A 113,958-nucleotide genomic window follows, 5' to 3' on the forward strand; every position below is an offset into this window, starting at 1 on the left:
TTCAACCTGCCGAAGCTTCGATACGATCTCTTCGGGCTTTTCTCGTTTCCCAGCCATCGCTGATCCTCCAATTTGCGGGACAATCTATCCCAGTTGGTGCACCACTTTCAGGGGGCTACTCCAAGCGCACCAAACTGCGACACACGTCAGATCAGCAGTAATTGGCCCGTCGAAGGCGTGACCGGGCTGCAGGCGCTTCTAGATGGGCGTACCGACCTCCTGGAAAGCGACGACAATCAAGCGCGTGTCCTGCCGCGATCACAGCCGCACCGATGTCTTCGCCGTGTGCGTAGCAAACACCTACCCATCGATCATGGGTACGCTCCCCGTTGAGATCGCATTCGACATTGCGTCATGAGAGATAGTGCACCATCCATCGCCGGGCATCGCGTCCTGCCTGTGTGCCGAGTTCGGGAGCGTCTACCTCGTTCAGGCGAACCGGAGTTCCTGATACTTCAACGGTATCCGCATCCCTGACTTGCACCTGCGCAAGTGCCGGACTTGCCAGAAGGATGAAGACGATGAAGGTGACGCATCTCATGTGAAGAGTTTTTCCGTCTTCGGTTCAGACCATTCACGTTCTACATAACCCCAACGCTTGATGGGAATGCTGTTCCGGCCCTTAGCAGACATTCACCGACCAGCTCGGATGCTGCGGTCGCAGTCCGCATTGCCGACATTCGCTGCTAGCGCAAAATTCAACGGTGGCCAAACTCACAGTCTGCGGGACGAAGTAAGCTTTCGCTGCGGCTGCGCCAATGGCTGCTTCATCACACTGCCAGTTACCTAGAAAGCCTGCCTTGAGAAACGCGCGCCCGTGCAATTTGTCGGGATCCTCGGTCACTCATGCGCCGCGTGTATTGCTTTGATCATGCGTGCGTTCTCCAACGCGATCACGCTTTGGGCCGCAAACATCTGCGCAAGTCGCGTGCTTTCGTCAGAAAAAGGGCGCACGGTCTGGCGGTAGATCGTGAAAGCACCAACCAAACGGTCACCAGCAAGCATAGGGATTGCAACAAAAGACCGCGCCCCTCCAAGATCGGCTGTGGCATAGCGCAAGGGGTCGTCCGTTTGGTAAATCGCCTCTGATTTGACGTCGATGATATTGATGACTTCACGCTGATTATTCATGCGGCCGAGACCCGTCTCAGAGCTGACCGCGAAGACACCTTGATCATCCAGCCACGCCTGAAATGGTTTTGGAATTCCAGCAGCGTGGTTGGCCAGAAACCTGCCATCCCGATGATACTCAAACAGGATGCCAAACTCTGCATCGCAAAGCTCAAGCGCATAGTTCAGGATCAACGGCATCACGGTGTCCAGATCACCCTGGGATGCACTGATAATTCGCAAGACTTCGCTGAGTGCTTTTTCGCGGCTTATGGCTTCTTCCAGGCTGAGCGCCAACTCGGAGACCACCGCGGCCATTTCGGACTGGCTGCGGGGCTCAGGGGCGTCGCCTTTCAGATAGGTCGCCAGTTCCAGCTTCGAGGAGACTTCAAGTTTGCGGTAGATCGTCGCCAGATGCGTCCGCACCGTGGACGGTGCAATACACAGCTTGTCGGCGATTGTCTGATAGGTCTCTCCACCCGCATAAGACTGCGCGATCTGCAATTCCCTTTGGCTGAGACCTGATTGTCCAGACACCTAAAACACTCCGAAAAGAACACCTTGTACTGAGTTTGGTAAGAACACGTGCAACAAGCAATCCACCAAATGCTTTAGTTTGAATACTGCACTGCTGATGCCGAATTTACAGCATCTGCACGATAGCTGGCGCCATGGGCATCGGGCAAAACTGCCACCAGCAGATCAACATGGAGGATATCACGATGACCCAATTTGAGACCGCAAAGGCATTTTTTGAGGCTTGCGAAACCGGCAAAGGGTGGGAAGGCTGCAAGCCTTTCTGCCACGAAGGGGCGCGTTTTTCCTGTCAGGCTGACGCACTGGCGGACACAGCGACACTTGCTGAATACGCTGAGTGGATGAAGGGTCTTCTGACGCCCATTCCGGATGGCCATTACAAGCTGACAGCTTTTGCGTCGGACGAGACGCGCGGTACCGTTGTTGCTTCCGCCGAATTTCACGGCAAGCAAACTGGAGAAGGCGGGCCAGTTGCGCCAACGGGCAAAGCTGTTGTTTCAGATTACGCCTATGTGATGCAGTTCGACGGCGACAAGATCAGTCACATGACCAAAATCTGGAACGACGTGCGCGCGCTGCGCGGACTGGGTTGGGCTTGATGTTGGAAACATGCCGGTCAACCCAGTCTGCCGCCGCGTACCACGTCTTTCACGTGTCAGACCTATCAGACCACAACCTGCGTGCGGCGCTCGATGATCTTTTGTTGGAGTACTATGGCGTCATTGTTCGCAAACTGGGCGAGGTTGGGATGGTTCACGGCTATACGCACCAGATACTGATGGGGTCGTTCTGGCCCGAGTTGCACAAAGTCTTGCCACCAAACGGTCAGTTAATCCTCGCACAGGATGCCGCGGGCCGTCTTGTCGGGTGCGGAACGCTGCACCGTGTGCGCCCGGACGCAGCCGAAGTGAAACGTCTGTATGTTCGGCCCGAGGCCGCGGGACATGGAATGGGCAGTGCGATTGTGCGCGAATGGATCAACGGCGCGCGCAGCATGGGGCTGGAAACACTTTTGGTCAACGTGATCAAAAGCAATCGCGACCCGATGGGGATATTTGAGCGCTTGGGTTTTCAAGCAATCGACCGATACCCGGAATGTGCTGACCCAATCGAAGCCGACCCCTATTTCATCTACATGAAGTACCATCTGTGATGACCCGTTGGCACATTCTCGCTCTGCTCTTTCTGGCGCGCACAGCATTGGGGTTTCAATTCCAGACACTTGCTTCGGTTGCAGACAATCTGGTTGTGGCCTTCGAGCTGGACTACGCAGGCATTGGCCTGCTTATCGGGCTTTTCATGGCGCCTGGTGTCTTGCTAGCGCTGCCCGCGGGGCTTTGGGGTCGTTACGTATCTGATCGCAACATGGTCGGCTTTGGGCTGATCGCGATGGCAGTCGGAGGTGTAATCTCGACTCTTGCCGCAGGGGGCTGGGGATTGGGTATGGGTCGCGTTGTTGCAGGTGTCGGATGCTTGTTTGCAATGATCTACTTCACCAAGATGATCGCTGACTGGTTCGAGGGCCGCGAGATCGCAACGGCCATGAGCATCCTTGTGATGAGCTGGCCGTTAGGGATCGCCATGGGCCAAGTTGGCCATGCTTGGTTGGCGCAAACGTACGCCTGGCAAGTCCCGTTTCAGGCGGCTTCGGCTTATTGCCTGATCGCGGCCCTTGGGGTTTTCTTGCTCTACCGTCCGCCACATGATCTGCCGGATGCCACGGGCGGCGCGCGGATTCCACTGACAGGGCAAGAATGGCGTTTGATGCTCTGTGCGGCAACGGCCTGGGGTGTCTTCAACGCAGCCTATGTTGCCTATCTTGCCTTCGCGCCAAAGGTTCTTGAGAGCCACGGCCAAACCGCCCTTGCCGCCGCTGGCATCATTAGTATCGGTAGTTGGATCATGATCCTTTCCGGTGCGGCCTGCGGGCAATTCGTGGACCGCTTTGGTCGGAGGAATACAGTCTTGGCCGTCTGCATGGGAGGGGCTATCGCGGCGCTCTTGCTGCTCGGGATGCCAGGCGCTGGCGTTGGCGCAAGCATTCTGTTTGGACTGATCGGAATGGCACCTGCCGGGGTCATCATGGCCATGGCAGGTCAAGCGATGCGGCCCCTTGTCAGAGCATTTGGCATGGGGATATTCTTTACCGTTTACTACGCGCTCATGTGGATCACGCCGCCGGTAGCAGGTGCGATCCTTGATGCAACGAGCAATCCGCATGGCCCATTGTGGCTGGCAATGATCCTCTTCGCGGCGGTGGTGCCGTTGGGCATCGCGTTCCAGTTCTTCAAAGATGCTCCCGCGACAGGGCAAGAAAGGAAAGTGTCACGATGAGTGTTCGGAAAACGGTTTTTACAAAGGAAATCATCACTGCTGATGAAATGGGACAGGCGAGCGATCCGATCACCCGCGTAGCGGCTTTGGCCGTTGTCAGAAATCCTTTCGCAGGTGTCCATCGAGACGACCTGTCGCCCCTTTTTGATATCGGTGCGCAGCTTGGCGAAGCGCTGACACAAGAGCTCTTGCACATGCTGGGAGCCCCCGCTGTCTGCTACGGCAAAGCCGCACTTGTCGGTTCTTCGGGCGCGATGGAACACGGAGCTGCGCTTTTGCATCCCGCACTGGGCAAACCGGTGCGCGCTGCCATCGGGGGCGGCAAATCCCTGATGCCATCCAACCACAAGGTTGCAGCATTGGGCGGATCGATTGATCTGCCTCTGGGCCACAAGGACGAGGCATGGTCATTTGATCACATCGATACGATGACGCTCTGGGTGCCTGACGCGCCCCGGGCAGACGAAATCGTACTGTGCATCGGACTGTCGGACGGAACGCGTGTGCATCCGCGCGTTGGAAAAGGCCCAAGAAGCCCCACTTGATCGCGCTACGTTTCTCAAAGCGGCCCTAAAACCCAGATGCAGCATCGGTGAGTCTGGGCTCTGAGCGGTCATTTTCCGCTGCGCGGTATTGCACCAAGAAACCGGTAAGGACGTCGTCACGAACGGCCAAGAGCGGACGTCCAGCTCACCGTCGCAATGCCGCGGTTGCGACCCGCACAGCAGTCCTTGATCGATGCCGCGGCATTTTAAGCCGTCCAGATGGCCGCAATGCGCAGGAGGCAGACGGCGTATCGAAGATCATGTGCAGACCCGCACGGGCTCGCAGGACGCGTTGCCGCCATTTGGCAGTGACTGTATTACCTTTCGTTTTAGCGAACCAAAGCGGAAGAACCCAAGTAAATTGCCTGATAATGTCCGAGAAACCATCATGAAGCGTCGACAGCTGCTGCGCTCTAAGAAGCAAGTCTGTGCAATTGGGTTGGGCTGCATGGGCTTTTCTGGTTTCTACGGACCCACGCATGAGACGGAGGCGCATAATACCTTGGCGGCGGCCCAAAGTCTGGGGATTGACCTGCTGGACACCGCAAATGTCTATGGGTTGCGCCTGTCCGAAGAGATCATCGGTCGGTACTTGAAACGCAATTCCTCGAATTTCACCGTTGCGACCAAAGCTGGCATTTGGAGAGATCGAGACCATGGAAACCGCGGATTTCGAAATGACTCGGAGTATTTGAGAACTGAGTTAGAGGGGTCGCTTCGCCGGCTTGGCATCGATTATGTCGATCTGTTTTATGTGCATCGTCGCGACCCAAGCATCGAGATCGAGGACGTCATGGGCACGCTGCTTGACCTCAAGGCTGAAGGGAAAATTGCCGGCATAGGCTTCTCGGAAATTGCGCCGGCGAGTCTGAGGCGTGCAGTGGCGGTCGGACCCGTGGACGCCGTGCAGAGCGAGTATTCGCTCTGGACCCGGCAGCCTGACCTGGGGCTCTTGCAAGCCTGTCGCGAATTAGGCGTTGCATTCATCGCGTATTCCCCGCTCGGTCGTGGTATGTTGGTGGACCGAACGCCAAACCCTGCGGAGTTTTCAGATCAGGACTTTCGGAAGGGTAATCCGCGTTTTTTGCGATCCAATTTCGAACGCAACCTGGCAAGGCTGGAGGGGTTCAAGACCTATGCGAGGGACCACGGTGTCAGTGTTACGGCCCTATCGCTTGCCTGGTGTCTGGCGCGCGGGAAACATGTCATCCCCATCCCGGGAACGCGGACGGCCGATCACTTGGCGGAATGCGCTGCTGGCGCGTCGATTGCGCTGAGTGAAGACATGATGACTGAGATCGAGGACATTCTCCCAGTAGGTTGGGCCCATGGTGATCGCTATTCCGAAACCCAGTGGAACGGCCCGGAACGGTATTGCTGATGCCCCCCGGGTGCGTCTGTTTCGCCTCAATCCGCGCCGCGCACCGGGATAGTGGTCATGGGCGCGGGTTTCACTACGCGCTGGATGAAGAACACCCCCGCCGCGATACCGATTCCGATGAGGTCCGTGGTCCAACCGCCAGCGATGAGCAGGAGGGCGGCGGCGATGAGTGCCACGCGCAGGAACCAGACGGAGCGTCCGCCCATGAACCAGCCCTGGATGCCCGAGGTCAGCAGGAAGATTCCGATGATTGCCGTGATGCCCGCGCGGACGATATTGTACCAGGCGGGCGCTTGGTGGACCATCTCGCCCGCCACTTCAATCGCCGGGCCCTGCATCAGCAGGTTGCCGTTGTAGAAAAACATGAAGGGTACGATGAAGGCGGCGATGCCGATCTTGAACGACGCCACCGAGGTCTCCATCGGGTTTGCGCCGGAGATGCCTGCCGCAGCATAGGAGGCGAGCGCCACGGGCGGGGTGATCGCGGAGACGACGGCGAAGTAGAAGACGAAGAAATGCGCCGTCAGTTGCGGAATGCCAAGCGACACCAGGCCCGGCGCCACCACGGATGCGGCCACCGCGTAGGCCGCCGTGGTGGGCATGCCCATGCCAAGAAGGATCGCGATGCACATGGCGAAGAAGAGCGCCAGGAGTTGGCTGACGCCCGCCAGGTCCAGCAGCACGGCCGAGAAGCGCGCGCCGACGCCCGTTAGGGAGATTACGCCAACAATGATACCGGCACAGGCACAGACAGCGATGATCTGGATCGACATGACACCGGCGATTTCCAATCCGCGCAGCATGCCCTTTAGCCCCAAGCCAATGGTGCTGTCGGGCTTCATCATCTCGGTGATCGAGATATAGGCGAATGCGGCGACGATGATCAGGCCGGTGATGGTCGCCAGCGACGTCATCAGGGCGCTTTGGTCGGCGCCGGGCTCAGGCGTCGGTGAGGCGATCCAGACCAATGACAGCGCAACGGTCATCGCGGTGATGGCCAGCACGAACAGCCGCTGGATCGACCAGCCCCCGCGCTGGATGAAATGCTCGGGCGTGGCCCAAGACACGACGACGGCGGCGATGGTGGCCAGGGTTCCTGCTCGGATCACGGAATAGCCCATGAACAAAGCGAAGATCAGGATGATGATGGGCAGGAACAGGAAGACCTTCTTGGCCATTTCCTTGAACTTCGGCAGCTCATCCTCGCGCATGCCGCGCATGCCCAGTTTGGCGGCCTCGAAATCCACCATGAAGTAGATGGAGGCGAAGTAGAGCACGGCGGGGATCAGCGCCGCGATGGCGATGTCCTGATAGGGAATGCCGGTGATCTCGGCCATGATGAAGGCGCCCGCACCCATGATCGGCGGCATGATCTGACCGCCGGTGGAGGCGGCCGCTTCCACGGCGCCGGCAGTCTTCTTGTGGTAGCCGACCTTCTTCATCAGTGGGATTGTCAGGGACCCGGTGGCCACGACGTTGCCCGCAGAAGTGCCGTTGATCATGCCCATCAGGCCAGAGGCAAAGATCGCCACCTTGGCGGGGCCACCGCGCGCACGCCCGGCGGCGGCGAAGGCGAAGTTGACGAAGTAATCGCCGACTTTGGAGGCCTGAAGGAAGGCCGCGAAGATGATGAACAGGATGATGTAGGTCGAGGACACAGCCGTGGTTGGCCCGAGGATGCCTGCGTCGGTATAGACAAAGCCGAAGAAGCGCTGCCAGTCATAGGGGTTTTGAACCGCCAGAAGGCCCGGCAGCAGGTGCGCCGTGAAGGTATAGGCCAGAAAAACGCCGGTGATGATCACCAGCGCCAGGCCCGCGACGCGGCGGGTGAGCTCCAGGATCATTGCGGCGCCTGCGGTGGCGGCGAAGGCCACGCCGATGGGCACGAAGGAGGTGCCGACAGAGTTGCGCGCCGCGGTGGAGTAGATCGGGATCAGATACAGCGCCACGACGAGGGCGCAGAGCGCCAGCACGATGTCGGAGGCGGCGAAGGAGCCGCGGCCCTGACGCTCGAACCAGCCGAGGACGATGGCGCCGCCGGTGGCGATCAGCAGGGGCAGGCCGAAGGAATAGACCTCGGCGTTGTAGATGTCGGTGCCGGGGAAGGACGCCCAGGTGGTCAGGCCGCCCATGACGGGCAGCTCGCCGCCGTTGATCTGGCCGATGAAGCCCAGGACGGTGAAACCGGCATAGAGCGCGGGCAGGGCGAAGAGGGCGGCGATGAGCGACACGGCCTTGGTGGAGCGGTCGTTGCTGGCGTCTGCGTGGAACGTATGGGCCGAGAACAGCATGAACCCAAGCGCCAGTGCGCCTGCGATGTGGACGACGCGGAAGTTCCAGGTCTCCATCGGGAATTGCGGCAGGAACGGCAGGTCAATCCCGGTCATGGAGGACAGGGACAGGCCGTTGAGCGCGGCCATGTGGAAGCCGGCATAGAGTACTGACAGAAGCGCCACGAAGAGGAACTTGTTCCCCTCAAACAGGCGGCGGTTGGTTTCGATCGGCTCTTCGTCCACGCCTTCGGCGATGACGGGGCCCGTGGTTTGATCTCCGAGCTTGGCTGATCGGTCGGTCATTGGGGGGGTCCTTCGGTCGGGCGTCGAATGGTCGCTGACGTAAACAGGGAAATTTAGGACGAAAGCGCCTGCGCCAATGGAATTAGCGCAGGCTTCTGTCTTGTGGATTGGCTCCTTGCTCTAGGAACCAGTGGCGAGCTTAGCCACCATAGATCATGTCAGCCGCGATCTCTGCGTCTGCATTTTCAGTGAACCAGCGGGCCGCACCGGGGTGCCACATCATCACTTGGTTGCGATCCCAGAACTCAGGCAACGTCGACCGCGCTGCACCGTGCGCCGTGACCATCCGCTCATTGTCGGACATCACCGCGTCAACAAGGCCATAGATGAACGTTTCGGGCAGATCACACCCTGCAATGGCAAAGTTCCACATGGAGACCGAACGCACAGGGGCATCAATCGTCGTGTAGGCGTCTGCTGCGATGTCAAAGTTGGCAACAGGGAAGGCGCTGCTGATCGTCGCCTGCTCTTCTTCCGTAAACGCGATGATGTTGATCTCAGTCTGCACTTCCAATTGGCTCACCGCTGGAACTGGGACACCGGCGGCAAATGCAATAACGTCCAGTAAGCCGTCCTGCAATTGCGCTCCCAGATCGTTCCAACCGCCGTTGCGGCGCTCGAATTCGACGCCCAGTTCTTCCATCATGCGCGGAAAGTAGGTGTCCGAGGTAGATCCGGCAGGGCCAAAGCCGATGCGCGCGCCTGCGGGAATGTCCGCAACAGAGGTGATGCCGGATGACACCAGGGTAGTGACCGAGAATGGCGTCTGGTACATCGGGAACATTGCGCAAGCGCCGGTCATTTGCAGGCCGGGGGCGATGGGGTTGTTGCCGGCGATCGATTCAGCGGCGGGGCCCATCGTGGTCATGCCGAAGGCAAGCTCGCCCGTGTGAACCAGTGCCATGTTCTGCATCGGCCCGCCGGTGACTTCAGCGCCGCCGGACACCCCAAGCTCTTCCGACACGATGTTGGCCCATCCGGTGCCATAGCCAAAATACGTGCCGCCCTGCGAACCGGTGCCGACGGTAAAGCTTTCGGGCCAACCCGTGCGGTCCACATGGCCATCGGCCAGTGCAATGTTGGCGGATACAAGAGTGGTCGCGGCGACAGCCGCGATCTTGGCAATCTTAGTCATTTGTCTTCCTCCCAGAAGCGTTGCGCGTATGCGTTCGTACGACAAGCAGTTCGCCCTTCGTCAGGCAGCGCCGAGATAGAAGCTACAGACAGATTTCGGTTTCGCTCAAGCATCAACGCGCCAATCTTGGGCGATCGTGTTTATATAATCAATTGCAACAAATGAACCTGTTCGAAGCTATGCCGTCTTCAAAAGGCGGCTTTCCTCGGTATTCAAAATATCCAAAAACACATCGCGAGCCTCGTTGCGGGTATCTTTCAGCCAAACCAGCGAGAGCGCCAATTCGGATAGCGTGCGCTCTTGTGGAATCTGCAGGGACGCGAAGGTCACGCCTTCAATGGCAAATCGAGAGGTCCATTTTGGGACGATTGCAAATCCGACGCCAGAGCTCACGAGGCTGACAATCGTCTGTTTTTCCTCCGCAATCTGAGCAACTCTGGCGCTCAATCCGGCCTCAAGAAATAGCTTCATGGTCAAGTCATGGCTATGCGGGCGCGAGGTGCGGTCAGGTATGATCAGCGGCTCGTCTGCCATATCATGGACGCTCAACGTGTCGCGTGCGGCCAACGGATGACCCGATGGGATCGCAACGACCGCTGTTTCATGAAACATTGGCTGGAAGATAAGGCGCTGGTCGCGAAGCTCGGGCGGGCGCACGATCGCAATATCAAGGCGCCCAGATAGGACGCGGGGCAAAAGGCGGAGGGTCTTCTGTTCGAAGATTTCAATCTCGGTCTCGGGCAGCTGGTCTTTCAGCAGTGGGACCAGCTGCGGCAACAATCCGGCGGCTGCACTATCGATGGCACCAATTCGCAGAATGTTTCGTTGAGATTGCAGGGCATCCCGGAAGTTTTCCTCTAGCTCTTCGGCGCGAGCCACCACATCGCGCGCGCCCTCAACAAAGTCGCGCCCCGTATCCGTCAAGGACACATGGCGCGTCGTCCGCACCAGCAGCCGACTGCCGAGGCTTTCTTCCAACAGCTTAATATGGCGCCCGAAAGAGGCGGGCAGCATATCCATCTGCTGCGCCGCGCGTCCGAAATGGAGCGTGTCAGCCACCGCGATCAGACACCTAAGCTGGTGCAACTCCATCTCACTCTCCTGTGTCTATGTCGAAATACTATATAGTAATTTGAGCGTTGCAGGAAGGATGGGTCGATGCCCATAAGGCTTCAACGACAATTCAAGGGATCGAACCATGAGAACCCATAAGATCGCAGCAATCCCCGCAGATGGCATTGGACCGGAAGTAATTGATGCGGGCACGACTGTGCTTGCAGCGCTGGCTGAGCGGATGGGGGATGTATCGTTTGATTTCACAACGTTCGATTGGGGTTCAGATTATTACAAGCAGCACGGCGTGATGATGCCTGAGGACGGGCTGGAGCAGCTAAAGTCGTTCGACGCCATTTATTTTGGGGCAGTAGGGGCCGCGGATGTCCCCGATCACATCACCCTTTGGGGCCTGCGCCTCCCAATCTGCCAAGGCTTTGACCAATACGCCAACGTGCGGCCCACCAAGATCATGCCGGGGGTCGCCTCTCCGCTCCGGAATGCGGAGGTGGGCGATCTGGATTGGGTTATTGTGCGTGAAAACTCGGAGGGTGAGTATTCTGGCCACGGTGGACGGGCCCACAAAGGATTGCCCGAGGAAGTCGCGACGGAAGTGGCGATCTTCACGCGTGTGGGCGTCACGCGGATCATGCGCTACGCTTTCAAGCTGGCGCAATCGCGCCCGCGCAAACTATTGACCGTGGTGACGAAATCCAATGCGCAGCGCTTTGGCATGGTTATGTGGGACGAGATCGCAGCCGAGGTGGCAAAAGAATTTCCGGATGTGACTTGGGACAAGATGTTGGTTGACGCAATGACAGTTCGCATGACCCTGAACCCCAAAAGCATCGATACGGTCGTGGCCACGAACCTGCATGCGGATATTCTATCGGACCTTGCGGGCGCGCTGGCAGGAAGCCTTGGCGTCGCTCCCACCGGAAACATTGACCCGGAAGGGCGCTACCCTTCCATGTTCGAACCAATCCACGGCTCTGCGTTCGATATTGCGGGCAAAGGTATCGCGAACCCCGTGGCAACCTTCTGGACGGCCGTGCAGATGTTGGAACACTTGGGTGAGGCGAAAGCAGCTGAACGCTTAATGTCCGCCGTCCAGCGTGTGTGTGCGGAAGGCATCGTAACGCCTGACATCGGTGGCACCGCCACGACCAAGCAGGTAACCGAGGCCGTAATGCAGGCGATCCACGGCTCCAACGTGTTGCAAGCTTAGGCCAGCGACCAAGCCCATCTGCAAGGCCACGGGACATTCCATTTCGCTTGGCGTGACATGGCGTGCCTAGCCCGGATCAGCGATAGCAGCGGACCTGCAAAACCAACGGTGAAGCCCGACGGGCCGCTGGCGGCAATTGCTACCGCTTTTCTCGTAAAAAACAGCGCCGCTGCAACGTCCGCGTTTTCCTTCTAACAGATGCATGATGCACCCGCAGCGAAGGTCTGGTTCCCGCCCTAAGTGACAGTTTCTTAGCCCCTGCAGCATTTCTTCGCGCGCCGCAGCCACGGCACAGCGCCGATTGGCCGCCCTGCCCTCTCACAGCCCGGCCCATTGAGCGCACGCTCTCCCGCCTCCCCCCAGCTACACCTCTTTCGGCAAAAGCGCGCTGGCCCTTTCGACAATCCCGCGGTTCGTCTCAATCAAATTGTCTAGACTAGACGCAAGGGTCTCGTCAGATTCTTCGTCACGCATCTGCTGGAAGTAATCCACCTCGTCCTGAGCCTCATCCCTCAGCTGCCGGATGCGCTCATAGGTGGCATGTTGCTCCTTTGTGATGGGCCCCTCGATCCGCACTTCTCCGCGGAGCGGATCAAGGACAATGTGGTCGGGGTGGGGTAGCGGCGCTTCAAGATCGGTGATGCCGAGGCGCTCGCGCCGACGGAGCTCATCATCCCAATTGGCCTTATACTCGAGAACTGTGTCTAGCCATTCGTCATGGAGCAACTTCCGCGACGTTTCGGTATCTGCCAGCAATTGTGCGAAGAGCCGCTGCGACCGGGTGTTGCCCTTGGCAGCGTTCACGGCGATCGCCCGCATCACGGCCTGCGCCACCGGGATCTGAACATTGTGATCGCCCTCGCGCATCGCCACCGTCCGGTAAGCTTCATCCAGAATGATGTCCTTCAGGCGCTCCTCGTGCAGCCCCGGGCGCTTGTTCTTTGCGCCCTTCGGTCGCCCCCGCGGGTTGCCCGACTGGCCGGGCTTGAACCGTGTGTCTTTCGGCGGCTTGCCGTATCCAACGTCATAGTCTAACCCGTCTGTCTTTGACGGCAGTGTTAGCTTTCGTCCTGTCATTCCGCCGCCTCCAGCATACATGCAGTCACCGGCGGCGCCCATCCACAAACAATCTGCTCGGCCTCGTCCTTGGCATAGACCTCCCACCGAGCAAGGATCCGATCGCAGTAGATCGTATCCAGTTCACACAGATAGCCGCGCCGCCCTGTCTTCTCGGCCGCGATCAGCGTCGATCCGGATCCCCCGAACAGATCGAGCACGATGTCACCTCGGCCCGACACATCCCGGATTGCATCCGCAATCATCTGCACGGGCTTCACGGTCGGGTGCAGTTCCAGCTCCTCCATCCGACCCGCCCGCATCGTGTTCACTCCGCGGTATTGCCAGACGTTGGTCCGGTACCGCCCATGCTGGCCCAACTCGAAGGTGTTGATGTGGGGCGCTTCGCCCTTCTTGAACACAAAGATCAATTCATGACGCGAGCGATAGAACGTCCCCATGCCGCCGTTGTCCTTGGCCCAGACAATCAGGTTCTTCATCTCATCATAGACTGCTCCGCCCGCTGCCAGCATTTCAGACATGTGGCGCCAGTCCATGCAGAGGAAGTGGATCGAGCCGTCCATACTGTGATCGGCGAGATTGCCGAAGGCCGTTAGCAGGAACGCGGTGAACTGCGCTGAGCTCATTTCACCCGAGGCCATGGCAAACTCCCGGTGCTGCACCTTGCCGGAGTTGCCCACGTGACCGTCGATCGGCACGTTGTAGGGCGGATCCGAGAACACCATGCGTGCCAGCTCACCCGCCATAAGGCTGCCGACCACCTCCGGGTCCAGCGCATCGCCACAGGCCAACCGGTGACGCCCCAACTGCCACACATCGCCAAGCCGAACCCGGGCCGGTGCCTGGCTCGGAGCACCATCCTCCTCCGGATCCCCCTCCTCTTTCGGCGCCACCGCCTCCATAAGCCCGTCGATCTCAGGGATTGAGAAGCCGGTCACATCCAGATCAAAATCGAGATCTGCCGACATCAACGCGCCAAGTTCTGCCGCCAACAGATCGTCATCCCAACCCGCATTCAGCGCCAGCTTGTTGTCCGCCAGCACATAGGCGCGTTTCTCATCCGCGGACATGTGATCAAGACGCAGGCACGGAACATCCGCCAGCCCAAGTTGCTTCGCCGCCTCAACCCGGCCATGACCGGCCAAAATCGTCCGGGCCTCATCAATGAGCACAGGGTTGGTGAACCCAAACGTTTCGATGCTCTGAGCGATCTGGCGCACCTGCTTCTTCGAATGGGTCCGCGCATTGCGAGCCCACGGCGTAAGATCACCAATCGCGATCTGCTCAATTTTCTGCGGGGCCATTGCGGCTCTCCTATCTAACTGCTCGATGGAATCATTCCGTCGGCCTCTATCGTATGATGTATCTTACGGCTGGCATTGCGTCAACTATGCGCCTATACCGTCGTCAGGCACATCATACGGGGAGGGACCGATGAGCATAGAAGAGCGGCTATTCAGCCTACGGCAGAAGTCTGGCGAGTCCTTGCAGGACGTGGCTGACAAGGTTGGCGTGTCAAAGGCCCACGTCTGGGAGTTGGAGAAGGGGCGCAGCCGCAACCCGTCCTTTGAGCTCGTCCGCAAACTCGCCGCGCACTACGGCGTCAGCATCGATGTGTTGACCGGCGATGCGGAGGAACCAGGCGCAGGCGACCTTCAGATTGAGCGCGTGCACCGCGGCTTGGACGAGTTGTCGGTGCGAGATCGCGAGATTGTCGAACAGATGATCGAAGCGATGAAGCGCAAGTCATCGGAGGCGACCTGATCTCGCTCCCTCTTGATCGGATCGACCTGGCCGACGTCCACCACCCCGTTATGCTCGCGCGCAAGCTGCACGTAATGCTTGGTCGGATAGACGCAGCAGTTCCTGTTGTGGAGATCGCTTCCGCCCTGGACATCGCTGACGTTCGGATGGATCGTTTCGATGGATTTGAAGGCATGCTTCTCACGGATCAGGTCCGCAGCACCGGGGCGATCCTAGCCAATACATCCAAAGGCTATCGACGAGCTCGGTTCACCGTGGCCCATGAGTTGGGACACTTCCTCATGGAGCGGCACGAGCTAACGAGCGATGGTGGATTCACATGCCGTGCGCAGGATATGCGGGAGACACGGGACGGCCGTCAGCATGTTCGTCAGGAAAGTCAGGCCAATCAATTCGCCGCGGAGTTGTTGGCCCCAACCTATCTGGTGACACCCCTGCTCTCACCCGAACCCGATCTTCGCGATGCACAGCGGATGCGTGATCACCTAGACATCTCTTTGGAAGTCTGTGTCAGGCGCATGATCGGAGGTCGCGACGAGGTTCTGGCCGCCGTTTGGTCCTTTAAAGGTGAGGTCAGGTACTTGGTGAAAGGAAGTGGGTTTCCCTACGTGACCGTAAGCCGTGGCGATCGCCTTCCACCCATCTCTGCCGCCTATCGCGCTGTGCAAAACGCCCAACCGGGATTTACAGAGTTCGCAGAAGCTCATCCGTTGTCTTGGACCAGTCGCACAGACGTGGATCTCTACGAGCAGACCCGAATGAGCAACAACGGGCACGCCGTGACGCTCCTCTGGGCCGATATTCCGGACGACGACGATGATCCGGATCGACCAGAGCTGAGCGTACCAACATTCCGATAAGTCCCGCCGGATACACTCCTTTTGCGGCTTCATCCGGCAGGCACGTCGGCTCTATTCCTGAGACCGGCAAAATCCTGACTGGACTGTGCCCGCAATCCACGCATGACTGCCTACACGCCCGGCCACCCGGGCGCTCCTCGGTACGACGGACGGCACCCCGCCGCCCCGCACTCAAGGAGCAAACGATGGCCCGTAAACCCAAACAACCCCAAACCAAGATCGCCAAGGTGCAAGCCCTCCTGCGGCGCCAAAAAGGGGCAAGCCTCGACGCCATCTGCAAAGCCACCGGATGGCAGCCGCACTCAGCCCGCGCGGCGTTGAGCGGATTGCGCAAAACCGGCCTCACAATCGAACGCTCCAACCTCGATGGCAAACGCAACTCGGTCTATCGGATCACCGCAACGTCGGAGGCGGCATCTTGAGGCTCACCGATCTCGAGACCGCAGAGCGTTCGGCCTTGATCGAAGCATGGGGGCGCGTATTCGCAACGCCAGTTCCAAAAGGCCTCAGCAAATCCCTCATGCGTCGGTTCCTCGCAACGGAGTTACAGACCAAAGCAAGCGGCGGATTATCAGCTTCAGTCAAACGAGCGCTCGCACAACCGCCGGACCAGCGCGCACCTGTCGCACATAACGCGCTCCAACCGGGCGGTCGCCTGTTGCGAGAATGGAACGGCATCACACATGTGGTTGATGTGACCGGCGACGGGTTTCTATGGCAGGGGCAATCCTATCGCTCGCTTTCCGCCATCGCCCGACACATCACCGGCGCCCATTGGTCAGGACCCCGCTTCTTTGGGCTCACTAGGACCAAGCGATGACACAGCCACGTATCCGCTGCGCTATTTACACCCGCAAATCCTCCGAGGAAGGGTTGGATCAGGACTTCAACTCGCTCGATGTGCAGCACGAGGCCTGCGCTGCCTACGTCGCCAGCCAGCGCCATGAGGGATGGAGGTTGCTCCCCGCGCGCTACGATGATGGCGGGCTGTCCGGTGGCACGCTGGAACGCCCGGCCCTTCAGCGGCTCATGACGGACATCGGCGCCGGACGCATCGACATGATCGTCGTCTACAAGATCGATCGCCTCACACGGTCTTTGGCCGACTTCGCCAAACTGGTCGAGCGCCTGGAGGCAGCAAAGTGTTCCTTCGTCTCCGTCACGCAGGCCTTTAATACATCCTCGTCGATGGGTCGCCTGACGCTCAACGTTCTCCTTTCCTTTGCGCAATTCGAACGCGAGGTCACTGCCGAGAGGATCCGCGACAAGATCGCCGCTTCAAAGAAGAAGGGCCTCTGGATGGGAGGCGTGGCGCCCATTGGATATGCTTCTCACCCCGATCCAACCCGCCGCGAGCTCGTCGTCAATGAAGCCGAGGCCAACACTGTCCGGCACATCTTCAAGCTCTATCGCGAACACCGATGCCTCAACGCTGTCGCAGCAGCAGCCGAGGCAGAGGGTCTGAGATCAAAACGGCATCATTTCCGATCGGGCCGCGTTCAAGGCGGCACTAGGTTCAGCCGCGGCCAGATCCATAAACTGCTTACCAATCCAGTTTACATTGGGAAGATCCGGCACAAAGACGCGGTCTACCCCGGCCTGCATGCCGCGATCCTTGATCAAGCCATCTGGGATGACGTGCAGCACCTGTTGCAGGAAGCCAGTGCCAAACGCCGGGGTGCCGAAGCTGGTGTGGTGCCGGAGAGTGTCGCCCCCCTCAAAGGCAAAGTCCGCGATGAGACCGGCGATCTGCTAACCCCAAGCCACACGCGGCGCGGCGGGAAGGTCCGACGGTATTACGTCTCCAACCGGTTGATCTCCGGCGGCGTCGATCCGACGGGCTGGCGCTTGCCTGCCAAAGGTCTTGAGGATGAGATTACCAGCCTAGTCGCCGGCCACTTATTGGATCACACGCAGCGCCATGACGTTCTCACCGTGGCAGATGCTGCGACGTCAACAAAAGCTTCGAAGGCGATTGAGGCGCTTGCCCAAAGCATCAAAGCGGATGGTGCAGGAGCAACAGCAGCCTTAATCACCAGCGCAAACCTGCAGGCCGGACAGATCACGATCGACCTGGATCTATCAGCGATTGCAAGCCATGCGGCCCTATCCCCAGCAGATCTGACACCCAGCCTGTCTCGATTGACATCAGCATTCACCGCCAAACGCCGTGGCATTGAGACCCGGATTATCGCCGGTGCGCGCCAGCCCGCACCCGATAACACTCTCGTCCGCGCCCTGCGTCATGCGCATCTCTGGGCCGATCAACTCAAGACCGGCACACCAATGGTGCAGATCGCGGAAGAGGCAAAAGTTTCCGCACGATACGTTGCGAAGCTGGTGCCGCTCACCGGATTGTCGCCTCGCATCCAGAGTGCGATCATCGCTGGCAGCCAACCCATCGACATGACACTCGAGTCTCTTGTGCGCCGCCCGCCGCCCCTCGACTGGGCCGAACAGCATCGCCGCTTTGGCATCGCCGGCTGAGCTGGCTTCCCTGTTTATTAGAATTTCTTTCCCTGCATCGCCCCTGTTCCGCTCCTGTTATCGCGGGGAGAATTCCCTGTTATTGTGCGTAGGGAATTGGTGCGCAAACAACTGAATTTGCGGGGCTATTCTGGATGAAAACCTACGGATTCTCCCGAAAACGATCGAACTTCCCTGAAAATTCCCTGTTATTCGAAACAGCCCACAAAAGCGCACCGGCGTTTTACGGCCACTGAGACGCTTAGCAATATCGGCGGGGATGGCAGGCCACGGTGCGTCTACGGCTCAGGATCACCCCAGCAACCCACGGAAATTGCGGAGCAATCTAACGCAAATAGGAACTGGGGAAATGAGACCGGGGTCAGTGGCGGAGGAGGTGGGATTCGAACCCACGGTACGCTTTCACGCACGCCGGTTTTCAAGACCGGTGCATTCGACCACTCTGCCACTCCTCCGGCGGGTCTGTGCCATGGCGATACTGTGACATCTGTGATTCTGAAACCCGCACCGCAACAGCGGAATTCACAAGCCACCTTTTCAGACGCGAATCACTGCGCTATCGTGCGTCCATACAGGTGCGTTTCGAAAAATCGGGACGCGGGCCGGCAACGACCGGACACAACGGAAAAACCACAAAAACACCGCGCAGATCTCGCGTGGGACCAGAGCAGAGATGAGCAGTATGACACAAAATCGCCCCACGCCCCGCGTCCGTCTCGCGCTTGCGCTTGTGCCGCTAATGGCCCTGTCCGCCTGCATGGGCGAGGACGGCGAATTCTTCAATTCCCGCAATGCCGAGGCCGATGGACCGGCTCCGATCGGCGCCACCCGCCTGGTGGAACGCGACGTTGAAGCGCCTGAAATATTTGAGGAAACCGCAGAAGGTCTGTGGGATGGACGCCCCTCTCTCGGGGGGGTTTGGGTCGCGCATCCCGATGTTGGTGACCCCGAACGCGTGATCATCCGCAACGATGAGAATGGCCGTTTCGTGATCGGTGCCCTGTTCCGTCGCGAACGTGACAATCCCGGGCCTGATCTGCAGATCTCGTCTGACGCCGCCGCAGCCCTCGGGGTTCTGGCCGGCGACCCGACCGTGCTCAACGTCACGGCGCTGCGCCGTGAAGAAGTTGCTGAAACGGCCGATGCCGCACCGGACGCAAGTGCGCCGGGCTCTGCGGCAGACGAAGCACTCCTCTCCGACGAGCAGGTCGCGGCCTCCGCAGCCGCCGCTGCAATCACCGCAACCCCGCTGGATGGCGCAAGCGACATTGCCACCACAGCCGCCGCTGCCATCGACGCCGCCGCGCCCACACCGGAGGCCGATCCCGCCCCCGAGGCTGCTCCCGTGGCCGCGCGCACCCCCGCGCCCACTGGCGATCTTGAGCGCGCCTATGTCCAGATCGGCATCTTCTCTGTGCAAGAAAACGCCACCAACACCGGGCAGGCCTTGCGCAATGCGGGGCTAGAGCCCACAATCTATGACCAGTCGAGCAACGGTGGCCAGTTCTGGCGCGTTGTCGTTGGCCCCGCTCAAAGCGAAGCCAACCGCGATGCGATCCTTGCAAGTGTCCGGGATCTCGGCTTTGACGATGCTTATTTCGTAAGTCGATAGGACACCATGCACAGCGCATTTCTGATCAGACCCGCCGCGACCCTCCTCGCGGCGGTTTTGTTTTTGCTCACCGCCCTGACCCACGCCATGGCGCAAGGCTATGACACACAGGCGCGCGCCGCGTGGGTCTATGACCATTCCTCCGCTCAGGTGTTGATGGAGCTCGATGCCGACACCGCCCTGCCGCCGGCCTCCATGTCGAAGCTGATGACGCTTTTGATGACGTTTGAGGCCCTGCGCGATGGCCGGCTGACGTTGGAAACCCGTGTCCCCGTCTCCGAACACGCCATGAGCTTCGGCGGCTCCACGATGTTCCTCAACACCCAAGACCGCCCCACCATCGAAGAGCTGATCCGTGGCGTTGTCATCGTGTCGGGCAACGATGCCTCCGTCGTGCTTGGCGAAGCGCTCAGCCCCGATGGCACCGAAGACGGCTTCGCCGAATTGATGACGCAGCGCGCACGGCAGTTGGGCATGATGAATTCCACCTTCCGCAATGCCTCCGGCTGGCCCGCCGATGGCCACCGGATGTCGATGCGCGACCTTGGCATCCTCGCCGTCCGCCTGATCGAGGAATTCCCGGAATATTACGGCTATTTTGTCGAAACCGAGTTCGATTACGAAAACCGCTCGCCCGCCAACCGCTTCAATCGCAACCCGCTTTTGGGGTTGGGCATCGGCGCCGACGGCCTGAAAACCGGCCACACCCAAGAGGCAGGCTTTGGCCTTGTCGGCTCCGCGATGCAAGGCGACCGGCGCGTCACCTTTGTGATCACCGGCCTGCCCTCGGCCGAGGCACGCGCCACCGAATCCGAGCGCCTCGTGACCTGGGCCTTCCGCCAATTCGTGATGCGCGATCTGGTGGAACCGGGCGTTGAGCTGGCTCGCGCGCCCGTCTTCATGGGGGCCGACACCAGCGTCGGCCTTGCCCCCGCCGAAGGCTTGGAAATGCTCGTCCCCGCGCTGCTTGACCCCGAAATTTCGGCCAGCGTCACCTATACCAGCCCGCTGCCCGCCCCCGTCACCGAAGGCGCCGTGGTGGGCGAATTGCACATCGTGCAAGGCGTTCTGGGGGTCGAGGCCCGCGTGCCGCTTGTGGCCATGGCCGACGTGCCGCGCGGCGGGCCGATGGTGCGCCTTGGGGCCGCTTGGGCCGATGTTCTGGGCATGGTGGGCCTTGGCGGCACCGACGAAGCCCCCCTCATCGAAGCCGCCGCCGACTGACCCCGCGCCGCGTCTTGCCCTGTTCTGCGCGGCGTGCCATCCCTTGCGCTCACCATTGCCGAGCAAGGACAATCCGACGCGATGCCTGACCCCAAGGGCCTATTCATCAGTTTCGAGGGCATCGACGGCTCCGGCAAGTCCACGCAGGCCCGCAGGCTCGCCGATTGGCTGCGTGCGCAGGACCGCGATCCGGTCCTGACCCGCGAGCCGGGCGGCGCGCCGGGGGCCGAGGAAATCCGCAGACTGCTGGTCGAGGGCGCGCCCGAACGCTGGAGCCCCGAGACCGAAATCCTGCTATTCACTGCCGCGCGCCGCGATCATCTGGAACGCACGATCCGCCCCGCCCTGGAGGCCGGGCGCGATGTCGTCACCGATCGTTTCGCCGACAGCACGCGCGTTTATCAAGGCGCCACGCGTGGCGATTTGCGCGCGCTGGTGGATCGCATCCACGCCGATGCCATCGCGGTCGAACCCGACTTGACGTTGGTGCTTGATATGGACCCCGAAGTGGCGCTTGACCGTGGCCTTGCGCGCCAAAGCGGCGAGGATCGGTTCGAGGAATTCGGCCTGCCGTTCCAACAAAAGCTGCGCGCGGGGTTTCTGGCCCTGATTGACGACCATCCCGACCGGTGTGTGTTGATCGACGCGACCTCTGATCCCGACACCATCGCCGCGCGCATCACGCAAGCCGTCGCCAAGCGTCTGCCCTAGACCATTTTCGCCTGCCCCCGGCGCGCGCGCGTGCTACATGGCGGATATGTCCGATGACGCCCCGCTCGAATCCGATCGCCTTGACGGCGCGCCGCACCCGCGCGACACCGCGCGCCTGTTTGGCCATGCCGGGCCGGAGGCCGAATTCCTGACCGCCGCCACTTCGGGCCGCATGCCCCATGGCTGGCTGCTGACCGGGCCGCGCGGCATCGGCAAAGCCACCTTCGCCTGGCGCGCCGCGCGCTTTCTTCTCGCCACGCCGCCGGTCGCCGCCAACGACATGTTCGGTGCCCCGCCGCCGCCCACATCGCTCGACATCGACCCCGAGCATCCCGTCGCCCGCCGCATGGCCGCCCTGTCCGAGCCGGGCCTTTACCTGCTCCGCCGTCCGGTCGACGACAAGGATGCGAAAAAGCTAAAGACCGTGATCACCGTCGACGAAGTGCGCGGGCTCAAGGGCTTTTTCCACATGTCCGCGGGCGATGGCCGCCGCGTTGTGATCGTCGACAGCGCCGATGAAATGAACCCCTCCGCCGCCAATGCCCTGCTCAAGGAACTCGAAGAACCCCCCGAAGGCGCGGTCCTGTTCCTGATCTCGCACCGCCCCTCGGGCCTTTTACCCACGATCCGCTCGCGCTGCCGTACATTGCGCTTCACCGCACTGGACGATGCGGATCTCGCCGCCGCCCTGATCCAGGCCGGGTCCGAGCCGCCCGAAGGCATCGCGCTGGCCAATCTCGCCCAAGGTTCCGTCGGGGCCGCGATCACGCTTGGCGAACAAGGCGGGCCTGCGCTCTATGGCGACATCATGCGTTTGATGGACACGCTGCCCAACATGGACCGCGCGCTGGCCCTCAAACTCGCCGAAGCGACTGCGGGCAAGGCGGGCGAGGCACGCTTCGCCCTCACGCTCAGCTTGCTGGAAACCGCGCTGGCCCGCGCCGCGCGTCTGGGCGCCACGGGCCAAGCTCCGCCCGACATCACCCCGGGCGAGGCCGCCACCCTCGCCCGCCTCGCCCCCACGCCTGCCCGCGCCCGCGACTGGGCCAACCTCGCGCAGTCGCTCACCGCACGCGCGCGTCAGGGTAAGGCCGTTAACCTTGACCCCGCCGCGCTCATCTTCGATATCTTCCTCGATCTGGACCGCACCGCGGCCCGCCTTGCCGCGTGAGCGCCCCATGACCCAACCCCATATCGTCGACAGCCATTGTCACCTCGATTTCGACAGCCTCGCGTCCGACCTGCCCGACGTGATCGCCCGCGCCCTCGACGCCGGTGTTACCCGTATGGTCACGATCTGCACGCGCCTCCGGAACGCGCCCGCCGTGCAAGCCATCGCCGAGGCCCACGCGCCCGTCTTCTGGGCCGGTGGCACGCACCCGATGTCCGCCGCCGAGGAACCCCTCGCCACGCTCGACGACCTCATCACCCTGGCCGGGCACCCGAAATTCGTCGGCATCGGCGAGACCGGCCTCGACTACCACTACACCGCCGACACCAAGCCCATCCAACAAGAAAGCCTGCGCCTGCATATCGAAGCCGCGCGGCAAACCCGCCTGCCGCTCATCATCCATTCCCGCGACGCCGATGACGACATGGCCCGCATCCTGACCGACGAACACCGCGCAGGCCCCTTCACCTGCGTCATGCATTGCTTCAGCTCATCGCCCGAGCTGGCCCGCGCCGCCCTCGATCTCGGCTTCTACCTCTCGATGTCGGGCATCGCCGCCTTTCCCAAATCCGGCGCCTTGCGGGATATCTTCGCAAGCGCGCCCCTCGACCGCATCCTTGTGGAAACCGACAGCCCCTACCTCGCGCCCCCGCCCCATCGCGGCAAACGCAACGAACCCGCCTTCACCGCCCACACCGCGCACACCGGCGCCGAGATCTTCGGCCTGCCCTACGCCGATTTCGCCGCCCAGACCTCCGCCAATTTCGACCGGCTGTTCTGGAAAGCCGCCGCCACCCCGAAAGCCGCGTAGAATGGCTGAAACCCGCTTCACCATTCTCGGTTGCGGCTCCTCTGGCGGCGTGCCCCGGCTTGGCGGCCATTGGGGTGCCTGCGATCCGGCAAACCCCAAAAACACCCGTCGCCGCTGCTCGCTCCTGGTCGAACGCAAGACCGACAACGGCACCACCGCCGTTCTGATCGACACCTCGCCGGACCTGCGCGCGCAGCTTCTTGACGCGGGCATCGGGCGGCTCGACGCCGTGCTCTACACCCATGCCCATGCCGACCATGTCCACGGCCTCGATGACCTGCGCATGATCGTCTTCAACATGCGCGCGCGCCTGCCGGTCTATGCCGATGGCGCCACCACGAACGACCTGCTCAGCCGCTTCGGCTACGCCTTCGTGCAGCCGCCCGGCTCCGCCTATCCGCCGATCCTCGACATCCACGGGATAGACGGCGATGTCACCATCGACGGGCCCGGCGGTCCACTCACCTTCACCCCGCTCGAAGTCGCCCACGGCAATATCCACGCCCTTGGCTTCCGCGTGGGCGACGTGGCCTACCTGCCCGATGTCTCCGATATCCCAGACGACGTCTGGCCCAGGCTCGCGGGCCTCGACACCTGGATCCTCGACGCCCTGCGCCGCGACCCGCACCCCTCGCACAGCCACCTGGCCAACTCGCTGTCATGGATCGAACGCGCCGCCCCGCGCCGCGCCGTGCTGACCAACATGCACATCGATCTCGACTACCAGACGGTGCGCGAGGAAACCCCCGACCACGTCGAGCCCGCATTCGATGGGATGTGCATCACCGCGCCTGGGTAAACGCACCCTCGCGCGCACCTCCGCGCCCAAACGCGCCACGGAGGGGCCATTCCTCCACGCCCACCTGACGCGTGCGGCGCGCGGATGCGGCCCAAAGCACCGGAGCAGCACCGCGGGTGCGCGCAGCGCGCACCGCCTCACATTCCCTTCCCCAACCGAACCCGCTAAGCCGGACCCATGCTCGACCTCCTCGCCATCGTCCTGCCCGTCTTCCTCGTCGTTGGCGCAGGGTACGCCGCCGTCTGGCGCGGGCTGTTCAAGGACAGCGCGGTGGACGGGCTCATGGCCTTCACCCAGAAATTCGCCATCCCCTGCCTGCTGTTCTCGGCCATCGCCACGCTGGATCTGGGCGCGGAACTCGACCTCGGGCTGCTCATCGCCTTCTACTCCGGCTCCACCCTGTGTTTCTTCGCGGGCCTGTTCGGCGCGCGGCTGCTGTTCAACCGCCCCTGGACCGACAGCGTCGCCATCGGCTTCTCCGCGCTCTTCGCCAACACCGTCCTTCTGGGCCTGCCGATCTCCGAACGCGCTTACGGCGTCGATGCCCTTGGGCCGAACTATACCATAATCGCCTTCCACGCGGCCTTCTGCTACCTGCTCGGCATCACCACGATGGAGATCGTGCGCGCCGAAACCCGTGGCGTGCGGCTCGCGGGCACCGTCGTGAAGGCGATGTTCCAGAACTCCCTGATGATCGGCATCGGCCTGGGCTTCATCGTCAATCTCACCGGCCTGCCGATCCCCGGCGTGCTGCGCGAGGCGCTCGACCTGATGATCCGCGCCGCCCTTCCGGCCGCACTCTTTGGCCTCGGCGGCGTGCTCTACCGCTACCGCCCCGAAGGAGACGTGGGCGTGATTGCGATGATCTGCGGCCTGTCCCTGATCATGCACCCGGCCGTGGCCTTCGGACTGGGCACCGGCCTCGGGCTCAGCACGCCACAACTCCAATCCGCCGTCATCACCGCCGCCATGGCCCCCGGCGTGAACACCTATATCTTCGCCGACATGTACGGCTGCGCCCGGCGCGTCGCGGCCACGTCGGTGCTGGTCGGAACCGCCCTGACCGTCCTCACCGCCGCTGCGTGGATTGCAATCGTGGGATGAACCCCTGCGACGCCAGCGCGTGTTCGCTATGGCGCGGCGAAGAGCGGGTTTGAGCCCAGACCTACCGGATGCTGCACGATGCACTAATGTCAGCTTTCTTTAGAGTTGACATTGTGCTTGTCATAATGACATGTATAATGTCGTTATGAAAGAACAACAACTTCACCAATTGATTTGGATGTCACGCCCTTTGATGCAGGCCGCAGAAGCCTGTGTTGAAGCGGGTTTGGTCGGAACCAACCTGACAGTCCGGATGCGCGCCGTTCTGGAGATGCTGGACAAATACGGAGAACAGACCGTCCCGGAGATTGCCGCAAGGCTCGAAATCAAACGGCAATACGTTCAGATCATGTGCAATGAAACGCTGGCTTCAGGTCTGGTCGAGCAACGCCCGAATCCTCGCCACAAGCGGTCTCCTGTCCTGGCGTTGACCGATCACGGTCGGACCCTCATCGAAGAGATCATTTCGAACGAAATGAAGCTTATGGAGAAGGTTGGTGTGAACCTAAGCTATCAAGACATTTCCACGGCGCTTGAGGTCGTGCTCACAGTGGCGGACAGACTGAAAACCCATGCAGGAAAGAGCGAATGACACTCGGTTACATCTTGGCCATCGCGGTCTTGCTCCTCATACTCTGGCTCGGCAACGGTATAAGACGCATTGGTGCGGTAAGTGTTGGAGAAACGATACCGGTCCGGCATGGATCAGCACTTCTGCTGATTGATTTGCAATCGGTATTCTGGGAGCGCGGTCCTTACTCGAACGCCGCAAAAGAAGCCGCCGCACGGGTCATTCTTTCGGAAGTAGAACCTGCGCGAGCGGAAGGCCATCCCGTCATCGCCGTGCGTCAGGAATGGTCGATCCCCTCAACCAAGGCAGTGGCAAAACTCTCGATGAAAGGGCAGGCGATTGAGGGCAGCGACGGGACCGAAATTGCCGAGGTTTTCACGTCACTACCCGACCATGTGCTTGTTAAGCGCGTGCAGGACGCATTCGAAACGGGCGAACTGGATGCTCTTTTGAAGAGTTACGGCGTCGGCAGGCTGCGTCTTGTTGGTTTGGACATGAATTACTGTGTGCAAAAGACGGCGCTGGCGGCCAGAAACCGGGGTTATGAGGTCACCGTCGTGAAAGAGGGGACACTTGCAGCCGCGCCGACGGAGAGCGCTGAAAAGCAGATGTCGTCAGCAGGTGTGGCCATTTGCTGAGCGGACATTGATCTTTCAAGTCGCAACGGCAGCAAGGTCCCGCAAAGCGGCCGCCCCTTAGATCCCCCCAAAAGCCCCCCCGAAATGACGGCCATACCCCGACCCCGCCCCTCACACGCGCAGGGTCTCGTCGCTGTCACCAAAATAGATATGATCCGCGGCTTGGCCCGCCCATTGAAAGGATCGGCATGGGGCACCGGGAAACCCTTTACAAAAGGTTAACAAAATCCAGAAAGCCGTTCTATATCAGCCACTTGACCCCTGGTTGCAACCTTGCAACCACTCCTCAATGCGGCGCGATCCCCCGCAAACGCTCCGAGCGCCGCCGCAGCATTTCCACCGTCGCCAGAAGCACGATCGAGATCGCCACAAGGATCGTCGCCGCCGCCAGAATGACCGGGCTGATCTGCTCGCGCAGGCCGGTGAACATCTGCCACGGCAAGGTCTGCTGCCCTGCCGATCCCACGAAGATCACCACCACCACCTCGTCGAACGAGGTGATGAAGGCAAAAAGCCCGCCCGAGATCACCCCCGGCAGGATCAAGGGCATCTGGATGCGGAAGAACGTCGTGACCGGATTGGCCCCCAAATTCGCCGCCGCCCGCGTCAGCGACCGGTCAAACCCCACCAGAGTGGCGGTCACGGTGATGATCACAAACGGAATGCCCAACGCCGCATGGGCCAGCACAACACCCCAATAGGTGCCCTGCAACCCGATGCGCGAGTAGAAGAAATACATCCCCGCCGCCGAGATGATTAGCGGCACGATCATCGGTGAGATCAGGATCGCCATGATCGCGCCCTTGAACGGCACATGGGTCTGGCTCAGGCCAATCGCGGCCAGCGTGCCGAACCCCACCGACAAAAGCGTCGCGACCGGCGCAATCATCAGGGAATTCCTGAGCGGCGTCATCCACTCCTCGCCCTCAAGCCCTGTCAGCTTGCCAATGATAAGCCCCAGAATGGCCCCGATCAGGATCGGGAACAGGTTCAATGACCCTTTCCAGAACTTCAGAACCACGCTCAAGACCGCCCCGGCGACCAGGCCGATCAGAAGCCCGATCCAGGGATAGCCGTCCTCGCCGAAGAAATCCTGGTAATGGTGCAGGCTGTAGGCCTCGGGATTGAGCGCCAGCATGCCCGGCGTGAAGGTGAAGAAGTCTTCGGCGTTGAAGCTCAGCGGAATGATGATGATGATCGGCGCGATCAGGAAGAAGAAGATCAACCCGCACAGCACCCGGAACCCGTAGAACCAGACGCGCTGCCCGAAAGTCGCATAGGGAGGGAGTTTCGTATCCATGATCGCGTTACCCCAGCTTCACATTGTCGATGCCGACGATCCGGTCGTAGAGCCAGTAGAGCACCAGAACCACCGCCAGCAGGATCGAGCCAAGCGCTGCCGCGAGGCCCCAGTTCAGGCTTGATGAGATGTGGAACGCGATCCGGTTCGAGATGAACGTCCCCGTCCGTCCGCCCACCAGCTCGGGCGTGATGTAGTAGCCGATGGCGAGAATGAACACCAGGATACACCCTGCCCCGATCCCGGGGATTGATTGCGGGAAATAGACCCGCCAGAACGCGGTCCAGTTCGTTGCACCCAGCGATTTTGCCGCCCGCACGTAACTCGGCGGGATCGTCTTCATCACCGAAAACATCGGCAGGATCATGAACGGCAGAAGGATATGAGTCATCGCAATGATCGTGCCGGTCTGGTTGTTGATCAACGCAAGACGCCCGTCATCGGCCACCAACCCGATCCACACCAGCACATCGTTGATCACCCCCTGTTGTTGCAACAACACCTTCCATGCGCTCGTCCGCACCAGAAGCGAGGTCCAGAACGGCAGCAGCACAAGGATCAGCAAGAGGTTCGATGTCCGCGTCGGCAGGTTCGACAGCAGGTAGGCAATCGGATAGCCCAAAAGGATGCAGCTGATCGTGATGGCCGCCGACATGAACAGCGTCCGCCAGAACAGCAGCAAATAGATGCGCTGATCCTCGGGCTGCGCCTCGACGCCCTCCGGCGTCAATTGCAGGTCTACCGAGGTCAGGAAATAGCCTGCGGTGAACGGGTCGGAAAATGCCTCGATCGTGCCCCAGACTTCGAGGTTCAGCCAATCCTCATCAATCTCCACGAAGGCCTCGCGCGGGCTCATCCCCTCGAAATCGGCGACCGCCGGGATTGCCTCGGCGACAAGATCGGCCATCGGACCGTCATACTCCGCTCCGTGGCCCGCGCTCAGGTCGCGGTAAAGCGCCAGATAGACGGTGTTCCACGGCTCTTCCGCGGTCGGGCTGTCATCATCTTGGGATTGGATCGTGCGCGCAAACGACCGATAGGCATCCGCCGTCTCGGGAAACGCGTCCCGCGCGGCGACCGACAGCTGGAACAACGTGCCCGCTCCGTCCACATCGCCGGCGTTGGCCGCCACCCAATCGGGCGCGCCCATCAGGGCTGTCCATGTCTCGGGTGCCCCCCAGGCCGCGTTCAGGTCGGTGAACTGATCGGCGTAGTCCTCGCCCACATCATCCACACCCCGCCCGGTGCGCCGAAAGAGAGACGACATTCCCGTCGTCTCATAGTTCAGCCGGCTGCCGAGGCGCGTATGCTCGCGCCGTTCGGTGGCGGCCATGAAATCATAAGCCAGCGCCGCGAATGTTGCGTCATCGGGCGCGTCAGACGGGTCCCACTCCTCAAGCGCGACCACGGTGCGCGGCAGCGTCTCGGACACGATCTGATTCTCGACCGAGCGGAACAGCATGTCCACGATCGGGGCGATGAAGGTGACGAGGATGAAGATCAACAGTGGCGCGATCAGCATCAGAGCGCGCAGCTTCTGCGCCCTCAGCGCGCGGGCCAGCGACCGCTTCAGCGGGCGGCCATCGGCGGCCAGCATTGGTCCCGATTGGGTCGCGTCGCTCATTCGACCCCCTCAACCACAAGGATCACGCTGTCGGCGGTGCGGCGGCGAATTTCGGCAACCTCTTGATATTCGGGGTCGTTATACGCGGCGAGCGCCGCTTTGTAGCTTGCGAATTCGAACACGACATGGCGCTGAAAGGTCTCTCCTTCCAGGATCTCGGATGTGCCACCGCGCACGATGGGCTTGGCCCCGTGGCTGAGCAGGATCGGCGTATCCCGTTCGATGTACTCTTGGTACGCCTCGGGATCATTCACCGTGATGTGACCAATGATGTAGCCTTTGGGCATGTCCGCCTCGTCGCATTTTGTGGGGTGTCGGGGCGACCATCGCCGCCCCGATCCTTTGCATTCAACCGCAGATTACTGGGCCAGCCACGCCTGGAAGCGCGCGTCCATGTCGTCGCGGTAATCCGCCCACCATTCGTAGTTGAACAGGAAGGTGTTCTCGGAATTCGCCGGATCGGTCGGCATATGCGGCGCCATCTCGATGCCGAGATCGGCATGGGTGCCCACCAGCGGCGCGGAAGACGCACGGGCCGGGCCGTAAGAGATGTACTGGGCCTGATCCGCCAGACGCTGCGTGTCGGTTGCGAACCGCAGGAAGTCGAGCGCACGCGCCAGACGATCTTCCGGCAGGCCGGCGGGGATGATCCAGCCGTCCAGATCGAACATCTGCCAATCCCAGAGCATGTTGACCGGCTGGCCCTGCTCTTCGATCAACGAGAACAGACGCCCGTTGTAGGTCGATCCAAGCACGACCTCGCCATCGGCCAGAAGCTGCGGCGTGTCGGCACCCGCGGACCACCACACGGTCTGATCCTTGATGGTGTCGAGCATCGCGAACGCACGGTCGAGACCTTCATCGGTTTCCAGCGTGTCGTAGACATCTTCGATGGCCACGCCGTCGCAGATCAGGGCCCATTCGAGGTTCGCGATCGGGCGGCGCTCCAGCGACCGCTGACCGGGGAAGGTCTCAAGGTCGAACACGTCGCAGACGCTGCTCGGCTCGGCACCGTTCCACTCCTCGACATCGTTGCGGTAGCCGAAGGCCGTCGAATAGACGATTTGCGGCACGAAGCAATCGGACACGATCAGGTCGCCGAAATCCTCGGTCGGGGTGGAGCCGTCATCGCCGGGTGCCAGCACCTCGTCATGGTCGATTTCCATCGCGAGGCCTTCGTCGCACAGGCGCATCGCATCGGCGGCCACGACGTCCACGACGTCCCAGGTCACGTTGCCCGCTTCGTTCATCGCGCGCAGACGGGCGACGGCTTCGGCCGAGCTTTCGTCCCAGATCACTTCGAGACCTTCATTCATCTCGGCATAGGGATCGGAATAAGCACGTTGCTGGCTGATCTGATAGGCACCGCCCCACGACACAAGCGTCATGGAACCGGCCATGTGTCCATCGGCCATAGCACCCGTCGTTACGAGGGCTGCGCCGGTGGTCAGGAGCATAAGGCTCTTGATTTTCATGGTTTGTCTCTCCTTGGTTGGACTTCGGTTTTCCCGTGGTTTTATCGCCCCTTACGGGACGTTATGCATCAAGTGCCCGGCAATCCTGCGGACGCCAGCCGATCTCGATGCTCTCCCCCGGAACCAGCCTGCGCTGATCGGGGGCATTCCGTGTCTTGATGATGAAATCGTCCATCCCCGCCACGTTCAATCGCGTGCGGTAAATGTCGCCCATGTAGACGAATTCCTTCACCTCAGCCTTCAGGGTATGCACGTCATCGGCCAGGCGCGAGCGATCCATCTCGACCCGTTCGGGCCGGATCGACACCCGGGTTTGCTCGCCCACGGCGCTGACGTTGACGGGCACGGCGTCGATGACTGACCCATCTTCAAGCGTGACCTCGCACATGTCACCCGACATCTTGCTGACGGTGCCCTGCAACGTGTTGTTCTCGCCGATGAACTGCGCAACGAAACTGTTCTGCGGCTCCTCGTAGAGCGTATCGGGTGCTGCGAGCTGCTGAATACGGCCATCGTCGAACACCGCAACGCGGTCCGACATGGTCAGCGCCTCGGTCTGATCGTGGGTCACGTAAACGGTCGTGATCCCCAGCTCATGGGCGAGGTTCGTGATCTCGAATTGCAGCGTCTCGCGCAATTGCTTGTCGAGCGCGCCAAGCGGTTCGTCCATCAACACCAGTTCTGGTTCGAACACCAACGCCCGGCTCAGCGCGATACGCTGCTGCTGCCCGCCGGACAATTGCGCCGGACGGCGGTTGATGAAATCGCCCATCTGCACCATGTCGAGCGCGCGCTTGATCTTGCCCTCGCGCTCGGATTTGGCCATGCCGCGCACCTCAAGCGGGAACGACAGGTTTTCACCCACTGTCATGTGCGGGAACAGCGCGTAGTTCTGGAACACCATCCCGATGCCGCGCTTGTGGGGCGGGATGTTGTTGATCGGCTTGCCATCAAGCGTGATCTCGCCGTGGGTGGCGGTCTCGAAGCCCGCAAGCATCATCAGGCAGGTCGTCTTGCCGGACCCCGAGGGCCCGAGCATCGTCAGAAACTCGCCTCGCGCAATGTGTAGATTGAGGTCTTTGACGACGAGTACTTCGCCATCATAGCTTTTCTGCACGCGATCGAAGGCAACGAACGCTTCCGTGTGGTCTGAGGTCAACCCTCACTCCCCTGTTGTACGTTGCGCGGTGTCTTCGACCCCAAGGGATTGCGCCCGCGCTTGGTCTTTCCCGACACTAAAGGGTTCGGGCGGAACTTCAACCAAAGCCTTCAGCATCGTGACATTGAGCACCGGTCTGCCGCAGACAAAGGGGAAAAACCGGCGATTGATCCACAAAAAACGGCGCAAACGGACGATCTGACGCCTTCTTGTGCGGACCCTGCAAAGCGCGTAACCCTCCGCCTGCGCGTTTTTTGCCTGTTGGATGCAAGCCCAGTGTCGAATGCCCATGACCAGCGACCAGACAGGCCAGGACCGGCTTCGCTGAACCTGGATCGTCGCGACCGCGCCTCGAATTCCGATATCATCGGGCGTCTTTGGCGCGGCTACATCCGCCCCTATTGGCGCTGGCTGATCCTGGCGGTGGTGCTCATGGCGCTCGAAGGGGCGGCGCTGGGGGCGTTTGCCTGGATGGTCGAGCCGATGTTCGACACGCTGACCGGCGAAAGCTCGATGCAGGGGGTCACGTTCGTGGCCCTCGGCGTCGGCGGGCTGTTCCTGTTCCGGGCACTGGCGGGCTTTGGGCAACGCATGATCATCGCGGGCGTCGGCATGCGGATCATCGCAACGCTCCAATCGCATCTGTTGCAGCATCTCCTGACGCTCGACACGGTCGTGTTTCAGCACAACCCGCCCGGCGCCCTGATCGAACGAATCCGCGGCGACACGCAACAATTGCAAAGCGCTGTTTCAAGCGCGCTTCTGACTGTCGGGCGCGACATGACGGCGCTTGTGGCCCTGTTCACGGTGATGATCACAACCGATTGGATGTGGACCCTTCTGACCCTGGTCGGCCTGCCGCTTCTGTTCTTTCCGATGCGGTTCGTGCACCGCCTGATCAAGTCGACCGCCCGAAAGAGCCGCGCGGTGTCGGCGCGGCTGACCACACGGCTGGACGAAACGCTGCATGGGATCCAGACCATCAAGCTGAACCGCCTGGAGGCCCATGAACGCGGCCGCTTTCGAAACGAGCTTGATGACTACCTCAAATTCGCCCTGCGCAGCCGTGCGGGTGCGGCGGCCAATCCGGCCCTGATCGATACGCTGGCCGCCATCGGTTTTGCAGCACTTCTATACGCCGGGGGGCAGTCGATCATTGCCGGTGACCGCACGGTGGGCGAGTTCATGTCCTTCTTCACCGCGCTTGGCCTGATGTTCGAGCCGATGCGCCGCCTGGCCTCGATCGCGGGGCAATTGCAAGCGGCCTCCGCCTCGGCCGAGCGGGTGTTCACCCTGCTGGATCTGCACCCCACGATCACGTCACCCGCGATGCCCAAACCGCTGGCCGACGGGGACATCGTCTTTGACAACGTGGTCCTGGGCTACGACAGCACACCGGTGCTGCGCGGGCTCAGCTTCACCGCCGCCGCCGGCAAAACCACCGCCCTTGTCGGCGCGTCGGGGGCCGGAAAGACCACCGTGTTCGCCGCCCTCACCCGTCTGGTCGATGCGACCGAGGGCCGGATCACCATCGGCGGTGTGTCGGTGAGCGATGCCGATATCCCGACCCTGCGCGACACGATTGCGGTCGTGGGTCAGGAGACCGCGCTGTTTGATGAAACGATTGCCGCCAACATTCGCATGGGCGCGCTGGACGCATCGGGCGACGACATCGCCCGCGCCGCGCAGGATGCGGAGGTGAAGGAATTTGCGCAATCCCTGCCCCACGGCCTCGACACGCCCGTGGGTCCGCGCGGATCAGGCCTGTCGGGGGGGCAGCGGCAGCGCGTGGCGATTGCCCGCGCGATGCTCAAGGCGGCGCCGATCCTGTTGCTGGATGAGCCGACCTCGGCGCTGGATGCCCGGTCCGAAAAACTGGTGGGCGCGGCGCTGGATCGGCTGGCCGAAGGGCGCACGACGCTGGTGATCGCGCATCGCCTGTCGACCATTCGCAACGCCGACCAGATCATCGTCATGGATCACGGCCGCGTGGTCGAGCAAGGCACCCATGACAACCTGCTGGCCAAGGGCGGCGCTTACGCGCATCTGCACGCAATGCAGATCACCGGCCAGGCGAACGAGCCGTGAATCAAAGCCACCGATCAATGTGCGAGCGCTGACCAGATCCCGAACAGGCCCACCAGAACAAGGCTGAGCGCCCAGACCAGATCAAGGTTGAACCAGGTCTTCGACAGGAATTTCAACCCCAGCCAAAAATAGATGAACGCCGCGATCACCGCACCCGCCGCCGTCATCGCCAAAGTGTGCAGCGCCGCGACCGTCACCGCGATGCCCAGATCGCTGCGCATCAGGGCCTGCGCCGCCAGATGCCCGGTATCATCGGGCGCGATCGCGCAGATCCCAAGGTAGATCGGCACCAGCATCAGACCCGCCCCATGGGCCAGCGCCGCGAGAAACGACCACAAAGCCAACCGCGCCGGATGCACCCGCGCAAGAAATCGCGGGTGGCGACGGTTGATCATCAGATAGATCCCCATCGCCACCACGATCACGCCCGCGCCGATGCGGATCTGGTCCTCGTATTCGACCAGCACGATCATCAGCGAAAACGGCAAAAGGATCGCCAGCATCGACGCGAAATGCCCAAGCGCCAAAAGCCCCAGCGCCTTGGGAAGGGCCGAGGCCTTGCGCTCCATCAAGGCGGCGGACACCGCCAGCGGCCACCCCATCCCGGGGTTCAACCCGTGATAGAGTCCCGAGGCGATGACGGCCCACCAAAGGGCCGCCGCGGAGAGATCTTCCATCTCCCGTCAGACGTTGGGGTAGCAGAAGCTGTCGGTCGAACAATCCCCGCCCTCAAGGCGGATCTGGTGCGCGCGATAGCCCTTGGGGAAGTCGATGTAGAAGTCCTCCGCAAGACGGAAGCCCTTCTCATCATTGTGGGCCATGACCATCTGCCCGCCTTCGTCGTTGGGGTAGAACTGATCATCCCATGTCGAATAAAGCGAGTTGGTCCAATAGACCCGCTTGCCGTCGCGGCTTACCTCGACCATCTGCGGGCCATAGACGAACGGCTTGCCGTTGGGATGCGTCGCCCCCTTGGCGATGCCGCCCACCTCAACCTTGCCCACAAGCTTGGGGTTCATCGGGTCCGACACATCGTATTGATGCATCTCGCCCAAGCCCCAGCAGGCCACATAGAGGTACTTGTCATCAAGGCTCAGGTCGATGTCGGTGACCAGCGGCGGCACCGCCTCGAACCCCTGCAACAACGGCGGCAGGTTCTCCGGCTTTTCGGGCCGCGGGTCGATGGTGATGACCTTCTTGGCCTGCCATGTCCCGTCCTCGCCGCGCCACCACGTGAAGATCGCGCCCTGCAGGTTGGTCGTATCCACCACCACGCCGCAGAAGCCGTAGGATTTCGTCGGATCATGGGCGGGCCGGATTTCCAGCGCCATCTGGTAATTCTCGCCGAAGTCGATGGTCTGGATATTCTTCCGCGCGCGCAGGTCCCAGAAATGGATCTTGTGGCCGTATTTGTTCGACAGCAGATCTTCGGGCACTACGCCGTTCTCGAATTGCGGTGGCAGACCCCATTCCGACGAGACCATGTAGTCCTGCGGCAGGTTCCACCAGAAATCGTAATGCTTGTCCTGCTCGCCCCGGTCCATCTCGTAGCGACCGATCACCTCGAACGTCTCGCAATCCATGATGAAGATGCCCGGAGGCCCGTCAGTGCCATCCTCGCCGCCGCCGCCAAGGGTGCTCACGTAAATCCCTTCGGGGCCGCAATGGATCGTGTGCGGGCGCGAATATCCGGTCTTGGCGAAAATCTCTTCCGGCTCGATGATCTTGTGGATCTTGGCCTCACGCGGCTCTTTCACGTCGATCACATACACCCGGCTCGACCGGATGCCCGGCACGATCAGATAGCGGCGCTCCAGAAACGCATGCCCCGTCAGCGGCGACAGCGACGAGGAACACGCGTTCCAGCCGAAGTGGTGAAACTCGTCGCCCTTGTTGGGCACGATCACCTGATGGACAATCTCGCCATAGGTTTTGGATTTCGGGTCAAGGTCGACTACCGCGATGCCATCGGATTGCGCGCCATCCGGGCTCAGCATCACGGTAAAGCCATAGGTTTCGACCGGGGCTTCCATCGCAAGCTTTGCCGATGCGTGGAACGTGGGGTCTGGTCTCAGGTTCATGTTGTCCTCCCGTTTGGTGAAGCGAAATCCTCTTGGCCGGGACTTTGCATCGCTTGATCGCAGCGCCTCCATCGCGGCCCGGCGCTTCGTCCGGTCCGCGCACTGCATCTTCGTCAAATGTCTGACAATTGGAACGCTGCCGCAGAATCACGGATCTGCAAAGCCTTTTCTGCGTCTTCCCGCGCAAATCCGCCGATCGGTCCTGCGCAAAACCTGCACGCTTTGCCCTTGGTCCCTGCACGGGCTGCGCGCACATCCTGCATCGGCTGCCGCCATCTTGCCTGCAACCAAACATGCCCAAGCAGCGGAGTTACACCATGAGCGGACCCTTGATCATTCGCGGCCTTCCCGACCGCCTCAAGCACGACGGCTGGTGGCTGATTGATGCGCCCAACCCCAAGGCCACGACCCAACATCCCGCGCCGGGCCTGGGCGCGCGGATCACCGATCGCAAAGCGGCGATCCTGGCGCTTCTGATCCTGATCGCGCTGGCCGATGTCAGCTTCTGGGGCCAGACCCCCGGCCTGTCGGTGGCGCTGTTCTGCATGGGGCTTTCCGCCGCCATGCTGGCGTGCAAACCCGAAAAGGCCAGCCGCCGCGAATGGGCCATGGCGATGGGGTTCGCGCTGGCCTGCAACCTCCCGATGCTCGAACAGGTGCAGCCCCTCTCCTTCGCCTTCAGCCTCGGGGGCATCGTCGCCCTTCTGGCCTGGATCGCGCAAGGCCCCCTCTTGCGCTGGAGCGAGGCATTGACCCCGTTCTTTCGGGCCTCGACCGATGGGCTGGCGCTTCTGCCGCGCCGCGTCGTGGCCAACGCGCGCACCCAAAAGGGCAACGCCGATTGGTCGGCCCTTGCCCGCAGCTACCTGATGCCGGTATCCATCGCGCTGATCTTCGTGGCGCTCTTTGCCATCGCCAACCCGCTGCTGGAACGCGCGCTGTCCAACGCGACGGATCTTGGCGCTCTACGCGGTGACAGCATCTGGCGCGTCCTGTTCTGGGCGGGCCTCGCGTGCATCCTGTGGCCCTACCTCAACACCCTCGCCCTGCGGCGCGACGCAGCCTTCCCCACAAGCCTTCCCGTGGGCGATCTGTCGGCCGGCTATCTCAACCCGCACTCCGTGCGCGTGTCGCTGATCGTGTTCAACGCGATTTTCGCGATCCAGACCCTGTCGGACCTCACGATCCTGACCGGCGGCGTCGCCCTGCCCGAGGGGATGACCTACGCGCAATATGCCCATCGCGGGGCCTATCCGCTTCTGGTGACGGCCCTTCTGGCGGGCGTGTTTGCCGCCGTGACGCATCGCATGGTGGCGCAGGACGCGCACCTGCGCTGGCTCGTCTACGCCTGGCTTGGCCAGACGCTGGTGCTGGTGTGCACCGCCGCGTTCCGGCTGCACCTCTATGTGCAGGCCTACGCCCTGACACACCTGCGCCTTGCGGCCTTCATCTGGATGGCTCTGATTGCGGCCGGCCTGATCCTCGTGGTGTTCCAGATCGCCCGCGCCCATCCCCTGGGCTGGCTGCTGCGCCGCAATGCCGTCCTGGCGCTGGCCACGCTGTACCTGTGCGGCTTCGTGAACTTCACCCATATCATCGCGTACCATAACCTCTCCGCCGACATCCCCATCGACCGGCTGGACCTGACCTATCTCTGCGGCCTCGGCGAACAGGTGATCCCCGCGATGTGGGACCACGGCCCGATCCATGACGATGTGATGTGCGGCGTCCATGGCCGCCCGAGCATCGCCTTCGACGATATCGACACCTGGCAGGAATGGGGCTTTCGCCGCTGGCGTCTTGAACGATACCTTGCCACCTACCACGACCTTTGAAAGCGCTCCGCGATGCCCGCCACCCTTCTGATCGTCGATGACGATCCCAACATCCGCGACGTGATAGGCTTCGCCGTCGAGGCAGCGGGCTATCACAGCGATTTCGCCGCCGATGGCGCGGCCGGTCTCGCCAAGGCGCAAACCGGGCAGGCCGATCTGGTGATCCTCGACATCGGCCTGCCTGAGATGGACGGCTTCGATCTGTGCAAGGAGCTGCGCAAGACATCGGACGTGCCGATCCTGTTCCTGACCGCGCGCGATGATGAGATCGACCGCATCCTCGGCATGGAAATCGGCGGCGACGACTACGTCACCAAACCGTTCTCGCCGCGCGAGTTGGTCGCGCGCATCAAGGCCATCCTCAAACGCGCCAACGGGCGCACGGCCCCGGCAGAGGCACTGTCCCACGGGGCGCTTGCGCTCGACCCCGAGCGGCACCTGTGCACTTTCGCGGGCCAGGACGTAGCCCTGACGCAATCGGAATTCTCTCTGCTCGAAGCGTTGCTGTCCAACCCCGACAAGATCACCCGCCGCGCGGCCCTCGTCGATGCGGTCTATGGCAACAACATTCATGTCTCCGACCGCACCATCGACAGCCATATCCGCAACATCCGCCGCAAATTGTCCGACGCGGGCTGCGCCGAGAGCATCGCGACCGTGCATGGCGTCGGCCTGAGGATGGGTCCGTGTCGGCCCGTGTGAGCCCGAAAACCTCCGCGCGCCGCCGGTGGCGGCCGGGCCTCGGCGGCGTGATCCTTGCGGTGCTGGTGCTGGTGCTGTGCCTGCCGTTCGCGGGGCTCACCCTGTTCCGCTTCTATGCCAACCAGCTTGTGCAACAGACCGAGGAAAGCCTGCTGATGCAGGCCGCCGTCCTGACCGCCACCTACGAAGAGCTCTACCGTTTCGCCGCCGACCTGCCGCCGCCCGACCTTCCCGCCGGGGAAATCCGCACCTATCGCCCGCTGTTTCCCGCCGTCACCGTGAACCCGCAAACGATCCTCGGACCCCGGCCCGACGGGCGCCCCGCCACGGAGCCTGTGCAGGAACCATACCGCGAAATCGCGCCCTACCTGTCGCACATCGCCGTTGCCGCGCAGGAACAGACTTTGGCCGGGTATCGCTTCCTCGACCGGTTCGGCACCGTCATCGCGGGCTCGGCGGAAACCGGTGCCTATCTGGGCCATGTGCAAGAGGTCGCCCTCGCGCTGAACGGCGACACCGTATCCGTCCCGCGCCGCCGCATCCGCTCCACCGCCGAGCCGCTGATCTACCGCACCAGCCAGGGCACGCGTGTGCGCATTTTCGTGGCGATGCCGGTGATGGTGGGTGAGGACATCGTCGGTGTCGTCTACCTCAACCGCACGCCCAACCACATCTTCCGGTTCCTCTATACCGAACGCCTGAACCTGTTCAGCGCGCTGGTCTTCGTGCTGCTGTCGACCGGGTTGATCGGCTATCTCTTCTGGCGTTTCGTCTCGCGTCCGATCAAATCGCTGGCCGCGCGGACCGAAACCTTTGGCGCATCCGATGCCCGCTGGAAGCCGCTTGACCATTACGGCACCCGCGAAATCGAAACGCTCGCCCAAAGCTTCGGCACCATGGCCAACCGGTTACAGGACCAGCAGACCATGCTGAAGACCTACACCGCCCATGTCAGCCACGAAATGAAATCGCCACTGACCGCAATCAAGGGCGCGGTCGAGTTGCTGCAAGACACCACGATGCCACCCGACGCCCAAGCCAAATTCCTGCACAACATCGCCCGCGACGCGGACCGGATGGAGCACCTTCTGGCGCGGATGCGGGAATATTCCGCCGTGGGGCAGCTTGCCTCGGACGGGACCAGCGATCTTGCAAGTGTGATGGACAATGTCGCCGCCCATTTCCCCACCCTCGACATTGCCGCAACCGGCGCCCCCCGGACGGTTCCCTTGTCGGCAGAGGCGTTGTCGATTGTCCTGCGTCACCTGATCGAAAACGCGGAAAGCCACGGCGCTACCGAGGTGCGCCTCACGCCCACCCGCACCGGCTTCACGTTGCGCGACAATGGCTCCGGCATCAGCCCCGGCAACCGAGACCGGGTGTTCGAGCCGTTCTTCACCTCGCGCCGCACCGAAGGCGGCACCGGCATGGGCCTGTCCATCGTGCGCTCGGTTCTGGCGCAGGCCGACGGCGAGATTACGTTGGAAGACACCGCAAGCGGCACCACCTTTCGCATCCGTTTCCCCGGCTGAGCCCCCCGGGCTTGCAGCAGCCCCCATTCCCCTGCACATCTTTTGGCGAAGCATTGCAGAGGCCAACATGACAGATCATCCCAAGACCATGCGCGCTGTTGTTCTCAAGCGTCACGGCGGCTTTGACGCGCTGGAGTACGAACCGCACTGGCCCGTCCCCACGCCTGGCCCCGAACAGGTTCTGATCCAGGTGCGGGCGACCGGCATGAACAACACCGACGTGAACACGCGGGCGGGCTGGTATTCGAAATCCGTGACCGAGGCCACGACCGGCAGCGCCTATGACACGTTGGACGGCGCGGCCGACAACACCTGGGGCGGCGCGGGCATCGCCTTTCCGCGAATTCAGGGGGCCGATGTCTGCGGCATGGTGGTCGGCGCAGGCGCGCGGGCCGACCAAAGCCTGATCGGCAAACGGGTGATTGCCGACAATTGGCTGCGCGATTGGGATGATCCCCTGAACATGCACAAGACCGGCTATTTTGGGTCCGAGGCGGACGGCGGCTTCGCCGAATACACCGTGATCGACCACCGCAATGTCGCCGCCATTGACACGCCGCTGAGCGACGCGGAACTGGCAACGTTCTCCTGCTCCTACGCCACGGCGGAGGGAATGTTGGACAAGGCCGGTGTCGGGGCGTCGGACGTGGTGCTCGTGACCGGGGCCTCGGGCGGGGTTGGTGGCGCGCTCATTCAGCTGGCCAAGCGGCGCGGCGCGCGCGTGGTGGCGCTGGCCTCGCCCGCCAAACACGCCGATGTCGCCAAATGCGGCCCCGACGCGATCCTGCCGCGCGCGCCGGATGACCTCAAAGCGGCGCTGCACAAGGCCATCGGGCGCGAGAGCGTTACCGTTGTCGCCGATATCGTGGCGGGGGAATACTTCGCGACCCTCATCGACGCGCTCGATCGCGGCGGGCGCTACGTGACCTCCGGCGCCATAGCCGGGCCGATCGTGAGCCTCGATGTGCGCACTCTCTACCTGATGGATCTGACGTTTTACGGCTCGACGGTGAACCCGCCCGAGACGTTCCGCAACCTCGTGCGCCATATCGAAGCCGGAGAAGTCAAACCGATGCTCGCCGCCACCTATGCGCTGGAGGATTTCAAGGCCGGGCAGCAGGCCTTCATCGACAAGGTCCATACCGGCAACATCGTGGTCGTGATGTAGGCGGTCTTGGCGCGGGTGGGACCGGTGTCAAAGCCGCATGTCGCGGCAGCGAAGACTTGAGACAAATCAGGCGCAACAAGCCATGAGTCTTATCTCTTGTTTAACCGGTCTTCGATAGCGATTGGGCAGACCGTTCGTTCCATCATGTCAGGCAAGCCGTGTAATTCCCCGTGCCGAACCCATTCTTGATTTATGCCGCCGTTCAATCGGTTGGTTTTGCTTGTGTGTCTTCGAAAGGCCAAGCCCGTTTCTTTGCGGAACGCTCGGCGGTTCTGTTCGGCGGATTTGAGACCGGCGGCATCCTCAAGAAAATGGGAAATCATGCGCTGCCCCCCGTCCCGATGGTTTCCCGCCATCGCGTCAAAACAGCCGCCCGACATCGAAAACCCAAACCCGCAAGGCGCAACCTCGCGCCATCACCTCCTGCAGGTGCCCGTGCTGCATGGAATGCCGGTTCGCGCGCCGCGCCAATGCCCGTGCATGGACGTCGTGCAACAGACCTTTATCGCCGTGTGGAGGATCATAGATGACAACCTACACCGTCACACTTTCCAACTACAACGACGCCTCATTCTGGAGTTCGATTAGCGAATCCGGGCCGGGCAATGTGTTGGATTTCACGGCGCTTCCGTCCAATTTCGTTATCGCTTTTGAAAGCGCGAACAGCATCATTTGGATATGGGACAACACCGACTGGACTTCCATCGGAGAGCAGGGTTTCGGCGCAACCTTCAATCTCGGCGCCCCGACACAGCTCGATTATTTTGGTGAGGTCCGGGTCGGCGATGCGCGTGCATACAATCTCGGGAGCATCGGCGATGACACGCTGTTGTCCGGGGCCGGAAACGACACCATCGTTCTCAGCGGCGGCAACGACCAGATCACCACCGGCGGAGGAAACGACGCCATCATGTCCGCCAACTCGAACCAGGGCAACGACACGATCAACGCAGGTTCTGGCAACGACACGATCGAACACAATGCCAACACCGATAGCATTGATGCGGGGTCCGGCGATGATCGGATCGTAAATGTGCATGTCACGAGCGGCGCTGAGTCCACAGCAATCGACGGTGGTTCCGGTACGGATACCTACGTGTTGGGCGCTGCTGGGAATTTCACGTCCGCTCACATGGTCAACCTGTCGACTGGCGCAGTGACGTACGGTGGCAATTTCCGCGATTCGATCTCGAACATCGAAAACGTCGAAATCGATGAGAGTGCCGCCGGTGCCCGGGGCGATGACAATGCCAATGCCCTGACCGGCACCGGCAATTTCGGCAACCTTTTCGATGGGCGCGGCGGGGCAGACACCATTGATGGCGGCGCAGGCAATGACAGTCTTGACGGTGGTCAGGGAACGGACAGCGTCCTTGGGGGCGATGGTGCGGATGACATCACCGGAGACGGGATAACTGAAAACATCTCCGATTTCGCCTCGGTCGGAGGGGCCGCGACCAATCTGACGATTACCAACAGTTCTGACGGCCCGATCGAGCTTTGGTGGATCGATAGTGCCGGAACACTGACCCGCTATGCCCGGATCGAGGCCGGCGACACATACGTCCAGTCCACCTACGACGCCCACAACTGGTTGCTGCGGGATGAGGAAGGGTTCCACCTCGAACTGATCCAAGGCGCACCGAACCAGACGGTGAACTATGGCGCTGAAGGGCTGGACGACACGCTGGAAGGCGGTGCCGGAGATGATGAAATCCGGGGTATGTTCGGCGACGACCTGATTGATGGCGGCACCGGGACAGACACGCTTTTGGGCGGCGTCGGCAGTGACAGCATCGACGGCGGGACTGGTAGCGACAGCATCGAAGGTGGCGCTGGCGACGACAGCCTTTTTGGAGGCCTTGATAACGACACGATCGCGGGCGGCGACGGGGACGACTTTATCGAGGGTGGCGCTGGCGACGACAGCCTGTCTACAGGGCTTGGTCAGGACACGCTGATCGGCGGCGATGGCAACGATACGCTGACCAACAGCGCAGGCGACGACAGCCTTGATGGCGGCTCGGGTGACGACAGCCTGGTGGCCACCGATGGCAACGATACGCTCCGCGGGGGCACCGGCAACGATCGGATGGAGGGCGGCAACGATGCCGACACCTTCCTCATCGAAGACAATTTCGGCAATGACACCATCATCGGCGGCGAGGGTGGCACTGACCTTGATACCATCGACGTCTCCGCGCTGACCGGCGATGCCACGGTCAGTTTTTCGGGACCAGAGGCGGGGACGCTTTCAAACGGTACGCACACAATCACCTTCACCCAGATCGAGCAGTTCATTCTGCCCAATGGCGACACCATCAGCTCGGGGCAGGCAGGAGACATCCTGTATATCGGTGACGCGACAAACAACGGCTTTGGCGGGAATGGGGGCGACGATACCCTCGCAGGGGGCGACGGCAACGATAGTCTCGGCGGCAACGGCGGCGCCGATGTGATCACCGGGGGTGCCGGTGATGATAATATCGGAGGAGGCCGTGACAACGACACCATCAGCGGCGGCGACGGTGCGGATGGAATTGGAGGCGATGAAGGCGACGACCTGATCTTTGGCAACGCTGGCGATGATCAGATGGGCGGCGGCGATGGAAACGATATCATCTCGGGCGGCGACGGCGCGGATGATGTCGGTGGGGATGGCGGAAACGACCTTGTCTATGGCGACGCAGGCGATGACACTCTCTCGGGAGGCACCGGCGATGACACTCTCTCGGGCGGCACGGGCAATGACACTTTGGCCGGCGGCGATGGGGATGATGTCTTCACCTATGCGGTGGGCGACGGTGACGACACGATCACCGATTTCAACTTCGGAAATTCTGGTGCGCTTGGCGACGGTGATACAACCAACAACGACTTCATCAATCTGTCGCCATTTTATGACAGCATGGCCGAGGTCCACGCCGATTTCGATGATGACGGCGTGCTCAACCAGTCCAACGAGGGGGTCGACGGAGCAGACTATTCGGACAATGCGCGGTTTGGCATGGACGATAGCCTCACCTTTCAGGGGGCCAATCGCGACAGCTTCACCGCTGACAACACCGGGGTCGTGTGCTTCGCCAGCGGCACAATGATCCTGACCCCGCAGGGCGAAGTCCCCGTTGAACACTTGAGCGTGGGTGATCTTGTGACGACCTGTGACAATGGTCCGCAGCCAATCGTCTGGATCGGACACCGCAGCCTCGGGCCGGAAGACCTGGCCGATGCACCACATCTCAAGCCCGTGGAAATCGCGGCTCGTGCCTTTGGCAACGAACGCCCGCTTGTCGTGTCACCCCAGCACGGCGTCTTGCTAGACCTATACGGCAACGAAAGGTTCATTCGGGCCAACCAGCTTGCAAAGCTCAGAGGCGGAAAGGTTCGTCAGCGCAAGGGCTGCAAACGTGTCACCTACTGGCACATCCTGTTCGAGCGCCATGAAGTCGTCTTTTCAAACGGTCTGGCCTCGGAAAGCTTCTTCCCGGGCCCGCGCGCTGTTGCAAACCTTAGCCTTCGGTCCCGGAGCACGCTTGAGCAGCTCTCCCCGGGCATCACTCAGGTCCGTGATCTTGGCACAGCGGTTCACATGTACGGGGCTGCCGCGCGGCCGCATTCCCGCACGCAGGAGCTACCCACCCATCTCGCAGATTTGTCACCGCGGTTTGCTTGTCAGGCCAGCAGCACAATGGATGTTGCTGTCGGATGAAGGTGAACCCGTCTCATCCAGGATAGCGTGAGTTCCGTTTGTTCACCACTGGCCTGCTGCCGGTTTCGTGGACACCGAGACAACCTGTTTACGGGATCGGAGTATCTACTTGACGAGAAGCGTGTTCAGCCGCGCGTTCGAACAGGAAGCGGTGGATTTGATAATGCGTCGGCACGGCTCAGGCTTCACGGGATCCTGGGATACATACAACGGTGCTTCGGCAATGGGTGCGCACCTCGCGTGGCGTTCCAGTTCGAAAGATCGCCTTCGCGCCACCGGGTGTCCTGTGTCGAACGGCCAACCGGTTTGGGAAACGAGGAAACGGTCCATGCCTCCCGCCAAGGTGTGCCGCCGGAGCCAGACCGGCCCTGCCAACCCCCGTCTGATCCGATGCATTCGGTTGCGGGACGAACGCGCGGACCACCACCCGAAATGGCGTCACGACTTGCGAAAGGGGATGTATGGTGCGGGTGAGAGGAGAAACCTAGACCCGCACCCTTGCGCTCAAGTAGGCCAACGGCCGGTAGCGCGAAGGGAAGATGGTGCGCTCGGCGAGACTCGAACTCGCACGGGTGTTACCCCACAGCGACCTCAACGCTGCGCGTCTACCAATTCCGCCACGAGCGCACGTGATCAGGTAGTGCGCCGGTCTCTAGCCGCTCCGATCTGCGTTGTGAAGGGGGCGCGGGCAGCCCGGCGGCACTTTTTTGCGGTCACCTGAACCGAAAACGACGCGCCCGGTCAGGCGCGCCGATCCGTGGCAGACAAACACCCACCGCGCAGGCGCTATTGCTGCACCTCAAACGTCGGCAGGGACGAGACACCGATGTCGGGCTCCTGCACGAGGAACGGCTCAATGGTCGGCTCATTGCCCGACGGCGCGGGCGTCGGCACCACGCGCGGGGCGATCACCGGGGCGGGCTGCGTTCCGGCGACCTGCTGCGGCGCAGGCGTGGGGGCCAGGGTCGGGGCCGGGGTCGGCGCAGGCGCCACCACTTGCGGCGCGAAACTCGCCGCCCCCGGGATCACCGGAACCTGCGGTTGCACGGCGGTCGGCGTGGGGGCCAGCGGCGCCCCGAACGTCACGGCCACGGCCTGCCGGATCAATGGCAACCGCCCCGCGTCGGACGGGCTGAACACCGCAGGCGCGCCCGCAATCAGCGCGTTCAACGACGCATCATACCATTCATGGGCCCGGTGCGCATCGGCCTCCAAACCGTAGCCTTCGCGCAGGTGGTGACCCAACAACTCGCCATACGCAGGCTCTCCGGTGGCCACCAGGATCAGGGCCGACCCCATCGCCATCGCCATATCGTCCGAGCCGTAGCCCACGCCAAGACACACCCGCGCGGTCGCGGCCAACTCGGGCGTCGGGATGCCGGTGGTGATCGCAAAGCCCTGCGTCGCGGCGGTGGCCTGCTGCGGGCTGACGACGCCTACTAGGCTGGTCTGCGTCGCAATCGCCTCCGAGAACCCCTGACATTGCACGGTGATCTGCTCATAGGTCATGCCCGCAATCGCCTCGGTCAGGTCATGGCCCTGGTTCACCGCACTGGCCCGCGCGGTGCAGAACTGCTCGGACAAGGCGAAACCGGGGTTGGACAGGTTGCCAAGCGTCATCATCCCGCCATTGGCCTGCCCCTGAAGCGCGACCGCGTCGCAGCGTGACGACAAAACCGGCGCATCCGACGCGCCCGCGAAAAGATTTGGCACAACCGGCGTGCCGCTGGACGACGCGGTCGTGACCGGCTGCGCGGACCCGGGCGTAGGCACCACTGTGGTGGTCGCCGGGTTCACGATCACGGTGGTGGTGCCGCCGGGCTGCCCCGCAACCACCGGGCCGCCGTTGCCGCCGTTGCCATTAAGCACCTCGCGATACGCCACCAGAAGCGGCGCGCCCGACAGGCCGGTCTGACCCGCGCCACCATTTGTGGCCCAAAGATAGGCCCCGATCAGGTATTGCGCCTGCGGTTCGGGAAAGCTGCGGCCATTGACGGGATAGCCCAGCGCCGCCTGATAACGCTCTACCGCGGCGCGGGTTGCACGCCCGACCTGACCGTCGACATACCCGGCATCGAAGCCGAAATAATTCAGCGCGGTCTGCACCTGCCGCCCCGCTTCGGTCGCGGGGATCGACGGGCGCGGCGGGTTATAAGTGGCCTGCGGGCGCGGGCGCTGCGGAGCCGGGGCCGCACGCGGCGACTGCGGGGCCGGGGCAGCCTGCGGCGGCTGCGGGGCCGGGCGGATCACGCGGGGCGGCTGTTGCGAGGCGGCAATCCCGCCAAGGATCGCACCGCCCAGAAGCAGGCCCCCGATCAACCCGCGCGCATCATCGACTTGCGCCTGCGCCGGGGCCGACGCGATGGGTGTCAACGCCATCGCGGCGATAAGGGAGGTCGTGGCGAAATACTTTGTAAACATCGAAAATACTCTCTGTGGCAGCAGAAGGGATAATGTCCCGTCTTACCCCAACACCCACCGAATCCGCAGACAGGATTCCCCTACCCCACAAGCCGCATGCGGCGGCGGACCTGATCCGCCAGAACGCCCAAGGCCACCACGGCAATCCCCCACAGCCCCACCCATTCCGCCTCCCCGAACAGCACCGCGTTCATCCGCCGCCCCGGCAACAGGGCGAGAAGCCCGGTGATCCCGATGGCCTGCCAATAAAGCGCGCGCATGACCGCTTGGTGCCGCGCCACGTCGCGCCGGAAAATCGCCGCCATCGCCTGCCAAAGCGACACCAGCGCCCAGATGGAAAACAGGTGGATCGGACCGAACCGCCCGACAAGCGGCAGAACAACCGCTTCGATGAACAGGCCCGACACCGCCAGCACCCCCATCGCCGTCACCCACACATAGCCCAAGCATTTGTGCACCCTGTCCCGCCGCGTCCGGTAAAGCGCGAGGGGGCCCAAAGCCAACGCAAGCAGCGCGGCGGCGACATGAAGTTGCACTTCGAACGGCGCGGACAGGATCGGATCAAGGGTCATCAGCGAGGTCTCCTTTTCAGAGGGATGCGAACGGCTTGAGATTGCCGCATCCCTCTGGCACCCTCGCCGCCCACGCGGTCCACCGCGCATTCGTGAACCACCCGGAGCTCTTCGTGTCTGACGTCACCTCGTCATCCGCGCTTCGTGACTTGCGCGATCATTTGCGTCACCCGAAGGTCTGGCTTGCCTGCCTTGGCGTGGCCGTTATGGTGGCGCTGGTCGGGCCCTTCGATACCGACGACAGCCTGACCTTGCCCGCGCGCCTGGCCTATTGGGGCGTGGTCGTGCCCGTGTCCTATGGCATCGGCGCGTTCACCGGATATATCGCCGCCCCCCTCCTGGCGCGCCGTCTGCCCCGCGTTCTCGTCGCAGGGCTCAGCGGGGCCCTGACCGGAACGCTGATCTACCTGTTCATCCTCGCCCTGAACGCCGCACTCTTCGGGCTGCGGCCCACATGGGCGGAGGTGCCCGCGATGCTTGCGCTGTTCATGGCAATTGCCTTTGTCGTCAGCTTCCTGATCGGGCTTCTGCCCGCCGTCTCCGGCGAGACGGGCGCGCCCGGGCCTAAGGTGCCGCCGCTGCTCGAACGGGTGCCGCTCGACAAGCGCGGCGCGCTTCTGGCGCTGTCGTCGGAGGATCATTACACCCGCATCCAAACCACCAAGGGCGCGGAAATGGTGTTGCTCCGTCTGGCCGATGCCATCCGCGAGACCGCGCCCGAGCCGGGCCTGCGCGTGCACCGCTCGCATTGGGTGGCGCTCGGCGCCGTCACCGCCGCGCGCCGCGATGGCGAACGTGCGATCCTGACCCTGACCGGCGGCACCGAGATCCCCGTCAGCCGCGCCAATGTGCCCGCGATCCGCGAAGCCGGGCTTCTGCCGCGATGAGGGCGATTTGTGCGCGTTGCTCATTCAAAACTGAATAGTTTCACGGGCAATTCGCGGGAAATCTATTCATTTCTGAATGAGCAACGTGCAACACACACCCCGCGCAAAGGCCAATCGCACAGGTCTTGTCCACACCCTCCCCCTCCCCCATAAACCCGGCCATGGTCGAATGGATCACCTCAGACGCCCCCGTCCCCTATGACACCGCCGTCGCCGAGATGGAGGCCCGCGCCGACGCCATCGCACGCGGCGAGGCGGGCGAAGCGGTGTGGCTTCTGGAACACCCAGCCCTCTACACCGCAGGCACCTCGGCCAAGCCCGCCGACCTGCGCCAGCCCGACCGCTTTCCCGTGTTCGAGACCCGGCGCGGCGGGCAATACACCTACCACGGCCCCGGACAACGCGTGGCCTATGTGATGCTCGATCTGAACACCCGCGGACGCGACATCCGCCGCTATGTGGAGCAGTTGGAAACCTGGGTGATCGCCGCACTGGCCGAGTTCAACATCCGCGGCGAAATCCGCGACGGCCGCGTCGGCGTCTGGGTCGACCGCCCCGAAAAAGCCCCCCTGCCCGACGGCACGCCCCGCGAGGACAAGATCGCCGCCATCGGCGTGCGCATCCGCAAATGGGTCAGCTTCCACGGCATCTCGATCAACGTCGAGCCGGACCTGAGCCATTTCGACGGCATCGTGCCCTGCGGGATCGACGGGCACGGCGTCACGTCGCTTGTAGATCTGGGCCTGCCGGTGACGATGGATGATCTTGATGTAGCGTTGAAGCGGGGCTTTGCGGAGGTTTTCGGGGGGTAGCGTGGGCCAACTTTCGGGTCACTTGCGAGAGTCACGTGCCGTTGGATTGCTCAAGTTGGATGCCCGGTGTGCGGGACAGTGCTGCCGTTCAATTGCGCACCAAGCCGCGCGATCGACGGGCCGGGGACTATCGATCCAACATCCGTTCCAGGCACTTTATGCCAGCCAAATCCGTCCTGCGCCTATTCGGAGCACCATACTTCACCAAATCGACAGGCCGCCGGACGGCCCGTCGATTGCGGGGCGGCTTGGCCGCTGTTCACCCGCTTGGGCAAAGCTTGAGCGTCGGCAAGGCGGGACGGAGCTGTCGTTCGCCTTGTTGATCTGAGTGACTGCTTTAAAGCTGCTGACCCGGAAGCCTCAAGGCTTGTTGAACCGAGTCTGCAAGTTGCTCTTTGTCGAGAGCTTCGTCCTCATGAATATCCAGATAACGCGTGCCTTCTACCTTTGATGCCTTGGGAGGCACAGGATCGAGAGAAGACCCAGTCATGAAGGTGATCTGCACGTAGTCCTTGTAGCAGTACATTGCGAGGAACCAGCCGTCGTCTTTGCCATAGAACGGGGTGTTCCAACGTACCTGCTTGCGCACCTCTGGAAAGGCTTTTTCGACGGTTGCGTTGATCTGTTTGCCGAGGCCACACTTCCAGCCGGGCATCGCAGAAAGATACGCTTGCACGGCTTCATCACCGTCACCCTTCGGGATGTAAGGGTTGGTGCTCGATGAATGTGTCGGCTTCTTCTTATCAGTTATATGGCGATCTTAGCAGAAAGACTTATCAAAGCCGACGTTCGCCATCTCACCGCATTTTGGTAGGTCAGGGCTGCAAACTGCCATTAGGATCCCTCTGAAGACAGAGGTCGCAGCCCGCCATGCCGTCAGGCGCCGCGCGACGCGTTCACCGGGTCCCTGCGGCACGGTTCACCTGCACCAAAAGCGCCCTGCCCTTTTCCGCCGTTGTTGTTTCCAACGCGGGCTAATACGTTAATTTTCGAGCCGTTCTCGGCGGGAACTCGTGGATAGCATGCAAGATACCGCATGTTTTCGAAGGTGCCGCAGGCCCTGCGCCAAAATACCCCACCCGATCCTCACGCCCGCGCGAGATGTCGCGTTGATCCGCAACCACTGGCAGACTAAACCCATGCCCAAATGACTCGACACGGCCCCTATAGTGGGGTCCTGCGCCCAGACCCTCGGCCTTCGGCTTCGGCAAATCGCCTTGAACAGCGCAGAAAGACGCGAACAGGAGACGACCATGGCAGACGCGACGCTCTCGCATGATGAGGGCCACGAGCGGCCGAACTTCTTTGTTCGGTGGTTCATGTCCACCAACCACAAAGACATCGGTATCCTTTACCTCTTCACCGCAGGCCTCGTCGGCCTCGTGTCGGTGGCCTTCACCGTCTACATGCGGTTGGAGCTGATGGAGCCGGGTGTGCAATACATGTACATCCCCTACGAGGCCGGTGTGGACGGGTTGCAAGCCGTCTTCGCGCGTCTTGGCGAGGCTCTGGCAGCCGCTGGAGGGGGCACAAACGCCTTCGCGGGCGAGCTTTCCAGCCTTGAAGGCACGCTTGTCAGTGCCGCGCAAACGGTCGATGGCGAAGCGCTTGTGGTGGTAGACGGCGGCTTGCGTGCCGAAACCGTCGCCGCGTTCGAGGCCATGATCGCAAGCGCCAACCCCGCAGAAGCCCAAGCATTGTTGGGCGCGATGGACCAGTTGGACGGCAATCCGGACGGCCATTTGTGGAACGTGATGATCACGGGCCACGGCGTTCTGATGATGTTCTTCGTTGTCATCCCGGCGCTTTTCGGCGGCTTCGGCAACTACTTCATGCCGTTGATGATCGGCGCGCCCGACATGGCGTTCCCGCGCCTGAACAACCTCAGCTACTGGATGTATGTCGCGGGCACCTCGCTGGCGTTCTGCGCCACGTTCATCGACGGCGGCGCCGGACCGGGCTGGACCTTCTATCCGCCGATTTCGGCCCAAGGGGTCGAGACCTCGCGCGCCGTGGATTTCGCGATCTTCGCCATCCACGTCTCGGGGGCCTCGTCGATCCTCGGCTCGATCAACTTCATCACCACCTTCCTGAACATGCGCGCGCCGGGCATGACCCTGCACAAGGTGCCGCTGTTCGCATGGTCGGTGTTCGTGACCGCGTGGCTTTTGCTGTTGTCGCTGCCGGTTCTGGCGGGTGCGATCACCATGCTGCTGACCGACCGCAACTTCGGCACGGCCTTCTTCGATCCGGCCGGTGGCGGGGACCCGATCCTGTTCCAGCACATCTTCTGGTTCTTCGGCCACCCCGAGGTCTACATCGTGATCCTGCCCGCATTCGGCGTGATCAGCCACATCGTGGCGACCTTCTCCAAGAAGCCGATCTTCGGCTACCTGCCGATGGTCTACGCGCTGGTGGCGATCGGCGGCCTGGGCTTCGTCGTGTGGGCGCACCACATGTACACGGTCGGCATGACCCTGACCCAGCAGGCCTATTTCATGGTGGCCACAATGGTGATCGCGGTGCCCACGGGCATCAAGATCTTCAGCTGGATCGCAACGATGTGGATGGGGTCGATCACCTTCAAGACGCCGATGCTCTTTGCAGTGGGCTTCATCTTCCTGTTCACGCTTGGCGGCACGACCGGTATCATCCTGTCGCAGGCTGGCGTCGACCGGGCCTATCACGACACCTACTATGTCGTGGCCCACTTCCACTATGTGATGAGCCTCGGGGCCGTGTTCGGCATCTTCGCCGCCGTCTACTACTGGATGGCCAAGATGTCCGGGCGTCAGTATCCCGAATGGGCCGGTAAGCTGCACTTCTGGGTGTTCTTCATCGGGGCCAACCTGACGTTCTTCCCGCAGCACTTCCTGGGCCGTCAGGGCATGCCGCGCCGCTATATCGACTATCCGGAGGCCTTCGCGCTCTGGAACTACTGGTCGTCGATCGGCGCGTTTTTGTCCTTTGCCTCGTTCATCTTCTTCATCGGCATCGTGTTCTACACGCTCTTCGCCGGTAAGCGCGTGACCGAGCCCGCCTATTGGGGCGACCATGCCGATACGCTGGAATGGACCCTGCCCAACCCGCCGCCGGAGCACACCTTCGAAGAGCTTCCGACGCGCGAGATGTGGGACAAGCAACCGGGGCACTAAGCGCGCATGCGCTGGCCTGAATGGGTCTTGCTTATCCTGATCGGCGCCCTGTCATGGGGCGCCGTTACCATTTGGGGGGATATGACCTTGATCGAACAGCGTGCCCGCAGTCAGGGCAACACGTTCTACATCGACGGTCATGCGTACCTCTTTCCGGTGTTGATTGCCGTGTCAGTACTGGCCGCCGCCGCATACCTCATCTTGATCCGTTCGGCCTCGAGAGGGCTGGCACAGGCGGGAACGGTGGCGCTTGGGATCGCCTTGCTCGGCGCGACGCTGGGGGTGTGGTCGGTCAAGTTCTTGATCCGTCAAGGCGCGCCGCTGGGCTATGACGTTTATCCCGATGCCTTCGCTTTTTGGTACAATGGCGCGTCCGTCGGGGCGGCCCTCGCCGTTTTCGGCATCGGCGCGTTCGCCATTGTATCGCTCGTCGTTCTTGCCCGGCGTGGGCGCCGTTAGACCCCACTGCAACGCCGCCTTCCTCGACCTCATCGATGCCAAGAACATTCCCTATTCTGCTTACGGCACCGCCTTCGCACGGGACTGCCATCAGGTGTTCTTCCAAGACCGCGAACGCAATGTGATCGAGGTTCACCAACAAATTGCCTGACGCCCCCGAAAGGAACATGCCCATGGGCTGGCACGATTGGATCATTGCACTCACGCTCACCGCACTCACCGTCACTGCCGCCCTCCAGTTTCGACCGGGCGTGCCCCCTGCCCTGTCGCAAACCGGAGTGGACCGATCCTTCCAGGACACGACCTACGTCATCGCACACGTCAATTATGTGGCCTCAGCACTGCTCGTCGCGATCCTCGCCACGGCTCTGGACTACGCCCTGATCCGCCGCGCCTCGCCGCCTGCGGTGCCATTGCCATCTGCACCCTCACCATCGGCATCATTCTCGCCGCAGCTCCCCCGACCGTCCTGCCACACGCAGGCATGCCCCGCCGCTACATCGACTATCCCGACGCATTCGCGCGCTGGTCGATGCTCGCCGCCTTCGGCCGCGCCTTGTTCGTCTCGGCCCTGTTGACCCTTGCGGGGCTGACAATCCGCGCTTTGCTGCATCGCTGGCGATCCAAGTAACGCGGCCGCACCCCGCGCCTGCACCGTGTGCCGACGCCGCACAAATCGCTCATGCCCGAAAGGCTTCGTGTGGTTCATCGGGGTGACGGCGGCGGTGTTCGGCCTTGTTGTGCTTTGGACGCGCAACCGCATCCGACGGATCGCAGAAGCCTAAATCAGGGGGCGTTTCCATTCGGTCTTCCCAAGGCTAGCGTGTGCATTCGGACCGCCGGACACCAGAACACCGGCAGATATGCTGACGGATGATGCCTTTGCGCTGGTTTGAATTTCTGCTGATCGTTGCCCTACCGGTCTTCGGGGTCAGCGCCTGTCTGACCGCCTTGGCCAATCCGGGCGACGCAGCCTTCACCACCTATATCCTGCGGATCGTCGCGATGATCTTGGGGGGTACCCTGATGTATGTGGTCACGATGCGCCATGCCCGCCCGTGGATCAAAACCACGGGCGCCGTGTTGTTGACCACCTTTGCGCTGGTCCAAAGCGTCGCGCTCTGGCTGACCGCCCTTCGGCCAGCATTCAACGCTTCGACTGCTGCTGTGGAATTAGACGGTGGCGGCGTCGCGCTTGTGTCCTCGCTCGACCTTACGTTTGCCATGGCCTCAGCCGGACTGGTCTTCGCGTTTGTCCTTGTCTTTGCCATTGGAGCCATCCTGCGGTTGGCCCGCTTGCGTCCACCGCCTCACTGACCATTCACCACAACCCGCCACCCGCGACCGTTTTGCCGCTTGCCCTGCGCGGCAGACGCAACACAATAGGCTTATGCCGATCCGCCCTGCCGACCCTGACCCGAGCCCCAAAGGCCCCCCGCGCCTGCACCTTGTGTTGACGCCGTACAAATCCCTCACGCCCGAGGGCTTCGTGTGGTTCATCGGCGTGACCGCGGCGCTGATTTCCGTGCCGCTGTTTTCCATCCTCGGCACATCCGTCTTCTGGGCGCTCTTGCCGTTTCTGGTGGCGGCGGTCTGGGGCGTCTGGGCGGCGTTGAAACGATCCTGGCGTGACATGGACCTTTACGAGGAAGTGATCGTCTGGGACGACTTGATCCGGGTGGAGCGGGTCGAGCCCAAACACGGCGTCAAGGATTGGGAGGCCAACCCCTATTGGGTCCGCGCGACGCTGCACACCAAAGGCGGGCCGGTGCCCAATTACCTGACCCTGACGGGCGGGGCGCGGGAGGTGGAACTGGGCCGGTTCCTGACCCCGCTGGAGCGGGTGGAATTGAAAAGCCTGATCGAGAAGGAATTACGCGCCGCCTGACCCAAGGGACCAGACGGCGCGCGGGATTTGCCTCAGGCCTCTTCGGGGACGCGCGTCGCCGGCGTGGGCGCGGTCGCGGGGACCTTGCGGCGCTCGATCGCCATGCCGATCCCCACCTCCTTCAACGCCGCGTTGAACGCCCGCGTGTCGATGTCAGAGGCAGCGGCCACCGCCATCAACTCCGCCAGCAATTCCGGCGCGCGGTCGAGGTCGATCTCGTTGGGCAATTCGGCCACATCCACGCGCGTGGTGAAATCGCCGATGGTAAAGCCGCCGACTTCCGCCGGGATCTGGTTCAACGCCGAACCCGACGCCAAGGGCAGACCCGCCTGCGTCTGGCTTTCGATGGTTTCACCATCACGGAAATACGTCGCGCGGTTCTGCGGCGTCAAAAGCACGTTGGCCTCGCTTTCGATCTGCGGCTCGAACCGCAGAAGCCCGCCGTCGAAATTCAACAACGCGGGCAGGCGTAGGGTGACGTAGCCGCGTGCCTCGTAATCGGCCGGGTCGGCCGTCCCGTCGCCCACCGGGCAGGGGAACGGATCATCGGGCAGGATCGCAACCTTGGCCGTGGCCTGCGGCGGAATGGTGATCAACCGATTAAGCCGGAACGACGATGCCGCCGGTCCGCCCAGAAGTTCAAAGGAAAAATCGTTGTTCACCCCTGCCACATCGACGATCACCACGGTGTTGCCCGACAGCGTCCGCATCGGATCAGGCACCGACGATGTCACCAGATCAAGGCGAAACGACAACGCCACATCTTCCAGGTTCGAGATGCTCAGGAAATAGCCCTGCAACACCGTATCAGCAGGCGGCACAGGGGATTGCGGTTTGAAAATCAGCTCAAATTGCGAAACGTTCATAATCATATCACTCCAATAGACTTGGTTAAAATAAACGCAGTGTGGTCGCATTGTTCGTGAGAGCGCACCAATCCTGTGCCTCGCGCTGCGTTGTCCCCAAGTCAGGAAAACCTGCATTGCCTTTTGCGCCGGGATCGGCAGGTTCGATTCGACCCCGTCTTCGCCGCGCAAAACCGGCAGGTTATGGCCGACGCGGTTAACACTTCTTTCACGGGACCATGGGACAACGGGCGTCGGTCGACCAACCGGACGCCTCAGCGGTTGCATGTCCCCTATGTCAGCTTGCCGAAAGGTCAGGCGGGGATCTGGAACATCGCGCATCCGTTTCGGGGCTTTGCCCCTGCAAACCGGTCCGCTTCCGGCGGCGCCGCCTGCTTTGTCCGGATCCGCCCCGGCAGATCCCCCGCCGTTTTCTGAAATCCGGCAGACTTTTGAGAAATCGGTGCGCCAAACGCGGCCATCGCGGTTATCTTCCGTCCGGACCCAGGACAGGATGCGCTTTTCCATGCCCCTTCTCGATCTTTCCCTGCGCGGCGCGTCGATTGCGCTGATGATGCTTCTGGCGCTGTTGCTATGGCGGCAGGCGCGCATCGGGTGGGAGGGGCGCGTATCCTTCGCCATGGTCGCGCTGACCGAAAGCGCGTTTCTGCTCAACACCACGCTGATGCCGCTCGACCTGCCCCCGGCACTTGGGGCGAACCTGACCCTGATCTCAAGCCTGTCGCCCAATGCCGTCACGTGGTTGATCGTGACGATCTTCCTTGATCCGCCGCTGCGCCGCTGGCCATGGCTTGTCGGTGCCTCCGTCGTCTCGGCGCTTTTCTATCTGCACCAGATCGCGCCGGACGCGCCGCTGGCGGTGCTCTGCGCCGTCTCCGGCATGGCGCTCTATGGTGCGCTGTTCATGCTCGCCCTCTGGGCCGCCCGCGATGATTTGGTGGACTGCAGATGCCGCGCGCGCCCGGGCTTCGCCGCCGCCATCGCGGGGCTCGGCCTTGTTCTAACCGGGGGGCAGGCCTTCGGGATGCTGGAAGAGGGCACAACCGTCATGGCCCTGCTGAAATCCGGTGGTATCTTTGCGGTCACCTTCGCCTTCGCGCTCTGGATTCTCAGCCCCGATGTCTCGCTCTGGCCCGACGCCGACGCCCAGGGCGGCGCCTGCGTTCCGGCCCCGAAACCCGCACCGCAAGACCCTGACGCGGCGTTGATCACCCGGATCGAGACCGCGATGGAGGAGGACATCTGGCGCGAGGAAGGGCTGACCATCGGTGCGCTGGCACGCCGGCTTGCCGTGCCCGAACACCGCCTGCGCCGGGCCATCAATTCCGGGCTCGGGCATCGCAATTTTTCAAGCTTCATCAACCGCCACCGGATTGCTGACGCCAAGGTGCAGCTGGCCGATCCGGCACATGGCGGCAAGACGGTGCTGGAGATCGCCTATGACGTGGGCTTCGCCTCGCTCGGGCCGTTCAACCGGGCGTTTCGCGCCGAGACCGGCCAAAGCCCCACGGAGTTCCGCCGCAGCGCCGGCGACGATGCCGCTGCAGCGCCCGCCGATTCCGAAAACATCACGCCGATCCGCGCAAATCTGCACTGATTTCCAAACCAGGCGCGCCGCGCCGCACGGCCACACCGATCTTGCTGAGCACAAACCCGCATCAGGAGATCACATCATGCGCCCCATCGCCCTCGCCGCCCTTATCGCCCTTGGCCTCGCCGCACAGGCCTCGGGTCAAAGCGTCAACCTGCCATCCATCAGCTTCCCCGAACCCGGCACGTTCTGCGGCCCGATGCAGCTTTGCCAACCCGACCTCGTGACACAGGGCACGACACGCTGAGCCGCGCGAACACCGCACGAAGAAGGGGCGCAAGCCACCGCCCGCGCCCCTTTTCAAATCTTTCAAACAGACCCGGACTAGCTCAGCCGCGCCTTCACCATCGGGCCGACGGCGCCGAAATCCATCTGGCCCGCGTATTTGCCTTTCAGCGCGCCCATCACCCGACCCATGTCGCGGATGCTGTCGGCACCGGCCTCGGAAATCGCGGCCTCCACCGCCGCCTCGGCCTCGGCCTGCGACAGCTGCCGCGGCAGGTAACCCTCGATCACCGCGATCTCCGCCTGTTCCTTTTCGGCCAGCTCAAGCCGCCCGCCCTCTTCATAGGCGCGCGCGCTTTCCTGACGCTGCTTGACCATCTTCGCCAGGATCGCCAGCACCTCGCCATCGTCGACGCCCTCGGCATTGCCTTTGGCGCGCGCGGCGATGTCGTGATCCTTCACGGCGGCATTGATCAGCCGCAGCGTGGACAGGCGCAGTTGATCCTTCTCGCGCATCGCGACCTTGATGCCGTCGGTGATTTTCGCTCTTAGTCCCATGGTCGGGCCCTCACGTATCCGATACCTCGAAGGCGCCTAGATAGGGCTGCCCCCCCACACGCGCAACCCACCTCGCCCTGCGCCGGGCCGTGCGCCGGGCAATCGCCTTGACCCACGGGCCACGCCCCCGTAGACCACCGAAAGTTTGCCCGCTTGCCTGCCACCAACGGAGCCGCCCCCATGCCCCATGACCACCCCACCGCCTGCCTTGCCCTTGCCGATGGCACGATCTTCTACGGGCGCGGCTTCGGCGCGACGGGTCTGCGGGTGGCCGAGCTGTGCTTCAACACGGCGATGACCGGCTATCAGGAGATCATGACCGACCCGTCCTATGCGGGGCAGATCGTGACCTTCACCTTCCCTCATATCGGCAACACCGGCACCACACCGGAAGATGACGAGACCGCCGATCCGGTGGCCGAGGGCATGGTTGTGAAATGGGACGTGACCGAGCCGTCGAATTGGCGCGCACAGGCGCATCTGGTCGATTGGCTGGCGCGCACCGGTCGCGTTGGCATCGGCGGTATCGACACGCGGCGGCTGACCCGCGCGATCCGGCAACAGGGCGCGCCCCATGTCGCCTTGTCCCATGATCCCGAAGGCAATTTCGACCTTGAAGCGATGGTCGCCGCCGCGCGCGGCTTTTCCGGGCTTGAAGGCCTCGACCTCGCCAAAACGGTCACCTGTGCGCAATCGTATCGCTGGGACGAGATGCGGTGGGCCTGGCCCGAGGGCTACACCAAACGCGACCCATCGATCCCCGCGCCCAAGGTCGTGGCGCTCGATTTCGGGGCGAAACGCAACATCCTGCGCTGCCTCGCCTCCGCCGGGCTCGACGTCACCGTGATGCCCGCGACTGCCACCGCCGAAGAGGTTCTGGCGCAATCGCCCGATGGCGTTTTCCTGTCCAACGGTCCGGGCGACCCGGCGGCGACGGGTGACTATGCCGTGCCGATGATCAAGGGCGTGCTTGATGCGGGCTTGCCCACCTTCGGGATTTGCCTCGGCCATCAGATGCTGGCGCTGGCGCTTGGGGCCACGACGGTCAAAATGAACCACGGCCACCACGGCGCGAACCATCCGGTCAAGGAGGTGTCTAGCGGCAAGGTCGAGATCACGTCGATGAACCACGGCTTCACCGTCGACAGCCAGACCCTGCCCGACGCCGTGCTTGAAACCCATGTCAGTCTCTTTGACGGGTCCAATTGCGGGATCGCGGTCCGCGACAAGCCGATCTTTTCGGTGCAGCACCACCCCGAGGCCTCGCCCGGACCGCAGGACAGCTTCTACCTGTTCGAGCGTTTCGCCGACGCCGTGCGCGCGCACGCAAAAACCCCGGCCTGAGCCCGCCGCACGGCTCCGGCCCGGAAAGTCCCGCGGATTTGCCGCACTCCATTTACGCTTTGTTAACCGAGCCCATGAGACAACCTGAGGATGTAGTGGATCCAGAGGTCGTATTTTGGACGGGGATATCCCCATTGGACGCAAGCCGCCGATGCGGTCGGATGTCGTCTCGGTCTTGGCCCGAGCCGGAATGCAAGCGCGCGCGCTTGCGCACTTGCCCGCAGACGCGGAGCCGGATCGCCCGGTCACCGAGACGCCCCGGCTAGTGGCGCTTTTGCAGGTGCGTGGCCTCGTCACCCCCGCTGAAATCGCCGCCGCCGAACGCGCGCAACGCGGCACCACCCTGGCGCTTGGTCAGGTTCTGTTGACCCAAGGCGCCATCAGCGAGGCGGAGCTGTTATCGGCGCTGACCCATCTCTACGGCGTGGGGCTCGCCGATTTTGACGCCACCGCACCCGACGCAAGCCTTGCAGCGGCACTTCCGGTCCCGCAAGCCATCGCCAACGAGGCGGTGATCTGGCAACGCAGCGGCTCGGCCCTTGTCATCGCAACCAGCCGTCCCGACCGCCTCGACGCCATCCGGAGCGCCCTGCCCCCCGACACGCGCGTGCTTCTCGCCATCGCAGGGCGCGCGCAGATCATCGAAGCTCAACGCCGCGTCTATGGCCCGCGCCTCGCGCGGGAGGCCGAAGGGCGCGCGCCCGCGCAGCATTCGTGCCGCACCTGGCGTGGTGATGTCCTGGGCCGCGCGACCCTCGTCTTCGCCGTCACATCCCTGATCGGCTTGTGGCTCGCCCCGCAGGTCCTGACCGTGGCGATTTTCGGCCTCGTCATCGCGGTTTTTGCTGCCAACAGCGGGCTGAAACTGGCCTCCCTGATTGCGTCCGTGCGGGCGGCCGGGCAAGCCAACGACACCGCCGCGCAGGACAACCGCTTCCTCCACAAGCCAACGGTTTCGATCATCGTGCCACTGTTCCGCGAACCCGAAGTCGCGGGCGCGCTCGTGGATCGGCTGCGCGCCCTGGATTATCCGCTCGAACGCCTCGACGTCCTGCTGGCCATCGAAGAGGACGACCCGCTGACCATTTCGGCGCTGCGCATGGGTGCCCTGCCGCCGTGGATGCGCGCCGTGATCGTGCCGCGCGGACATCCGCAGACCAAACCCCGCGCCTTGAATTATGTGCTGAATTACGCGCGCGGCGATATCGTGGGCATTTATGACGCCGAGGATCGCCCCGAACCCGATCAGCTCAACCGCGTCGTGCAACGCTTTGCCGAAGTGCCCGGCGACGTCGCCTGCCTGCAGGGGCGGCTGGATTACTACAACGCCCGTCACAATTGGCTCAGCCGCATGTTCACCGTCGAATATGCCGCCTGGTTCCGCGTGCTTCTACCGGGCGTTCAGCGCCTCGGCCTAGTCGTGCCGCTTGGTGGGACGACCCTGTTTCTGCGCCGCAATGTGTTGGAAGAGGTCGGCGCCTGGGATGCCCATAACGTCACCGAGGATGCAGAACTTGGCCTGCGTCTGGCCCGCGCCGGCTACGCGACCGAGATCGTCGATACCACCACCTTTGAGGAGGCCAACGCCGCCGTCGGGCCCTGGATCCTGCAACGCTCGCGCTGGCTGAAGGGCTACCTGATGACCTGGGGCAGCGCGATGCGCAACCCGCGCGCCCTGCGCCGCGATCTGGGCTGGAAACGATATCTCGGCCTGCAGGTGCAATTCCTCGGTGCGGTGCTCGGCTTCCTGATGGCGCCGCTGTTGTGGAGCTTCGCCATCAAGGCGTTCGGCCTGTGGCACCCGCTCGATGCGGTGCTCTCGCCCACCGCCTATCTGATCCTGTGCGCCAGCATGTTGGCGGGCCTCCTCCTGTCGGTCGGCGTGTCGCTTTATGCCTGCCGCGCCAAGCACCTGCGCCACCTGCGCCCGATCACGGCGCTGGTCGAACCCTATTACCTGTTCGGCACCGTCGCCGCATGGATCGGATTGGCCGAAGTCATCGCGCGGCCGTTCTTCTGGGCCAAAACAACCCACGGCGCGTTCGGCGGCTCCGAAGCCATCGGCGAGGATCAGATCGGCACCGCGGATCGTCAACTTCACGCCGCACAGTAAGCGCCCGTCAGTGTCCCTGCGCCTCTTCCTTAAGGCGCACTTTGAAAGCCGTCGACAGATGCGCCTTTAGCGCGTCCGCCGCCCGGTCCCCGTCATGCTCCGCGATGGCATCGACAATCGCCGCATGTTCCGCCAGGGCATCTTCGCCGCGCCCCGCAACCGCCAGCGATGTGCGCGCCATCAGCGCCATGGAGCGGTACACAAGGTCCAGCTGTTGCACGAGATAGCGGTTGTGCGAGGCCAGGTGGATCTGATGGTGAAAGCGCTTGTTGGCCCGCGCCAAAGCCTCCGGATCGTCCAGAAGCGCGCGGTCCTGCTCGACCATGTCACGCAACACCGCAACCTCCTCCGCGGCGGCATGTTTGGCGGCCAGCCGCGCGGCCAGACCCTCCAATTCCTGCCGCACGGTATAAAGCTCGGCCATCTGCCCGTGATCCAGCGACGCCACAATCAACGACCGTCCATCGCGCGTCAAAAGCGATTGCGTCTCAAGCCGTTGCAAGGCCTCGCGGATTGGCGTGCGACTGACCCCGAACCGCTCGGCCAGTTCGCTCTCCACCAGGCGCGCACCGGGCCGATAAATACCGGCGTCAATCGCATCAAGGATCATCGCGTAGGCATCTCGTTGATTGACATCACTCACGTCACGTATTCCTTACAATTCCGGTTCGGACGCTACGTCACCGCCGCGCAACCTGTCCAGTGGCTTGCCTTCCAAGACCTTGCCGATCGGCCCGCGGCCCGCTACCCCCGCCCCATGGCACAACTCACCAATATCGACACCTGGGTCTTCGACCTCGACAACACGCTCTACCCGCCGTCCATGGCCCTGTTTCCGCAGGTCAACGCCCGCATGACCGATTGGGTGATGCAGGCCCTCGGCGTCGACCGGGCCGAGGCCGACCACCTGCGCCATAGCTACTACCACCAACACGGCACCACGCTGGCGGGCCTGATGCAGAACCACGACGTCGATCCGGACCCCTATCTCGTCGCCGTCCATGACATCGACTTTTCTGTCCTGTCACCCGACCCCGATCTCGCCGCCGCCATCAACGCCCTTCCGGGACGCAAGATCATCTACACCAACGGCACGGCCCCCTATGCCGAGGCGGTCACCGCCGCGCGTGGCCTCTCTGGCCTTTTCGATGCGATCTATGGTGTCGAACACGCGGGCTACCGTCCCAAACCCTCCGCGACAGCATTCGAGACGATCTTCGCCGCCGACGGCCTCACCCCCAACCGCGCTGCCATGTTCGAAGACGAAGCCCGCAACCTCACCGTGCCCCATGCCATGGGGCTGACCACGATCCATGTGGCCCCCGCCCCTGCGCCCGAAACCCACATCCACCACCACACAGCCGACCTGCTGCATTTCCTGAACACCCTGCCATGAGCCCCGCCCGCTTCCTTGTTTTCAAAATACTCCAGGGGGGTCGCCACCGGCGACGGGGACAGCGTCCCCCAACCTGAACCCGACCGCCGCAAGGCGGGCGGGTGAGGGAAAACATTGCAGGCACACAGCCTGCGCCTTTTCTCGAACCCTGACCTGCGACGACGCACAAGCGGCCCGAGACAGAGTGCCACGTTTCCCGCACGCCCGCCGCGCCTACCTTGCGATGCATGAGTGATTTGCAAGATATCGACATTTTCGTCTCTGGCGGCGGCGTGGCCGGGCTGGTCGCAACCATCGCCTTCGCGCAAGCGGGTTTCACCACGCTCTGCGCCGACCCTGCCCCGCCCGTAACCGAACGTGAGGCCGCGGGCGCCGACCTGCGCACCACCGCGATCCTGCAACCGGGTCGTGCCTTTCTGGAACGGATCAGCCTGTGGGACCGCTTCGCGAAGCATGCCACGCCCCTGCAGGTCATGCGCATCGTCGATGCGGGCGGGCCTGATCCGGTCGCGCGCGCCAGCCATGATTTCGACGCCTCCGACATCTCGGACGGCCCCTTTGGATGGAACCTGCCGAACTGGCTTCTGCGCCGCGAAATGGTCGCCCATCTCGCATCCCTGCCCAACGCCATGTTCCGCCCCGGCACCGGCACCGCCCATATCCTGACGCGGCAAGGCGAGGCGTTGGTGCGCCTGCAGGACGGCACCCGCCTGCGCACGAAACTGGTGGTCGCCGCCGATGGCCGTGCCTCTCCGGCGCGCGCGGCGGTGGGTCTCGATGTCCACACGACGCGCTATGGGCAGAAGGCGCTGGCCTTCGCGGTCACCCACGATGCACCGCACAACAACATCTCGACCGAGATTCACCGCACCGGCGGGCCCTTCACCCTCGTCCCGCTTCCCGACCACGACGGACAGCCTTGCTCGGCGGTGGTCTGGATGGAAACCGGCGCACAAGCGCAACGCTTGGCCGCCCTGCCCGAGACCGCATTCGAGGCCGAGATGACGGCCCGTTCCGCGCATCTATATGGCCCGCTTCGGCTGGCCTCGCGCCGCACGATCTGGCCGATCATCAGCCAGCGCGCCACCTCCATGATGGCGGAACGCACCGCATTGGTGGCCGAGGCCGCCCATGTGGTGCCGCCCATCGGGGCCCAAGGCCTCAACATGAGCCTTGGGGATATCGAGGCGCTGCTGGATCAGGCCGAAGCCCATCGCGCGGACCCGGGCACGGCGGAAGTGTTGGCGCGCTACAACCGCGCGCGCCTGCCGGAGGTGACGGCGCGGGTCGCTGGTGTCGATGCGCTCAACCGCGCGTCGATGACGGGCATTCAGCCGCTGCGCGACCTGAGGATGCGCGCGCTGGGGCTTTTGCATGGCGCAACGCCGGTGCGGCGCATGTTGATGCGGGCGGGCATGGGCACATTCAATTAGGACCCCGGTTTGGGGGCACGCCTTTTGGGGGCCAGCCCCCAAACCCCCGAGGTACTTGAAAAGCAAAGAGGGGCGGGCGCGGGACGCTTGCTCTGATGCTACGCGAAGACCTTGTCGATGACGGTCTTGAGCCGCTCCAGCGCGGCGTCGACATCGTAGAGTTTGTCGAGGCCGAAAAGGCCCAGGCGGAAGGTCATGAAGCCCTCAGGTTCATCCACCTGTAGCGGCACCCCCGCCGCGATCTGCATGCCGTGGGCGGCGAAGGCTGCGCCCGATTTGATCGCCGGATCGTCCGTGTAGCTCACCACCACGCCGGGCGCGCCGAACCCATCGGCTGCCACCGATTGAACGCCTTTCCGGGCCAACATCGACCTCACGCCGTCGCCCAACGCCCATTGCGCATCCTTCAGCTTGTCAAAGCCGAATTCGCGGGTTTCCACCATCGTGTCGCGGAACACCCGAAGCGCATCGGTCGGCAGTGTCGCGTGGTAGGCATGGCCGCCGTTCTCATAGGCCTGCATGATCTTGTGCCAGCCCTTCAGATCGCCTGCGAAGCTGTTGGATTGGGTGTCTTCCATCCGCGCAACGGCGCGGTCGGACATCATCACCAGCCCCGCGCAGGGCTGCGCCGACCAGCCCTTTTGCGGCGCGGAGATCAGCACATCAACACCCGTGGCCCGCATATCGACCCAGGCGCAGCCCGAGGCGATGCAATCGAGCACCATCAGCGCGCCGACCTCATGGGCCGCCGCCGCCAATGCGGTGATGTAGGCGTCAGGCAGGATCACACCGGCCGAGGTTTCCACATGCGGCGCGAACACGATGCCAGGTTTGGTCTCGCGGATTTTCTGCGTCGCCTCGTCGATCGGCGCGGGCGCGAAGGGTGACGTCGCCGCATTGCCGGTCTGGCGCGCCTTCATCACCGTCACCTCGCCCGCAAACCCGCCTGCATCGAGGATTTGCGACCAGCGGAAGCTGAACCAGCCATTGCGCACCACCAAAACGTCGGTGTCCTGCGCGAATTGGCGGGCCACGGCCTCCATCCCGAAGGTCCCGCCGCCGGGGATCAGGGCGACCGCATCGGCATTGTAGACCTGTTTCAACATCGCGGAGATGTCGGTCATCACGCCCTGAAAGGCCTGGCTCATGGAGTTGAGCGACCGGTCGGTGAAGACGACGGAATATTCCAGCAGGCCATCGGGATCGATATCGGGCAAAAGCGCATTCATGGGTAGGTCCTCCAATCCGCCTTCAGGGATAAGGCGTTGCGGCGCAGCCTACAACGGTCCGGGGCGTTGTTCCTCGGACAAAAGCACGTTGGCCTCCACGTTTCCGACGCTTGGCAGGGTCATGATGCGGCGGCGCAGGACGCGTTCGAAATCCGGCAAATCGCGGGCGGTGACGCGAAGGCGGTAATCGTAAAGGCCAAGGACATGTTCAACCGTCTGCACCTCGGGAATGGCGGTGATGGCGCGCTCGAAATCCTCAAGGTTGGTGCGGGATTTGGCGGACAGTTTAACGCCCAGAAAAACGGTCACGCCGAAGCCGAGCTTCTCGGCATCGAGGTCGAGGCGGCGGCCGGCGAGGATGCCGGCTTCGGTCAGGCGTTGAATGCGGCGCCACGTGGCTGGCTGGCTGAGGCCCACACGGCGACCGATCTCGGACGCTTTGAGTGTCGCATCGCGGGCAAGATGCCGGAGAATGGCGAGGTCGGTGGCGTCGGGGGTCACAGCGGGAGTGCCTGGCTATTCTTGATCGTGGCGACCTGCATCAGCGCCTCGATATCGGCGATGTGAGGCAGGGTCAGGATATTGTTGCGGTAGATCTGCTGGTACTCGGCCAAGTCGCGGGCGATGATTTTCAGGCGCGCGTCGACACGGCCCAGAAAGGTCTGGATTTCGATGATCTCGGGCACGTCGCGGGCGGCGGCAATGAATTCATCGAAGGCCTGCGCGCGTGTTTTGTCGAGCGTGATGCGCAAGCTGACTTCGACCGAATAGCCGAGCGCCTGCCAGTCGATCACCGCATGTTGGCCGCGCAGAACGCCGGTGGCGTACAGTTTTTCCAGCCGTTTGTAGGCCGTGGCCAGTGGCAGGCGCGCGACTTCGGCCAGCGCTCCGATGGGTTGCGCAGGGTCCGCCTGAAGGTGGCGAAGGAGCCGTCGGTCGCTGTCGTCGAGCATGAATAGTCAAATATTTCGCATTTTGCACATGATTTTCTCCAATAGCCGAGCGCTGATGCAAATTCAAACGGAGACTTCACACAGCCAATCCGCCACATATCCGTCAAAGATTTAACCCACAGGGAGAAAGACATGCGCGTTTACTATGATCGCGATTGCGATGTGAACCTGATCAAGGACATGAACGTGGCGATCCTTGGCTACGGCAGCCAGGGTCACGCCCATGCGCTGAACCTGCGCGACTCGGGCGCTAAGAACGTGGTTGTCGCGCTGCGTGACGGCTCGGCCAGCGCCGCGAAGGCCGAAGGCGAGGGCCTCAAGGTCATGGGCATCGCCGAGGCCGCCGCTTGGGCCGACCTGATCATGTTCACCATGCCCGACGAATTGCAGGCCGAAACCTACAAGAAATACGTCCACGACAATCTTAAAAACGGCGCGGCGATCGCCTTTGCCCACGGGTTGAACGTGCATTTCGGCCTGATCGAGCCCAAGCCCGGCGTTGATGTCATTATGATGGCGCCCAAGGGCCCCGGCCACACGGTGCGCGGAGAATACACCAAAGGCGGCGGCGTCCCCTGCCTTGTGGCCGTGAACAACGACGCCTCGGGCCGTGCGCTTGAGATTGGCCTGTCCTACTGCTCGGCCATCGGCGGCGGGCGCTCGGGCATCATCGAAACCAACTTCCGCGAAGAATGCGAGACCGACCTCTTCGGGGAACAGGCCGTGCTCTGCGGCGGCCTTGTGGAACTCATCCGCATGGGCTTTGAAACGCTGGTCGAGGCGGGGTATGCGCCCGAGATGGCCTATTTCGAATGCTTGCACGAGGTGAAGCTGATCGTGGATCTGATCTACGAAGGCGGCATCGCCAACATGAACTACTCCATCTCCAACACCGCCGAGTACGGCGAATACGTTTCCGGCCCGCGCGTGCTGCCCTATGAGCAGACCAAGAAGGAGATGAAGGCGATCCTGACCGACATCCAGACCGGTAAATTTGTGCGTGATTTCATGGCCGAAAATCAGGTGGGTCAGCCATTCTTCAAGGGCACGCGCCGCATGAATGACGCGCACCAGATCGAAGAAGTTGGCGAAAAACTGCGTGCGATGATGCCGTGGATTTCCGACGGGAAAATGGTCGACAAATCAAAGAACTGACGGTCGAGCGACCACGGTTCTTGGGCGCGCCCCTTTTGGGAGGAGGGGGCGCGCCTTTTTCGTGTTTGCGCGACCGGTTAGCGGCGTGGCGCGGTGACGGGGTTCGGGCCCGGTCCATCCTTGGCCAACGACGATTTTGGTGCATCGGGATCATCTAGGCGGTCTTCGACGCGCTTCTTGCTGAGCGTGGCCCAAAGGAGGAAGGCTACCATTGTGAACAGGAACAGCCCTGCGAGGAAATACCAGGTTTCCATTGTCATTCTCCGGTTGTTGCGGTTCTCAACATCCAACGCGCAAACCAGCCTTTCGTTCCACAGACGATTGGTTGACCCCTCGGGCCGGGCACGCCACATCTGGCCAATGATCGCCCCTACGCATCCCCGCACACATCGTCGGACACCCGAAGCATGAGCGCGTCGCCCACCGCGCCGGGGGTGTTGAACTGGGGTCTGATCGTGGCGCTCGGGATCATCTGGGGCACGGCATTCATGGGCGTGGCCACCGCGCTGACGGGGCTGACGCCGTGGTGGATCACGGCCGGACGCGTTGGGTTGGCCGCATTGATCCTGCTGCCGGTGGGCGCGCTGATGTGCCAGGGGCTTGGCACGATCAAGGGCCGGCATGCTTGGGCCGTCGTGACGTTTATGGGTTTGGTTGCAACAGCTTTGCCCTTCGCCTTGCTCAGCTGGGGCCTGACGCAAGTGCCGTCGGCCTTTGCGGGTGTGGCGATGGGATCGGTTCCGCTTTTGGTGTTGCCGCTGGTCGCGCTGTTCTCACCGGACGAGGGGATCGGCCCGCGCCGGATCATCGGCGTGATCCTCGGGTTCGTCGGGTTGATGGTGCTGATGGGGCCGGGCGCGTTTGGCGACGGCACCCTGGCCGGGCGCTTGGCCTGCGTGGGGGCGGCGGCGTGCTATGCGGTGGGCTCCGTCGTGACCCGTCGTGCGCCGCCGATCCCGCCGGTGGCCTTTGCCTCCGCCAGCATGGTGATCGGAGCGCTGGCGCTGGTGCCATTGGCGATCGTGATCGAGGGCGCGCCGGTCCTGACACGGTGGGATGCCTTGTGGGCGCTACTTTACGTTGCGCTTCTGCCGACCGGATTGGCGGCAATTATCCGCGTGCGCGTGATCACCACCGCAGGGTCGCTGTTCATGTCGCTGACCAGCTACATGGTCCCGCTTTGGGCGGTAATCTTTGGTGTGACCCTGATGGGCGAGACATTGCCCGCGCAGCTTTTCTGGGCGCTCGGGATCATCCTGCTGGGGATCGGCATCAGCCAATCGCGCGCCATCGCTCAGCAGCTGCGGCCAAGAACCAGAACATAGTAGGGACCGCTCCGCGCGAAGCCGAATTGCGTGGCCTGTGGGGCGAGGATGTTGCGACGGTGCCCGCGCGAATTCATCCAATCGACGAACACCTGCTGCACGCTGCCCTGCCCGGCGGCGATGTTTTCCGCTGCGAAACAGGCGTTGTAACTGGCCGCCCGCGTGCGCGTCGTCAGCGTTGAACCATTGGAGCCCGTGTGGCTGAAATTGCCAGTGCGCGCCATGTCATCGGCATGCGCCTGAGCCGCGGCCTGAAGCGGTGCGGAATGCGCCAGAGGGCGGGTCAGCCCATTTTGCGCCCGAAGCGCAGACACCCGCGCACCGACGGCGGCGATATCAACACTTTGGCCGAAGGTCAGGCGCTGTGGCGCGTCGCTTGTGCCACGGCTGGGAACGGTTGGGGTGCAGGCGGCCAAAGCCAGCCCAATGGTTGCCATTGCGGCAATTGCCCGGATCTTCATCTGTCGTGATCCCTTGTTTGCTCGATTGCGCACAAGATGCCTGAGTGCGGAGTCTACGGCAAGAGGGCGGACTTCGGGCCATACCGGGCGTGTGAGCAAATCTGGGGATAAGTTTTGGACAGAGTTCGAAAAGCGGAATTCTGAGGATGCATCGGCATCGATTGCAGTTATTCCATGTAGGATTTTCGAAACTCACTCAGTCGGCAAGCTCTCGCGCCAAGCGCCGCTGTTCCTCAAGGTGGGGGATCAGGTCGGTGGTTGCAATCTGTCCATCCGCCACCACGCGGCGGCCTTCAACAAACAGGTCCCGCACCTGCCGCGGGCCCGCCAGCAGAAGTGCTGCCATGTCCCAACTGCCCGCCGCCGCGACCCCGCGCATATCCCAGATCGCCAAATCCGCGCGGAACCCCGGCATGATCTGCCCAAGCTCTGCGCCTCGTCCCAAAACCTCCGCGCCGCCGCGTGTCGCGATGCGCAAGGCTTCGCGCGCCGACATGGCCTGCGGACCCGAGGCCACCCGTTGCAAAAGCAAGGTCTGGCGCGCCTCGTCGATCAGTGAGCCCGCATCGTTGGAGGCCGAGCCATCCACACCAAGGCCGACTTTCACGCCCGCATCCCGCATTGCCCGCACCGGCGCGATGCCCGACGCGAGGCGGCAATTGGAACACGGGCAATGCGCAACACCCGTGCCGGAGCGCGCGAACAGATCAATTTCGACCCCGTCGAGCTTGACGCAATGGGCATGCCACACATCATCGCCCACCCACCCGAGATCTTGCGCATATTCCCCGGGCCGACAGCCGAACTTTTCGAGCGAATAGGAAATATCTTCATCGTTTTCCGCAAGATGGGTGTGCAGCATCACCCCCTTATCCCGCGCGAGTAGCGCCGCGTCGCGCATCAACTCGCGGCTCACCGAAAAGGGCGAACATGGCGCGACCCCGACGCGGCACATGGAGGCCGGTGAAGGATCGTGAAAAGCGTCGATCACCCGGATACAATCGTCCAGGATCGCGGCTTCGTTTTCGACCAGCGTGTCGGGCGGCAAGCCACCGTCGGACACACCGATGGACATCGCGCCGCGCGTCGGATGGAACCGCAAGCCGACTTCGGCGGCGGCATCAATCGTATCGTCGAGCCGCGCGCCGTTGGGGTATAGATAAAGGTGATCGGATGACGTCGTGCAGCCCGAAAGCGCCAATTCCGCGAGGCCCACGACCGCCGACGTGCGCATATGATCGGGCGTGAACCGCGCCCAGATCGGGTACAGCGTTTGCAGCCATCCAAATAGCGCTGCGTCCTGCGCGCCCGGCACGGCACGGGTCAGGGTTTGGTAAAGATGATGATGGGTGTTCACCAGACCCGGCGTCACAAGACAGCCGCTGCAATCAAGGCTCTCGGGCGCAGACAAGCCCGGACCCACGGCAGCAATCTGCCGGTTTTTCAAAAGGATATCAGTATCGCGCCATTCGTCGCCCGCGTCATTCATCGTCAACGCAAGGCCCACATTCTTCAGCACGACCTCACCCATGGAGCGCGCCTTTCAACAACGCCATTGCCTCGGCGTGCAGCGCGGGCGAAGCCGCCGCGAGCGCCCGTCCGCCCTCGTGTACCGGCCCGCCGTCCCAATCTGTGACAATCCCGCCCGCCGCTTCGATCACCGCGATGGGCGCGGCAATGTCGTAGGCGTTCAGCCCCGCCTCGATCACCAGGTCGATCTGACCCGCCGCAAGCAACGCATAGGCGTAGCAATCGCAGCCATAGCGGACCAGTTTCACGGCATCGCGCACCGCCTCGAATCCGGTGCGGTCCTGCGGGGTTCCGACCTCGGGGAAGGTGGTGAATAACGTCGCCTCGGCCAGGGCGGACGACGGAGCCACGGCCAGAGCGCGCGCACCTTGCGGGCCGGCCAATTGCGCCCGACCGAAGCCGCCTTCGAAACGCTCGCCGATGTAGGGCTGGTCGATGATGCCATAGACCGGGCCGTCAGCCGTGTTGAGCGAAATCAGAACCCCCCATGTCGGCGTGCCGGACACAAAACCCCGCGTGCCGTCGATCGGGTCAAGCACCCAGGTCAGGCCCGTGGTGCCGTCCTGCGCGCCCTCCTCTTCGCCGAGGATCGCGTCGTCCGGGCGCACCTGCGCCAATACGGCGCGCATCGCGGCCTCGGCGGCCCGGTCGGCGACTGTGACGGGGTCGTAACGGTCGACCTCTTTCGAGACCGTGTTCAAAGCAGTCCCGCGAAAATGCGGCAAGATCGCTCTGCGTGCGGCATCTGCCATCGCGTGGGCGCAGGCCACAAGCTCGGCCTGAAGTTCGGGGGTAAGATCAGTCATAGCGCGGTCCCGGTCCGGTTGCATCTCGGGGTGCACCGGGCCGGGGGCCACGTCAAGTCACGTCCGGCTGTGCGGCTCAGGCCGCCGCAGAATCGGACAACACGCGCGCCAGATCGAACAGGCGGCGGCGCTGGTTCTCGGGGATCGCGTAGTAGGACCGCACCAATTCGAGCGCCTCCTTGTCGGCCAGAAGATCGCCGGGCACGCCCTCGACTGTGGTTGCGGGCGCTTTTTCCGCGACCTCCCCCTCGATCCCTTCGAAGAAATAGGCCACCGGAACCGACAGAGCCGCGGAAATGTCCCAAAGCCGCGAGGCCGAAACGCGGTTCATGCCCGTCTCGTATTTCTGGATCTGTTGGAACTTGATGCCGACATGGCCGGCGAGCTGCTGCTGGGTCATGCCCACCATCCAACGGCGATGGCGAATGCGCTTGCCCACATGGACGTCTATCGGGTGCTTCATAAGATGCCTCCCTCCCACTTTGAAACCGGTCGCCCGTCACTTCATCGCTTATCGTCCTCAACGCCGCGGTCTGAACGCTGCATTGCCTTGACGCCATGGTAGTGTACTGCCCAAGCTATTCAATGACAGGTTGAGTATTTTATCGCCCGTCTCGCGCGCGCATCCTCTGGCCAGGGCGCAGCGGACGCGCTAGGCCAAGGCAAGTCAAGCCGGTGGAGGGCGAGAGCATGCGTGCATTTGTGGTGTCAGATCATGGGGTTGCCCCCGAGGTGACCGAAATCTCCGAGCCCGCGCCGGGCCCTGGACAGGTGAAAATCCGCATCAAGGCCTGCGGGTTGAACTTTGCCGATCTTTTGATGGCAAAGGGCACCTATCAGGACACGCCCGCCCTGCCGTTTACGCTTGGCATGGAAATCGCGGGCACGGTTGAGGCCTTGGGTGAAGGCGTCAGCCACCCGCCCGTGGGCGCCCGTGTCGCGGTCTTTGAGGGCGCGGGTGGATTGGCCGACGCGGGCGTGTTCGCGGCAGAGCGCTGCGTCGTGATCCCAGACGAGATGCCTTTTGACCATGCCGCCGGCTTCATTGTGGCCTATGGCACGTCGCACCTCGCGCTGACCGACCGCGCGCATCTCAAACCCGGCGAACGGCTGCTGGTTCTGGGGGCTGCGGGCGGTGTGGGCCTCACGGCGGTGGAGTTGGGGACCGCCATGGGGGCGGAGGTTATCGCCGTGGCGCGCGGCCCCGAGAAACTGGCCGTGGCCAAAGCCGCGGGCGCGGCCCATGTGCTCGACAGCGAGACCGCCGATATCCGCGCCGAGGTGAAGGCCCTTGGCGGTGCAGACGTGGTCTATGACGCAGTCGGCGGAGACGGGTTCAAGGCCGCGATGCGCGCCACAAACCCCGGTGGGCGGCTTGTCGTGATCGGCTTTGCCAGCGGCGACATCCCGCAGATCCCGGCCAATCACCTGCTGGTCAAGAACATTGACGCCATAGGTTTCTATTGGGGCGGGTATTTGCGATGGGCGCCCGAACGACTGGCCAAAAGCCTGGGACAGCTGATGGACATGTACCGCGACGGCGCACTCAAGCCCCATATCGGCGCGACGCGCCCGTTGGAGCAGGCCGGCGAAGCCATGGACCTGCTGCGGCAGCGCAAGGTCTCGGGCAAGGTCGTCGTGACGATCTGAGAGGCCACGCCGCCCTGGCGGGTCACATCGCGCGATAGGCCTGCCGCAGAAACCCGACCAGCGCATCCAGCGGCTCGCTGCGTTTCAACTCCGTGCGGTACATGTTGATCTGGATGCGCGGCAGCGCGGGCAACGCGCCGCCATGCTCGATCTTCTCGGCATAGGGCGATTCCGTACCCTCGATGATCGCATGCACGGCCAAATCGGCGCTGACCGTGGCCTCGACGGTGCGGATCGAATCCGCCTCCACCGCCAGCTCCCAGGATATTCCCGCCGCATCCAGCGCCGACAAGGCGGGCCCGCGAAAGATGCACGCATCCTCCAGGGCAAGTGGCAGCGGGCGCTGCCGCCACATCTGCCCGTTCTGCGCCCCAACCCAGACCATCGGTCGCTCCAGAAGCGTCTCGCCGCCCCGGTCGACGTCCTCTTCGGTGGTCAGGATCACATCCACCTCGGCCCGCGCAAAGGCCGCCTTGAGGTTGATCGTGCCCATCGACAACAATTGCACCCGCATCCGGGGAAAAGCGGTGTTGAATCGTTGCAGCACCTCGGGGATCGCGGGGTAGACGACGTCATGCGGCACCCCAAGCGATATCGTGCCCTCGTATTCCTTGGCCGTCAGGCGGCCCAACACCTCGTCGTTCAGCTCCAGCATCCGGCGCGCGTAACTGAGCATCTGCTCGCCCGCGCCGGTCAGGTTCAGCTTGCGTTCGGCGCGGTTGAACAGCGCCACATCCAACGCTTCTTCCAACCGCTTGAGCTGCATCGACACTGCGGATTGCGTGAGGTTCAGAAAACCCGAGGCCTTGGTGACCCCGCCCGCGTCCACAACCGCCACAAAGGCGCGCAATGCGGTCAGATCGAGATTTCGGGGCATTCATCAATCCTTGTGATGTAAATCTTCACAATCATTCACTATCAAAATGAATTGGGCCGGTCCATACATCACATAACGGAATGCGAAATGGATATTTCGTCACAAATCTGAAAGGAAGACCCATGGCCGATCTCCCCCTGTCCCTCCCCAACGTCACCAGCAGCGTGCCGTCCGCCCCCAAGGTCCGCCTGTCCGTCTTCCGGCGCATGATCGCGGTCTGGCGCCAGCGCCAGCACTTAAATCGCCTCGATGCGCATATGCGGTGTGACGTCGGCCTGAGCGGCGCCGAGGTGCGCCGTGAAGTCGGCCGCCCGATCTGGGATGCGCCGAGCGCTTGGCGGCTTTGACCTCATCCAATAGCTAAAAACTATCGACCCTTATGGTTACCATAGGGGTCGTTTGCTTGAAAAAACCCGCCACCTCACCGATATTCACATGCGAGAGGTCCGAAATTCGGGCCTTACCCAATGTTTGGAGGACCAAATGGCTGAATATCAGACGATGCGCGCCCAAGGCATCGCGACCTCCGCCGCGGAGATCGACGCGGGCCTGCGCGCCCACATGAACAAAGTCTACGGGACGATGTCCCTCGGCATGCTCATCACGGCCGCTGCCGCATGGGCCATCTCGGTACTGGCGACAACGACCGACCCGAGCCAAGCCACCGTGCAACTGGCCAATGGCACCATGCTGACCGGTATGGGTGCTGCGATCTACACCTCGCCGCTGCGCTGGGTGATCATGTTCGCACCGCTCGCCTTCCTGCTGTTCGGCTGGGGCGCATTGATGCGTCGCGGCTCGGCCGCAGCGGTGTCGTTTGGCTTCTTCGCCTTCGCCGCTGCGATGGGCCTGTCGATGAGCTCGATCTTCATCGTGTTCACCAGCTTCTCGATCGTGCAGACGTTCCTCGTGACTGCCATCGCCTTCGCGGGCCTCAGCCTCTGGGGCTACACCACGAAGAAAGACCTGTCCGGCATGGGCACCTTCCTCGTGATGGGCGTGATCGGCCTTCTGGTGGCGATGGTGATCAACCTCTTCCTGCAATCGCCAGCCATGATGTTCGCCATCTCGGCCATCGGCATCCTGATCTTTGCCGGCCTGACCGCCTACTACACGCAGGAAATCAAGGCCACCTACGTGGCCCACGCACAGCACGGCGATGTGGAATGGCTGGAAAAAGCTGCCGTCGACGGCGCGCTGAGCCTCTACATCAGCTTCTTGAACATGTTCCAGTTCCTGCTGATGTTCATGGGTCAGCAAGAATAACGCGCCCACCCGCGCGATACCAAGAGGGCCGGGGATTTCCCCGGCCCTTTTTCGTTGGTCGAAGCCGTGCGGTTCCAACGACTTGGACAGCGGGGCATCCCCGCAAACGGCGCGCGTCCCGACCTTTGATCTCGCCTTTCGGGGCGTGCTGCGTCATGAAAGCGTCGCACAAGAGGCCCATGATCCAACCGCGCAGGAGGCGCGCCCATGACCGGCCCCACAGTCTCAGACCTGACCCGTGTCTTCGGACGCATCGGCCTGCTCAGCTTCGGTGGCCCTGCGGCCCAGATCGCGCTGATGCACAAGGAACTGGTCGAGGACCGCCCCTGGCTGACCGAGCGGCAATACCTCAACGCGCTCAGCTTCTGCATGCTGCTGCCCGGGCCCGAGGCGATGCAACTGGCCACTTATGCGGGCTGGCGACTGCACGGCACACGCGGCGGGCTCATCGCCGGGCTCCTCTTCGTGCTGCCCGGCGCGGTGGTGATCCTCGCACTGGCCAGTGCTTATGCCACTTACGGCAGTGTGTCTTGGGTCGCGGCGGCGTTTCTCGGGATCAAGGCCACCGTGATCGTGATTGTCATTCAGGCGCTGTTGAAACTGTCGCGCCGGGCCCTGACCCGCCCGGTCGCCTACGCGCTCGCACTGGCCGCCTTCGTGGCGATCTTCGCCCTGTCCGTGCCATTCCCGCTGATCATCCTCGCCGCCGCGTTGATCGGCGCGTTGGCCTTGCGCGGCGCGCCGCAACAGGCCCCGCCCCTGACCACCTCGCCAACCCGGACGCTCGGCACGATCGTGCTCTGGGCCACATTCTGGCTCGCCCCGCTCCTCGGCCTTTGGCTCTTCGCCCCGGACCTCCTTTCCGACATCGCCCTGTTCTTCGCGACGCTCGCGCTCGTCACCTTTGGCGGTGCCTACGCGGTGCTGGCCTACATGGTCCAGGAGGTCGTGCAGGGCTACGGCTGGCTCACCACGGACCAGATGATCGACGCGCTCGGCCTCGCCGAAACCACCCCCGGCCCGCTGATCCTTGTGACGCAATTCGTGGGCTTTCTGGCGGGCGCGCAGGCCGGCGGCTGGGGCATGGGGTTCACCGCCGCAATCATCACCCTTTGGGTCACCTTCGTGCCCTGCTTTCTGTGGATCTTCGCCGGCGCGCCCTACGTGGAGTGGGTCGCCACGCGCCCGCGCCTGACCGGGGCGCTGAACGGCATCACGGCGGCGGTTGTGGGCGTGATCGCGAACCTGTCGGTGTGGTTCGCCCTCAACGTCTGGTTCGACGCCGGCACCTTCGCTCCCGAAGCCTTCGATCCGGTGGCGCTGGCGCTGTCGGCCCTCGCAGCCATCCTGCTGCTGTGGCGCAAATGGGACCTTTTGGCAGTCCTGCCACTCATGGCCACAGCCGGGATCACGGCCTCGATCTTTGCGGGTTTGATTTGAGGTGTTGACTCGGACAACAGCCCCGGTAAAAGGCGCGTCTCTACCAGAACACGCGCGAGCGCGGCAAATCCCGGACAGCGGGGCCGCCCGCCCCGACCTTGCAGGAGCCCGACCATGGCGAAGCCAACCACGATCAAGATCCGCCTCAACTCGTCCGCGGGCACGGGCCACTTCTACGTGACCAAGAAAAACGCACGCACGATGACCGAGAAGATGGTCGTACGAAAGTACGACCCCGTGGCGCGCAAGCATGTCGAATACAAGGAAGGCAAGATCAAGTAAGATCCCCCCTTCCAAAGACCCGACAAAAGGCCGCGCCGAGCAATCGACGCGGCCTTTTTCTTTGTCCTGCGCGCACCCCAAAGCGCAGGTCGGCCCAACACACAGGAGGACAGGGCCATGGTTGAAGACATCGTCATCAGAGCCACCAGCGCGGGCGATCTGCCCGCCATCGACGCGCTTCTCGCGGCGTCCTACCCGGTATTGCTGAAGCCCGATTACAAACCCTCGACCCTGGTCACTTGCCTGCCGCTCATCACCCGCGCCCGCCCCGACCTGCTGCGCTGCGGCTCCTACTACATGGCCGAAGGCGACGACGGCCGCGCGCTGGCCGCAGGCGGCTGGACCCACGGCGCGCCGCAGGGCGGTGTCGGCCCACGCGATGTGGGCCATATCCGCCACGTCGTCACCCGCCCCGATGCCACGCGGCGCGGCCTTGCGCGCGCGATCCTACAGCGGAGCTTCGCCGCGGCGCGGGCCTCGGGCGTGCGCTGGATGATGTGCCAATCGACCCGCACGGCCGAGCCGTTTTACACCGCGCTCGGCTTCCAGCGGCGCGGCGAGATCGACATCCTGCTGCGCCCCGGCATCAGCTTCCCGGCGGTCGAGATGATCCGCGCGCTCTGAGCCGCCCGGATCGCCTGCGGCCCGCGCAGCCCTCTCACCGCGCGGGCCGCCCCCTCTTTGCTTTCCAAATACCTCGGGGGTTTGGGGGCTGGCCCCCAAGGATCACCGCTCTGCCCCCACATCCTTACAACTCCACCGCCTCCATCACATCCGGGTCCAGCACCCGCACCCCGGGCAGCGCGGCGCGCAGCGGTTCCGCCGATTGCTCCAACAATGGGAACGTCTTGTAATGCACCGGGATCACCGTCTGGAACCGGAACAGTTTTGACGCCGCATAAGCCGCGCGTTTCATATCCATCGTGAAATGCCCGCCCGCACACAGGATGCCGATCTCGGGCCCGTGCAGATCCTGCAACACCGACATGTCGGCCATCACATCCGTGTCGCCCGAGACATAGACCACGCGCCCCTCGCCTTCGATCATATACCCCGCCTCACCACCCGCATAGACGGGGCCATCCGCCCCCCCGACGGACGAGGAATGCACCGCGTGCACCATCGTCACGGCCACCGCGCCAATCTGCACCGTGCCGCCCTTGTTGAAGCCCAGGACGTCGATCCCGTGCGCCTCGCCCCAATACGACATCAGATCGTAGATCCCATAGATCGGCACGCCCAATTCCCGGGCCAGTTCCACAACCCCGCCGGTGTGATCGCCGTGTCCATGCGTCACCAGGATCGCCGTTGCCCCGGCCAGAGCCTCTGCCCGCCGATCAGCCGGGAATACCGGATTGCCCTCAAGCCACGGGTCGATCAGCAACACCTCGCCCCCGATCTCCAACCGCACCCCGGCATGGCCCAACCATGTATATCGCATCGCACATCCTCCCGATTTCGCTTCCTGCAGCCTAGCGCCAGGCGGCCATCACGCAAGCGCGCTTGAAGCCCCTGCCGCGCCCCGCTAAACCCGGGCCGATCTGACAAAGGATACCACCGCGCCATGTCCATCGACACCGCCACCGCCGCCAAGGTTGCGAAACTCGCCCGGATCAAGGTCGAAGAGGCCGATCTTCCGGCCCTCGCCCAGGAATTCAACGCCATCCTCGGCTTCATCGAACAGCTCGAAGAGGTCGATGTCGACGGCATCGAGCCGATGGTTTCGGTCACGCCGCAACGCCTGAAACGGCGCAAGGATGTTGTCACCGACGGCAATCAGGCGGCACGTGTTCTGGCCAATGCCCCCGACGCGCGCGAAGGCTTTTTCTCGGTTCCCAAGGTGGTCGAATAATGCCCGATCTCAACAAACTCACCATCGCCGAGGCGCGCGACGCGCTGCGCAAGGGCGACGTCAGCTCGGTCGAGCTGACCCAAGCCTGCCTGTCGGCGATCGACGCGGCCGATGCGTTGGGGGCCTTTGCCCACAAAACGCCGGAGCTCGCGATGGAACGCGCAACGGCCGCCGATGCCCGGATCAAAGCCGGCGACGCGCCCGACATGTGCGGCATTCCCGTCGGCATCAAGGATCTGTTCTGCACCGAAGGGGTGCCGTCTCAGGCCGCCTCAAAGATCCTCGAAGGCTTCAAGCCGGAGTACGAATCGACCGTCTCGGGCCAGTTGCGCGACGCAGGCGCCGTCATGCTTGGCAAGCTGAACATGGACGAATTCGCCATGGGCTCCAGCAACGAGACCTCGGTCTACGGCAACGCCGTGAACCCCTGGCGCGCGGGCAATTCCGACGCCGCGCTGACGCCGGGCGGGTCTTCGGGCGGGTCCGCCTCCGCCGTGGCCGCCGACCTGTGCCTGGCCGCGACCGGCACCGACACCGGCGGCTCGATCCGCCAACCCGCCGCCTTCACTGGCACTGTGGGCCTCAAACCCACATACGGGCGCTGCTCGCGCTGGGGCATCGTGGCCTTCGCCTCCTCGCTGGACCAGGCCGGGCCGATGACCAAAACCGTGCGCGACGCCGCCATCATGGGCGCCGCGATGATGGGCCACGACGCCAAAGACAGCACCTCCGCCGACGTGCCAGTGCCCGATTTCGAGGCCATGTTGACCGGCGACATCAAGGGCAAAGTCATTGGTATTCCGAAAGAATACCGCATGGACGGCATGCCCGACGAGATCGAAACGCTCTGGGCCAAGGGCACCGCGATGCTGCGCGATGCGGGCGCCGAGATCCGCGACATCTCCCTGCCGCATACCAAATACGCGCTGCCCACTTATTACGTGATCGCACCGGCGGAGGCCTCGTCCAACCTCGCGCGCTATGACGGCGTGCGCTTCGGCTACCGCGCCGAAATGGCACCCGGCGACGGCATCACCGAGATGTATGAAAAGACCCGCGCCGAAGGCTTTGGGCCCGAGGTCAAACGCCGCGTCATGATTGGCACCTACGTGCTTTCGGCGGGCTTCTACGATGCCTATTACAACCGTGCCCGCCGGGTTCGCGCCCTGATCAAACGCGACTTCGATCAGGTCTTCGCCGATGGCATCGACGCGATCCTGACCCCCGCCACGCCCTCCGCCGCGTTCGAATTGGGCCAGGAGGTCGCCGACCCGGTGCAGATGTACCTCAACGACGTGTTTACCGTGACCGTGAACCTCGCCGGCCTGCCCGGCGTGGCCGTGCCAACCGGTCTCGACCGCAATGGCCTGCCCCTTGGTCTGCAGCTCATCGGACGACCTTGGGAAGAGGGCGATCTGCTGAACACCGCCTATGCGCTGGAGCAGGCGGCAGGCTTTGTGGAAAAGCCTGCCCGTTGGTGGTAGGCACGGGCAACATCAAGCGCGAGAGTTGAAAACCGTGACCCTGACAAAACCCCTTATGGCCGTTGCCCTCTTGGCATTGTCCGCCTGCGCCAGCACGCCCAATGATGTCTCCCCGGGCCTGCAACAGGACAGCGGACTGGGCTCCGTGGGCAGCCCGCCCCCGGGCACGGACGGGCAGATCTCGGCCACGCCTTTTGATCAAGGCGCAGCACCGCAAGGCGCAACCGGCGCGTTTGACCCCAGCTCGATCGAAGGCATCGCGGCCGGCGCAATTGCCGAAGCCGAACAGGCCGACACCCCCACCGGTGGCGTCTTTGACAACATCCAGCCGCAGCAGGCCTCTGACGTTCTGCCGCCGCCGATCATCCCGCGTGTGGCCGCGTTTGCGATCCGCACCTCCCATGCGCCCGGCGACCGGCAATGGCGTCGCAACCCGTTTCGCCGCAACAACGCCTCCGATTGCGGGAGGTTCGAAAGCCGCGACCTCGCTCAGGACGCGTTCCTGCGTGAAGGCGGACCGGAACGCGATCCGATGGGCCTCGACCCCGATGGAGACGGCTTTGTCTGCGGGTTTGACCCTGCGGGCTATCGCTCGGATGCTGCGGCGGCCAACGGGACCGCTCCCGCTGTCGCACCCGCTCCGGTCACGGACGTGCTCGGCGACCCGCTTCAGATTTCCACCGAAACTGGGAATTGATCGCTCCATAAGAAGCCCGAATTTCGGGGACAGGCGCGATGGTCTGCGGCCCGAACTTGTCGTGCTTCATTACACCGCCATGACCGATTGCGCCGGCGCGGCGCGGGCGCTGTGCGACCCCGCGCGCGAGGTCTCCGCCCATTACCTGATTGGGCGCGACGGGCATGTGTTCGAGCTGGTCGATCCCGCATTGCGCGCCTGGCACGCAGGTCAAGGCAGCTGGCGCGGGGCGGGCGATGTGAATTCGCGCTCCATCGGGATCGAACTCGACAATGACGGCGCAACACCGTTTTCCGAACCTTTGATGGCGGCGCTTCAATCGCTCCTCGCTGCGCTCCTCGCAGATCACCGGATCGCGCCAGAGGGGGTCATTGGCCATTCCGACATGGCTCCGGGCCGCAAAATCGACCCCGGGCGGCGGTTCGATTGGAAACGTTTGGCGCGGCAGGGGCTTGCAGTCTGGTCCGAGGCATCGGGCGACGTCGCGGATGCAGAGGCGTTTCGACGTGATGCGACCGCGTTTGGATATGGAGAGATGGGGGACGAGCTGTTGCTCGACGTCATGCGTATGCGCTTCCGCCCGTGGGCGCGGGGGCCATTGGATGGGAGGGACTGCGCCGTGATGGCCGATCTGGCGCGGCGATACGGGCGCCCTCTCGTCGGAACCTGACGGCACGCCGTCAGAACCCAACTGCCGGACCCGCGCGTTTTCAAGACGAAAACACGCTGGACTGCGCAGTGATAGCCGATCTGGCGCGGCGCTATGGGGGTTGAACGGCGTGGCATGGCGGCGTAAGCGGGCCTCGCGCGGAGGGCTGGATGGCCGCGGTGCGCTGTTTGCTTTGACATGATCCAAGGGGCCGGTCTCGTGACCTTTTCTTTGAAAAGGCACCACCACGGCTGACACGGGTTTGCAAAGCCAACGCCGTGCCGAGGAAAGTCCGGACTCCCTGAAGAGACGGTGCCGGGTAACGCCCGGGCGGAGCAATCCGACGGAAAGCGCCACAGAGAACAGACAGGCACGCATGCGTGTCGATGGTGAAACGGTGGGGTAAGGCCCACCGGGGCCTTGGCAACAGGGCTCGCATGGCAAGCCCCACCGGGAGCAATGCCGAATAGGGACCGCATGATGGGGGCTTCACCCCGCGGTCCGGGTTGGCAGCTGGAACGGCCCGGCAACGGGTCGTCGAGAGGAATGGTCATCTATTCCGAGGGGAGACCCTCGGTTGGACAGAATCCGGCTTACAGGCCCTCCGCGCGTTTTGATCGACCCAAGATATGGCGACGACTGGTCGGCTTGGCCAAGGCCGGATGCCTCCGGCGGAGGTTTTTTGGGCAAGATGAAAGGGCTACCGGCGCGCGTTGAAGAAGGCTTTGAGAAGGCCCGCGGCCTCGGCCTCGTGCAGGCCCGCGTAGATGTCAGGGCGATGGTGCGCCTGAGGGTGATCGAACACGCGCGGGCCCTGAGCCACACCGCCGGATTTGGGATCGGAGGCGGCGTAGTAGAGTTTTTCCAGGCGGGCGGCCGCAATGGCACCGGCACAGGCCGGGCATGGCTCTAGGGTCACCCAAAGCGCGCATCCCGCCAAACGTTCGGTTTTCAACGCCGCGCAAGCCGCGCGGATCGCCAGCATCTCGGCATGGGCCGTGGGGTCGCGCAAGGCGCGCATCCGGTTGCCCGCGCGCGCGATGACCTGCCCGTCCTTGACCACCACCGCGCCCACCGGGACCTCTCCGCGTGCGGCGGCGGCACGGGCCTCGATCAGGGCGTCGGGCATGAAATCGGTGAATTGGCTCATGGCGCGCAGCCATTGCCGCTTTCGCGCGGCCTGTCAAACCTGTAGGCCAACGCCATGGACGGAGATCGTATCGCAAAAGTTCTGAGCCGCGCGGGCGTGGCCTCGCGCCGGGAGGCCGAGCGCATGATCGGCGAGGGTCGCGTATCGGTCAACGGCCAGGTTATCGACAGCCCGGCGCTCAACATCACCGAGCGCGACAAGGTGTTGGTCGACGGCGCGCCCTTGCCCGAGATCGAGCGCCCGCGCCTGTGGCTTTATCATAAGCCAAGCGGCCTCGTGACGACGACCGCCGACGAAAAGGGCCGCAAGACCGTGTTCGACGCCCTCCCCGAAACCATGCCGCGGGTGATGAGCGTCGGGCGACTCGATCTGACCTCCGAGGGGCTGCTGCTGTTGACCAATGATGGCGGGATCAAACGCAAGCTGGAACTGCCCTCCACCGGCTGGGTGCGCAAATACCGCGTGCGGATCAAGGGCGCGCCTAAGGACGAGGATTTTACCGCCCTGCGCAAGGGGATCGTGGCCGAGGGCGAGCGGTTTCAGCCGATGGACATCACGCTGGATCGCCAACAGGGCGCGAATGCCTGGGTCACCGTCGGCCTGCGTGAAGGAAAAAACCGCGAGATCCGCCGCGCCATGTCCGAGATCGGGATGGAGGTGAACCGCCTGATCCGGATCTCCTATGGGCCGTTTCGCCTCGCGCAGATCAAAGCCGGTGAAGTCGAGGAAGTCCGCCCCCGCGTGCTGCGCGACCAACTGGGCCTTGAGGCCGCCACCGAAGGCCATGCGGAGGCCAAACCCCGCCGAAAGAAACCGGCGGCCGGTGCCGCGAAACCCGGCAAATCGCTCAGGAAGACGGGCCCGGCGCGTCGTCCGACTCGTCCCGGTCGCTGACAGAATCCTCCTCGAGGCTGAACCGCTCGATCAGCGGGGCCTGCGACATGAAGACGACGAACAGGAACGCGGGCAGCACGAAAGTCTCGAACGTGACCCAGAACCGGTCGCTTTGGGTGCGCCAGATCACCTCGTTGGCCACGCCCATCGCAACGAACGCCAGCGCCAGCCGCTTGGTCATGATCATCCAACCCTCGTCCGCCATTGGTAGCCGGTCGCCCATCAGAAACTTCAGGTAGGATTGGCCGCGCGCCAAACCGATCCCCAACATAACTGCAAAGAACGCATAGACGATCGTCGTCTTCATCTTGAAGAATTGCGGGTCGTTGAACCACACGGTCAGCGCCCCGAAGAACACCACCAGGATCGCGGTAAACACCTGAATTCGCGAGATAACCCCGGTCAATTTCCACAGGATCGCCGTCGTCGCCAGCAAGATCGGCACAAACGCCGCCGTGGCGATGATGAAGCCGTCATACTCCGTCCCGCCGACCGTGACGGTCGTATCCTCCAACCGCAGATAAGCGATGAAAAACAGGATCGGCGGCCCAAGTTCGAGACCGTTCTTCAGCCAGGGATTAATCGCGCGTTCTTCGGCCATCGTCGTTTTCCTTGTCACGCGACGGGCCACGCAAACCGGCACCCGCATCTCGACTCGCGCTGTTGTGCGCGCGCCCCGAAAGGCCGGGCGCGCGGGTTACCCGCCCACCTCAACTATCACCGCGCCCGCTGCGATCAAGGCCATAAGGGCGACGCGCGCCGGACCCACCGTCTCGCGCAGGAACAACCAGCCGATCAGCGCCGCGAAGATCGTCGAGGTTTCGCGCAACACCGCCGCTTCGCCGACCTGATCGAGCCGCGTGGCCAGCATCACCGCGCCAAAGGAAAACGGCGCGATCAAGCCGCCCGCCACGCCACGCAGCGCCAAGGGGGCCAGTGGCGGGCGCTCCTCCATCCGCAAGTAGAACCGCAGCGCAAGGCATGGGAACAGCAACCCGTCGATGAAGAAAAACCACGCCAGAAACGTGAATGGATCGGCCGTCGCGCGAATGCCGTAGGCGTCGAACGTCGTATAGACCGCGACAAACAGCCCCGTCAGCATCGCAAATCCCAGCGCTGCGACCAATGTATCGCGCGCCACCGTGACCCGCGCCATGTTGTAGGCCGCGAGCCCGTAAAGCCCCGCCAGAAGCACCAGAACCCCCAACCATTGCACGCCGGTGAATGTCTCGTCGAAGATCAGCCATGCGCCGATCACCGTGAAAAGCGGCCCCGTGCCTCGCATCACCGGGTAGACCACCGTGAAGGCGCCCCGCCGGAAGCTCAAGAGAACCGCCCATTTGTAACCCGCGTGGATGAAGAAAACACCGATGAATATCAACCACATATGCGGCTCGGGCCACGGCACGACGAAAAACGCAAAAGGGGCCGCCATCAGTGCATAGCTGATGTCGATCACGCCGCGCGCCAAAAGTGGGTCGTGCCGCCCTTTCTGCAGTGCGCCGAACGCCGCGTGCAGAACCGCCGCCATAAGCGCAAGGATCAGGGCAACGGTCGCGCCGGTCGGCGTACCTTCGATACTCTGGATCCATGCGCTCACATTCAGGCCGCTCGTTACTGCGCCGGCGCCCAGTCGGCATCCAGCGTAAGCGCTTCGGGCACCGCCTCCAAAAGCGATTGGCCACCGATCACGTCTTGCGCGATCTGCTCCGGCGAGAACGGTTCCTCATTGCGCAACACCAGGCTCAAATCGCCGCGCGGGTTTGGGATCGTGGCGAGGAAGTCGACAATCGCCTCCTGCGATTGCATAGGCAGCAGTGTCGGCGGCACATTTGCCATCAATCCGAACGCCATGGCAGAGAGAAACTGCGCCGATTCCGGTGTCAGTGCGGTGCCATTGGCTTCGATCGGGGGGGCGATGGCCTGCTCGAACAACCCGTTGAACGACACCGCAAGGCCAAGCCGGGTCAACCCGAAATCCTCGGCCCGCATCACGTAGGGCTGCCAATCGCGCGCCTGCCCGTTCATCTCGACCGTTACGACATTGTCATCACCCAGATCAATACGCAGCGCTTCGATGTCCAGCGTCTGCTCGACCCCGTCCCAACGGGTGTTCAGCGTGATCACCTGAGCCGAAACATCGCTCAGATACGCCAAATCCGCTGGCACGCCGAAGTCTTCGTTGAGCGCCACATCCTCGATCACGAGCGCGGCCTCGCCCGGCAATACCACGTCGCCGCGCACCCAATCCATCGCCTCTCCCGCAATCATGCGCGCCGAACCGATGGTGTAGTGCACCCCGATATCCTGCACATGGAGGTCAAGGTTGCTCACCGCGCAACCATCGGCAAACGCCTCGGCCGTCGATGTGGGCGATTGCGTCACGTCCCAACCGAATTCCGCATTCAGAAGCGTGTAGATCTGGCTTTCGATTTCACCGCATTCGGCAACCTCAAAGGCCTGAACCGATGGGACATATGCCGCAAGAATCCCGGCTGCGAGTAAGAATTGGCGCATGAAAAGCCTCCGAAAGTTATCCACAGAAGCGTGTGGATGAATGTTAGGTTCGATCAAACCCAACTAGGGCATCTGCGAAATCCTGCGGGTCAAAAGGTTGCAAATCATCAATCTGCTCCCCAACCCCTATCGCGTGAATCGGCAGGCCGAACTTGTCGGCCAAAGCCACAAGCACACCGCCTTTCGCTGTCCCGTCGAGCTTGGTCATCACCAGCCCTGATACATCAGCCATCTTACCAAAAAGTTCCACTTGGCTCAGCGCGTTTTGCCCCGTCGTCGCGTCCAGAACCAGCAGCGTGTTATGCGGCGCGTCGGGGTCTTTCTTGCGGATCACCCGCACGATTTTACCAAGCTCTTCCATGAGGTCGGCGCGGTTCTGCAGCCGCCCGGCCGTGTCGATCATCAACAGGTCCGCGCCTTCGGCCTCGGCCTTGCCCATTGCATCGAATGCCAGCGCCGCCGGGTCCGACCCTTCGGGCGCGGTCAAAACCGGCACGCCGGCGCGCTCGCCCCAGACCTGAAGCTGTTCCACCGCCGCGGCCCGGAATGTGTCGCCCGCCGCGATCACCACGCTTTTGCCCGCCGCCTTGAACTGGCTGGCGAGCTTGCCGATCGTCGTGGTCTTGCCCGACCCGTTCACGCCGACCACCAAAACCACCTGCGGCGTCTTGGGATAAATCGGCAACGGACGTGCCACAGGCTCCATCACCCGCGCGACCTCTTCGGCGAGCAACGCCTTGATTTCGCGCGCAGACATCAGTTTGCCATATCGGCCCTCGGCCATGTTCGACGTCACGCGCAAGGCAATATCAACGCCCATATCAGACGTGATCAGCAGTTCTTCCAACTGCTCCAACATGTCATCATCCAACGCCCGGCGCGGCTCGGACGTGCGGCCCATCAACCGCCCCAACAATCCGGTTTTCTTCGCCGGGGCCACTTCGGTCAGCGCCGGGGCAACGGCCTCCATCTTCGGCAATTCGACCGGAGCCGGATCGGATGGACGCTCAGGCTCGGGCGCAGGGATCTCAACCGGCGCAGGCGCGGGTATAGGCTCCACCGGCACAGGCCGCTCAACCGGCGCGGGGTCTGGCTCCGGCTCTGGCGATTGCTCCGGCACAACCGGCGGCTGCGGAAGCTCCACCGGCTGCGGCGGCGCAACCGGCTCAGGCTCAGGCTCAGGCTCAGGCTCAGGCTCAGGCTCAGGCTCAGGCTCAGGCTCAGGCTCAGGCTCAGGCTCAGGCTCAGGCTCAGGCTCAGGCTCAGGCTCAGGCTCAGGCTCAGGCTCAGAAACCCCTGCCACAGCCTCCTGCGCGTGCAAGATCTCTTCCGCCGCGTCCTCCTCGGCGGCCTCTACCGCGCCCTCTTCAATGATCGCATCCAACCCCTCATCGAGTTTCGACGAGGATTTGAACATCCGATCCTTCAATTTCCGGAAAAAGGACATGAGAACCCACCTTTGGCCTGACCCAACCCACCTAATACCCCCGGACGCGCTTGGAAAGAGCCGCGAAAACCGCCATTCTTTTGCCCGATTGCCATGCTACGCGCATCCGCGCGCAACCGCTTCCGACCAAAGGACCGCTTCGATGCCCGTCATCGCCCGTTACGCCGCCGTCACCCTACCGCCGCTGGCCCTGCTGATCCTCGCGGGCACGGCTTGGGGCGGGTTCGCCTGGATCGCGCTGGCGTGGCTGACGCTTGTGGCCGCGCTGGCCGACAGATTGCTGGCCCCACCAACCGCGCCCGCCTCAAATGAAGACACACAGCCCTGGTCCGACGCGCTGTCCGTCGGACTGGCCCTCGGCCACATGCTGCTCCTGATCTCGACCTGCGCCGCGGTGACCTCGGGCACCCTGAGCCTTGGCCAGACCCTCGCGCTCCTCTTCGCCACGGCCAGCTTCTTCGGACAGGTCAGTCACCCCAACGCGCATGAGTTGATCCACCGCCACAACACCGCTCTCAAGGCCCTCGGCGCGGCGGTCTACACCACCGTGGGCTTCGGACACCACGTCTCCGCCCACCGCCTGGTCCACCACCGCCACGTCGGCACCGAACAAGACCCCAGCACCCCGCGCCCCGGCGAAAGCTTCTGGGCCTACCTGCCCCGCGCCTGGCGCGGCACCTTCGAGGCCGGGATCATCGCAGAGGTGGACAGGCTGGAACACAAGGGCCGGGGACCCAATCACATCACCAATCCCTACTGGCTCTGGCTCGGCGGCGCGCTTGTAACCGCCGTCGTAATCATCACCAACGCGGGCCTCGCCGGATTTGTCCCGCTCGTCTTGCTCTGGGTCCTGACCGGGGCGCAGATCCTGATGTCGGACTACGTGCAACACTACGGGCTGCAACGCCTGATCCTGCCCAATGGCCGCACCGAACCCGTCGCCGCCCACCACAGCTGGAACGCCCCTTCGGGCTTCTCCTCTTACCTGATGATGAACGCGCCCGCCCATTCCGAGCACCACATGCACCCCGACCGCCCGTATGATCGGCTCGACCCTCGGGCCACGGCCCCGACGCTGCCGTTCTCGATGCCCGTCATGGCGATCATCGCGACCGTGCCGGCGGCGTGGCGCCGCATGATGGACAAACGCGCGCTGTCGGTGATGGAGGCCGCGCAAGCCGCACATCTGGCCCCGACACTGACCCGGTCGAACGCCGCACCCGCCCGGACATCCTCCGCGACGCCAACATCGGGCCCTGGCACCACGCCCGCACAAACACCGCTCTCCGATGACACAGACACCGAACTGCTCCTGCAATCCGTCCGCGCCGCCACCCGCTAAATCCGCCAACTGTCCGTCGGACCGCCTGCCCCTCCGCGCAGACGCCCAATCGCCAAAGCCACAAGGCCCCCGCCAATTCGGGCAAGCCCCCCATTTTTGTTCCAAACAAATGCAAGAAACGGCCGGCCGCGCAGCGCACCGCGCGCTTATCCGCGCCCCTCACCCGCCACACTTGCGAGGACGGCCGTGAGGCCGAAGGAGCGGCAAGCCTATCTCAGCGCGACGCCCCGCCGTCCTGCCAAATCGGTGAAATATTGCCACGCCACCCGGCCCGAGCGCGACCCGCGTGTCGCCTGCCATTCCACGGCTTCGGCGCGCAGATCCGCGTCGGAAATCGTCACACCATAGGCATCGCAATAGCCCCGGATCATCGTCAGATAGGCCTCCTGGTCGCAGGCATGGAAGCCAAGCCAAAGCCCGAACCGATCCGACAGAGAGACCTTTTCCTCGACCGCCTCCGACGGGTTGATCGCCGATCCGCGTTCATTCTCGATCATGTCGCGCGGCATCAGGTGGCGCCGGTTCGACGTGGCATAGAACACCACATTCTCGGGCCGCCCCGTCACGCCACCATCCAGCACCGCCTTCAGGCTCTTGTAATGCTGATCGTCGTGCGAAAACGACAGGTCATCGCAATACAGGATCACCCGCACATCCGCCCCGCGCAGCAGGGTCAGCAACCGGCCGATCGACGGCAGATCTTCGCGCTGGATCTCCACCAGCTTCAAGTCCGCATGATCCTCCGACAACGCCCCATGCACCGCCTTCACCAGCGACGATTTGCCCATGCCCCGCGCGCCCCACAAAAGCGCGTTATTGGCCGGCAGGCCTTCGGCAAATTGTCGGGTGTTGGCGATCAGCGTATCCCGCGCCCGGTCAATTCCGTGCAGCAGGTCCAGAGGCACCCGGTTCACATCGCGGATCGGCTCCAACCCATCGGGGTCCGCGTGCCAGACAAAGGCGCGCGCCGACGCCCAATCGGGAGCCGTTGCAGGAGCCGGGCGCAACCGCTCCAAGGCCGCCGCGATCCGTTCCAGCGCCTGCCTCTCAAAGGCAGCCTCGCTCAAAGTTCTTCGTCCTCGCCCAGAATGCCTTCTTCGCGCAGCCGCTTGGTCCGTGCATGCTCCACCCAGCGCACAAGCTGGATGGAAATCTCGTAGAGGCCGTATACCACCACAAACAGGATCACCTGCGTGATCACATCAGGCGGCGTCACCAACGCGGCCAGCGTCAGGATGCCCACCACGGCCCATTTGCGCACGTTGCCCAGGCCCTCGGCACTCACCAACCCGGCCTTACCCATCAGGGTCAGAACCACCGGAAGTTGGAAGCACAGGCCAAAGGCGAAGATGAACTTCAACGACAGGTCCAGCGAATCTTTCGCCGTGCCAAGAAACACGGTCTCCAACTCCTGACTGTTCGCCGACGGCGTGTAGTCCTGGCCCGTCAGGAACGCGGTCATCGCCGGGATCGCGTCAGAAAACCCGATGAAGAAGTTCATCGCAAGCGGCGTCACCACGAAATGCGCGAACGATGCGCCCAGAATGAACAGGAACGGCGAGGCGAAAATGAACGGCAAGAACGCGTTCTTTTCCGATTTATAGAGCCCCGGCGCCACGAACCGCCACAGCTGATGCGCGATCACCGGAAACGACACCGCAAAGCCCAGGATGATCGAGATGCGCACCAAGACAAAGAAATACTCCTGCGGCGCGTTGTAGACGATCTGCGTCGGCAGGCCCCGCGCCTCGAGGATCGAGCGCAGTGGCTCAAGGATGAAATTATACGCAGGCTCCGCCACCACAAACATCACCACGATGCCCACGACAAAAGCCATGACCGACCGGATCAGGCGCGTGCGCAACTCCGCAAGATGTTCGATCAGCGGGGCGGAGCTGTCGTCAATGCCGTCTTCGGGGGTGTTCGACGCGTCACTCATGACCGCTCCGTCTGTGCGGCGGGCTCAATTTCTGCAGGGCCGGGATCGACAGGCTTGATCACCTTCACGGGCCCCTCCGGCGCATCTGCATCGGCTGTGAACTCGGGCGCGGCAGGCTCTTCCGGCTCGTCCGAGGCCTCCGCCGCGCGTTCGGCCTTCATTGCCGCGATCCGCTCTTTCGTCGCCGCCTGCGCCGCGGCCTTCTTCTCGGCAACCGCGCGGGTCGCAGAGCCTTCCTCGAACTTCGACGGATCAATGTCGTCCATGACATCCCCCATCATGTCCTTGGCCATTGACTTGGGGTTGGTGAACTTCGACGCCGCGCGCAAATCGCGGTTCATCTGTGTCATGCCGGTCTCGTCGGCGGCCTCGTTCATCGCGTTGGAAAACTCCTTCGCCATGCCGCGCACACGACCCGTCATCTGCCCCAGCTTGCGGAACATTTTCGGCAGGTCCTTGGGACCGACGACGATCAACGCCACGATCCCTATGACCAGCATCTCCATCATTCCGATGTCAGGCATCCGCCCTACCCCTCGCCGTCTGTCGCACGGCAGCCTGCCCCGCACCGCACGGATGCATCAGGCGACCCACCGCAACCGTGCGCCTCAGGCGTTGTCACGCTCGCGGCGCTCCTCGGGCGTCACATCCCGGGCGGCGGCGGCGTCTGCGGTCTCCGTCGCATCCTCGACCTGATCAGGGTCCGGCGACTTCACACCGTCCTTGAACGCCGTGATGCCCTTGCCCACTTCGCCCATCAGGCCCGCGATCTTGCCCCGGCCAAACAGCACCAGAACCACAACCGCGATCAGGATAAGACCAGCCGGTCCGATATTGTTGAGCATTGCTTTTCTCCCTCTGGGCCGCGCACAAATATGGCAGCGCGGCGCACCTCTGTCTCGAATTCCCCTGCATAGGTATGGTCTCGGGCCGTCAGATCAAAGCCCAAAAACGCATTTGCCGGGCCTCAATCCCGGTTTGGAAACACAAAACACCGGTCCCTGCGGATCGTCAGCCACAACGCCGTACCCGGTTTCGGCAGAAAAACGTTGGGAACCGTGGCCTTCAGCATCGATCCGTCGAAATCCATGCGGAACTCCACGAGGCTCTCGTGCCCCATGAAACGCGCGCGCTGCACCACGCCGCGCGCCGGAACGCCGTCCTGTGGCGTCGGGTTCGGGCCGCGCCCGCCCCGGTCGAAGTCGATCTTCACATGCTGCGGGCGGAACACGATCTCGACCGCGCCGCCATCCGGAACCCCAGGCGCCAGGAACTGACCGAAGGCCGTGTCGATCAATGCCCCGTGAACCTCGCCCGATATCACGTTGATATCGCTGAAAAATGCGGCGGCATCCTTGTCGCAGGGCGAGGTGTATATATTGTAGGGCGCACCGGTCTGCACCACGCCGCCGTCGCGCATCAGCGCGATCTGATCGGCCATCCGCATCGCCTCCTCGGGCTCATGCGTGACCAGAACCACCGCCGTCCCTTCCTCCTTCAGAAGCGCCAGCGTCTCGTCGCGGATGCCGTCCCTCAACCGGTTATCGAGGCCGGAAAACGGCTCGTCCATCAACATGATCCGCGGCCGCGGCGCCAAGGCCCGCGCCAGTGCCACGCGCTGCTGCTCGCCCCCCGACAACATATGCGGCGCCTTGTCTCCATATCCCGCAAGGTCCACCCGCTCCAAAAGCGCCTCAACACGCTTTTTCGTCTCCGCCCCGCCCCGGCGCAGGCCGAATCCCACATTCTGCGCCACCGACAGATGCGGAAACAGCGCGAAATCCTGAAAGATCAAGCCAACCCCCCGCGCCTCGGGCGGCAGATGCACGTTGTCATCCGACAGGACCTCCCCATCGGCCAGAATGCGCCCCCGACTTTGCCGCTCGATCCCCGCGATCAGGCGCAGCGTCGTCGATTTCCCGCAGCCCGACGGCCCCAACAGGCACAAGATCTCCCCCGCGCGCACCGTCAGGTCGACACCGCACACAACCTCACGCCCATCGAAATGGGCGCAGGCATGTTCGATCTGCAGGCGAGGGGCAGTCATCGCGCGGGCTTATCCGAGTGTTTCAATCGGACACGGGGCTAGCAGGTTCGCACGGTGGGGCCAAGGGTCCGCACCGCTTGGATCACGCCATGTATCGAAGAGGGCATAAAGCGCGGTATTCCGTTGCCGGATGCGACGCTCGCGCGCCCGCCCTTCCATGCGACCAGAGCCGGTTCATACAAAGGCTGTCCGATCTGGAAAATCGACGCCAAGCTTCAGTAATTCACGATACCGCATTGCATGGGTACCATCAGCCCCAGAAACGGGTTGCTCTGAATGAGATTGTAAATCGTGTCCCTGCTGTATTCTGAATTCTCCAGGTTAGGGAACACGGAAGACGCAATCTGGAGAAGACAGCTACATTGTTGCCGCGAAAACTGCCGCTGACAGGATTGAACGAACCGCCCCTCACCAGCGGCTTCAGACGCATTCCGAACATTTCCCGCGATCCGTCAAAGCAGTTCAGAGGCGACATCACCACAACCCACGCTTTGGAAGGCCAATTCTCCAGACGCCGCATAAAGCTGCATCCCGGAAATCTGATCGCCGACACTTTGCGACAGGTCCGGGTCCGAATAGCTTCCTCCAACAGCTGCACGCGTTGCCGCGCGCGAAAGCAGCCCCGTGAGTGTCACACGGTCCTGGGCACTGATCGAGAGCTCGCTGGATTCGGTCGTGAGACGGTCCGTAATGCCGCCCATGATAAGCGTCGACGTGGGCGAATTCGGAACCGGCGTCCCATCTGCGAGATTGGTAAAGACATCCCGAAGAGATTGAGCCTGCGCCACGGCACTCAGAAAAAAAAGAGAAAGACAAAAGTAACGGATCAAACGGAACATCAAGACACCTTTCAAGAACACGAATATGGAAACTGCCCGAAATCCCAATACGCCTTTCCACCGAGGGTGCGGGTTCCAAATCCCTGTTTCAAGAAAAACCTTCTGATTGCGCTGGGGCAAAGCCGTGCTACCGCCGCAACTCAAACCCCAACCTTTCCCGCACAACCCCATTGACCATCAACGACAAAACATGCGGGCCGGCCACCAGCGCATAGGTCGTCGCATCTCCTTTGAACACCTGCGTTTTCCGCAACACCAATGGCTCGCCGGGCGTCACCACGCCTTGTTTCACCTTGAACACCTTGTCGCTCACCTTGCCCGAGGGCCGCAAAAAACCGATGGCATAATCCACCAGAACCGGCGTCTCCACCGCTGCGCTCAAGGCGATTTCCACCACCACCCTGTCGCCGATCGCGGGCCGTTCTGGCACCATCACCAAGCGGTCAACCGTGACCTGCGCCTCCGCCGCATAGCCCAGCATCGCCATCGCCCGCGCGTCGCCCTGTTTGACCAACGTCCGCAGCGCGTGGCTCGTCATCCAGTGCAATTCGGCCGCGTCCTGCCGCGCCTCCGCCTTCCATTCGGCCAAGGTCCCAAGAACCGCATCCGCATCAATCCGGCTCAGATCATTCATGTGATTGGCGACCGACCGCGTCACGTAGCGCGTCGGGTCCGCATGCAGTTTCGACAGAAGCGGCAGCGGTGCAAGCGGTGCAATCCTGACGTTCTTCGCCCAGGGCAGGCGCGGTCGCGTCCCCTCACTCACCAGCCGCCGCACATGGTAATTCCCGTGCTCCGCCCAGTCGGACAGCCGCGCCAGCGTTTCCACCGTCCAACGGTTCAGAAACGGCCTTATGTAGAACTCCATCGAAAACCGCTGCGTCGCCGCCTCCAACAGGTCCAGCGCCCGCTCCCGATGCGCCTCCAACCCGTGCCGCACCGCCAGAATCCCCGGCACCGCATGGATGAACTGCCCGAAATCGTCATCGCGCAAGCTCGGGTCCAGCCGCTCCGGCATTGCCGTCTCAAGCTGATCGGCCATGGTCGGGAAGTCCGAGGCCAATCGCGGCTCCAGGCAATCCGCGATCCACTCCAGCCGCTCCAGCAATTCCCGGCCTTCAAACCCGCCCACAACCTCCGCCGCGAACGCCTCCGCCTCGAACCCGGGCAGGGTCGCGAACTCCCCCGCCAACTGCCCGATTGTCTCTGCGTTGAACAGGTGATCCTTCAGCGAAAACCGTTCTGCCACAGCGATGCCTCCCCGGTTTCGCGGGTTAACATTGGGTTAATAAGAATCTGAAAAATACTTTTAATCAAATACTTAACCCCCGGTTGCAGCCTTGCAACCACCCTCAGATCGTCGCGTTCGTGCCGCCCCCGTCGCACAGGATATTCTGCCCCACGATGAACCCCGCATGTTCCGAGCACAGGAACGCGCACATCGCCCCGAACTCGGCCCGCGTCCCATAGCGCCGCGCCGGAATCGTCGCCTCGCGCCGGGTCTTGGCCTCTTCTATCGAGATGCCTTCCTTCTGCGACACGCCCCCATCAAGCTGGATCGCCCGATCCGTCGCGTGGATCCCCGGCAGCATGTTGTTCACATTGACGCCGAATGGCGCCACCTGCCGCGCTGTGCCCGCCACATAACCGGTCAGACCCGTGCGCGCCGCATTCGACAGCCCCAGCGCCGGGATCGGCGCCTTGACCGATTGCGAGGTGATATTCACCACCCGCCCCCAGCCGCGATCCATCATCTTCGGCATCAGCGCCGTCATCAGCGCAATCGGCGTCAGCATGTTGGCATCGAGCGCCGCGATGAAATCCTCGCGCCCCCAATCCGACCACAGCCCCGGCGGCGGCCCGCCCGCATTGGTCACCAGGATGTCGACATCGCCCGCCGCATCCAGAACCTTGGACCGTCCGTCCTCCGACGTGATATCGGCCGCAACAGCCACAACTTCGACCCCGTATTCATCACGGATCGCTTGCGCGGCTTCTTCGAGCGCCTCCGAGCCGCGCGCATTCATCACAAGGTTCACACCCGCCGCTGCCAATTGCTCGGCGCAGCCCCGGCCCAATCCCTTCGACGACGCGCATACCAGCGCCCGCTTTCCTGCAATCCCCAGATCCATCGCACCCTCCGCAATATTGTTGTATTGCCCAAGCCTTAGCAGCGCCCCAACACCACCGCCAGCCTTGACCCCGGACGGGTGCACTTGTCTAACCGCAGTCTCTCTGTCCGAGGATCCGATGGCCAAGCATCCGCCGCTTCTGCGCTTCCCGATCTACCCCGCCGCCGCCTTGCACGGCGTGGCTGGGGCCAATACGGGCGACGCGATCGGGGTCGGGGACGCGGCCCTTCCCGGCGATATCTACCGCTTGCGCGGTGGCGATCCCACGCGCCTTGCGATCTCGGAGACAGGTCCAAGCGGGCAATCCTGCGTCGCAGATGGCTCGGACGTCGGCGCGCCCGGCGATCCGCTCGCAATCCTGGCGTGCCACATGTTGATGGGGCCGTCGGGTGAGATGGTCGAAGTGTTGATCTTGTCGCTGATGCACCGCGGGGCCGAGAGCCTGCACATCCTACCGCTGGCAGACCTGCGGCCCGAGACGGATTACGAACTGGTCGGCACAGAAACCGCTGCCGCCCCGGACCGCTTCGCCGACATCGCCTCGGTCAGGTTTCTGGCTGGAACGCATCTGACGCTGGCCAGCGGCAAGCAGGTGCCGGTCGAGCACCTGAGCATCGGCGACCGGCTTCTGACCCGCGATCACGGCGCGCAGCCGATCCGCTGGATCGGACACCAGACCCGGCGCGCCACCGGGCGTGCCGCGCCCGTCCGGCTCAAGCAAGAGACGCTCAACACCGCGCGCGATCTGCGCCTTGCGCCGCAACATCGCCTGTTCATCTGGCAGCGCCACGATGAGCTTGGCGCCGGCCGGGCAGAAGTCATGGTCAAGGCCGAGCTTCTGGTCAACGGCGATACCGTCCTGCGCGAAGACGGCGGGTATCTGGACAATTACCAAATCGTATTCGACGGCCATGAGATCATCTACGCAGAGGGCATCGCGGTTGAATCGCTTCTCGTCACGGGTCAGACGCGGAACCTGCTGCCCAAGGATCTCGCCGTTACGGCGAACCCGGACGCGCCGGCCAGCGCGGCGGCGCTGGAGGTCAGCGACGGTCAGGCCGACATGGTCGGGCGTCTGTCCCGCGCGTCCAAAGGCGGCGACTAGAGACGAGGCCTTGCCTTCGTCCCGGGCACCGGTGTCGCGGCGTCGCCCATACGATTAAGGATTTCCTGCATTTCAACAATACGTGAGATCTGCGAGACATTGTTTCGCGAACTATTTTTCATCGCACGTACCTTTTTTCAGTTTTGGAGTATTTCAATGACCTTTTCTGACTTTTCCAAACGTGTCGTCATCGCCCTCGCCGTGAGCTTCGTCAGCCTGCCTGCCGTCGCATTCGATGGTGCCACCAGCTTTGACTCCGGCGGCAATGGCCCCGACACGCCCGATTTCGATGGCCCCGGTGACCTCGCCGCAAATCCGGATGGCGGCGGCGGCGGCGGCGGTGGTGGCAGCTCCAGTTCATCGGGCGGCGGCTACATCGCCAATTCCGCGCCGAATGAATGCCCCAACGGCGAATTGGTCGTGGAATTCAATGTGGATTCGGACGGCCACCCGATCCCGACGAGCTTTTCGCGCAGCTGCGTGATCCGGCGCTGAGCCACACATTTTTCATCTCAAAGGCCCGCCCAACCGGCGGGCCTTATTGCGTGGGGAGATGCGGAGAGCCTTGTGGAAGCCTGCGGTCATTGTTCCCAATGGAGATTTCCAGATGACCCGCCAGGACGCCTGCATGATGATGCAAGCCTTTTACTCCGAGTGCCGCACGAATTGCCCCGAAACCACCAGCGCCCATTTCACACCAGAGGCGCAATTCGCAATCGCCGGCGCGCCGCGCGCGGGCCCCATCGCCATGTGCACGCCCGATGGGGCGATTGACCAAACCACCAAAGCGCTCGTCTCCGAATGGGAATTCCGGACCATCGACCTGCATTCCGTTATTGCCGAGGGGGACGAGATCTTCACCCGCTACACCCTGACCTTGCGCCATGTCCCGACCGATACAACCACACAGACCGAGTTCGCCGACCATATCCGTGTGCGGGACGGCAAGATGTAGCCATGACCCAATTCGTCGATACCGCACGCCTGGGTGTAATGGCCGCGGGCAACGGCTAGACCCCGATTGCCCCCTTGGGCGGGCGCAGCTATATCCCGCCCATGCCCGACACGTTGCACACCAATCGCCCCACCCTTCCCCCGGAAATCGCGCGTCGCCGGACGTTTGCGATTATCTCGCACCCGGACGCAGGCAAAACCACGCTGACCGAGAAGTTTCTGCTTTATGGTGGTGCGATCCAATTGGCCGGACAGGTCCGCGCCAAGGGCGAGGCGCGGCGCACGCGGTCAGATTTCATGCAGATGGAGAAAGATCGCGGCATCTCCGTCAGCGCCTCGGCAATGTCGTTCGATTTTGATGCGCGGTTCCGCTTCAACCTCGTCGACACGCCCGGCCATAGCGACTTTTCCGAGGACACTTACCGCACGCTGACGGCGGTGGACGCCGCGATCATGGTGATCGACGGGGCGAAGGGCGTGGAAAGCCAGACGCAGAAACTCTTCGAGGTCTGCCGCCTGCGCGATCTGCCGATCCTGACGTTTTGCAACAAGATGGACCGCGAGAGCCGCGATACGTTCGAGATCATCGACGAAATTCAGGAAAACCTCGCGATTGACGTGACGCCCGCGTCCTGGCCCATCGGGGTCGGGCGAGATTTTCTGGGGTGCTATGATCTGATCCACGACCGGCTTGAGTTGATGGACCGCGCCGACCGCAACAAGGTGGCCGAAAGCGTTTCGATCAATGGACTGGACGATCCGAAGCTGGCCGAGCATGTGCCTGCGGATCTGCTGGTCAAGCTGCGCGAAGAGGTCGAGATGGCGCGCGAATTGCTACCACCCATGGACCTGACCGCGTTTCAGCAGGGCACGCTGACGCCGATCTGGTTCGGGTCGGCGATCAATTCCTTCGGGGTGAAGGAACTGATGGACGGCATCGCGGAATACGGGCCGGAACCGCAGGTACAAAACGCCGAACCCCGTGAAGTCGCCCCCGAAGAAAAGAAGGTCGCGGGCTTTGTCTTCAAGGTCCAAGCCAATATGGACCCTAAGCACCGCGACCGCGTGGCCTTCGTGCGGCTGGCGTCAGGGCATTTTCAGCGCGGCATGAAACTCACCCATGTGAGGTCGAAAAAGCCGATGGCGATCAGCAATCCGGTGATGTTCCTTGCCTCGGACCGCGAGCTTGCCGAAGAGGCATGGGCCGGAGACATCATCGGCATCCCGAACCACGGACAATTGCGGATCGGGGATGCCTTGACCGAAGGCGAAGCGCTGCGCTTCACCGGCATTCCGTCATTTGCGCCCGAGCTTTTGCAATCGGTCCGTGCTGGCGACCCGATGAAAGCCAAGCACATGGAAAAGGCCTTGATGCAGTTCGCCGAGGAGGGTGCTGCCAAGGTTTTCAAGCCGACCTTCGGGTCGGGCTTCATCGTCGGCGTCGTGGGTGCGCTGCAATTCGAAGTGTTGGCCAGCCGGATCGAGTTGGAATACGGCCTGCCCGTCCGTTTCGAGGCGTCGCAATTCACCTCCGCGCGCTGGGTGCATGGCACCAAGGATGCAGTTGACGCCTTCGCCGCCGCCAACAAGCAGCACATCGCGGAAGATAACGACGGCGACCCGGTCTACCTGACCCGCCTGCAATGGGACATCGACCGGGTGGAACGGGACTACCCCGACATCTCCTTATCGGCCACGAAGGAGCTTATGGTCTGAGCACTGGTCCCTCTATTCGTGTCTGGCTGACCCTTGACGAAGAGGCGCGCACGCCATTTGCTCGGTTGGGCGATGAAGTACCGCCCGACACCATTGATTTCGCGGCCCTTTTGCGCAGAACACTGCCTGAAGCCGACGGGCCGCCAGAGCCTGCGGGGGCCGATGATTTCGCCGCAAAGTCTCGCAACCTGGCCCGAAGTTTTGCCGGTCAACCCGCACTATTGCTGTTGAACGCACGTCTGATCGCATTGCTGCGGCGTCGCGCCCCGCCCGCGCATATCCCTGCCCTTTTTGCGGCCCTGTGGGATGCGCATGCAGATGATTTGTCCGATCTACACGATGCGCGGTGGCTTGTCTCTTCGTGCCGCACGCTGGCCGATTTCGGCCCGTCCGAGGCAAGCCGAATGGTCGCTGCGGAACTCGCCATGGTGGTCGACATGATGAAACTCTACGAGACGGAGCGTCTGTTTTCGGGCACTGCGCCGGACGACCTCTTTACCGGCCGCCTCACACCGACATCCTTAACGCTCGACCTTGATGCGTTCGCGATCGCGCGCGGGGACCTCGATCGGTCTGTTGCAACACGGATCTGGCGGCGGGCGACGGGCGATCCGGTAGCAGAGGCGTTGGCCTCACGCCTGATCCCCGACATCCTTGGCGACCCACGCGGGCTGTTCCTGCGCCTGAGGCTGATGCGGAACCGGCGGCGTCACCGTCAGGGGTAGGACGTGACACCGCGCTTTTCGGCGTGCATCGCGGATGTTTCCACACGATCATATCCGCGAGGGAGGCTTGCACATGCCACACCGAAATCGTGTTCTTCCAACGGGCGAAATCGTCGCCAACTCGGCGCGCGGCACCTTCACGGGCAATCGCGGTATCCTGGTCGACCGCGACGGTCAGATGACCGACCGGCAATGGGCAGCGAAAGCTTGGATCACCTGTGTTCTCGAATTTCGCGGACGCCGCCGCCCCATCGCAAAACCCCGCACCTGGACCGAGTTGTTCTTTCTCGACGAGGCTGTCGCCTTCGCCGCCGGACACCGCCCCTGCGCCTATTGCCGGCGCGCGGATTACACCTGGTTCAAGGAGCTTTGGGGCGGTGCGAAAGCCACCGAGATGGACCGCGTTTTGCACCAAGAGCGCCTGAATGGGCGGCAAAAGCGGCTGCATGCCGTGCGTATGCAGGATCTGCCAGACGGCGCGTTCATCTTTCGGGACAAGGCGCCGATGTTGGTGTTGGGCGCAAGACTCCATCCCTACACGCCCGTGGGCTATGGCCCGCCACTACCGCGCTTGGATGGACCCGCTCTATCACTGACAACGCCTGATTTGCTGCGCATACTCAGCAGCGGATACGTGCCTCTGATCCACCCAAGCGCAATATCCGAAGCTTAGCCGCGCGTTAACCAATCTACCGTACCAAAAGGGCATGCGGTATCTGCCCCTCATCCTGTTGCTTGTCGTGACAGCCTGCGCCTCGCCCTCGGGCCTGGTGAGTTCGCCGCAAACCGGCCTCAACGGCCAGTACACATCTCAGGTCGTAATCTCCGATCACCCGCACCATGTCTTGATGGGCCATCTGATCACAGTCGATCGCAACGGCACGAGATCTCACGCCCTGATCATCGCGCACCGCCGCGATGGCGTGCATCGCCTGCGCATGGCCCAAGCCTGGAGCAATGGAACTGAGCTGCCTTTCACCGCCACCACGCTGCAGCTTGACGGCTGCACCCATGGCCATTGCCGTGACAGCGCCATCGGGATCGTCACGCTGTCAGACGGACTTTTGGCCATGGCGCGCCGCGAGGGCCTGAGCGCGCGGTTGACCGGGCGCAGCGATGCGGTCGATATCCATGTGCCGGCACGGCTGTTTCAAAGCTTGCCGGATTGACGCGGTCGTGCGGAATTCGGCCTTCTGGATTTGACCCTTCCGCTTGAATGGCCTATGCCCTCGCCAGCCCCCGTAATCCGTACGGGGACCCTACGCGGAGCGCGCTGGGACTTATGCGCTCCATCATCCCGGTCGGTTCAGAATGACCCGGCCTCAATTGGACGCATATGACAACGTTTTCTGATCTACAACTGAACCCAAAAGTCCAAAAGGCAATCGCCGAAGCGGGCTACGAAAAACCCACCCCGATCCAGGAAGGCGCCATTCCCCCGGCGCTGGAAGGTCGTGATGTTTTGGGCATTGCCCAGACCGGCACCGGTAAGACGGCCAGCTTCACGCTCCCGATGATCACCATGCTGGCACGCGGCCGCGCCCGTGCGCGCATGCCGCGCAGTCTGGTTCTGTGCCCGACGCGGGAACTTGCCGCGCAAGTCGCTGAAAATTTTGATATTTACGCGCAGCACGTGAAGCTGACCAAAGCACTTTTGATCGGCGGCGTTTCGTTTAAGGAACAAGAAGCCGCCATCGACAAGGGCGTCGACGTCCTGATCGCAACGCCCGGCCGCCTGCTCGACCATTTCGAGCGCGGTAAACTGATCCTGAACGACGTGAAAGTCATGGTCGTGGACGAGGCCGACCGTATGCTCGATATGGGGTTCATCCCCGATATTGAGCGGATCTTCGGCCTGGTGCCATTCACCCGGCAGACCCTGTTCTTCTCGGCCACCATGGCCCCCGAGATTGAGCGGATCACCAACACCTTCCTTTCGAATCCAGCCAAGATCGAAGTGGCGCGGCAATCGACCACCTCCGACACGATCGAGCAGCGGCTGATCGAGTTCAAGCCGACCCGCCGTGACATGGCCGCCAAGCAAAAGCGCGACATGTTGCGCGCCGTGATCACCGCAGAGGGGGACGCCTTCAATAACGCGATCATCTTCTGCAACCGCAAGGTCGATGTGGATATCGTTGCCAAGTCGTTGAAAAAACATGACCTTAATGCTGAACCGATCCATGGCGATCTGGATCAATCTCACCGCATGCGCACGCTGGACGGGTTCCGGGACGGGTCGATCACCCTGCTGGTGGCCTCCGACGTGGCGGCGCGTGGTCTGGATATTCCGAACGTGTCCCATGTGATCAATTACGACGTGCCGAGCCACGCCGAGGATTACGTGCACCGCATCGGCCGGACGGGCCGCGCGGGCAAGACTGGCGTTGCGATCACCCTCTGTGTGCCCTCGGATGAAAAGTACCTGGGCGCGATCGAGAACCTGATTGAAACGCCCATACCACGGGCCACCCCCCCGATGGAGGTGCAAGACACCCGTCGCAAACGCGACGATGACAGCGCGGAAGACAAACCGCGCAGCCGCCGTCGTGGACGCGGTCGTGCAGACGACGCGCCCCAGGCAGCTCAGGCACCTGAGGCACCGCAAGAGGCCCCCGCGCCCCAGCCTGAAGCAGCACAGCCAGAAGCGCGCACCGAAGAAAGAACCGAAGATCGCCCGCGCCGGGAACGTGGTGGACGGGGCCGGGGCCGCGACCGCGGTGATCGCGGGCCAAGGATCGTCGGTATGGGCGATCACATGCCCGATTTCATTGCGTTGAGCTTTGATGAGCGCCGCGGTGGACCGCCCGCCATCGACCTGAGCGACGACGCCGAAGAAGAAGAAACGCCTGACACCCCCGAGGTTGAGGCCGCGCCAGCGGAAAAGCCGAAACGCCGCCGCACCCGCAAGCCGAAGGCCGAAGAAACAACGGTCGAGGAAACCCCGGCAGAGGAGGCTCAGGCCGAGGCGCCGGTGGAAGCGGAAGTGGAAAAGCCAAAGCGCCGCCGCAAAAAGAAGGTCGAAGAACCTGCCTCGGACCCGGCCGAAGAGCTCGCGCCGGAAGAGGCGGAAAAGCCCAAGCGCAAACGCGCCCCACGCAAGAAAAAGGTGGAAGAGCCCGCGCCAGAAGCCGAAGCCACACCGGACACGCCTGACACCGAAGCATAATGGAAAACGCCCCGGACAGAAAACCGGGGCGTTTTTCGTTGAACCGTAGGTGTTTAGTCCGCCATCAAGCGGCTGACCAACAGCGCCAACTCGGGCTTCTTGCCAATCTCCTGCACGCAAGTCTGACGCACGATACGTTTGATCGCTTCTTCAAGCTTCTCGTCATCGTCAACGACCTTGGCATCAAGGCGCGGCAGGAGCTTTGCGATGTCATCCTCGATCAGATCTTGCAGTGCTGCACCCGAGGACCCGACTTCGGGCAAGCCCTTCAGCTGAACCCAGGCGTCTTCAAGCACCTCATCGCCCTCGTCGACAATCAAGGCGACCACAACCATTCCGTTGAGCGCCATCTTCATCCGCTCGCGGATCACGCCATCGAACTGGCCAACGAAGGCCTCACCATCAAGGTAGGTCCGTCCGGTCTCCACATGCTCGACAACGCCGGGCGCATTGCCCGAAAGCTCGACCAATGCACCATTCGGGGCGACGAGGCCCGTCATGCCCTTGGAGGTCGCCAGCCGTGCATGTTCGCGAATGTGACGGAATTCACCATGGTTGGGAACCAGGATTTGCGGCTTGAGCACATCATGCATGACCTCAAGATCGGGGCGGTTTGCGTGGCCTGAAACGTGGTAAAAGCCGCTGTTGTCATCCACGATCTCGACCCCGATCTCCGCCAGGGCGTTCTGGATATGGGCGACGGGCACCTCGTTTCCGGGGATCGTCTTGGAAGAGAACACGAACATGTCCCCCTCCTTCAATTCATGGCCCAGGTACTTGCCACGGCTCAGCGCGGCGGAGGCGGCACGGCGTTCGCCCTGGCTTCCGGTCACCAGAAGCATCAGGTTCTCGCGCGGCACGTCAAGCGCGTCTTCGGGGCTGATCGTGGCCGGAAAATCCGTCAAAACACCGGCCTGAACACCGGCCTTCACCATACGCTGCATCGCGCGCCCCATCAGGCAAATCGACCGGCCCGCCGCAACGCCGGCCTCGGCCAGCGTCTTCACACGCGCGATGTTGGAGGCAAAGGTCGTGGCCACAACCATCCCGCGCGCCTGTGCAACAAGCGCGTTGATTTGCTCGGGCAATTGGCTCTCGGAGCGGCCCGGGTTGCGGTTGAAAACATTGGTGGAATCGCACACGAAGGCCAACACGCCTTCGGCACCGATCTCACTCCACATCTCCGGATCATAGGGTTCGCCCACGCGCGGATCACGGTCGATCTTGAAGTCACCGGAATGCACAACGCGGCCCGCATCCGTGTCAATCAGCAGTGCAGAGGCCTCGGGAATGGAATGCGAGACCGGCGCGAAGGACACGCGGAACGGTCCGGCTTCGACCACCTCGGGATAGGCGCCGACAATGCGCACGTTGTCCCCGTCATGGCCTGCTTCTTCGATCTTGCGAGTGGCGTGGATCGCGGTGAACTTGCGGCAATAGACCGGCGCACGCAGGCGATTCCACAGATGACCGACCGCACCAACGTGGTCTTCGTGCGCGTGCGTGATGAAAATGCCGTCAATCCGGTCCCGCCGCTCGTCCAGCCAGGCAACATCCGGCAGGATCAGGTCGACACCCGGCTGCCCGTCCATATCGGGAAAGGCCACGCCGGTGTCCACCACGATCAGGCGCTCAGCCCCTTCCGGACCATAGCCATATACATAACAATTCATCCCGATCTCCCCCGCGCCACCAAGGGGGAGATACATCAGCCGGTTCCGGTCACTCATGGGATGGGTTGTCCTTGTTATATTTATGGATGACCGTGAGGCCGTACATCGTCAGGTCGTCTTCGATGGTGTCAAATAACAGTTCCCCCTGTGCGAACAAGGGGGCGAGACCGCCGGTGCCGATGACCTTCATCGAACGACCGTATTCTGCCTTGATGCGCGCGGTGATGCCCTCGATCAAACCTATATAGCCCCAGAACACACCCGATTGAATGCAGCCGACGGTGTTTGTGCCGATGACCTGTTCCGGCTTGGTGATATCGACATGCGGCAAAGCAGCCGCACCCAGGGCCAACGCCTCAAGTGACAGGTTCACGCCGGGCGCAATTACGCCGCCGACATAGGCGCCATCCTCGGCCACGACATCGAAGTTCGTGGCGGTGCCGAAATCAACCACAACGCAATCCCCGCCATGGCGCGCAAACGCCCCCGCTGCATTGGCCAGCCGGTCCGGTCCCACACCGGTGTCATAGTCAACGCGCGGCGCAATCGGCAGGGCGCAATCGGGCTTACCGACCACCAAAGGCCGCAAGTTGAAGAACCGGTCGCAAAAAACACGCAGGTTGAATACGACACGTGGCACGGTGGTCGAGATGATCACATCGTCGATCTTCGGGTCGATCCCGTAGTGGCTCAACAACGTCGAAAACCACGTGAAATAGGCATCCGCCGTGCGCGAATGATGGGTCGACGTGCGCAGCGTGCACAACCAGCTTTCGCCGTCCCAGATCGAGAATACCGTGTTCGTGTTGCCGCAATCAATGCAGAGGAGCATGGCGCGCCCTCCCTTCAGAAATAGATATCCGCTGCCGCAATCCGGCGCGGACCTTTGGATGTTTCAAGTACGAGATTGCCCGCCGTGTCCATGTCCGTGAAGGTTCCGGTGATCTCTTCTTGCGGAAGACGGGCTGTGATGACCTCGCCGATCCGGGCGGCGTGTGCCAGCCAAGCGGTGCGGGTCGGACCGAAGCCATAGGTCGCAAGGCTGGCTTCATGTCGGGCGAAGGGCGGGGCGAGCGCGTCGAGGAAAGCCTCCGGTGTCGTGGTGACGCCGACTTCACGCAAGGACACCGGCGGCAGGGCGAAGGGTTCTAGCGCGGCGGCCTCGGGCACGGATGCGAGATTGACGCCGATCCCGATGATCAAATGGCTGACCCCGCCTTTGCCGTTGCCTATGCTTTCCAGCAGGATCCCCGCCAGCTTGCCGCCATGCAGCAGCACGTCATTGGGCCATTTCAGCGACAGCGCCTCCGCCGGGCAACCCACCACGATCAACGCATCGCGCAACGCCAGGGACGCCGTGAAGGACCGCAGCGCGATCTGATCCACCGGCCCGTCCGGGCGCAGTGTCAGAGAAGCCGCGAAATTGCCCGGCGGCATTGACCATGCCCTGCCCCGGCGCCCGCGCCCGGCGGTCTGCCTCAACGCCAAAAGCCATTCCGGCCCGGCCAGCGTCGGAGCCCTGCGCGCGGCCTCGGCCATTGTGCTGTCGGTCTCGGGCAGGACGCGGCGGCCCACATCGGCGGGCCAGTCCGTCATTTCAGCGGGTCAGCATTTCTGCGGCCAGCGCGGCAGAGCCTTCGATCCCGAAAAGGTTGATCCCCGGCACCCAGCCCAAACCGATGACCAAGGCCATCACGATCAGGCCCGCATAGGTGGCCAGCCCCATCCGGCCGTCAAGTCCTTCACGCGGCTCGCCGAAATACATCAGATAGATAATCCGGATATAGTAAAACGCCCCAATGACCGACGCGATCACCCCGGCAATGGCAAGCCAAACCATGCCCGCATCCACGGCCGCGACCAGAACCGCGTATTTGCCGAAGAAGCCCAGAAGCGGCGGCACACCGGCCAGCGAGAACATCAGCACAAGGATCGCCATCGCCTTGCCCGGTTCCTTGGAGGCAAAGGCCGACAGGGACGAGATTTCGGTCACATGCTGCCCGTCGCGCTCCATCGACAGGATGAAGGCGAAGGTACCGATGTTCATGGCCACGTAAATCGCCATGTAGATCAACATCGCCTCGACGCCCATGGCCGTGCCGGCGGCCAGACCCATGAGCGCAAAGCCCATGTGTGAGATCGAGGAATAGGCCATCAGGCGCTTGAGGTCCGTCTGTCCAATCGCGGCAATCGCGCCCAGGAACATCGAGACGACCGCAAGGAAGGCCACGATCTGCTGCCAATCGCCCACAACACCGCCGAATGCGTCATGCACGACGCGCGCGAACAGCGCCATCGCGGCGACCTTGGGTGCGGTCGCGAAGAGCGCCGTGATCGGTGTGGGCGAGCCTTCATAGACATCCGGCGTCCACATGTGGAACGGCGCGGCGGAGACCTTGAAGGCCAGACCGGCCAGGATGAACACCAGACCGAACAGCAGGCCAAGGGACAATTCGCCGTTCGCCGCTTCGATGATCCCGGCGAATTGCGTGGTGCCGGAATAGCCATAGGTCAGCGAGATGCCATAAAGCAAAAGACCAGAGCTGAGCGCGCCGAGGACAAAGTATTTCAGACCCGCTTCGGTAGAACGCACGCTGTCGCGGCGCAGCGAAGCCACGACGTAAAGCGCCAGCGACTGAAGCTCCAACCCCATATACAGCGCCAGCATGTCACCGGCCGAGACCATGAACATCATGCCAACCACGGCCAGAACGATCAGCATCGGGAACTCGAACCGTAAAAGGTCGGTCTTGCTCATATAGTCCTGACTGATCGCGAGAATGGCGGCGGCGGAGAGCAGGATGGTGATCTTTGCAAACCGGCTGAAAGCGTCGTCGACGAACATGCCGTCGAACGCCTCGCGCGCGCCCTGCCCGGTGATGCCGATGTAGAAGGCCATGATCACGAACAACAACGCCGTGCCCCATGTCAGCGCCGGGGCAAGGCCGTCTTTCGTCGTGTAGACCGCCGCCATGAGTCCGCCCATCGCAAACAGCGACAGGACGATTTCCGGCGTCAGGATGGCAAGGTCGGCTCCGAGCATATCAGGCGTCCTTTAATGGTTCGCGGCGACGTGGGTGTGCGGCTCAAACGCGGCCACCGCGACGTCGTAGTTTTCAACAAGGGCACCGACCGAGGGACCGATCACGTCGGTCACAAGGCTGGGGTAGACGCCCAGTAGGATCGTCATCACCACCAGTGGCGCAAAGATCATCCGCTCGCGCGGGGTAATGTCCTGAATGGTCTTGAGGCTTTCCTTGATCAGATCGCCAAAGACCACCCGGCGGTAGAGCCACAGGGCGTAGCACGCGCTGAGGATGACGCCGGTTGCGGCAAAGACACCGACCCATGTGTTCACCTGGAACACCCCGATCAGCGTCAGGAATTCGCCCACAAACCCCGACGTCCCAGGAAGGCCCACATTGGCCATGGTGAACAGCATGAAGATCAGCGCATAGGCCGGCATCCGCACCACCAACCCGCCATAGGCGTCGATATCACGGGTGTGCATCCGGTCGTAAATCACGCCCACACACAAAAACAATGCGCCCGAGATGAAGCCGTGGCTGATCATCTGGAAAATCGCGCCATCCACGCCGTTCTGGTTGGCCGCGAAAATCCCCATCGTCACAAACCCCATATGCGCGACCGAGGAATAGGCAATCAGCTTTTTCATATCCTCCTGCACCATCGCGACCAGCGAGGTGTAGACGATGGCGATTACGCTCATCCACAGGACCAGCGGCGCCAGCAGGTCGGAGGCGACCGGGAACATCGGCAAGCTGAACCGCAGGAATCCGTATCCCCCCATCTTCAGCAGAACCGCCGCCAGAATGACCGAGCCCGCCGTCGGCGCCTGCACGTGGGCATCGGGCAGCCACGTGTGCACCGGCCACATCGGCATCTTGACCGCGAAGCTCGCAAAGAAGGCGAGGAACAGCATGGTCTGCAAGCCGCCGATCACCTGGAAGCCAAGGACAGAGAACGTCTCGGTCGCGAAGTTGTGCTGCAAAAGCTGCGTGATGTCGGTCGTGCCCGCATCAACGAACATGGCGATCATCGCCACCAGCATGAGGACGGAGCCGAGGAAGGTATAGAGGAAGAACTTGAAGCTGGCGTAGATGCGATTCTTGCCGCCCCAGATGCCGATGATCAGGAACATCGGGATCAGGCCCGCCTCGAAGAACAGGTAGAACAGCACCAGATCCAGCGCCACGAAGACGCCGATCATCAGCGTCTCCAACACCAGCATCGCGATCATGTATTCTTTCACGCGGTGCGTCACGCCCCAGCACGAAGCGATGGTGATCGGCATCAGGAACGTGGTGAGCATCACGAACAGGATCGAAATTCCGTCCACACCGACGCGGTATTGCAACCCGAAGAGCCATTCACTTTCCTCGACCAGCTGGAAGCCGGTGTTTTGCGGATCGAATTGAACCAGCAGGAACAGCGAAATCAGGAAGGTGAAAGCCGTCGCCGCAAAGGCCAGTCGCTTGGCGTTAAGCTGCGCCGCCGCATCGTCGCCGCGCAAGAACACAGCCATGATAATGGCCGCGACCGCAGGCAGGAAGGTGACGATGGAGATCAGATTATCCATGTTTCTTACCCTGCCGTAAGCGTCATCCATGTGATCAGGATCACGATCCCGAGCACCATGGCGAAGGCGTAGTGGAAGATGTAGCCGGATTGCAGCCGGTTCAGATGCCGCGTGAAGAACGGCACGACGCCCATGGCCAGCCCGTTGATCCCTCCGTCGATCACGGCCCCGTCGCCGCCCTTCCAAAGGAACCGCCCGAGCCATTTCGCAGAGCGCACAAAGAGGAAATCATAGGCCTCGTCGAAGTACCATTTGTTGAGAAGGAAGGCGTAAAGCGGCCGGTTCTGCGCCGCGAGGCGTCCGGGGATCGACGGGTTCACGATGTAAAAGACAAAGGCCGTGGCGAAACCCAACAGCATCGCAAAGAACGGCGCGAGTTTCACCCACGTGGGCACGGAATGGGCGTCGTTGAGCACGTGATTGTCAGGCGCGTGGTGAATGGCCCCTTCGCCCGGCGCGCCAGTGAACACGTAGTGTGTCTCTTCGGCGTGGCTTCCAGCGTCAGCATGTTCTTCATCGCCGTGGCCTTCATCCGCGTGTTCCTCGTCGCCGTGGCCCGCATCCGCATGCTCTTCCGCAGCATAGGGCACGCCAAAGAACTGCGCGACGTAGTTGGTCTTGCCGAAGAAGCTGCCGTACCAGACCATCCCGGCCAGCACCGCACCCACCGCCAGCGCACCCAGCGGCACCAACATGGTTTTCGGGCTTTCATGGGCATGATCGTGGGTATGCTTGTCACCGCGCGGCTCGCCATAGAACGTCAGGAACATCAGGCGCCACGAATAGAAGCTTGTGAACAGCGCCCCGATCACCAGCGCCCAGAAGGCAAAACTGCCCAGGTCGCCGCCAAAGGCAAAGGCGCTCTCGATCACCGCGTCCTTGGATACGAAGCCCGCAAAGCCGATGGGGAAGCCCACATACAGCAGCGGGATACCGACCCCCGTGATCGCCAGCGTTCCGATCATCATCGCCCAGAACGTATAGGGCAGCTTGTGACGCAAACCGCCGTAGTTTCGCATGTCCTGTTCATGGTGCATGCCGTGGATCACCGATCCCGCACCAAGAAACAGCATCGCCTTGAAGAACGCATGGGTCAAAAGGTGGAACATCGCGACCGAATAGACGCCGACACCGGCGGCCACGAACATGTAGCCAAGCTGCGACATCGTCGAATAGGCGATCACCCGTTTGATGTCGTTCTGCACAAGGCCGATTGTTGCCGCGACGAAGGCCGACAAGGCGCCCACGATGATGATGAAATTGCCCGCCATCGGCGCGTATTCGATGATCGGCGACATCCGGCAGACAAGGAACACCCCCGCCGTCACCATGGTCGCCGCGTGGATCAGGGCCGACACCGGCGTCGGGCCTTCCATCGCGTCCGGCAGCCATGTGTGCAGCAACAACTGCGCCGACTTGCCCATCGCGCCGATGAACAGGAGGAACGCAATGGTCTCGGCCGCGTTCAATTCCATCCCGAGGAAGGAAATGCTCATCTCGGCAAGGTTCGCGCCCTCGGCAAGGATCACGTCGAACTGGATCGAATCCGTCATCCAGAAGATCGCGAAGATGCCCAGAAGGAAGCCGAAGTCCCCGACCCGGTTCACGATGAATGCCTTCATCGCCGCCGCCCCAGCGGAGGGTTTGCGGTAGTAGAACCCGATCAGGAGGTAGGACGCCACGCCGACCCCTTCCCAGCCGAAGAACAGCTGCAAAAGGTTGTCCGCCGTGACCAGCATCAGCATCGCGAAGGTGAAAAACGACAGGTACGCGAAGAAGCGCGGGCGATACGACTCGCCTTCCTTGAAGTTCTCGTCATGGGCCATGTAGCCGAACGAATACAGGTGCACGAGGGCCGAAACAGAGGTGATGACGATCAGCATGATCGCCGTCAAACGGTCGATGCGGATCGCCCAATCGGTGAACAGCGTGCCGGACTCGATCCACGTCAGAATGCTGGTCGAATACGAACCGTTATCATGCGCTGACGGGTCGAACGTCAGGAAGATGATCCAAGACAAAAGGCACGACAGCGCCAGCATCAACGTGGCGACGACGCAGGCCGCCTGTTCCCCGATCAACCGCCAGGTGAACCCACAGATAAGCGCGCCGACGAGAGGGGCGAAGAGTAGGATTTGTTCCATGATCTCAGCCCTTCAGATTGTCGAACGCTTCGACGTCGACCGTGCCGCGGTTGCGGAAGAAACAGACGAGAATGGCCAGGCCAATCGCGGCTTCGGCCGCTGCAACCGTCAGGATGAACAAGGTGAACACCTGCCCCGTCAGATCACCCAGAAACGAAGAAAACGCCACGAGGTTAATGTTCACGCTCAGTAGCATCAGCTCCAGTGACATCAGAATGATGATGACATTCTTCCGGTTCAGGAAGATGCCGAAGATCCCGATGACAAACAGCGCGGCGGCCACCGTCAGGTAATGTTCAAGGCCAATGGTCATTCTGGTCGTCCCTCAGCGGTTGCCCGCGTCTTCATTATCCAGCCGTCAGAGCCCTTGCCCCGGCTTCACATCTTTCAATTCCATGGCCTTGGCCGGGTCGCGCATCATCTGCGCAACGGGGCTCTGACGCTTGACGTCCACGCGGTGGCGCAGCGTCAACACGATCGCCCCCACCATCGCGACCAGCAGGATCAGACCCGACATCTGGAACACCATGAAATACTCGTCGTAGAGGATCAGCCCGAGCGCCTGCGTGTTGTGCGCCACGTCGAGCGGCGGAGCCGGATTGCCAAGGCGCGCGTCGATCCCGTCCGAGAACTGCCAGGACCCGAAGGCCAGTGTCAGCTGCATCAACAAGACCAAACCGATAAGACCGCCCAAGGGCACATATTTCGCCATCTCTGCCTTGAGCTCGGCGAAATCGACATCGAGCATCATCACCACGAACAAAAACAGCACCGCGACCGCACCCACG

At 62.8% G+C, this 113,958-nt stretch carries 111 protein-coding genes, 2 tRNA genes and 1 other RNA gene (1 of these 114 only partly in view); 62 read left to right on the top strand and 52 right to left on the bottom strand.

Going from position 1 to position 113,958, the window contains the following annotated elements; translation table 11 throughout:
* Positions 1-840: 840 nt before the first annotated feature.
* Positions 841-1,647: a LuxR C-terminal-related transcriptional regulator gene (locus tag V8J83_RS17065; RefSeq protein WP_339987699.1), complete on the bottom strand. Its 807-nt coding sequence runs from the start codon at positions 1,645-1,647 to the stop codon at positions 841-843.
* Between the two features lie 134 nt (positions 1,648-1,781).
* Between V8J83_RS17065 and V8J83_RS17070 the strand changes: the two genes are divergently transcribed.
* From V8J83_RS17070 to V8J83_RS17090, 5 genes are all read left to right on the top strand, one after another.
* Positions 1,782-2,246, top strand: a complete 465-nt coding sequence (locus V8J83_RS17070) for an ester cyclase (RefSeq protein WP_439649799.1) — start codon at positions 1,782-1,784, stop codon at positions 2,244-2,246.
* A gap of 53 nt (positions 2,247-2,299) precedes the next feature.
* The gene (locus V8J83_RS17075) at positions 2,300-2,800 is read left to right on the top strand and encodes a GNAT family N-acetyltransferase (protein ID WP_339987700.1); all 501 of its coding nucleotides are present in this window, start codon (positions 2,300-2,302) and stop codon (positions 2,798-2,800) included.
* Positions 2,800-3,981 (top strand): MFS transporter, encoded by a 1,182-nt coding sequence (locus V8J83_RS17080; RefSeq protein WP_339987701.1) that lies wholly within the window; start codon positions 2,800-2,802, stop codon positions 3,979-3,981. The genes V8J83_RS17075 and V8J83_RS17080 overlap by 1 nt, the downstream gene beginning before the upstream one ends.
* On the top strand, positions 3,978-4,526 hold the full coding sequence (locus tag V8J83_RS17085) for an amino acid synthesis family protein (protein WP_339987702.1): 549 nt from the start codon (positions 3,978-3,980) through the stop codon (positions 4,524-4,526). The genes V8J83_RS17080 and V8J83_RS17085 overlap by 4 nt, the downstream gene beginning before the upstream one ends.
* A gap of 262 nt (positions 4,527-4,788) precedes the next feature.
* Positions 4,789-5,907 (top strand): aldo/keto reductase, encoded by a 1,119-nt coding sequence (locus V8J83_RS17090; protein WP_339987703.1) that lies wholly within the window; start codon positions 4,789-4,791, stop codon positions 5,905-5,907.
* A gap of 26 nt (positions 5,908-5,933) precedes the next feature.
* Here the strand turns inward: V8J83_RS17090 and V8J83_RS17095 are convergent, their stop codons facing one another.
* The 3 genes from V8J83_RS17095 to V8J83_RS17105 all read right to left on the bottom strand — a co-directional run bounded on the left by V8J83_RS17095 (position 5,934) and on the right by V8J83_RS17105 (position 10,710).
* The gene (locus V8J83_RS17095) at positions 5,934-8,483 is read right to left on the bottom strand and encodes a TRAP transporter permease (protein WP_339987704.1); all 2,550 of its coding nucleotides are present in this window, start codon (positions 8,481-8,483) and stop codon (positions 5,934-5,936) included.
* A 139-nt stretch (positions 8,484-8,622) separates the two neighbouring features.
* Complete coding sequence (locus V8J83_RS17100; RefSeq protein WP_339987705.1) at positions 8,623-9,618, bottom strand: TAXI family TRAP transporter solute-binding subunit; 996 nt, start codon at positions 9,616-9,618, stop codon at positions 8,623-8,625.
* A gap of 177 nt (positions 9,619-9,795) precedes the next feature.
* On the bottom strand, positions 9,796-10,710 hold the full coding sequence (locus tag V8J83_RS17105) for a LysR family transcriptional regulator (RefSeq protein ID WP_339987706.1): 915 nt from the start codon (positions 10,708-10,710) through the stop codon (positions 9,796-9,798).
* Positions 10,711-10,816: 106 nt separating this feature from the next.
* Here V8J83_RS17105 and V8J83_RS17110 point away from each other — a divergent pair, with 106 nt between their 5' ends.
* Positions 10,817-11,899 (top strand): tartrate dehydrogenase, encoded by a 1,083-nt coding sequence (locus V8J83_RS17110; protein ID WP_339987707.1) that lies wholly within the window; start codon positions 10,817-10,819, stop codon positions 11,897-11,899.
* A 363-nt stretch (positions 11,900-12,262) separates the two neighbouring features.
* Here the strand turns inward: V8J83_RS17110 and V8J83_RS17115 are convergent, their stop codons facing one another.
* The gene (locus tag V8J83_RS17115; protein WP_339987708.1) at positions 12,263-12,976 is read right to left on the bottom strand and encodes a DUF5681 domain-containing protein; all 714 of its coding nucleotides are present in this window, start codon (positions 12,974-12,976) and stop codon (positions 12,263-12,265) included.
* Entirely contained in the window at positions 12,973-14,280 is a 1,308-nt protein-coding gene (locus tag V8J83_RS17120; RefSeq protein WP_339987709.1) for a site-specific DNA-methyltransferase, read from the bottom strand. Before V8J83_RS17120 ends, V8J83_RS17115 begins: the two co-directional genes overlap by 4 nt.
* 130 nt (positions 14,281-14,410) lie before the next feature.
* Between V8J83_RS17120 and V8J83_RS17125 the strand changes: the two genes are divergently transcribed.
* From V8J83_RS17125 to V8J83_RS17145, 5 genes are all read left to right on the top strand, one after another.
* Positions 14,411-14,740: a helix-turn-helix domain-containing protein gene (locus V8J83_RS17125; RefSeq protein WP_339987710.1), complete on the top strand. Its 330-nt coding sequence runs from the start codon at positions 14,411-14,413 to the stop codon at positions 14,738-14,740.
* 146 nt (positions 14,741-14,886) lie between these two features.
* Positions 14,887-15,600 (top strand): ImmA/IrrE family metallo-endopeptidase, encoded by a 714-nt coding sequence (locus V8J83_RS17130; protein WP_339987711.1) that lies wholly within the window; start codon positions 14,887-14,889, stop codon positions 15,598-15,600.
* A gap of 185 nt (positions 15,601-15,785) precedes the next feature.
* Positions 15,786-16,022, top strand: coding sequence for a DUF3489 domain-containing protein (locus tag V8J83_RS17135; protein ID WP_339987712.1), 237 nt, complete (start codon positions 15,786-15,788; stop codon positions 16,020-16,022).
* Entirely contained in the window at positions 16,019-16,420 is a 402-nt protein-coding gene (locus V8J83_RS17140; protein ID WP_339987713.1) for a DUF2924 domain-containing protein, read from the top strand. Before V8J83_RS17135 ends, V8J83_RS17140 begins: the two co-directional genes overlap by 4 nt.
* Entirely contained in the window at positions 16,417-18,087 is a 1,671-nt protein-coding gene (locus tag V8J83_RS17145) for a recombinase family protein (protein ID WP_339987714.1), read from the top strand. The genes V8J83_RS17140 and V8J83_RS17145 overlap by 4 nt, the downstream gene beginning before the upstream one ends.
* Before the next feature lie 365 nt (positions 18,088-18,452).
* Here V8J83_RS17145 and V8J83_RS17150 read toward each other — a convergent pair.
* Positions 18,453-18,542 (bottom strand) — tRNA-Ser (locus V8J83_RS17150).
* Positions 18,543-18,760: 218 nt separating this feature from the next.
* On the opposite strand from V8J83_RS17150, the gene V8J83_RS17155 reads away from it, so the two are divergent.
* The 9 genes from V8J83_RS17155 to V8J83_RS17195 all read left to right on the top strand — a co-directional run bounded on the left by V8J83_RS17155 (position 18,761) and on the right by V8J83_RS17195 (position 26,728).
* Complete coding sequence (locus V8J83_RS17155; RefSeq protein ID WP_339987715.1) at positions 18,761-19,699, top strand: SPOR domain-containing protein; 939 nt, start codon at positions 18,761-18,763, stop codon at positions 19,697-19,699.
* 6 nt (positions 19,700-19,705) lie between these two features.
* Complete coding sequence (locus tag V8J83_RS17160) at positions 19,706-20,923, top strand: D-alanyl-D-alanine carboxypeptidase family protein (protein WP_339987716.1); 1,218 nt, start codon at positions 19,706-19,708, stop codon at positions 20,921-20,923.
* 81 nt (positions 20,924-21,004) lie between these two features.
* The gene (tmk, locus tag V8J83_RS17165; RefSeq protein WP_339988029.1) at positions 21,005-21,634 is read left to right on the top strand and encodes a dTMP kinase; all 630 of its coding nucleotides are present in this window, start codon (positions 21,005-21,007) and stop codon (positions 21,632-21,634) included.
* Positions 21,635-21,680: 46 nt separating this feature from the next.
* Positions 21,681-22,805 (top strand): DNA polymerase III subunit delta', encoded by a 1,125-nt coding sequence (locus tag V8J83_RS17170; protein ID WP_339987717.1) that lies wholly within the window; start codon positions 21,681-21,683, stop codon positions 22,803-22,805.
* 7 nt (positions 22,806-22,812) lie between these two features.
* Entirely contained in the window at positions 22,813-23,616 is an 804-nt protein-coding gene (locus V8J83_RS17175; RefSeq protein WP_339987718.1) for a TatD family hydrolase, read from the top strand.
* Position 23,617: 1 nt separating this feature from the next.
* Positions 23,618-24,415 carry an MBL fold metallo-hydrolase gene (locus V8J83_RS17180; protein WP_339987719.1) on the top strand — a complete coding sequence of 266 codons (798 nt, stop codon included), beginning with the start codon at positions 23,618-23,620 and terminating at the stop codon, positions 24,413-24,415.
* Between the two features lie 177 nt (positions 24,416-24,592).
* Positions 24,593-25,519, top strand: a complete 927-nt coding sequence (locus tag V8J83_RS17185; protein WP_339987720.1) for an AEC family transporter — start codon at positions 24,593-24,595, stop codon at positions 25,517-25,519.
* 145 nt (positions 25,520-25,664) lie between these two features.
* Positions 25,665-26,111, top strand: coding sequence for a MarR family winged helix-turn-helix transcriptional regulator (locus tag V8J83_RS17190; RefSeq protein WP_339987721.1), 447 nt, complete (start codon positions 25,665-25,667; stop codon positions 26,109-26,111).
* Positions 26,108-26,728 (top strand): cysteine hydrolase family protein, encoded by a 621-nt coding sequence (locus V8J83_RS17195; protein ID WP_339987722.1) that lies wholly within the window; start codon positions 26,108-26,110, stop codon positions 26,726-26,728. Before V8J83_RS17190 ends, V8J83_RS17195 begins: the two co-directional genes overlap by 4 nt.
* A 286-nt stretch (positions 26,729-27,014) precedes the next feature.
* Here the strand turns inward: V8J83_RS17195 and V8J83_RS17200 are convergent, their stop codons facing one another.
* From V8J83_RS17200 to V8J83_RS17220, 5 genes are all read right to left on the bottom strand, one after another.
* A complete protein-coding gene (locus tag V8J83_RS17200) occupies positions 27,015-28,028 on the bottom strand; it encodes an ABC transporter permease (protein ID WP_339987723.1) in 1,014 nt (337 codons plus the stop codon).
* 7 nt (positions 28,029-28,035) lie between these two features.
* A complete protein-coding gene (locus V8J83_RS17205; RefSeq protein ID WP_339987724.1) occupies positions 28,036-29,652 on the bottom strand; it encodes an ABC transporter permease in 1,617 nt (538 codons plus the stop codon).
* On the bottom strand, positions 29,649-29,939 hold the full coding sequence (locus V8J83_RS17210; RefSeq protein WP_339987725.1) for a DUF1330 domain-containing protein: 291 nt from the start codon (positions 29,937-29,939) through the stop codon (positions 29,649-29,651). The genes V8J83_RS17205 and V8J83_RS17210 overlap by 4 nt, the downstream gene beginning before the upstream one ends.
* A 72-nt stretch (positions 29,940-30,011) precedes the next feature.
* On the bottom strand, positions 30,012-31,127 hold the full coding sequence (locus tag V8J83_RS17215) for an extracellular solute-binding protein (protein ID WP_339987726.1): 1,116 nt from the start codon (positions 31,125-31,127) through the stop codon (positions 30,012-30,014).
* A gap of 61 nt (positions 31,128-31,188) precedes the next feature.
* Complete coding sequence (locus V8J83_RS17220) at positions 31,189-32,286, bottom strand: ABC transporter ATP-binding protein (RefSeq protein WP_339987727.1); 1,098 nt, start codon at positions 32,284-32,286, stop codon at positions 31,189-31,191.
* 276 nt (positions 32,287-32,562) lie between these two features.
* On the opposite strand from V8J83_RS17220, the gene V8J83_RS17225 reads away from it, so the two are divergent.
* Positions 32,563-34,374 carry an ABC transporter ATP-binding protein gene (locus tag V8J83_RS17225; protein ID WP_339987728.1) on the top strand — a complete coding sequence of 604 codons (1,812 nt, stop codon included), beginning with the start codon at positions 32,563-32,565 and terminating at the stop codon, positions 34,372-34,374.
* Between the two features lie 14 nt (positions 34,375-34,388).
* On the opposite strand, the gene V8J83_RS17230 is transcribed toward V8J83_RS17225, so the two are convergent.
* Together V8J83_RS17230 and V8J83_RS17235 are read right to left on the bottom strand one after the other, a co-directional pair.
* Positions 34,389-35,051: a hypothetical protein gene (locus V8J83_RS17230; protein ID WP_339987729.1), complete on the bottom strand. Its 663-nt coding sequence runs from the start codon at positions 35,049-35,051 to the stop codon at positions 34,389-34,391.
* 6 nt (positions 35,052-35,057) lie between these two features.
* A complete protein-coding gene (locus V8J83_RS17235; RefSeq protein ID WP_339987730.1) occupies positions 35,058-36,455 on the bottom strand; it encodes a selenium-binding protein SBP56-related protein in 1,398 nt (465 codons plus the stop codon).
* Between the two features lie 317 nt (positions 36,456-36,772).
* On the opposite strand from V8J83_RS17235, the gene V8J83_RS17240 reads away from it, so the two are divergent.
* The 5 genes from V8J83_RS17240 to V8J83_RS17260 all read left to right on the top strand — a co-directional run bounded on the left by V8J83_RS17240 (position 36,773) and on the right by V8J83_RS17260 (position 45,401).
* Entirely contained in the window at positions 36,773-38,290 is a 1,518-nt protein-coding gene (locus V8J83_RS17240) for a DUF4153 domain-containing protein (protein ID WP_339987731.1), read from the top strand.
* Positions 38,291-38,302: 12 nt separating this feature from the next.
* Positions 38,303-38,992 carry a response regulator gene (locus V8J83_RS17245; RefSeq protein WP_339987732.1) on the top strand — a complete coding sequence of 230 codons (690 nt, stop codon included), beginning with the start codon at positions 38,303-38,305 and terminating at the stop codon, positions 38,990-38,992.
* Positions 38,977-40,524, top strand: coding sequence for a HAMP domain-containing sensor histidine kinase (locus tag V8J83_RS17250; protein ID WP_339987733.1), 1,548 nt, complete (start codon positions 38,977-38,979; stop codon positions 40,522-40,524). The genes V8J83_RS17245 and V8J83_RS17250 overlap by 16 nt, the downstream gene beginning before the upstream one ends.
* Positions 40,525-40,612: 88 nt before the next feature.
* Positions 40,613-41,692, top strand: a complete 1,080-nt coding sequence (locus V8J83_RS17255) for an alcohol dehydrogenase family protein (protein WP_339987734.1) — start codon at positions 40,613-40,615, stop codon at positions 41,690-41,692.
* A 526-nt stretch (positions 41,693-42,218) separates the two neighbouring features.
* Positions 42,219-45,401, top strand: coding sequence for a Hint domain-containing protein (locus tag V8J83_RS17260; protein WP_339987735.1), 3,183 nt, complete (start codon positions 42,219-42,221; stop codon positions 45,399-45,401).
* Positions 45,402-45,941: 540 nt separating this feature from the next.
* On the opposite strand, the gene V8J83_RS17265 is transcribed toward V8J83_RS17260, so the two are convergent.
* The 3 genes from V8J83_RS17265 to V8J83_RS17275 all read right to left on the bottom strand — a co-directional run bounded on the left by V8J83_RS17265 (position 45,942) and on the right by V8J83_RS17275 (position 48,394).
* Positions 45,942-46,028, bottom strand: a tRNA-Leu gene (locus V8J83_RS17265).
* Positions 46,029-46,187: 159 nt separating this feature from the next.
* The gene (locus tag V8J83_RS17270) at positions 46,188-47,822 is read right to left on the bottom strand and encodes a peptidoglycan-binding domain-containing protein (protein WP_339987736.1); all 1,635 of its coding nucleotides are present in this window, start codon (positions 47,820-47,822) and stop codon (positions 46,188-46,190) included.
* A gap of 80 nt (positions 47,823-47,902) precedes the next feature.
* Positions 47,903-48,394 carry a DUF2306 domain-containing protein gene (locus V8J83_RS17275; RefSeq protein ID WP_339987737.1) on the bottom strand — a complete coding sequence of 164 codons (492 nt, stop codon included), beginning with the start codon at positions 48,392-48,394 and terminating at the stop codon, positions 47,903-47,905.
* A 35-nt stretch (positions 48,395-48,429) separates the two neighbouring features.
* Here V8J83_RS17275 and V8J83_RS17280 point away from each other — a divergent pair, with 35 nt between their 5' ends.
* Positions 48,430-49,281 carry a LytTR family transcriptional regulator DNA-binding domain-containing protein gene (locus V8J83_RS17280; RefSeq protein WP_339987738.1) on the top strand — a complete coding sequence of 284 codons (852 nt, stop codon included), beginning with the start codon at positions 48,430-48,432 and terminating at the stop codon, positions 49,279-49,281.
* Between the two features lie 161 nt (positions 49,282-49,442).
* On the top strand, positions 49,443-50,093 hold the full coding sequence (lipB, locus tag V8J83_RS17285) for a lipoyl(octanoyl) transferase LipB (protein WP_339987739.1): 651 nt from the start codon (positions 49,443-49,445) through the stop codon (positions 50,091-50,093).
* 337 nt (positions 50,094-50,430) lie between these two features.
* On the opposite strand, the gene V8J83_RS17290 is transcribed toward lipB, so the two are convergent.
* Positions 50,431-50,769 (bottom strand): DUF1801 domain-containing protein, encoded by a 339-nt coding sequence (locus tag V8J83_RS17290; RefSeq protein ID WP_339987740.1) that lies wholly within the window; start codon positions 50,767-50,769, stop codon positions 50,431-50,433.
* Between the two features lie 577 nt (positions 50,770-51,346).
* Here V8J83_RS17290 and V8J83_RS17295 point away from each other — a divergent pair.
* The 5 genes from V8J83_RS17295 (at position 51,347) to V8J83_RS17315 (ending at position 55,595) form a co-directional block, all read left to right on the top strand.
* Entirely contained in the window at positions 51,347-53,248 is a 1,902-nt protein-coding gene (locus tag V8J83_RS17295) for a cytochrome c oxidase subunit I (protein WP_339987741.1), read from the top strand.
* Between the two features lie 81 nt (positions 53,249-53,329).
* Positions 53,330-53,707, top strand: coding sequence for a hypothetical protein (locus V8J83_RS17300; RefSeq protein WP_339987742.1), 378 nt, complete (start codon positions 53,330-53,332; stop codon positions 53,705-53,707).
* A 484-nt stretch (positions 53,708-54,191) separates the two neighbouring features.
* Complete coding sequence (locus V8J83_RS17305; RefSeq protein ID WP_339987743.1) at positions 54,192-54,338, top strand: hypothetical protein; 147 nt, start codon at positions 54,192-54,194, stop codon at positions 54,336-54,338.
* A gap of 251 nt (positions 54,339-54,589) precedes the next feature.
* The gene (locus tag V8J83_RS17310; protein ID WP_339987744.1) at positions 54,590-55,024 is read left to right on the top strand and encodes a hypothetical protein; all 435 of its coding nucleotides are present in this window, start codon (positions 54,590-54,592) and stop codon (positions 55,022-55,024) included.
* A gap of 73 nt (positions 55,025-55,097) precedes the next feature.
* The gene (locus tag V8J83_RS17315; protein ID WP_339987745.1) at positions 55,098-55,595 is read left to right on the top strand and encodes a DUF2244 domain-containing protein; all 498 of its coding nucleotides are present in this window, start codon (positions 55,098-55,100) and stop codon (positions 55,593-55,595) included.
* 32 nt (positions 55,596-55,627) lie between these two features.
* Here the strand turns inward: V8J83_RS17315 and V8J83_RS17320 are convergent, their stop codons facing one another.
* A complete protein-coding gene (locus V8J83_RS17320) occupies positions 55,628-56,461 on the bottom strand; it encodes a hypothetical protein (RefSeq protein WP_339987746.1) in 834 nt (277 codons plus the stop codon).
* Between the two features lie 505 nt (positions 56,462-56,966).
* Here V8J83_RS17320 and V8J83_RS17325 point away from each other — a divergent pair.
* Both V8J83_RS17325 and V8J83_RS17330 read left to right on the top strand, forming a co-directional pair.
* Positions 56,967-58,058, top strand: a complete 1,092-nt coding sequence (locus V8J83_RS17325; RefSeq protein WP_339987747.1) for an AraC family transcriptional regulator — start codon at positions 56,967-56,969, stop codon at positions 58,056-58,058.
* A gap of 76 nt (positions 58,059-58,134) precedes the next feature.
* Positions 58,135-58,299, top strand: coding sequence for a hypothetical protein (locus V8J83_RS17330; protein ID WP_339987748.1), 165 nt, complete (start codon positions 58,135-58,137; stop codon positions 58,297-58,299).
* A gap of 77 nt (positions 58,300-58,376) precedes the next feature.
* Here V8J83_RS17330 and V8J83_RS17335 read toward each other — a convergent pair whose 3' ends face one another.
* Entirely contained in the window at positions 58,377-58,835 is a 459-nt protein-coding gene (locus V8J83_RS17335) for a GatB/YqeY domain-containing protein (protein WP_339987749.1), read from the bottom strand.
* Between the two features lie 180 nt (positions 58,836-59,015).
* Between V8J83_RS17335 and carA the strand changes: the two genes are divergently transcribed.
* Positions 59,016-60,179 carry a glutamine-hydrolyzing carbamoyl-phosphate synthase small subunit gene (carA, locus tag V8J83_RS17340; protein WP_339987750.1) on the top strand — a complete coding sequence of 388 codons (1,164 nt, stop codon included), beginning with the start codon at positions 59,016-59,018 and terminating at the stop codon, positions 60,177-60,179.
* A 151-nt stretch (positions 60,180-60,330) separates the two neighbouring features.
* Positions 60,331-62,292 (top strand): glycosyltransferase family 2 protein, encoded by a 1,962-nt coding sequence (locus V8J83_RS17345; protein ID WP_339987751.1) that lies wholly within the window; start codon positions 60,331-60,333, stop codon positions 62,290-62,292.
* A 7-nt stretch (positions 62,293-62,299) separates the two neighbouring features.
* Here the strand turns inward: V8J83_RS17345 and V8J83_RS17350 are convergent, their stop codons facing one another.
* Entirely contained in the window at positions 62,300-62,935 is a 636-nt protein-coding gene (locus V8J83_RS17350) for a GntR family transcriptional regulator (protein WP_339987752.1), read from the bottom strand.
* Positions 62,936-63,049: 114 nt separating this feature from the next.
* Here V8J83_RS17350 and V8J83_RS17355 point away from each other — a divergent pair, with 114 nt between their 5' ends.
* Both V8J83_RS17355 and V8J83_RS17360 read left to right on the top strand, forming a co-directional pair.
* Positions 63,050-63,688, top strand: coding sequence for a pyrimidine 5'-nucleotidase (locus V8J83_RS17355; protein WP_339987753.1), 639 nt, complete (start codon positions 63,050-63,052; stop codon positions 63,686-63,688).
* A 227-nt stretch (positions 63,689-63,915) separates the two neighbouring features.
* A complete protein-coding gene (locus V8J83_RS17360) occupies positions 63,916-65,121 on the top strand; it encodes a UbiH/UbiF family hydroxylase (RefSeq protein WP_339987754.1) in 1,206 nt (401 codons plus the stop codon).
* 98 nt (positions 65,122-65,219) lie between these two features.
* Here the strand turns inward: V8J83_RS17360 and V8J83_RS17365 are convergent, their stop codons facing one another.
* Genes V8J83_RS17365 through V8J83_RS17375 form a run of 3 tightly spaced genes read right to left on the bottom strand, consistent with a single transcriptional unit; the run spans position 65,220 to position 67,303 of the window.
* On the bottom strand, positions 65,220-66,350 hold the full coding sequence (locus tag V8J83_RS17365; RefSeq protein WP_339987755.1) for an aminotransferase class V-fold PLP-dependent enzyme: 1,131 nt from the start codon (positions 66,348-66,350) through the stop codon (positions 65,220-65,222).
* A gap of 48 nt (positions 66,351-66,398) precedes the next feature.
* Positions 66,399-66,851, bottom strand: a complete 453-nt coding sequence (locus V8J83_RS17370; RefSeq protein ID WP_339987756.1) for an Lrp/AsnC family transcriptional regulator — start codon at positions 66,849-66,851, stop codon at positions 66,399-66,401.
* The gene (locus V8J83_RS17375; protein WP_339987757.1) at positions 66,848-67,303 is read right to left on the bottom strand and encodes an Lrp/AsnC family transcriptional regulator; all 456 of its coding nucleotides are present in this window, start codon (positions 67,301-67,303) and stop codon (positions 66,848-66,850) included. Before V8J83_RS17375 ends, V8J83_RS17370 begins: the two co-directional genes overlap by 4 nt.
* Before the next feature lie 132 nt (positions 67,304-67,435).
* Here V8J83_RS17375 and ilvC point away from each other — a divergent pair, with 132 nt between their 5' ends.
* On the top strand, positions 67,436-68,458 hold the full coding sequence (ilvC, locus tag V8J83_RS17380) for a ketol-acid reductoisomerase (RefSeq protein ID WP_339987758.1): 1,023 nt from the start codon (positions 67,436-67,438) through the stop codon (positions 68,456-68,458).
* 77 nt (positions 68,459-68,535) lie between these two features.
* On the opposite strand, the gene V8J83_RS17385 is transcribed toward ilvC, so the two are convergent.
* Entirely contained in the window at positions 68,536-68,718 is a 183-nt protein-coding gene (locus V8J83_RS17385; protein ID WP_339987759.1) for a hypothetical protein, read from the bottom strand.
* 147 nt (positions 68,719-68,865) lie between these two features.
* Between V8J83_RS17385 and V8J83_RS17390 the strand changes: the two genes are divergently transcribed.
* Entirely contained in the window at positions 68,866-69,783 is a 918-nt protein-coding gene (locus V8J83_RS17390; protein WP_339987760.1) for a DMT family transporter, read from the top strand.
* Here the strand turns inward: V8J83_RS17390 and V8J83_RS17395 are convergent.
* The 4 genes from V8J83_RS17395 to V8J83_RS17410 form a co-directional block, all read right to left on the bottom strand.
* Complete coding sequence (locus tag V8J83_RS17395; RefSeq protein WP_339987761.1) at positions 69,753-70,244, bottom strand: CAP domain-containing protein; 492 nt, start codon at positions 70,242-70,244, stop codon at positions 69,753-69,755. The genes V8J83_RS17390 and V8J83_RS17395 overlap by 31 nt on opposite strands.
* Before the next feature lie 196 nt (positions 70,245-70,440).
* Positions 70,441-71,775, bottom strand: coding sequence for an 8-oxoguanine deaminase (locus V8J83_RS17400; RefSeq protein WP_339987762.1), 1,335 nt, complete (start codon positions 71,773-71,775; stop codon positions 70,441-70,443).
* Positions 71,768-72,580: a histidinol-phosphatase gene (hisN, locus tag V8J83_RS17405; protein ID WP_339987763.1), complete on the bottom strand. Its 813-nt coding sequence runs from the start codon at positions 72,578-72,580 to the stop codon at positions 71,768-71,770. The genes V8J83_RS17400 and hisN overlap by 8 nt, the downstream gene beginning before the upstream one ends.
* Positions 72,581-72,656: 76 nt before the next feature.
* Positions 72,657-73,043 carry a helix-turn-helix domain-containing protein gene (locus tag V8J83_RS17410; protein ID WP_339987764.1) on the bottom strand — a complete coding sequence of 129 codons (387 nt, stop codon included), beginning with the start codon at positions 73,041-73,043 and terminating at the stop codon, positions 72,657-72,659.
* Between the two features lie 227 nt (positions 73,044-73,270).
* Here V8J83_RS17410 and V8J83_RS17415 point away from each other — a divergent pair, with 227 nt between their 5' ends.
* Positions 73,271-74,230, top strand: coding sequence for an NADPH:quinone oxidoreductase family protein (locus tag V8J83_RS17415; RefSeq protein ID WP_339987765.1), 960 nt, complete (start codon positions 73,271-73,273; stop codon positions 74,228-74,230).
* A gap of 22 nt (positions 74,231-74,252) precedes the next feature.
* Here the strand turns inward: V8J83_RS17415 and V8J83_RS17420 are convergent, their stop codons facing one another.
* Entirely contained in the window at positions 74,253-75,107 is an 855-nt protein-coding gene (locus V8J83_RS17420; RefSeq protein ID WP_339987766.1) for a LysR family transcriptional regulator, read from the bottom strand.
* A gap of 122 nt (positions 75,108-75,229) precedes the next feature.
* On the opposite strand from V8J83_RS17420, the gene V8J83_RS17425 reads away from it, so the two are divergent.
* From V8J83_RS17425 to V8J83_RS17445, 5 genes are all read left to right on the top strand, one after another.
* Entirely contained in the window at positions 75,230-75,454 is a 225-nt protein-coding gene (locus V8J83_RS17425; protein WP_339987767.1) for a DUF1127 domain-containing protein, read from the top strand.
* 136 nt (positions 75,455-75,590) lie between these two features.
* Positions 75,591-76,373: a Bax inhibitor-1/YccA family protein gene (locus tag V8J83_RS17430; protein ID WP_339987768.1), complete on the top strand. Its 783-nt coding sequence runs from the start codon at positions 75,591-75,593 to the stop codon at positions 76,371-76,373.
* Between the two features lie 207 nt (positions 76,374-76,580).
* On the top strand, positions 76,581-77,813 hold the full coding sequence (chrA, locus tag V8J83_RS17435; protein ID WP_339987769.1) for a chromate efflux transporter: 1,233 nt from the start codon (positions 76,581-76,583) through the stop codon (positions 77,811-77,813).
* A 114-nt stretch (positions 77,814-77,927) separates the two neighbouring features.
* Positions 77,928-78,095, top strand: coding sequence for a 50S ribosomal protein L33 (gene rpmG, locus V8J83_RS17440; RefSeq protein WP_011454349.1), 168 nt, complete (start codon positions 77,928-77,930; stop codon positions 78,093-78,095).
* A gap of 117 nt (positions 78,096-78,212) precedes the next feature.
* Positions 78,213-78,719 (top strand): GNAT family N-acetyltransferase, encoded by a 507-nt coding sequence (locus V8J83_RS17445; RefSeq protein ID WP_339987770.1) that lies wholly within the window; start codon positions 78,213-78,215, stop codon positions 78,717-78,719.
* A 124-nt stretch (positions 78,720-78,843) separates the two neighbouring features.
* Here V8J83_RS17445 and V8J83_RS17450 read toward each other — a convergent pair whose 3' ends face one another.
* Complete coding sequence (locus V8J83_RS17450) at positions 78,844-79,536, bottom strand: metal-dependent hydrolase (protein ID WP_339987771.1); 693 nt, start codon at positions 79,534-79,536, stop codon at positions 78,844-78,846.
* 123 nt (positions 79,537-79,659) lie between these two features.
* On the opposite strand from V8J83_RS17450, the gene gatC reads away from it, so the two are divergent.
* The 5 genes from gatC (at position 79,660) to rnpB (ending at position 83,389) form a co-directional block, all read left to right on the top strand.
* Positions 79,660-79,947 (top strand): Asp-tRNA(Asn)/Glu-tRNA(Gln) amidotransferase subunit GatC, encoded by a 288-nt coding sequence (gatC, locus tag V8J83_RS17455; protein ID WP_339987772.1) that lies wholly within the window; start codon positions 79,660-79,662, stop codon positions 79,945-79,947.
* A complete protein-coding gene (gatA, locus tag V8J83_RS17460; RefSeq protein WP_339987773.1) occupies positions 79,947-81,431 on the top strand; it encodes an Asp-tRNA(Asn)/Glu-tRNA(Gln) amidotransferase subunit GatA in 1,485 nt (494 codons plus the stop codon). Before gatC ends, gatA begins: the two co-directional genes overlap by 1 nt.
* 55 nt (positions 81,432-81,486) lie before the next feature.
* Complete coding sequence (locus tag V8J83_RS17465) at positions 81,487-82,128, top strand: hypothetical protein (RefSeq protein ID WP_339987774.1); 642 nt, start codon at positions 81,487-81,489, stop codon at positions 82,126-82,128.
* Positions 82,124-82,798 carry an N-acetylmuramoyl-L-alanine amidase gene (locus V8J83_RS17470; protein ID WP_500796470.1) on the top strand — a complete coding sequence of 225 codons (675 nt, stop codon included), beginning with the start codon at positions 82,124-82,126 and terminating at the stop codon, positions 82,796-82,798. The genes V8J83_RS17465 and V8J83_RS17470 overlap by 5 nt, the downstream gene beginning before the upstream one ends.
* A gap of 186 nt (positions 82,799-82,984) precedes the next feature.
* An RNA gene (gene rnpB, locus V8J83_RS17475) (RNase P RNA component class A) lies at positions 82,985-83,389 on the top strand.
* A gap of 88 nt (positions 83,390-83,477) precedes the next feature.
* Here the strand turns inward: rnpB and V8J83_RS17480 are convergent.
* Complete coding sequence (locus V8J83_RS17480) at positions 83,478-83,927, bottom strand: nucleoside deaminase (protein WP_339987775.1); 450 nt, start codon at positions 83,925-83,927, stop codon at positions 83,478-83,480.
* Positions 83,928-83,981: 54 nt separating this feature from the next.
* Between V8J83_RS17480 and V8J83_RS17485 the strand changes: the two genes are divergently transcribed.
* Positions 83,982-84,821, top strand: a complete 840-nt coding sequence (locus V8J83_RS17485; protein WP_339987776.1) for a pseudouridine synthase — start codon at positions 83,982-83,984, stop codon at positions 84,819-84,821.
* Here the strand turns inward: V8J83_RS17485 and V8J83_RS17490 are convergent.
* From V8J83_RS17490 to ftsY, 4 genes are all read right to left on the bottom strand, one after another.
* Entirely contained in the window at positions 84,775-85,422 is a 648-nt protein-coding gene (locus V8J83_RS17490) for an inner membrane-spanning protein YciB (RefSeq protein ID WP_339987777.1), read from the bottom strand. The genes V8J83_RS17485 and V8J83_RS17490 overlap by 47 nt on opposite strands.
* Positions 85,423-85,518: 96 nt before the next feature.
* Positions 85,519-86,421, bottom strand: coding sequence for an EamA family transporter (locus V8J83_RS17495; RefSeq protein ID WP_339987778.1), 903 nt, complete (start codon positions 86,419-86,421; stop codon positions 85,519-85,521).
* A gap of 14 nt (positions 86,422-86,435) precedes the next feature.
* Positions 86,436-87,338, bottom strand: coding sequence for a hypothetical protein (locus tag V8J83_RS17500; RefSeq protein ID WP_339987779.1), 903 nt, complete (start codon positions 87,336-87,338; stop codon positions 86,436-86,438).
* Positions 87,339-87,381: 43 nt separating this feature from the next.
* Complete coding sequence (gene ftsY, locus V8J83_RS17505; RefSeq protein WP_339987780.1) at positions 87,382-88,785, bottom strand: signal recognition particle-docking protein FtsY; 1,404 nt, start codon at positions 88,783-88,785, stop codon at positions 87,382-87,384.
* A gap of 142 nt (positions 88,786-88,927) precedes the next feature.
* Between ftsY and V8J83_RS17510 the strand changes: the two genes are divergently transcribed.
* On the top strand, positions 88,928-90,127 hold the full coding sequence (locus V8J83_RS17510; RefSeq protein WP_339987781.1) for an alkane 1-monooxygenase: 1,200 nt from the start codon (positions 88,928-88,930) through the stop codon (positions 90,125-90,127).
* A gap of 209 nt (positions 90,128-90,336) precedes the next feature.
* Here the strand turns inward: V8J83_RS17510 and V8J83_RS17515 are convergent, their stop codons facing one another.
* The 8 genes from V8J83_RS17515 to V8J83_RS17550 all read right to left on the bottom strand — a co-directional run bounded on the left by V8J83_RS17515 (position 90,337) and on the right by V8J83_RS17550 (position 97,084).
* Positions 90,337-91,194: an ATP-binding protein gene (locus tag V8J83_RS17515; protein WP_339987782.1), complete on the bottom strand. Its 858-nt coding sequence runs from the start codon at positions 91,192-91,194 to the stop codon at positions 90,337-90,339.
* Complete coding sequence (gene tatC, locus V8J83_RS17520; protein ID WP_339987783.1) at positions 91,191-92,066, bottom strand: twin-arginine translocase subunit TatC; 876 nt, start codon at positions 92,064-92,066, stop codon at positions 91,191-91,193. Before tatC ends, V8J83_RS17515 begins: the two co-directional genes overlap by 4 nt.
* On the bottom strand, positions 92,063-92,590 hold the full coding sequence (gene tatB / locus V8J83_RS17525; protein ID WP_339987784.1) for a Sec-independent protein translocase protein TatB: 528 nt from the start codon (positions 92,588-92,590) through the stop codon (positions 92,063-92,065). Before tatB ends, tatC begins: the two co-directional genes overlap by 4 nt.
* Before the next feature lie 84 nt (positions 92,591-92,674).
* The gene (locus V8J83_RS17530; RefSeq protein WP_339987785.1) at positions 92,675-92,911 is read right to left on the bottom strand and encodes a twin-arginine translocase TatA/TatE family subunit; all 237 of its coding nucleotides are present in this window, start codon (positions 92,909-92,911) and stop codon (positions 92,675-92,677) included.
* A gap of 122 nt (positions 92,912-93,033) precedes the next feature.
* On the bottom strand, positions 93,034-94,113 hold the full coding sequence (locus tag V8J83_RS17535; protein WP_339987786.1) for an ABC transporter ATP-binding protein: 1,080 nt from the start codon (positions 94,111-94,113) through the stop codon (positions 93,034-93,036).
* 452 nt (positions 94,114-94,565) lie between these two features.
* Positions 94,566-94,952: a hypothetical protein gene (locus V8J83_RS17540; protein WP_339987787.1), complete on the bottom strand. Its 387-nt coding sequence runs from the start codon at positions 94,950-94,952 to the stop codon at positions 94,566-94,568.
* A 127-nt stretch (positions 94,953-95,079) separates the two neighbouring features.
* Positions 95,080-96,201: a YhaZ family DNA alkylation repair protein gene (locus tag V8J83_RS17545; protein ID WP_339987788.1), complete on the bottom strand. Its 1,122-nt coding sequence runs from the start codon at positions 96,199-96,201 to the stop codon at positions 95,080-95,082.
* Positions 96,202-96,304: 103 nt separating this feature from the next.
* Complete coding sequence (locus V8J83_RS17550; RefSeq protein ID WP_339987789.1) at positions 96,305-97,084, bottom strand: SDR family oxidoreductase; 780 nt, start codon at positions 97,082-97,084, stop codon at positions 96,305-96,307.
* Positions 97,085-97,202: 118 nt separating this feature from the next.
* Between V8J83_RS17550 and V8J83_RS17555 the strand changes: the two genes are divergently transcribed.
* The 8 genes from V8J83_RS17555 to V8J83_RS17590 all read left to right on the top strand — a co-directional run bounded on the left by V8J83_RS17555 (position 97,203) and on the right by V8J83_RS17590 (position 104,753).
* The gene (locus V8J83_RS17555) at positions 97,203-98,189 is read left to right on the top strand and encodes a Hint domain-containing protein (RefSeq protein WP_339987790.1); all 987 of its coding nucleotides are present in this window, start codon (positions 97,203-97,205) and stop codon (positions 98,187-98,189) included.
* A gap of 156 nt (positions 98,190-98,345) precedes the next feature.
* The gene (locus V8J83_RS17560; protein ID WP_339987791.1) at positions 98,346-98,684 is read left to right on the top strand and encodes a hypothetical protein; all 339 of its coding nucleotides are present in this window, start codon (positions 98,346-98,348) and stop codon (positions 98,682-98,684) included.
* A 112-nt stretch (positions 98,685-98,796) separates the two neighbouring features.
* Positions 98,797-99,144: a nuclear transport factor 2 family protein gene (locus tag V8J83_RS17565; RefSeq protein ID WP_339987792.1), complete on the top strand. Its 348-nt coding sequence runs from the start codon at positions 98,797-98,799 to the stop codon at positions 99,142-99,144.
* A 101-nt stretch (positions 99,145-99,245) separates the two neighbouring features.
* The gene (locus V8J83_RS17570; RefSeq protein ID WP_339987793.1) at positions 99,246-100,859 is read left to right on the top strand and encodes a peptide chain release factor 3; all 1,614 of its coding nucleotides are present in this window, start codon (positions 99,246-99,248) and stop codon (positions 100,857-100,859) included.
* Between the two features lie 65 nt (positions 100,860-100,924).
* Positions 100,925-101,584 carry a hypothetical protein gene (locus tag V8J83_RS17575; RefSeq protein WP_339987794.1) on the top strand — a complete coding sequence of 220 codons (660 nt, stop codon included), beginning with the start codon at positions 100,925-100,927 and terminating at the stop codon, positions 101,582-101,584.
* 73 nt (positions 101,585-101,657) lie between these two features.
* Positions 101,658-102,257, top strand: coding sequence for a hypothetical protein (locus V8J83_RS17580; protein WP_339987795.1), 600 nt, complete (start codon positions 101,658-101,660; stop codon positions 102,255-102,257).
* Positions 102,258-102,291: 34 nt separating this feature from the next.
* Complete coding sequence (locus V8J83_RS17585) at positions 102,292-102,753, top strand: hypothetical protein (protein WP_339987796.1); 462 nt, start codon at positions 102,292-102,294, stop codon at positions 102,751-102,753.
* A gap of 167 nt (positions 102,754-102,920) precedes the next feature.
* Positions 102,921-104,753 (top strand): DEAD/DEAH box helicase, encoded by a 1,833-nt coding sequence (locus V8J83_RS17590; RefSeq protein ID WP_339987797.1) that lies wholly within the window; start codon positions 102,921-102,923, stop codon positions 104,751-104,753.
* A 53-nt stretch (positions 104,754-104,806) separates the two neighbouring features.
* On the opposite strand, the gene V8J83_RS17595 is transcribed toward V8J83_RS17590, so the two are convergent.
* The 8 genes in view from V8J83_RS17595 to V8J83_RS17630 are tightly spaced (at most 45 nt apart) and all read right to left on the bottom strand, a layout consistent with a single transcriptional unit that may run on beyond the window.
* Positions 104,807-106,483, bottom strand: coding sequence for a ribonuclease J (locus V8J83_RS17595; protein WP_339987798.1), 1,677 nt, complete (start codon positions 106,481-106,483; stop codon positions 104,807-104,809).
* Positions 106,476-107,258 carry a type III pantothenate kinase gene (locus tag V8J83_RS17600; protein WP_339987799.1) on the bottom strand — a complete coding sequence of 261 codons (783 nt, stop codon included), beginning with the start codon at positions 107,256-107,258 and terminating at the stop codon, positions 106,476-106,478. The genes V8J83_RS17595 and V8J83_RS17600 overlap by 8 nt, the downstream gene beginning before the upstream one ends.
* A gap of 14 nt (positions 107,259-107,272) precedes the next feature.
* Positions 107,273-108,022 carry a biotin--[acetyl-CoA-carboxylase] ligase gene (locus V8J83_RS17605; protein ID WP_339987800.1) on the bottom strand — a complete coding sequence of 250 codons (750 nt, stop codon included), beginning with the start codon at positions 108,020-108,022 and terminating at the stop codon, positions 107,273-107,275.
* A gap of 1 nt (position 108,023) precedes the next feature.
* On the bottom strand, positions 108,024-109,469 hold the full coding sequence (gene nuoN / locus V8J83_RS17610; RefSeq protein WP_339987801.1) for an NADH-quinone oxidoreductase subunit NuoN: 1,446 nt from the start codon (positions 109,467-109,469) through the stop codon (positions 108,024-108,026).
* Between the two features lie 12 nt (positions 109,470-109,481).
* Positions 109,482-111,026, bottom strand: a complete 1,545-nt coding sequence (locus tag V8J83_RS17615) for an NADH-quinone oxidoreductase subunit M (protein WP_339987802.1) — start codon at positions 111,024-111,026, stop codon at positions 109,482-109,484.
* Positions 111,027-111,031: 5 nt separating this feature from the next.
* Positions 111,032-113,170 carry an NADH-quinone oxidoreductase subunit L gene (gene nuoL / locus V8J83_RS17620; protein ID WP_339987803.1) on the bottom strand — a complete coding sequence of 713 codons (2,139 nt, stop codon included), beginning with the start codon at positions 113,168-113,170 and terminating at the stop codon, positions 111,032-111,034.
* 4 nt (positions 113,171-113,174) lie between these two features.
* Positions 113,175-113,483 carry an NADH-quinone oxidoreductase subunit NuoK gene (gene nuoK, locus V8J83_RS17625; RefSeq protein WP_339987804.1) on the bottom strand — a complete coding sequence of 103 codons (309 nt, stop codon included), beginning with the start codon at positions 113,481-113,483 and terminating at the stop codon, positions 113,175-113,177.
* Between the two features lie 45 nt (positions 113,484-113,528).
* Positions 113,529-113,958, bottom strand: the 3' portion of a protein-coding gene (locus tag V8J83_RS17630; RefSeq protein WP_339987805.1) for an NADH-quinone oxidoreductase subunit J. It continues 185 nt past the right edge of the window; the window shows 430 of its 615 coding nt (coding positions 186-615); the start codon falls outside the window, past its right edge; its stop codon occupies positions 113,529-113,531.

Origin of the sequence: Gymnodinialimonas ulvae (genome assembly GCF_037543845.1) — a bacterium.
Lineage (GTDB): Bacteria > Pseudomonadota > Alphaproteobacteria > Rhodobacterales > Rhodobacteraceae > Gymnodinialimonas > Gymnodinialimonas ulvae.

Coding starts and splice junctions, on each gene's coding strand:
- V8J83_RS17180 (WP_339987719.1), top strand. CDS start 23,618: ATGGCTGAAACCCGCTTCACCATTCTCGGTTGCGGCTCCTCTGGCGGC.
- V8J83_RS17365 (WP_339987755.1), bottom strand. CDS start 66,350: ATGAATGCGCTTTTGCCCGATATCGATCCCGATGGCCTGCTGGAATAT.
- V8J83_RS17195 (WP_339987722.1), top strand. CDS start 26,108: ATGACACTCGGTTACATCTTGGCCATCGCGGTCTTGCTCCTCATACTC.
- V8J83_RS17420 (WP_339987766.1), bottom strand. CDS start 75,107: ATGCCCCGAAATCTCGATCTGACCGCATTGCGCGCCTTTGTGGCGGTT.
- V8J83_RS17410 (WP_339987764.1), bottom strand. CDS start 73,043: ATGAAGCACCCGATAGACGTCCATGTGGGCAAGCGCATTCGCCATCGC.
- tatB (WP_339987784.1), bottom strand. CDS start 92,590: ATGCCTGACATCGGAATGATGGAGATGCTGGTCATAGGGATCGTGGCG.
- V8J83_RS17500 (WP_339987779.1), bottom strand. CDS start 87,338: ATGCGCCAATTCTTACTCGCAGCCGGGATTCTTGCGGCATATGTCCCA.
- V8J83_RS17595 (WP_339987798.1), bottom strand. CDS start 106,483: ATGAGTGACCGGAACCGGCTGATGTATCTCCCCCTTGGTGGCGCGGGG.
- V8J83_RS17130 (WP_339987711.1), top strand. CDS start 14,887: ATGGATCGTTTCGATGGATTTGAAGGCATGCTTCTCACGGATCAGGTC.
- V8J83_RS17600 (WP_339987799.1), bottom strand. CDS start 107,258: ATGCTCCTCTGCATTGATTGCGGCAACACGAACACGGTATTCTCGATC.
- V8J83_RS17415 (WP_339987765.1), top strand. CDS start 73,271: ATGCGTGCATTTGTGGTGTCAGATCATGGGGTTGCCCCCGAGGTGACC.
- V8J83_RS17160 (WP_339987716.1), top strand. CDS start 19,706: ATGCACAGCGCATTTCTGATCAGACCCGCCGCGACCCTCCTCGCGGCG.
- V8J83_RS17235 (WP_339987730.1), bottom strand. CDS start 36,455: ATGAACCTGAGACCAGACCCCACGTTCCACGCATCGGCAAAGCTTGCG.
- V8J83_RS17605 (WP_339987800.1), bottom strand. CDS start 108,022: ATGACGGACTGGCCCGCCGATGTGGGCCGCCGCGTCCTGCCCGAGACC.
- V8J83_RS17255 (WP_339987734.1), top strand. CDS start 40,613: ATGCGCGCTGTTGTTCTCAAGCGTCACGGCGGCTTTGACGCGCTGGAG.
- V8J83_RS17240 (WP_339987731.1), top strand. CDS start 36,773: ATGAGCGGACCCTTGATCATTCGCGGCCTTCCCGACCGCCTCAAGCAC.
- V8J83_RS17355 (WP_339987753.1), top strand. CDS start 63,050: ATGGCACAACTCACCAATATCGACACCTGGGTCTTCGACCTCGACAAC.
- V8J83_RS17200 (WP_339987723.1), bottom strand. CDS start 28,028: ATGGATACGAAACTCCCTCCCTATGCGACTTTCGGGCAGCGCGTCTGG.
- nuoN (WP_339987801.1), bottom strand. CDS start 109,469: ATGCTCGGAGCCGACCTTGCCATCCTGACGCCGGAAATCGTCCTGTCG.
- V8J83_RS17510 (WP_339987781.1), top strand. CDS start 88,928: ATGCCCGTCATCGCCCGTTACGCCGCCGTCACCCTACCGCCGCTGGCC.
- V8J83_RS17190 (WP_339987721.1), top strand. CDS start 25,665: ATGAAAGAACAACAACTTCACCAATTGATTTGGATGTCACGCCCTTTG.
- tmk (WP_339988029.1), top strand. CDS start 21,005: ATGCCTGACCCCAAGGGCCTATTCATCAGTTTCGAGGGCATCGACGGC.
- V8J83_RS17205 (WP_339987724.1), bottom strand. CDS start 29,652: ATGAGCGACGCGACCCAATCGGGACCAATGCTGGCCGCCGATGGCCGC.
- V8J83_RS17085 (WP_339987702.1), top strand. CDS start 3,978: ATGAGTGTTCGGAAAACGGTTTTTACAAAGGAAATCATCACTGCTGAT.
- V8J83_RS17560 (WP_339987791.1), top strand. CDS start 98,346: ATGACCTTTTCTGACTTTTCCAAACGTGTCGTCATCGCCCTCGCCGTG.
- V8J83_RS17315 (WP_339987745.1), top strand. CDS start 55,098: ATGCCGATCCGCCCTGCCGACCCTGACCCGAGCCCCAAAGGCCCCCCG.
- V8J83_RS17535 (WP_339987786.1), bottom strand. CDS start 94,113: ATGACTGCCCCTCGCCTGCAGATCGAACATGCCTGCGCCCATTTCGAT.
- V8J83_RS17100 (WP_339987705.1), bottom strand. CDS start 9,618: ATGACTAAGATTGCCAAGATCGCGGCTGTCGCCGCGACCACTCTTGTA.
- V8J83_RS17120 (WP_339987709.1), bottom strand. CDS start 14,280: ATGGCCCCGCAGAAAATTGAGCAGATCGCGATTGGTGATCTTACGCCG.
- V8J83_RS17105 (WP_339987706.1), bottom strand. CDS start 10,710: ATGGAGTTGCACCAGCTTAGGTGTCTGATCGCGGTGGCTGACACGCTC.
- V8J83_RS17615 (WP_339987802.1), bottom strand. CDS start 111,026: ATGGATAATCTGATCTCCATCGTCACCTTCCTGCCTGCGGTCGCGGCC.
- V8J83_RS17110 (WP_339987707.1), top strand. CDS start 10,817: ATGAGAACCCATAAGATCGCAGCAATCCCCGCAGATGGCATTGGACCG.
- V8J83_RS17330 (WP_339987748.1), top strand. CDS start 58,135: ATGCGCCCCATCGCCCTCGCCGCCCTTATCGCCCTTGGCCTCGCCGCA.
- chrA (WP_339987769.1), top strand. CDS start 76,581: ATGACCGGCCCCACAGTCTCAGACCTGACCCGTGTCTTCGGACGCATC.
- V8J83_RS17540 (WP_339987787.1), bottom strand. CDS start 94,952: ATGTTCCGTTTGATCCGTTACTTTTGTCTTTCTCTTTTTTTTCTGAGT.
- V8J83_RS17295 (WP_339987741.1), top strand. CDS start 51,347: ATGGCAGACGCGACGCTCTCGCATGATGAGGGCCACGAGCGGCCGAAC.
- V8J83_RS17170 (WP_339987717.1), top strand. CDS start 21,681: ATGTCCGATGACGCCCCGCTCGAATCCGATCGCCTTGACGGCGCGCCG.
- V8J83_RS17210 (WP_339987725.1), bottom strand. CDS start 29,939: ATGCCCAAAGGCTACATCATTGGTCACATCACGGTGAATGATCCCGAG.
- V8J83_RS17080 (WP_339987701.1), top strand. CDS start 2,800: ATGACCCGTTGGCACATTCTCGCTCTGCTCTTTCTGGCGCGCACAGCA.
- V8J83_RS17465 (WP_339987774.1), top strand. CDS start 81,487: ATGGCCGTTGCCCTCTTGGCATTGTCCGCCTGCGCCAGCACGCCCAAT.
- nuoL (WP_339987803.1), bottom strand. CDS start 113,170: ATGGAACAAATCCTACTCTTCGCCCCTCTCGTCGGCGCGCTTATCTGT.
- V8J83_RS17555 (WP_339987790.1), top strand. CDS start 97,203: ATGGCCAAGCATCCGCCGCTTCTGCGCTTCCCGATCTACCCCGCCGCC.
- gatC (WP_339987772.1), top strand. CDS start 79,660: ATGTCCATCGACACCGCCACCGCCGCCAAGGTTGCGAAACTCGCCCGG.
- V8J83_RS17450 (WP_339987771.1), bottom strand. CDS start 79,536: ATGCGATATACATGGTTGGGCCATGCCGGGGTGCGGTTGGAGATCGGG.
- V8J83_RS17230 (WP_339987729.1), bottom strand. CDS start 35,051: ATGGAAGATCTCTCCGCGGCGGCCCTTTGGTGGGCCGTCATCGCCTCG.
- V8J83_RS17215 (WP_339987726.1), bottom strand. CDS start 31,127: ATGAAAATCAAGAGCCTTATGCTCCTGACCACCGGCGCAGCCCTCGTA.
- V8J83_RS17585 (WP_339987796.1), top strand. CDS start 102,292: ATGCGGTATCTGCCCCTCATCCTGTTGCTTGTCGTGACAGCCTGCGCC.
- V8J83_RS17445 (WP_339987770.1), top strand. CDS start 78,213: ATGGTTGAAGACATCGTCATCAGAGCCACCAGCGCGGGCGATCTGCCC.
- V8J83_RS17530 (WP_339987785.1), bottom strand. CDS start 92,911: ATGCTCAACAATATCGGACCGGCTGGTCTTATCCTGATCGCGGTTGTG.
- carA (WP_339987750.1), top strand. CDS start 59,016: ATGCCCCATGACCACCCCACCGCCTGCCTTGCCCTTGCCGATGGCACG.
- V8J83_RS17400 (WP_339987762.1), bottom strand. CDS start 71,775: ATGGGTGAGGTCGTGCTGAAGAATGTGGGCCTTGCGTTGACGATGAAT.
- V8J83_RS17145 (WP_339987714.1), top strand. CDS start 16,417: ATGACACAGCCACGTATCCGCTGCGCTATTTACACCCGCAAATCCTCC.
- V8J83_RS17115 (WP_339987708.1), bottom strand. CDS start 12,976: ATGACAGGACGAAAGCTAACACTGCCGTCAAAGACAGACGGGTTAGAC.
- V8J83_RS17360 (WP_339987754.1), top strand. CDS start 63,916: ATGAGTGATTTGCAAGATATCGACATTTTCGTCTCTGGCGGCGGCGTG.
- V8J83_RS17300 (WP_339987742.1), top strand. CDS start 53,330: ATGACCTTGATCGAACAGCGTGCCCGCAGTCAGGGCAACACGTTCTAC.
- V8J83_RS17375 (WP_339987757.1), bottom strand. CDS start 67,303: ATGCTCGACGACAGCGACCGACGGCTCCTTCGCCACCTTCAGGCGGAC.
- V8J83_RS17345 (WP_339987751.1), top strand. CDS start 60,331: ATGCGGTCGGATGTCGTCTCGGTCTTGGCCCGAGCCGGAATGCAAGCG.
- V8J83_RS17425 (WP_339987767.1), top strand. CDS start 75,230: ATGGCCGATCTCCCCCTGTCCCTCCCCAACGTCACCAGCAGCGTGCCG.
- hisN (WP_339987763.1), bottom strand. CDS start 72,580: ATGACTGATCTTACCCCCGAACTTCAGGCCGAGCTTGTGGCCTGCGCC.
- ilvC (WP_339987758.1), top strand. CDS start 67,436: ATGCGCGTTTACTATGATCGCGATTGCGATGTGAACCTGATCAAGGAC.
- ftsY (WP_339987780.1), bottom strand. CDS start 88,785: ATGTCCTTTTTCCGGAAATTGAAGGATCGGATGTTCAAATCCTCGTCG.
- V8J83_RS17185 (WP_339987720.1), top strand. CDS start 24,593: ATGCTCGACCTCCTCGCCATCGTCCTGCCCGTCTTCCTCGTCGTTGGC.
- V8J83_RS17135 (WP_339987712.1), top strand. CDS start 15,786: ATGGCCCGTAAACCCAAACAACCCCAAACCAAGATCGCCAAGGTGCAA.
- tatC (WP_339987783.1), bottom strand. CDS start 92,066: ATGAGTGACGCGTCGAACACCCCCGAAGACGGCATTGACGACAGCTCC.
- V8J83_RS17175 (WP_339987718.1), top strand. CDS start 22,813: ATGACCCAACCCCATATCGTCGACAGCCATTGTCACCTCGATTTCGAC.
- V8J83_RS17490 (WP_339987777.1), bottom strand. CDS start 85,422: ATGGCCGAAGAACGCGCGATTAATCCCTGGCTGAAGAACGGTCTCGAA.
- lipB (WP_339987739.1), top strand. CDS start 49,443: ATGGTCGAATGGATCACCTCAGACGCCCCCGTCCCCTATGACACCGCC.
- gatA (WP_339987773.1), top strand. CDS start 79,947: ATGCCCGATCTCAACAAACTCACCATCGCCGAGGCGCGCGACGCGCTG.
- nuoK (WP_339987804.1), bottom strand. CDS start 113,483: ATGACCATTGGCCTTGAACATTACCTGACGGTGGCCGCCGCGCTGTTT.
- V8J83_RS17325 (WP_339987747.1), top strand. CDS start 56,967: ATGCCCCTTCTCGATCTTTCCCTGCGCGGCGCGTCGATTGCGCTGATG.
- V8J83_RS17590 (WP_339987797.1), top strand. CDS start 102,921: ATGACAACGTTTTCTGATCTACAACTGAACCCAAAAGTCCAAAAGGCA.
- V8J83_RS17485 (WP_339987776.1), top strand. CDS start 83,982: ATGGACGGAGATCGTATCGCAAAAGTTCTGAGCCGCGCGGGCGTGGCC.
- V8J83_RS17480 (WP_339987775.1), bottom strand. CDS start 83,927: ATGAGCCAATTCACCGATTTCATGCCCGACGCCCTGATCGAGGCCCGT.
- V8J83_RS17390 (WP_339987760.1), top strand. CDS start 68,866: ATGAGCGCGTCGCCCACCGCGCCGGGGGTGTTGAACTGGGGTCTGATC.
- V8J83_RS17430 (WP_339987768.1), top strand. CDS start 75,591: ATGGCTGAATATCAGACGATGCGCGCCCAAGGCATCGCGACCTCCGCC.
- V8J83_RS17125 (WP_339987710.1), top strand. CDS start 14,411: ATGAGCATAGAAGAGCGGCTATTCAGCCTACGGCAGAAGTCTGGCGAG.
- V8J83_RS17570 (WP_339987793.1), top strand. CDS start 99,246: ATGCCCGACACGTTGCACACCAATCGCCCCACCCTTCCCCCGGAAATC.
- V8J83_RS17335 (WP_339987749.1), bottom strand. CDS start 58,835: ATGGGACTAAGAGCGAAAATCACCGACGGCATCAAGGTCGCGATGCGC.
- V8J83_RS17260 (WP_339987735.1), top strand. CDS start 42,219: ATGACAACCTACACCGTCACACTTTCCAACTACAACGACGCCTCATTC.
- V8J83_RS17320 (WP_339987746.1), bottom strand. CDS start 56,461: ATGAACGTTTCGCAATTTGAGCTGATTTTCAAACCGCAATCCCCTGTG.
- V8J83_RS17270 (WP_339987736.1), bottom strand. CDS start 47,822: ATGTTTACAAAGTATTTCGCCACGACCTCCCTTATCGCCGCGATGGCG.
- V8J83_RS17305 (WP_339987743.1), top strand. CDS start 54,192: ATGCCCCGCCGCTACATCGACTATCCCGACGCATTCGCGCGCTGGTCG.
- V8J83_RS17550 (WP_339987789.1), bottom strand. CDS start 97,084: ATGGATCTGGGGATTGCAGGAAAGCGGGCGCTGGTATGCGCGTCGTCG.
- rpmG (WP_011454349.1), top strand. CDS start 77,928: ATGGCGAAGCCAACCACGATCAAGATCCGCCTCAACTCGTCCGCGGGC.
- V8J83_RS17245 (WP_339987732.1), top strand. CDS start 38,303: ATGCCCGCCACCCTTCTGATCGTCGATGACGATCCCAACATCCGCGAC.
- V8J83_RS17565 (WP_339987792.1), top strand. CDS start 98,797: ATGACCCGCCAGGACGCCTGCATGATGATGCAAGCCTTTTACTCCGAG.
- V8J83_RS17095 (WP_339987704.1), bottom strand. CDS start 8,483: ATGACCGACCGATCAGCCAAGCTCGGAGATCAAACCACGGGCCCCGTC.
- V8J83_RS17580 (WP_339987795.1), top strand. CDS start 101,658: ATGCCACACCGAAATCGTGTTCTTCCAACGGGCGAAATCGTCGCCAAC.
- V8J83_RS17070 (WP_439649799.1), top strand. CDS start 1,782: ATGGGCATCGGGCAAAACTGCCACCAGCAGATCAACATGGAGGATATC.
- V8J83_RS17155 (WP_339987715.1), top strand. CDS start 18,761: ATGAGCAGTATGACACAAAATCGCCCCACGCCCCGCGTCCGTCTCGCG.
- V8J83_RS17385 (WP_339987759.1), bottom strand. CDS start 68,718: ATGACAATGGAAACCTGGTATTTCCTCGCAGGGCTGTTCCTGTTCACA.
- V8J83_RS17275 (WP_339987737.1), bottom strand. CDS start 48,394: ATGACCCTTGATCCGATCCTGTCCGCGCCGTTCGAAGTGCAACTTCAT.
- V8J83_RS17395 (WP_339987761.1), bottom strand. CDS start 70,244: ATGAAGATCCGGGCAATTGCCGCAATGGCAACCATTGGGCTGGCTTTG.